We start from the raw sequence: 113272 nt of genomic DNA on the forward strand, positions 1-113272 counted from the left end.
CGCGATCTGCTGGCGCGGCAGCAGGGCCACCTGGCGCTCAACCTCGGCTTCGACCGCCGCCAGCATCACGGCGTCGTCGGTCAGCAGCAGCACCTGAGAATCCGGACCGTGCTCGGCCTGCGACAGCAGGTCGGCGGCGACGAACGCCGGATTGGCGCCAGCATCGGCAATCACCAGCACCTCCGAAGGACCGGCAGGCATGTCGATGGCGGCGGCGCCGTCCTGTGCGACCTGCTGCTTGGCTTCGGTAACAAAGCTATTGCCCGGCCCGAACAGCTTGTCGCAGGCCGGAATGCTGGCCGTGCCATAGGCCATCGCCGCGATCGCCTGCGCGCCGCCCAGCTTGAACACGCGCTGCACGCCGGTCAGGCGGGCGGCTACCAGCACTGCCGGATCGGCACTGCCGTCGGCGCGCGGCGGGGTGCACAGCACCACCTGCGGGCAACCGGCCAGCTGCGCCGGAACGCCCAGCATCAACGCGGTGGACGGCAACGGCGCGCTGCCAGCCGGTACGTACAGGCCCACCCGGCCGATCGGGCGCAGCATGCGTTCGCAGACCACGCCCGGCGCGGTTTCAACTGCATAGCCTTTGCCCATGCCAGCGGCGTGGAAGCGCGCAATGCGTTCGGCGGCGTCCACCATCGCCTGTCGCAGTTCGGCGGGCACGGCGGCTTCGGCAGCGGCGAATTCGGCTTCGGAAACTTCAAACGAGGCCAGCTCGACGCCATCGAAACGCGCCGTAATCGCACGCAGCGCATCGTCGCCCTGTGCACGCACCTGCGCGATCAGGGCCGCTACGGCATCGCGGGTCTGCTGCGCCACGGCCTGCACCGGGCGGGTCAATGCCGCGCTGCGCGCGGCCTCATCAAGTCGGGACCAGATCAGACGGTTCATGCCAGTGATCGCTCCACGCTCAGTACCATCAGGCCCTGCGCGCCCGCGCGCTCGAGTTCTTCCATGCGCTGCCAGCTCAGCGGGCCGGGGCACATGGTCTGCAGGCGCAGCGCGCCACCATCGGCCGGCAGCCGCACCAGCGGCTCGGCATCGGCCAGCAGCTGCGCCAGCGCGTCGACGCGATCTTCGCTGGCACGGAACATCAGCAGCTTGCGGTCCTGGCGCTGCACCACGCCGTCGAGGCGGCGCAGCAGCATCGCGCGCAGCGATGCACGTGCGTCATCCGGCACGCGCATCGCACCAGCCAGCACCGCCTCGCTGTCGAGCAGGTTGTGTACCGGGGTCAACTGGTTGGCACGCAGCGTGGCGCCGCTGGAGACCAGATCGCAGATCAGGTCGGCGGTACCCAGGCGCGGGGCGATTTCCACCGACCCGGACAGCTCGACCACCTGCGCGTCCACGTCCTGCTCCGCCAGCCACTGCTTGAGGATGGCCGGGTAGCTGGTGGCGATGCGGGTGCCGGCCAGCTGCGCCGGACCCTGCCACTGCCATTCCTCGGGCACCGCCAGCATCAGCCGGCACTGGCCGAAGCCCAGCCCGCGCAGCGCCTGGTAGGCGTCCGGCAGGCCGATCTGGCGACGCGCTGCGGCCTGCTCGTCCAGTTCATTGCGACCGACGATGCCGAGGTCGCAGACGCCATCGGCGATCAGGCCGGGGATGTCGTCGTCGCGCACCAGCAACAGGTCCACCGGCAGCGATTCGCCGTAGCAGAACAGCTTGTCGCGGCTTTCGCGCCAGCTCAGACCACAGGCGCTGAGCAGGTTGCGGGCGGGCTCGGCCAGCCGGCCACTCTTCTGGATGGCGATACGCAGCCGGTCTCGTGCCGGCGCTGCCTGGGTTGCACTCATGGGGGAGGTCTCGAAGTTCGGAACGGGGCGCGGATCAGCGCGAAGCAAGGCGGTCGATGGCGGCGGCATAGCCTCGATGGCCATGCTCGAGCGTGCGTGCCACCCGTCCGGTGGTGGTCACGCTGACGCCCGTGCGCTCGTGGATCTCGCGGTACGGGACGCCCTGCTGCAGCAGCGGCACCACCTTCCAGCGGTCGGCCATGGCCTCCAGCTCCGCCGGGGTGCACAGGTCGCGCAGGAATGCCTCGACCTGCTCCGGCTCGCGCAGCGCGGCAAAGGCCCGGGCCAGGGCTTCCAGGTCGGCCTTCGGGTCTTTGGCGGCAATCTCGGGGCGGGCTTTCACGGGGTCGGGTCCATGCATCAATGTAATAGCGCGTTAGTACATTAGCGCATTCTTGCGCGGTGCGTCAAATCGGAGCCTCATGGGGTCAGATCCGTTTTCCAAAGGAAAACGGATCTGACCCCTGGACCGGATGCCGGAAATGCAGAACGCCCACCAAAGGGCGGGCGTTCTGCTTTCAAATCAACAACCTGGCTCGACTCAGGGCAGGCAACGCACCTCCGCCTGCAGCGTCCCGCGCCGCAGGCACTCCCCGAACAGGCTGCCCTGCCGGCTCGGCAGGGACTGGATGTTCTGCAACGCCCCTGCACCCGCCGGACACGTCCGCGAGGCCAGGGCCCGCAGGTCGCCCTCAAGCTGCGCGCGGTCGATCACGTGACAGCGATCAACCTGCAGCCGGTACTGCGCCGGGCCCAGCCGATCACTGCGCAGCACCGGGTCACTCTGGCAGCCCGCCAGCAGGAGCACGCACAGCGCCCCTGCGGCGGCCCGCATCACGCCATTGCCCTGGACTGCTCCAGCTCCACCAGCAGGGCGCTGGCCAGCTCGTCGCGCGACACTTCGAACTGCTGTTCACGCAGCAGGTCCTTCACCGCCACCACGCCGCGCGCGAGCTCGTCTTCACCGGCCAGCACCACGAAGCGGATGCCGGCCTTGGCCGCGTACTGGAACTGCTTGCCGATCTTCTTCGGCTCCATCTGCACTTCGGTATTGATGCCACCGGCGCGCAGGCGGCGCGCGATGTCCAGCGACTGCGGCATGCCCTGCTCATCCATCAGCGCAACCAGCGCCTGCACGCTGCTGGCTTCGATGCCGTCGATCAGGCCCGCCTCGCGCAGCTGCCAGAACAGGCGCGACAGGCCGATGGAGATACCCACGCCCGGCAGCTTCGACTTGCTGTAGTGGCTGGCCAGGTCTTCGTAACGGCCGCCAGAACAGATCGAGCCGATCTGCGGGTGGTCGGTCAGCGTGGTCTCGTAGACGGTGCCGGTGTAATAGTCCAGGCCGCGCGCAATGGAGAAGTTCAGGCAGTACGCGGTTTCCGGCACGCCCAGCGCCTGCACCAGCTGCAGCACTTCGCGCAGTTCGGCGACGCCGGTACGCAGGATCTCCGAAGAACCGGCGTCGGCTTCCAGCGTGGCCAGCTGCGCCAGCGCATCGGCATGGCCCTGCGAACGCACAGCGACGAAGGCCAGGATCTTCTCGACCTGTTCTGCCGGGATGTTGAAGCCCTCGCCCACCAGCGTCTCGCGAACGTAATCGGCGCCACGCTTGTCCAGCTTGTCCACTTCGCGCAGCACCGCCAGCTGGCGCTCGCCTTCAGCCACGCCCAGGCTCTCGAAGAAGCCGCGCATCAGCTTGCGGTTGTTCAGCTGGATGCTGAAGTCACCGATGCGCAGTTCCGAGAACACCGCATGGATGACCGCCAGCACTTCAGCGTCGTACCGCACGCTCAGGCTGTCCTTGCCGATCACGTCGATGTCGCACTGGTAGAACTCGCGGAAACGACCGCGCTGGGCACGCTCGCCGCGGTACACGCGCTGCATCTGGTAACGGCGGAACGGGAAGGTCAGTTCGTGTTCGTGCTCGGCCACGTAGCGTGCCAGCGGCACGGTCAGGTCGAAGCGCAGCGCCATTTCCGGCAGCGAACGGTCGCCCGACTCGGCCGCGTTGGCCAGCGCGCCGGTGGACTGCACGAAATACACCTGGCGCTCGGTCTCACCACCGGACTTGGTCAGCAGCACGTCGGACAGCTCGAACACCGGCGTCTCCACCGGCAGGAACCCGAAGCGCTCGTAGTTGCGGCGGATGACGTCCAGCATGCGCTGGAACGCAATCTGCTCGCGCGGCAGCAGCTCAAGGGTGCCGGGCGGGGTACGGGGCTTGATCACGGGCGGAACTCCTGCTGGAACGGGACGTGGGAGGGGGCGACATTCTAGCGCCCCCGCCTCGGGCAGGGTCGAACGGCCGCTTGAAGTATCATAAGGCCCTCCCCGCCCGCGATACGCCCCCCGCAACATGTCACGGCCTTCCGGCGCTCCGCCCGCCACCAACGATCCCGCCTCGCCGTCCTGCACCACGCTGGACTGCCTGCACTGCTCGGTTCGGCACCTTGCGGTGTGCTCGGCGCTGTCGCCAGACGAAGTGCAGGCGCTGGAACAGGTCACCGTCTCGCAGCAGGTCAGCATGGGCAGCACGCTGGCACGCACCGGCGAAGAGCGCGACCATGTCTATACATTGACCGCAGGCGCACTGCGCCTGGTGCGCACCCTGGCCGACGGCCGGCGCCAGATCAACGGTTTCGTGCTGCCCGGCGACTATCTGGGCCTGAGCGGCAGCGACCACCATCGCTACGACATCGAGGCCATCGCCGACAGCCGCGTGTGCCGTGTCGCGCTGCCACAGATGAAGGCCCTGCGCAGCCGCTTCCCGCACCTGGAGCGCAAGCTGCTGCAGCGCGCCTGCCAGGAACTGGATGCCGCACAGGATGCTGCGCTGGCGCTGGCACGCCTGCAGCCGGCCGAGAAGCTGGCCGATTTCCTGCTGCGCCTGGCCGCGCGCGAGGCCAAGCTGGGGGGCGACGGCCTGCGCGTGTCGCTGCCGATGGGCCGCGGCGATATCGCCGACCATCTGGGCCTGACCATGGAAACGGTCAGCCGCACCTTCACCAAGCTGCGCCAGCAGGGGCTCATCGCCCTGCCCCACCTGAACGTGGTGGAGATCCTCGACGAGGATGGGCTGCGCACGCTGGCCGGTGAAGGGTTGATCTGACCGCATCGCGGTTGGTTGGGTTGCCGGCCAGCGGCCGGCACTACCGGACGGATGCAACACGGGTAGTGCCCGCCGCTGGCCGGCAACCGCCTCCATCTGCGATCAACGCAGCAACACCTCGCGCAACGCCGCGTAATCTGCCGCCAATGGTTCGGCGTGCGCCGGTCGCTGCAGCAACGCATCCAGCGCAGGCGGCACCGCCACCGTTTCGCCGATCAGCGGCTCGACCACAGCCTCGAACTTGGCTGGATGCGCCGTAGCCACCACCGCCCAGTCGCCCTTGGCACCGCGCGCGCGCAGATCCTGCAGCACCTTCACCGCCGTCGCCGTGTGCGGGCAGAACAGCTCGCCGCGGCTGGCGTGCGCTGCGGCAATCGTCGCGCGGATGGTCACGTCATCCACCGCGAACGCGCGGAAAGCTGCACGCAGCTCTGCGTCGTCGCCGTGGTAGAGCCAGCGCAGTCGCTCGAAGTTGCTCGGCGCACCCACGTCCATTGCATTGGCCACCGTCGCCACACTGGCCTGCGGCTGGTAGTCGCCACCATTGAAGTACGCCGGCAGCACGGCATTGGCATTGGTGGCCAGCACGACCTGGCCGATCGGCACGCCCAGCGCGCGCGCCAGCACGGCTGCCATCGCGTTGCCCAGATTGCCGGTCGGCACCACCAGGTTGAGCCGGCGACGATGCGCGGCGTAGTGGGTCAACGCTGCATGCGCGTAGTAGCTCATCTGCGGCAGCAGTCGGCCCAGGCTGATGCTGTTGGCCGAGCTCAACGGCACCTGCGCCTGCAGTTCGCGGTCGGCCAGCGCCTGCTTGACCATCGCCTGGCAATCGTCGAATGCGCCCGTCACGCGCAGGGCCTGGATGTTGTCGCCGAAACAACCGAGCTGATGCGCCTGGCGCGGAGACACGCGACCCTCCGGATACAGCACCACCACGCGCACGCCCGGCTGGCGATGGAAGGCCGCCGCAACGGCGGCACCCGTATCGCCGGACGTGGCGACGACGATCGTCAGATCGCGATCCTTGCCGCCCTGCAGGCGCGACAGCGTACCGGCCAGGAAGCGCGCGCCGATATCCTTGAATGCCGCCGTCGGCCCATGGAACAGCTCCAGCACATGGTCACCCTCGCCGAGCGCACGCAGCGGCACCGGGAAGTCGAACGCTTCGCGGCAGATCCCCGGAAGCGCAGTCTCGAGTGCATCGCCCGCAAACAACGGTGCCAGCAGATCGGCGGCGGTATCGGCCAGGGTCGCCCCGGCCTGCAGCTCGCGCGCGGCCGGCAGATGCGCGGGAACATACAGCCCGCCATCGGGCGCCAATCCGGCGGCGATCGCCGCGCTGAGGCCAACGGCGGGCGACTGGCCGCGGGTCGAAACAAATTGCATGGGATCGGTTTCCAGAGAAGGGGAAGGATTCAGCACAGCCGGGCTCCCGGCGCATCCAGCGGCGATACCCAGGCGTCACTGTCGAAGCCGGCCGCAGCGAACGCTGCCTGGACCGGCGCCACGGCGGCACGGGCCTGGTCGGCATCCTCGAACCAGGCGAACACACTGGGTCCGGCACCGGAGATGCCCGCGCCCATTGCATGGGCCGACAGCGCTGCATCACGGGCGGCCTCGAAGCCGGCAATCAATCCGGCCCGTCGCGGTTCGACCAGCACGTCGCGCAGTCCCGCGCGTACCAGCGTCGCATCACTGCGATGGCAACCACTGAGCACCAGCGCGAGGTTCGCGCTCTGGGCCACGAACTCGCCCAGCGCATAGCTGCCCTGCAGGGCCTGGCGGGCACGGCGCGTTTCCAGCACCGCGTGCGGATGCACCAGCAGGCTGTGCCAGCTGGCAGGCACCGGGACCGGCAACAGGCGATCGGCCGTACACAGCGCCAGGCCACCCAGCAGCAGCGGGCCGACGTTGTCACCGTGACGGCCACCACTGGCCACCGCCTCACCGTCCAGCGCGTAGGGGTACAGCGCCTCGCGCGGCAACGGGGCCTGCAGCAGCGCATTGGCGGCGACCAGCGCCGCGACACTCGACGCTGCCGAACCGCCCATGCCGGAACCGAACGGGATGCCCTTGTCGATCTCGACCGCGAAACCGAAATCCAGGCCCAGGCCTTCGCGCAGCGACATCAGCGCAGCCCCGGCGGTGTTGCCGGCGGCGTCCAGTGGCAGCGCGACAGCACTGCCACGGATCGCATCGATCCGCACCGCCGGCTCGTCGATGCGGCGCACGCTCACGGTATCGCCGATACCGGCAATGGCATGGCCGAGAATGTCGAAGCCCACTGCCACGTTGGCCACCGAGGCAGGCGCGAACGCACGTGCGATCACAGCCGCGCTCCTTCACCGGCGGCGACCCGCAGCAGGTCCGCGAACACACCCGCTGCCGTCACCTCCGGACCCGCACCCGGCCCCTGCACCACCAACGGGTTGTCGCAGTAGCGACGGGTGCGGAACTGCACCACGTTGTCGGTCAGCCGCAGGTTGGCGAAGGCATGATCGGCCGGCAGTTCCTGCAGCCCCACCGAGGCGCCGTCGGCACCCAGCTGTGCCACATAGCGCAGCACCGCGCCACGCGCCCGCGCATCCTGCAGGCGTTGCAGCAGGCTGGCGTCGGACTCGCCCAGCCGCGCCATGAAGTCATCCACGCTGCCCTCGCGCAGCAGCGCCGGCACCAGGCTTTCCACTTCCACCTGCTCAAGACTGAGCGCGTGGCCGGCTTCGCGGGCCAGGATCACCAGCTTGCGCGCCACGTCCACGCCCGAAAGATCGTCACGCGGGTCCGGCTCGGTGTAGCCCATCGACCGCGCCTGCGCGACCAGCTGCGAGAACGGCTGGCTGCCATCGAAGCGGTTGAACAGCCAGGCCAGCGTGCCGGAGAAGATGCCTTCGATGGCCAGCACCTCGTCACCGGTATCGACCAGGTCACGCAGCGTGGTGATCACCGGCAGGCCCGCGCCCACCGTGGCCTCGTAGCGGAAACGCGCACCACTGGCCGCCGCCGCGGCGCGGATGCGCTGGTAGCGCGGCAGCGGCCCGGCGCCGGCCTGTTTGTTCGGGGTGACCACGTGGATGCCGGCTGCCAACCAGCCCTCATAGCGCTCGGCCACCTCGGCACTGCCACTGCAGTCGATCACCACCGCATGCGGCAGGTGCGCGGCCAGCAGGTGTTCGGTGAAGCGATCCAGATCGCTGGGCTCACCCGCCTGCTGAAGGGCTTCGCGCCAGTCGGCATGCAGCCCATCCGCATCCAGCCGCATGCGCGAACGCGAGGCCAGTGCGCGCAGGCGCAGGTCGACATTGGCCTTGGCCAGCAACTGCGGGCGCGCGGCCAGCAGCTGGTCCAGCAGCGCGGCACCGACGTTGCCAGGCCCGATCACACCCACCGCGAAGGTCTGCGGCGACAGCCAGAAGCCGGCATGCGCGGCGCGCAGGGCGCGGGTGGCATCGGCACTGTCCACCGCCACCGAAATGTTGCGCTCGGACGAGCCCTGCGCGATTGCCAGGATGTTCACCTGCGCGCGGCCCAGCGCCTCGAACAGGCGCGCCGCCACGCCAGGTTGGCCGGCCATGCCGTCGCCCACTGCCGCCAGAACGCTGACGCCCTCGCTGACCTGCACGCGCTGCACCTGGCCCACCGACAGCTCATGCGCAAACGCATGCAGCAGCGCCTCGCGGCCACGTGCAGCTTCGGCGGCGCGCACCACGCAGCAGATCGAATGTTCCGACGAACCCTGCGAGATCATCACCACCGACACCTGCGCCTGGCGCAGGGCAGCGAATACGCGCTCTGCAGTGCCTGGCACGCCGATCAGGCCGGTGCCTTCCAGGTTCAACAGGGCCAGGCCCGGGCTCAGGGTCAGGCCCTTTACCGGCCCACGCGGCGAGCGCTCGGCACTGATGCGCGTACCCGGATGCGCCGGTTGGAACGTATTGCGGATGAAGATCGGCAGGCCCAGGCGGATCGCCGGCGACATCGTCTGCGGGTGCACCACTTTGGCGCCGAAGTAAGCCAGTTCGCAGGCCTCGTCGTAGCTGAGCGATTCGAGCTGCACGGCTTCGGGTACCAGGCGCGGGTCGGCTGACAGCACGCCGTCGACGTCGGTCCAGATGTGCAGTTCATCGGCATTGAACAGCGCGGCGAAGATCGCGCCGGAGTAGTCACTGCCGTTGCGGCCCAGGGTGGTGATGCGGTCATCACGGTCACGCGCGACGAAACCGGTGGCGACCAGGCGCGGCTGAGGATGTTGAAGGCGCCATTGCGCGAGGCGGTCGGCGCTGGCTTCCCAGTCGACATCGACGCCCAGCTCGCCATGCCCGACCACCAGCACATCGCGTGCATCGAGCACCGCACAGTCTTCGCCCAAGGCACGCAGGTGGGTGCCAAGCAGCTGCGCGGAGAACACTTCGCCCAGGCCCTGCACGCGGTCCAGCACCTCGCGCGGCAGCTCGCCGATCACCGCCAGCGCCGCCAGCACTTCGGCCAGCTGATCGAAGCGGGCGTCGATCCATTCGACCGTCTCGCCGACCTGCTCGCCCAGCAGCGCCACGGCGGCGCCACGGTGGCACGCGCGCAGGGCATGCCAGGCCTCGCGCCAACCCTGGTCACCCTTTGCCGCCAGCTGCGCCAGATCGATCAGCGCGTCGGTGACCCCCTTCATCGCCGAGACGACAGTGACCTGCAGCGACTCAGGACGGGCCAGCAGCAGGCCGGCAACATGGCGATAGCGTTCGGCATCGGCCACCGAGGTGCCGCCGAACTTGTGCACGACAGTGGACGGTGCAGCCAGATCGGCCGGGGCAACGGGATGGGCGGGGGCGTGGGAAGACATGCAGACCTCGTTAGGAGGCCCCGTCGCATGCAGGTGTCGAGTTTCCCCGCCACCTGGATGGTGCGGGGCCGTGGTTTTCGGGAGTTACACGAAGACGACGGGCCGCACCAGGGCAGTGGTGACGGTGGTGGTGGTAATGGTGGTGGTGGCGACCGGCGCAGTCGGACGGCCCGCAATGGCGGGGGCGATCAGGCTGGCGTGGGCGGCATCAAGGACCATGACGCACAGAAAACACTGTGCGCCGGTCCGCTGTCAAGTGCTGCGATGCAAAAAATCATTGCGGCGATCATCGGCAAACGTGCCGGCATTTGGTTGCATCTGAGACCAAGGCGGCATCAGCACGCTTGACGCCCACATTCAGCCTGCATGTTCGGCGATCGCCCGTGGCGAGCGATGGGCATGCGCGCACAGCATCACGCCGGCCACCAGGAACACGATCGCCAGCGCCTCCAGCAGCGAGGGCCAGCGCTGCTGCCAGGCGAAGGCATACGCCAGCGCGAACAGCGTCTCGAACACGATCATCTGCCCGGTCAGGGTCAATGGCAGCAGGCGGCTGGCACGGTTCCAGAACGCGTTGCCGAGGATCGAGGCCACCACTGCCACGCCGGCGCTGATCGCCCAGAAGCCACTCCACTGCGCCGCGGTGTGGGTACCGCTGTGGCCGATGAAGGCCATCGGCACCAGCAGCAGGGCCAGGCCGCCAGTGGTGACGCCGGTCAGCAACGACCAGTCGTGGCTGGACAGGTCCGGCCGGCGCGCCAGCCAACGACTGTTGCCGATCGAGTACAGCGCCCACGAGAACAGCGCACCGAACGCACAGAGCAGGCCAATCAGGCGCTGCCGCCACGGTGTTGCGAGGTGTTCGGACATCAATGCTTCCCAGCCCACCAGCGCCACGCCGAGCACGCACAGGCCCAGCGCCGGCAGCAGCTGCTTCAACGGCACCGCGCCCTGCTCGCGCACGCCAACCACAGTGACCACCACCGGAATCAGGCCGACAATCAATGACGCCGCCGCGCCACCGGCCCACTGCACCGCCGTGGCCAGCAGCAGGAAGTACACCAGGTTGCCGGCCAGGCTCAGCCACAGCAGCCCGAACCATTCGGCGCGGCCCAGCCGCGGTGCCAGCCGCTTCCAGCGCGGCAGCAGCAGAGCGATGGCAATCAGGCCATAGACCAGGTAGCGACCGGCGGACAGTTGCAGGGCATTGAACGACTGCAGCACGGCGGGGGCGAGAAAGACCACGCCCCACAGCGCGCCAGCGGCAACGCCATTGGCGATGCCCAGGGCCATCGGGTTGTTGCGCATTCGGGTTCTTCGGGGGAAGAGAACGGGCCGCGCAGTGTAAGCGCTCACCAGTGGCGCCCTCTTGACCGAGGCTATTGCCTTGTCATCTCTGTAGAGCCGAGCCAATGCTCGGCTGCGATTGGCCGCTGTGCAGATAAGGGCAGCCGAGCGTGGGCTCGGCTCTACAGGTCAGATGGCGCCCCTGCGCCAGGCGGCCGGTGTCTGCCCGCACTCACGACGCAGCGCACGGGTCAGTGCACTCTGCTCGGAATAGCCTGCCGCCAGCGCGATATCGCTGATCGGCGCCGCACTGGTACGCAGTTGGTGCTTGGCCCAACGCAACCGGCTTGCACTGAGCCAGGCCTGCGGGCTCAGCCCGAACTCCCGCTGGAACAGCGCATGCAACCGGCTTTCGCTGACACCGACGAAGGCGGCCATGCGTGCTACCGGCCACGCCTGGCCCGGATCAACCTGCACCGCCGCGCACAGGCCCTGCAGGCGCGCACCACTGCCCGCCGGTGCGAACACCTGGAGCAGCTGCGGCAACAGGGCCGGCAGTGCCTGGCCCTCACACACCTGCGCCAGGCGCTGTCGCAGCGCCAGTGGCAGATGCAGCCAGCGCTGGCGGCACAGGTGTTCCTGGGTACCGTCATCGAGCACACCCGGGGGGCAGTCGACGATCACGAAAGCATTCGGGCCATCGGCCATCTGGTCGTGTGCTTCGCCAGCCGCGACGAAGGCCCCCTGCAGCAGGTCCAGGCGACCACCGCGGCCTTGCATCTCGAACTGCAGTTCGCCCTGCAGCGGCAGCACCCACTGCGCGTAGTCATGACGGTCCAGGCCGGTGGCCTGGCCGTAGTGCCGCAGGTGGAAGATCGCGCCCATATGACGAGTGTGCGCGTGCTGGCATTTCCCTGCAACGCGGCCCCGGCACCGGCCATGCTATGTTCCAGCCAGTTACAGACGCAGGGATGGCAGGATGAACAGCATGATCCGATTGCTTCCGCTGGCACTGGCCAGCGCCTTACCCCTGGCCGCCCTGGCCCAGGCGCCATCCGCGCCATCGGCCGCCGAGCGCATCGCACCTGCACCGCACTGCCTGGACGCACGTGACGTACGCCAGGTCGAGCAGGAGACACCGACCGCCATCGCGGTCCGTGATGGCAGGGGCCAGGCCTTCCGCATCGACTTCAGCGCAGCCTGCCCGGGTGTCAACGAAGCCAGCACACTGCGGCTGGAGGCGCCTTCGGGCTGGGCCTGCGGCCGCCCCAGTGAACAGGTGATGGTGGATGGCCGCCGCTGCGGCGTCGGCAGTGTCACCCCCATCGACAACCGGGAGTTCGCCAGCACCGCTCGCCAGAGCAGCCGCCTGTACGCGGCCACCCTGCCGCCGGTGAACGTGACCGCCACAGGCAAGCCCAGCCGTGGCGGCAGCAGCCCGCGCCATACCTTCCAGGCCTCGCCAGCGTTCTGCTTCGCCACCCGCCATGTGCGCAGCTGGAACGAGGATCCGCAAGGCGTGGTGGTGGAGACCAATCCGCGCCGCAATGGCGGCAATCGCTACTACCGCGTCGAACTGGCCGGCAGCTGCTCGATCCTGGCCGGGGCGACCTCGGTGGAATTCCAGTCCGGTTTCCAGAACGGCCTGATCTGTGGCAATCCGGGCGATCGCATCGTGGAGACGCCGTCCGGAATCCCCGGCGACATGCGCGCCAGCACGCCGCGCTTCGCCCGCCCGGGCTGCAGCGTGCTGGCGGTCTATCCGAAGGACGCGCCGGACCAGGCCTCGCGCTAGCCGTCCACGCCGAGGAAGGCGAACGGTGCACTGGGTACGAAGTGACCCAATGCATCGCCGGCGAACGTGTTGCGCTGGTCCTTGCCAAGGTCGAGCTTGAGCACCTGGCCGCCGAAATCGACCTTGTTCAGATCGATCCAGAAGGTGTTGGGGGTCAGCGCCGATTCGAAGAAGTACAACCGCCGCTTGTGGTCGGCCACCGTGCGCCAGCGCGTCGATGAGATGTTCGGCTCGCCCGGCGTGGTGATGCCATACGGCACCGACGCATTGCGGATCACGCTGAACACGCTGGCCAGCGCTTCCACCGGGTCCTCGGCCTTGGGAATGGCATTGATGTAGAACGACGCACGCGCGAAGCGGTCGGACGAGCGGTTGGTACCTGGCAGCATCACCGTGCCACCGATCTGCTGCCAGTAGCTGTTGAGTGCCAGCTGCTGCTCGAAGATCGGCGAGTTGGTCATCACCTGGTAGCGCCGGTCATGGTGGATCACCTGGCGCCCCCCGATGTACTCGACGATGGCACTGTCGCCGCTCGCGTCGGACAGCGACAGATGCAGCGTTGCCTGGCGGTCCTCGCCCGGCACCTTGTCGGTGACGATCGAGTACGGCTCACGCTTCAGCGCCGCCACCGCCTCGTCCACGGTCGCGAAATTGTCCAGCACATACTGCGCCCACAGCGAAATCGCCAGTCCCGGCTTGTTGCCGCGCTGCTGCGGATACTCCGATTCGACCAGCCACAGCAGGTTGGCCACCAGGCCCTTCTCGTTCATGCCATCGGTGGTCGACACGTCGTAGCCGGTGGCCACCACCGAACCATAGCGCGCTGTCCAGGCCAGCGACTTCGGTCCGGCCTGGCCGGTGCGCGCGATGCCGCGCGGCAGCACATAGAGGTTGGTCGCCACGTCGACCTTCCAGTCCATCGAGCGTGCGGTGATCACATCACCGTTGTCACCCAGGTACACCGCGCGCGTGCAGGCCAGCGCCGGTGCCACCGCAGCGGCCAGTGCGACCGCCAGCATTGCCCTGCCCGTCCACTTCATCCGTACCATGTCGTTGTGCTCCTTTCCCCGTGAACCCCGGATCTGACCGCACGCAGGGTGACACAGGGGTGAAGCCTCAGCGTACGACCCGATCGTGCAGCCAGAAACCTGCAAGCATTGCAGGCACGAACCACAGCGCTTCACGCGATGCGACTGCCAGCCCGGCGATGGCCGGTCCCGGGCAATAGCCAGCCCATCCCCAGCCGATACCGAACAGTGCGGCACCCAGCAGCAGGCGCGCATCGACATCACGCGCACTGGGCAGCTGGAAGCGCAGCGCGAACCACGGCTGCGCGCGGCGCAGCACCCAGCGCTGGCCGACCGCACTGACCAGCAGCGCCGAGCCCAGCACCCACACCAGGGTGGGATCGAAATCACCCGCAATGTCGAGGAAGCCGAGCACACGGCGCGCGTCGGTCATCCCCGAAAGCGCCAGCCCCGCACCGAACAGCGCACCCGCCGCTGCCGCGGCCCCTGTCGCGCGGCTCATGCCGGGCCTCCGCCGTGGCGGATGAGGAACGTCGTCAGCATCGCGCAGGCCATGAACACCAGCACCGCCAGCAGCGAGCGCTTCGAGCCGCGAGCCATGCCACAGACGCCGTGACCGCTGGTACAGCCACTGCCCAAGCGGGTGCCGAAGCCCACCAGCAGGCCGGCGCCGATCAACTGCCAGGCAGGCAAGGCATCGCGCAACTGAACCCGCGGCGAGGCGTCGGGCAGCGACTGCCACCACAGCACCAGCCCGGCCGCCGCGAGCAGGCCAGACAGGAAGGCCCAGCGCCATCCGCGCTCGCCTTCCGCTGCGCGCAGACTGCCTGCGGCGATCCCGCTGATACCGGCCACACGCCCGAGGGTGGCGAGCAACAGCACTGCGGCGGCGCCGATCAACCCACCGCCGGCCAACGCAGTCCACGGCAGGTTCATGCCCTGGCCTCATTCACGCCCTTCATGGGATTGCCCTTTTATTTAGATTTATCTAAATTAGACACGTCTAAACAAAAAGGTCAACCATGCCCAGCACCCCGCTCGACAGTGCCGCGATGGCCAAGCACGCCGCGCAGGCCGCTGCCCTGCTCAAGCGCCTGGCCCATCCTGCCCGCTTGCGCGTGCTGTGCCGCCTGGTCGAAGGCGAAGCGCCGGTACCGGAGCTGCAGGCGCTGACCGGATTGAGTGCGTCCGCGCTGTCGCAGCACCTGGCTGTGCTGCGCGATATGGACATCGTGGCGACCCGGCGCGAAGCACAGGCCATCCACTACCGCATGCAGGAAGGGCCCGCATTGGGCGTGCTGCAGGCGCTGCATGCCGCCTATTGCGGCGGCGGCACCTCGGGCTGACGCTCAGCCGGCGTGCAGTGCTGGCTGCACAACGCTGTCGAGCAGGTCCACCGGCGTCGGCGCGGAGCGATCACCCTGCAGCGTACGGGTAAAGCCCGACCAGTCACTGGATGACAGCTGGCGCAACAGCGCCTCCTCCACCGGCAGCGCGCGCATCGACCAGTACGGAAACTGGCGCTGGCCCAGGCGGCCGCGCGCCAGTTCAATGATGTCGATATGGCTGCCGGCCTGCAGGATGCGTTCGTAGACCGAACCGATGCCATCCGGCGGCCCTTCGATGTACTGCAGGAAACGCCCGCCGTCGTGCAGAAGCACGCCGGTCACGCCGGCCATCTTGTTGAAGCGGGCCGCATCGTCGACCAGCGCCTGCAGCCGTCGAGCGGAGAGATCCGGCAGCGCCCGGCTGACATAGGCGATCGCACGCAGTGGCATGGTGCTTCCTTGGCAATATCTGCCGCCACGGTAGCAGTTGCGGACGAGCCCGTCTCAGATCCACGCGTCGCTTGCTGAAGGATTCAGCTGGCCGCCGTTGCCGGGCTTTCAGAGCGCCGTGGCAGCGTCGCCTCGAACACCACCTGCCCCGCCTCGTTGCGCGCGCCGATGTGGCCGCCGTGCGCGCGGACGAACTGATCAACGATGTACAGGCCCAGCCCCAGGCCATTGCTGGGGTGGAAACTGGCCTTGAACGGCTCGAACAATCGCGGCAGCAGCGCGTCGTCGATCCGCCCGGCGTTGCTTACCCGCAGCAGCACGCTGCGCGGATCGCGGCCGTCCACCTCCACCCTCGCCTCGCTGCCATGGGTAAGCGCGTTGCCGACCAGGTTCGCGGCGACCTGGCCAAGCCGATCCAGATCACCCTGCAGGCGGGTATCGCCCTGCATGTCGAGATGCACCCGTGCGTGGCCGTGGGCGCTGCCCGCTTCGGCCACCACGGCACGCGTCACTTCCGCAAGATCGCAGGCACTTGCCTGCAGGCGCAGGCCGCCGCTGCGGATCCGCGAAAAGTCCAGCAGCTGCTCGACCATCCGCGCCATGCGCAGGGTGCTGGCTTCCAGGTGCTTCAGGGTCTGCTGCGCACCGGCATTGTCCTCTGGAAGCTCCAGCGCCAGCTTGTCGGCACACAGCAGGATCGCCGACAGCGGCGTGCGCAGGTCATGGGTGAGCACGGCCGCCATCGTCTCGTTGAGCTTGAGCGAACGTTCCAGCGCCTCGTTGCGCGCCTTCAGCAGCTGGCGCTGCTGGTAGAGCTCGATGAAGACGTTGACCTTGCTCAGGATCACCTGCGGTGCGACCGGCTTGTGCAGGAAATCGACCGCACCGGTTTCGTAGCCCTTGAAGGCACGCACCGGGTCATCCGGCGAGGCGGTCAGGAAGATGATCGGCACATCGCGGCTGCGGTGCGAACCGCGCATCAGCTCGGCCAGGGTGAAGCCATCGATCTCCGGCATGTGCACATCCAGCAATGCCAGCGCCACCTCGTGCTCCAGCAGCAGCTCCAGCGCCTGCGCACCCGAGCCCGCAAGCAACAGGTTCACGCCCTCGCGCTGCAGCAGCGCCTGCATGGCTACCAGGTTCTGCGGCACGTCATCGACGATCAGCAGGTTGACCGGGGTCTGCGACTGCGCAGGGTCCGGTGGCAACAGGTTCATGCAAACAACTCCTTCAGGCGACGGCACATCAGTTCAAGGGGCAGCACGGCATCGGCGCCAGCGTGCTGCAGGGCGGAGGCCGGCATCATCGATGCCTCGGCCTCCTCGGGACATTGCAGCCAGGCGCGGCCACCAGCGGCGCGCACGGCGGCCACGCCTTCGCTGCCATCACTGCTGGCACCGGTCAGCAGCAAGGCCAGCACCTGCGCGCCGAACACCGCGGCCGCCGACTCGAACAGCGGCTCGATGGCCGGGCGAGAAAACAGCACCGGGGCGTCCACCGACAGCGCCAGCGAACCGGCGTCTTCCACCAGCAGGTGATAGTCCGGTGGCGCAAAGGTCACCGTGCCAGGCTGCAGCGGCTGCTTGTCTTCGGCCTCGCGCACCGGCAGCGCGCAGTACGGCGCCAGCACTTCGGCGATGCGGCTGCTGCGATCGCGTGGCAGGTGCAGCACTGCCAGCACCGGCGCCGGCAGTGCCGCAGGCAGCGCGCCAAGCACCGTCTGCAGCGCTGCGACCCCACCCGCAGAGGCCCCGATCACCAGCACGGCCGGTCGTATCGGCAGGCTCATCAGGCGACTTTCCGGTACAGGCGATGCTCGCGCGAGCAGACCTCGAACGCACCGTGGTGGCGCCCGAACTGCAGCGACTCCTTGCTGCCCAGGCCAAGGAAGCCGCGATGCACCAGCGCATCACGGAACAGGCCCACCGCGCGATCCTGCAGGTCGCGGTTGAAATAGATCAGCACGTTGCGGCACGACACCAGGTGCACTTCGGAGAACACGGTGTCGGTGGCCAGGCTGTGGTCGGCGAACACCACGTTGCGGCGCAGCTGGCGGTTGAACACCGCGCCATCGTAGGCCGTGGCGTAGTAGTCGGAGAGCGAAGCGGTGCCGCCGGCCGCCAGGTAGTTGCGGCTGAACTGGGCCATGCGGTCGATGCCATAGGCGCCGGCTTCGGCGGTGGCCAGCGCTGCCGGATTGATGTCGGTGGCGTAAACGATGCTGCGCTCGAGCAGGTCTTCCTCGTGCAGCAGGATCGCCAGTGACCACACTTCCTCGCCCGTACTGCAGCCAGCCACCCACAGCTTCACCGAGGGATAGGTGCGCAGCACCGGCACCACCTGCTCGCGCAGCTCACGGAAATAGGCCGGGTCACGGAACATCTCCGAGACCTGCACGGTGAAGAACTGCATCGCCTGCGCGAACAGGTCCGGCTCGTGCAGCAGGCGGTGCTGCAGGTCGGCCAGCCGCTCGCACTCGTAGCGCTGCATGGCCTGGCGGATGCGCCGCCGCAGCGACGATACCGCGTAGCTGCGGAAGTCGTAGTGGTAGCGCTGGTACAGCGCTTCCAGCAGCACCTTCAGTTCCAGGTCGAACAGCGCCTGCTCGTTCATTGCCGCGAGCACCAGACACGGCACAGCGAGACCAGCTTGTCGACATCGATGGGCTTGGCGATGTAATCGTTGGCACCGGCCTGCAGGCATCGCTCACGGTCGTCCGGCATGGCCTTGGCGGTCAGCGCGATGATCGGCAGGTCCTGCAGGTGGCGCTGCGCGCGGATCTCGCGCATCGCGGCCAGCCCATCCTTCTCCGGCATCATGATGTCCATCAGCACCAGATCGACCTCGCGCTCGGCGAGGCGATCCACCGCTTCCTGGCCATTGCGCGCGATCTCCAGCGTGACGCCGAGCGGTTCGAGCACGCTGGACAGCGCGAAGATGTTGCGGACATCGTCTTCGGCCAGCAGAACGGTACGGCCATCGAGCACGGTGTCGCGACGGCGCGCTTCGCGCAGCAGGCGCTGCTGGTCGGTCGGCAGGCTGGCCTCGACGCTGTGCAGGAACAGGGTCACTTCATCCAGCAGGCGTTCCGGCGAACGCGCACCCTTGATGATGATGCTCTTGGAATAGCGACGCAGGCGCTGCTCTTCCTCGCGGCTGAGCGCGCGGCCGGTATAGACGATCACCGGCGGGAAACCGACCTCATCGTTGCCGGCCATGTGTTCAAGCAGGTCGTAGCCGCTGCCGTCGGGCAGCGACAGGTCCATCACCATGCAGTCGAACGTGACCGTGCTGAGCTGTTCCAGTGCGCCGGCCAGGGTGCCCACCGCGACGATCTGCAGCTGGTCGCGGCCCAGCAGCAGTTCCAGGTTGCTGCGCAGTTCGCTGTCGTCCTCGACGATCAGCAGGCGCCGCACGTCGCGCTGGCTGGTCTGTTCCAGCTGCTCGATGGCCGTCACCAGCCGCTCGCGCGTGGTCGGCTTGATCGCGAAGCCGATCGCGCCCAGCTCGCGCGCCACCTGGCTGCGGTCCGTTGCCGAGACCACATGCACCGGGATGTGCCGGGTTTCGGGGTTGCGCTTCAGGCGCTCCAGCACGCTCAGGCCCGACACGTCCGGCAGGCCGATATCAAGCAGGATGCCGTTCGGACGCAGCTCACTGGCAAGTGTCAGCGCTTCTTCCGCCGTACCCGCCACCACGCAGTCGAAGTCCAGTTCATGGGCCAGGGCCACCAGTGCTTCGGCGAACGTGGCATCGTCCTCGACCGCCAGGATCAGGCGCCCGGCGCGCTCGCGGCGGCCGCGGTCGTCGGCCACGCCGGCCGACGCAGTGGCCGGCGCCGCCGCAGTGGCAGCGCGCACCGGCGCGGGCGGCAGCACGGCCGGTGTCCGTGCCGGCGCCGGCACTCCCACAGGGGCCTCGGCAGCCTCGGCTGCGCTCGCCGCGGGGGCGCCCTGCAATGGCAGCTCCAGGATGAAGCAGCTGCCGCGCCCGGGCTCGCTATCGACCTGGATGCGGCCGCCCATGCGCTCGGCCAGATCGCGCGAGATCGACAGGCCCAGGCCGGTACCGCCGTAGCGACGGCGGGTGCTGCCGTCGGCCTGGCGGAAGGCTTCAAAGATGACGTCCAGCTGCTCGCGGGCGATGCCGATGCCGGTGTCGCAGACCTCGAACCGGATGCGGCCATTGCCGGCCGCACGCACGTGCAGGCTGACCTTTCCGTGCTCGGTGAACTTCACCGCGTTGGCCAGCAGGTTCTTCAGGATCTGCTGCAGCCGCTGGCTGTCGACCACCAGCTGGCTCGGTGCCAGCGCATCGGCTTCGATCTGCAGGGCCAGGCCCTTCTGCCGCGCCATCGGCTCGAAGGTCTCGCGCAGGCGCTGCAGCGCGCTGTCGACCACCACCACTTCATCGGACAGTTCGACATGGCCGGCCTCGATGCGCGACAGGTCGAGGATGTCGTTGATCAGTGCCAACAGATCGTTGTTGGACGAGAGGATCGCACGGGCGTACTTCACCTGTTCTTCGGTGAGCGTGCCGTCCTTGTTGTCGGCCAGCAGCTTGGCCAGGATCAGCGAGCTGTTCAGCGGCGTGCGCAGTTCGTGCGACATGTTGGCCAGGAACTCGGACTTGTAGCGCGATGTCGCGGCCAGTTCGTTGCTGTTGCGCACCAGCTGGCTCTGCGCGACCAGCAGCGCCTGCTTCTGCGCCTCCAGCTCGTGGGTGCGCTCTTCCAGCTGCACGTTGCTCTGTTCCAGCTCGGCCTGCTGTTCTTCCAGGTGGCTCTGCGACTGCAGCAGGCTGCGGCTCTGCTCTTCCAGTTCCTCGTTGGCCACGCGCAGCTCTTCCTGCTGGGCCTGCAGCTCCTCGCCCTGGCGCTGCGACTCTTCCAGCAGCACCACCAGTTGCGCACGCAACAGCGATGCGCGCAGCGCCAAGCCGATGGTCTCGGCACAGCGCTCCAGCAGCTCGCGATCCAGATCACGCTGTTCACCGACCCGGGCGCGGCCCAGTTCGATGATGCCGACCACGGCACCGTCGCTGCTGAGCGGCGCCAGGATGCGCTCGCGCACCGGCAGCCGGCCCAGGCTGGTCTGCAGTTCAAGCACGGCGGCATCGTCGCCATGCAGGTGGCGGATCCGTTCATCACGAGCGACCTGCCCGGCCAGCCCTTCGTGCAGGGCCAGCGAGGCCGGCGCGCCCGAAGGCAGCGCCATGCCACCGGTCAGCTGCAGCCGTCCGCCTTCCAGCCGATAGACCGCACCGACCTCCGCGTCCAGCTGCCCGGCCAGGCTCGTCGCAGCCGCCTCGGCGATCTGCTCCGGCCCCAGGTCGCCGCGCAGGCTCGACGCCACCGCGTTCTCGGCCTCCTGCAGCCAGAGCGCGCGCATGGCCTGGCGGCGGGCCTGGATGGCGCGCGAGACGATCAGCGCGATCATCAGGAAGGCGCAGCCACCGATGGTGCGGTTGACGAACGAGAACGACGAGTTGTTGCTGGCGGGCGCCACGTTGAAGCCGATCACCAGCAGGACACAGGCGATCATCGCGACCACGAACGGCGCGCGCGCACTGCGCTGGAACACCGTGACGCCCACGGCCAGGAAATAGGCCAGCCAGACCGCGTATCCCAGCGGTACCACCAGTTCCAGCGCGATGGTCGCCGCCAGCAATACGGCAGAGGTCATCCAGATCCAGCGGTCACGCGTAGTCGCACCAGGACGCATGCAGGTCGGTTCCAGAAGGCAAAGGGTGGAAGATGGTACTCCGTGTCGCATTCAGCCGCACAGGACAAATGGCACGTGTCAGGTGTGCACGCATCCTTCACACTTGAATGCCTAGCTTCACGTCCCTCACAGGGGTAACACTTATCTACACGTGGACGCAGCCGCCTCTACGACGTCCGTGCTGACGGACCCTTCCCGACAACTGCGATTGCTGATCGACAGCGTGCGCGACCATGCGCTGTACCTGCTTGATCCTGAAGGCATCGTCTGCAGCTGGAACCCGGGCGCCGAGCGCATCAAGGGCTATTCAGCCGATGAAGTGGTGGGTACGCACTTCGGTCGATTCTACCTGGCCACCGAGCGCGAGGCCGGCGAACCGCAGCGCCTGCTCCGCCTCGCGGCGCAGCAGGGCCATGTTGCCAGCGAGGGCTGGCGGGTACGCCGCGACGGCTCGTCGTTCCGCGCCAGCGTGGTCATCGAGCCGGTCGTTGAAGCGGGCGAACTGCTTGGCTTCGTCAAGATCACCCGCGACATCACCGAGCAATGGCAGGCACAGCGACTGCTGCGCGATGCCCAGCGTGCGCTGCGCAACACCCAGCAATTCGAGACGGTCGGCCGGCTCAGCCGCGGCCTGTCGCACGAGTTCAACAACCTGCTGACCACCATCGGCAACGCACTGGACCTGCTGTCGCTACGCGTCCGCGGTGACGATGCACGCGCCGCCGAGCTGCTGGACGCTGCGCAGGCGGCCACCGACCGCGGCGCCCTGCTGACCCGCCAGCTGCTGGCCTTCAGCACGGGCCAGACCCTGATCCGCGAACCGCTGGACATCAACACGCTGGTACAGCAATGGCTGCCGGGCCTGCAGCGCGCCTGCCCACCCACGGTGACGCTGGACGCCTGCCTCACGCCGGGCCTGCCGCAGGTGTGCACCGACGCGATGCAGCTGCAGGCTGCCCTGGCCAACCTGGTGGCAAATGCCGTGGAGGCCACCATCGATGGCGGGCGCATCCTGATCGGCACCGCGCTGGAACATCGGCTCGACCCGGATGCGGACACTACGCTGCAACGCGGCTATGTCACCCTCAGCGTCTGTGACGAAGGCCATGGCATGGCGGCCGACATCGCCGAGCGCGCCAGCGAGCCCTTCTTCACCACCAAGGACATCGGCAAGGGCAGCGGCCTGGGCCTGAGCCAGGTGTTCGGATTCACTACCCAGAGCGGCGGCTTCGTCGATGTGTCCACCACGCCCGGTGTCGGCACGACGGTAAGCCTGCTGTTACCCGCATCAGAGGAAGCAACCCATGACCGATGAACCGATCCGCGTACTGATGGTGGAGGACCAGAACGATCTGCGCGAGATGATCGGCCTGGCCCTGCGCGATTTTGGCATCGAGGTCGCCACCACCGCCGATGGCCACGAGGCGGCGGAGCTGCTCAAGGGCGAGGCGCGTTTTGACGTGGTGTTCAGCGATGTCAGCATGCCCAACGGCATGTCCGGCATCGAACTGAGCGAGCACGTCGCCCGCGAACAGCCGCAGGCACGCATGATCCTGTCCTCCGGCTATGCGCGCTCGCAGCTGCCGCCGCTGCCGGAGCAGGTGGAGTTCCTGCCCAAGCCCTATCGCCTGCGCCAGCTGGTCGAGCTGTTGAAGCAGGATTGACCTTTCGCCAGGCCTGGCGAAGCCGATCTACGGGTGCCGGGGCCCTACCGCCGCGACTGCGTGGTCGAACGCATGCTCGGCGGGGTTACCGAGGATCTGCTGTCCGAAGTGCCGGCACCGCTGTTCGCATCCCACTAGCGCCGCCCTGCCCCGCACGGCGGTAGCCGGTCAGCGACTGCCCGGTGTGCCGCCGGAAGTAGCGGCACAGGTAGGACGCATCCTCGAAGCACAATCGCTCGGCGATGCGCCCGATCGGCAGCTCGCTGTAGCTCAGCAGCGCCTTGATCTCCAGCACCACCTGGCGGTCGATCAACGCCTTGGGTGTTTCACCGAAGCACTCGCGGGTCAGCTGTGAAAGATAGAACGGCGTGATGCACAACGCATCGGCATAAGACCGCACGTCGCGCTGGCGGGTACTGCGCTGGCCGACCAGTTCCCAGAAATTCCAGGCCAGGCGCTCGCGCCGGCTGACCGGCGCTGCGGCCCCCTTCTGTGCCGGCAACAGCGTGGCGAATTTCAGGAAAAAGGTCTGCAGTAGATTGCGCAGCATCACGTGCCGATAGCGGCCCCCAGTATGCTGTGCGTCCATCAGCTGCTGCAGCCAGCCCTGCAGGAGCGGCACCTCCAGCGGCGACGGCACGCAATGGGGATGCTCATGCAGGAACTTGAACAGCGCGTTGGGCAGTACGTAGGCCACCTCCGACGCCAGCGCCTTCGGCATCAGGCAGACCACCGCCAGGAAGCCACGCGATCGCTTCCGCAGCAGCGCCAGCGTGTCCTCGGCCAGCACCAGCACGTCGTGCCGCTGCACCGCCACCTCACGGAAGTTCAGTGCGAAGCGCGCACGCCCGGACACGCACACCAGTACCGCCAGATACGCGCGCCCGAACGACAGCGGAACCCCCTGCCCCTCGGCCAGCGTACTGACCTCCAGGCGCATCGATTCGTCCTGATCCAGAAGCTGGGGTATGCGGTCCATTGGCCGATCCGGCTGCATTCCGCGGCACAGCATACCGGGCAACGCCGGGGAGTTGTGAAAAATACCGAAACCATCAAGGTCCCGCCCTGTGCCCTCCGCCCGACGCGGCCTAGCCTGTGCGCTCTCTCCCTGCCCTTGAATGACCATGTCCCTGTACACCGAACGCCTGATCCTGCGCCCCTGGCGCGACACCGACGCCGCCGACCTGTACGAATACGCCCGCGACCTGCGCGTCGGGCCCATCGCCGGATGGCCAGCCCACACCAGCGTCGAGGAAAGTACCGAGATCATCCGCACCGTGTTCAACCGGCCGGAGGTCTATGCCCTGCAGAGCCGCGAAGATGGCCGCGCCATCGGCTGCGTCGGCATCCTGATCGGTGCCGACAGCAACTTCGAGATGGGCGAACGCGAAGGCGAGATCGCCTACTGGATCGGCGTGCCGTACTGGGGGCGCGGCCTGGTACCCGAAGCAGTGCGCGAAGTGATGCGGCACGCCTTCCTCGGCCTGCGCCTGGACGCACTGTGGTGCGGCTACTTCGCCGACAACCTGCAGTCCCTGAGCGTACAGAGCAAATGCGGTTTCCAGCATCACCATACCGAAGTGAACAAGTTCAACAGCTTCCTCGGCGACTACCGCACCGAACACATCAGCCGCATCACCCGCGAGCAATGGCGCGCGCAGCAGGATGCCTTGTTGCCTGAGTGATTACGACTCAGCCGGCACGGTGCTGCATGAACAGCAGTTCCGGCGTCGAAGCGTCTTCCATCGGCTGAAAGCCCAGGTCGCGGTACAGGGTCACCGCCGCGACGTTGTCACGATAGACACGCAGGGTCAGCCGCTCCGCCCCGGGCGACTGCAACGCCTGCGCCATCAGCGCCTGCATCAGTACACGTCCCAGTCCACGTCCGCGTGCCCGCGGCGAAACGATGATGCGGCCCAGGTGCAGCGTGCCGGAGGTCGTTGGCCAGTACTGGCCGAAACCAAGGCAGTGGCCATGCGCATCCAGCAGCACCCAGCCCGGGCGCTGCTGCAGTTGCAGTGCCTGCGCGAATGCGTCCGGCACGAGCGGATACGCCACGCCGGGACCGGCCCAGCGCCGGGTTGCGCTGGCCGAATCCAGCCACGCGCCGATGGCGGCGAAGTGCGGAGGCTGCACGGGGCGAAGGTACTCACTCATGGCGTGCCCGCAAGGAAGGATGGCCGCCATGGTGTGCGATCCCGGTGGCCGAATCACGTTGCACGGCAGCGCTTGAATTTTGTCCCAGGGCAATAAGCAATGCCGATCGTCCACCGCCGCCACACCTGACAACCCCTCTTTTCCTTCTGCCCTCGGGATCCTCCGGCGCCGCTCTGGGCGCTGTACAACCGCTTCGGCGGCGTCCGTGTCATGGCATGCGCGGCGGCACTGATGGGCCTGTGCAGTTACGACTGCCTGCCGCGGCCGCTGCTTGGGTTGCGAGGCGAAGAGCAGGCGCACGTGGCGGAGGTGCTGCGAGGCCTGGAGTTGCTCTGTAGCCTGCGCGAAGGGGCATCACGCGCGGTGCATGCAATAGCGCCCCCGGCCCGATTCGAACAAGTGCCCTCTATCGTCAAAGATCCACCCCAGCGAAGGTGGGGCTCGGCCTGAACCAGGATTAGGCGTGTCCAGGCTTCCACTCAGCGTCCAGTCATAAACAAATACTGAACTAGACCTATGGCCTGATGGGGGGAGCGTCGCCCCATCCCGTTTTGTAGGCATGGGACCTGCCAAAGTGCGCGGCGGTCGGAGCCCAGCCCCTGATTGGGCACCGTGACAATCCCTGCACGCGTACCGCGCTGATCGGTCATGAAGGAACGCCATGTCTCCACGAGTCAAAGTCCTGAGCTTCTCTGCATTGATACTGGTCGTCTTGGCGGGAGTCAGTTTTTGGTATGTCCCAACCAAAGCGGACACACAACAGCGCAAACCTGATTCTCAAACCAATCAGCCAAACTCCAAGGATCAGGCCAACTCTAGCCATACCGCCTCATCCCTCACAGGTCCTGAGTTGAGTTCCAACACACAGGATGCAGCAGCCGGATTTCTTGAACTTCGTTCACGTGCAGAAGCCGGGGACGTAGCAGCACAGCGCAAGCTGGGGCAGATTTATCAGCATTGCTCCGTTTTCAGCATTTCCCATTCGAACATGTATGCGACGTTGGACGCATACGCGCGCCTCAGCGGGAAAACGCAAGGCGCATACGATGACATCAAGAAGCGCTTCGCAGCGACCTGCTCGGTCGTTGACGGCGGCGACGTGATACTCGAAGAGCACTATACAAAATGGTTTGAACGCGCGGCAGATCACGGCGATCCTTACGCCAGGATTTACATGGCATCCAGCAAGTGGACCAGCCTCAAACCTGGTGACTATCAGCTACTGGCACGCGATGCGGTCAATTCTGCAGACCCGGAGGCAATTTTTGCACTGGGAGATCTGCTAGCGCTCGCGCCAGAGGGAACCGATCTCGGTGCCTTCAATGCAAGCGCTACGGGTCCATACGCCAACTATGCCTGGGGCATCGTCGCCTGCCGAATGGGGGCAGATTGCGGAGCCGGCTCATTCCGCATGGATTCACTATGTGTCAATTCGGGCGTGTGCGGATCAGAGAATTTTGAAGACGCCATCAGGAGCAGGGTGGTTCCTGCTGGACAGCAAGAGTCGCTTGATAGAGCAATAGGAGAAGTAAACAGAGCAGTTGGGAAGAAGCCATCTTGAAAAGGACGCCGCAGTGAATCGAATCTCCGGAAGAACGAAGTGGAGTATCGCCGGGCTGGTTTTCACGGCCTTTGCCGCCGTTGCTGCAACAGTATCGATCAACGCCAGTTCGTATCCGTATAACCAGGTTGCAGTTGCGCAGAATTTGTCCGCCTACGAAATGGTGGAGCTGCGACGCGCCGGCCTTGTCGGTTTGGCGGGCATGTACCGAATCACGCATGGCATTGCGTCTTTGCCTGTCGGCAGCAGGATCAAGGTGACCTGGGGTGACGGGTCCGTCGAAGAAGCCGCTGTTACTTGCCTCACTGGAAGCCCTTGCGTCCAGCCCCTGCCGGGAACTCAGCAGCCGCCCAGCCGTGGCGGTGGAGGTGCCGGCGGTGGCAGCGGCGGAGGTGCTGGTGGAACCGGCGGATTTAACCCTGGCGGAGGCTGCTATGGAAGCTGCGGAGGAGGTGGCAGCGGGGTTGTCACGGTGAAACCCATCATCCCGGTCCGTCCGAAGTAGACCCATTCAAGCCCGACGACGCCGCTCGCCCTGTTCCATTGATTCTGGTGACCCCGGCCCGATTCGAACGGGCGACCTTCCCCTTAGGAGGGGGACGCTCTATCCAGCTGAGCTACGGGGCCATGCAGCCGGGAAGTTTACAGGCAACGTGCCCTGCCCTCCAAGCATTCATGTTCGGCCAGGCCCGGCTGGCGCGTTGCACCATGGCCGGGCGGGGCGCTCTGCTACCATCGGCGATTAAGTTCATCGCGTCCCCCACCTGCCCGCGATGGCACCAAACAACGTAACGAAATACAGGAGTCTGCATGTCTTCCGAGCTGCTCAAGTCCCTTGGCCTGGACGCGATCAACGCTGGCACGTACCTGGGCAACGGGGAGTGGTCGAGCGCGACCAGCGGTGAGCTGATCACCCCGGTCAACCCGACCACCGGCGAGCCGATCGCGCAGGTCCGCGCGACCACCGAGGCCGAGTACGAGACCGTCGTTGCCCGCGCCCAGGAAGCCTTCAAGGTCTGGCGCACCACGCCGGCCCCGCGCCGCGGTGAAGCCGTGCGCCTGTGCGGTGAAGCACTGCGCAGGCACAAGGACGCCCTGGGTTCGCTGGTTGCGCTGGAAATGGGCAAGAGCAAGCCGGAAGGCGATGGCGAAGTGCAGGAGATGATCGACATCGCCGATTTCGCCGTGGGCCAGAGCCGCATGCTGTACGGCTACACCATGCATTCCGAGCGCCCCGGCCACCGCATGTACGAGCAGTACCACCCGCTGGGCCTGGTCGGCATCATCTCGGCCTTCAACTTCCCGGTCGCGGTGTGGAGCTGGAACTCGTTCCTGGCCGCCATCTGTGGCGACGTGTGCATCTGGAAGCCGTCCAACAAGACGCCGCTGACCGCCATCGCCTCGCTGAAGATCTGCAACGACGCGCTGCGCGAAGCCGGCTTCCCGGACATCTTCTTCCTGATCAACGATGCCGGCACCGCGCTGTCGGAAAAGATGGTCGATGACCGACGCGTGCCGCTGATCAGCTTCACCGGCTCGACCCAGGTCGGTCGCACCGTCAACGAGAAGGTCGCGCGCCGCCTCGGCCGCTGCCTGCTGGAACTCGGCGGCAACAACGCCATCATCCTGGACGAAACCGCCGACCTGAAGCTGGCCGTGCCGGGCATCGTGTTCGGCGCCGTCGGCACCGCCGGCCAGCGCTGCACCACCACCCGCCGCCTGATCGTGCACCGCTCGATCTACGCCGACGTGCTGGCCACCCTGGTCAAGGCCTACAAGCAGGTGGAAGGCAAGATCGGCGACCCGACCGATGCGGCCAACCTGATGGGCCCGCTGAACAGCGAAGGCGCCGTGCAGCAGTTCCTCGATGCGATCGCCCAGGCCAAGGCGGCCGGCGGCACCATCGAAACCGGTGGCAGCCGCATCGACCGCCCGGGCAACTTCGTGTTGCCGGCCATCGTCTCCGGCCTGAAGAACAGCGACGCCGTGGTCCAGCACGAGACCTTCGCGCCGATCCTGTACGTGATGCCGTACGACACCCTCGATGAAGCCATCGACATGCAGAACGGCGTGCCGCAGGGCCTGTCGTCCTCGATCTTCACCCAGAACCTGAAGACTGCCGAGAAGTTCCTGTCGGCTGCCGGCAGCGACTGCGGCATCGCCAACATCAACATCGGCACGTCCGGTGCGGAGATCGGCGGCGCCTTCGGTGGCGAGAAGGACACCGGCGGTGGCCGCGAATCCGGTTCGGATGCGTGGAAGGTCTACATGCGCCGCCAGACCAACACCATCAACTATTCGGATTCGCTGCCGCTGGCCCAGGGCATCAAGTTCGACCTGTGATGGCAAACGACGCAGACACGTCCGTGGGCCAGAGCCCCTCCGGGGACCTGGCCCCAGCGAGGGGTCGGATCCCCGCAGGGGCTCCGACCCTCGATTTCAGCGGCCGCCGCGTGCTCATCGCCGGCGGCAGCAAGGGCATTGGCCGTGAAATGGCGCTGGCCTTTGCCGGCGCCGGCGCACAGGTCTCGGTCTGCGCCCGCGGCCAGGCCGGCCTGGATGCCCTGCGTGCCGATGCACGGGCGCAGGGCTTCGAACTGCACGCGTTTTCCACCGATCTGGCCGATCCCGGCCAGATCCAGGCCTGGCTGCAGGCCGCTGCCGATGCCCTCGGCGGTATCGATGTACTGGTCAACAATGCCACCGGCTACGGCATGGCCGACGACGAGGACGGCTGGGCCGCCAGCCTGCAGATCGACCTGATGGCGGCCGTGCGTGCCTCGCGCCTGGCACTGCCATGGCTGCGTGCCTCCAGCGACGCCTGCATCCTCAATCTGTCGTCGATTGCCGCGCAGCAGCCGCGCCCCGGTGGCGCGCCGTATGCTGCGGCCAAAGCGGCGCTTTCGCACTACACCACGTCACAGGCGCTGGCGCTGGCCAAGGACCGGATCCGGGTCAATGCCATCGCCCCGGGCTCGATCGAGTTCGATGACGGCCTCTGGGACCGTCGCCGCGTCGAGGACCCTGCGCTGTACCACGGCACCCTGGCGAAGATTCCGTTCGGCCGCTTCGGCCACCCGCGCGAGATCGCCGACGCCGCCCTGTTCCTGTGCTCGCCGCTGGCGCGCTGGGTCACCGGTAGCGTGCTCAATGTGGATGGCGGCCAGGTGTTGATGGGCTGATACCGGCACTTCGGTAGCCGCCAACCCTGGTTGGCATGCCTTTCGTCGACCAAGGTCGACGCCTACCAGGGCCGAAATCCCATTCGTCGGCCAGGGTCGACGCCTGCCATCCCATCCGCCGGGCATGGGATTGCCGGGGCAGAGGCACTATCATGTGCACACTGCCAAGGAGGACCCCGATGAGCGTGGCACCCCGACAGACAAGCGCCCTGGCCGTGGTCAGCCTGGTCATGGGCATCGCCAGCTGGACCGTCCTGCCCTTCGTGGCCAGCATCGTCGCCATCATCACCGGCCACATGGCCCGCGCCGAAATCCGCCGCCGCCCGCACGAACTGGAAGGCGATGGCTTGGCCGTCACCGGCCTGGTGCTGGGCTGGGTCATGGTCGGCGCGGCACTTGCCGCCATCGTGGTCTTCATCCTGTTCTTCGGCGGCCTGGCGTGGCTGGCGGCGGTGTCGAACTGACGCCATGACCGCCTCCGACAGCACTGAACGCTTCAGCAGCCGAGTAGCCGACTACGTCCGCTACCGGCCCGACTATCCACCCGCGCTGCTGGAGTGGCTGCATGGCCCGATGGGTGTCAGCCAGCAGGCGCGTGTGGCTGACATCGGCGCCGGTACCGGCATTTCCAGCCGCCTGTTCCTGGCCAGCGGCCATCCTGTTGTCGCGGTTGAGCCCAATGCGGCCATGCGGGGCGCGGCGGAAGAATGGCTGGCACCGCAGTACCCGCAGTTCCGTGCGGTGGACGGCCGCGCCGAGGCCACCGCGCTGGACGATGCCAGCATCGATCTGGTCAGCGTCGCGCAGGCCTTCCATTGGTTCGACACCGTGGCGGTACGCGCCGAGTGGCAGCGCATCCTGCGCCCCGGCGGCCAGGCCCTCATCTACTGGAATTCTCGCCTGCTCGATGCGAGCCCGTTCCTGGTCGGGTACGAACAGCTGCTGCTGGACTACGGCACCGACTACACCGCCGTGGCCGAGCGCTACCAGGACGACGCCACCATGCAGGCCTGGTTCGGCGCTGGCCTGCGCGGCAGGGTGGAGCTGCCGAACGTGCAGCACCTGGACTTCGACGCCCTGCGCGGGCGCCTGCTGTCCTCCTCCTACGCCCCTCAACCCGGTCATCCGCGCCACGCACCGATGATCGACGCTCTGCAGCACCTGTTCGCCACCCACGCGGTCGACGGCCAGGTCGCTTTTGAATATCGAACCCGAGCCTTCCTCGGCACGCTGGACTGAACCGACGCATGTATTCGCTTGCCCGCCCCTTCCTGTTCTCGCTCGACGCCGAGCGCGCCCACGGCCTCGGCCTGTCCGCACTGGACCTGGCCTATCGCACCGGCACCACGCCGCTGCTGGCCGCACGCATCGCGCCGATGCCCAGCACGGTGTTCGGGCTGACGTTCCCCAACCCGGTCGGCCTGGCCGCCGGCCTGGACAAGAACGGGGAGCACATCGATGCATTGTTCGCGCTCGGCTTCGGCTTCGTCGAAATCGGCACGATCACCCCGCGCCCGCAGGCCGGCAATCCGCAGCCGCGCCTGTTCCGCCTGCCGGAACACAACGCGATCATCAACCGCATGGGCTTCAACAATGCAGGCGTGGACGCACTGGTGCGCAACGTCGAGCGCGCGCGCAACCGCCGCGGCCTGCTCGGCATCAACATCGGCAAGAACAAGGACACCCCCAACGAACAGGCCGTGGACGATTACATCGCCTGCCTGGACAAGGTGTACCCGCTGGCCGACTACATCACTGTCAACATTTCCTCGCCCAACACCGCCGGCCTGCGTGAGCTGCAGGAAGAAACCGCGCTGCGCCAGCTGGTCAGCCAACTGCGTGACCGCCAGGAAGAGCTCGCGGCTCGCCACGGCCGCCGCGTGCCGATGCTGGTGAAGGTGGCACCGGACCTCAGCGAGCGCGACATCGATGCCGCCGCCCGCGTGCTGGGCGAGCTGCAGGTGGACGGCGTGATCGCCACCAACACCACCATCGACCACAGCAAGGTGGCCGGCGATCCGCTGGCCAACGAGGCCGGTGGCCTGTCCGGTGCGCCGGTGCTGGAGCAGTCCACGCTGGTGCTGCGCCGCCTGCGCTCGCGCCTGCCCGAGTCGGTGCCCTTGGTCGGCGTCGGCGGCATCCTGTCCGGTGCCGATGCCGTGGCCAAGATGGCGGCCGGTGCCGCGCTGGTGCAGTGCTACAGCGGCCTGATCTTCCGTGGACCGGCGCTGGTTTCCGAATGCGTGGAGGCGATCCGTCGCCGCCGCGAAGCGCCCAGCCGCGGCGCGGTGGCCCCACTGTGAGCGCGCCCATGGACACCATCGACGGCAACGCCCCGCTGCGCTGGACGCTCACCCAAAATGCGCCGCTGCAGGGACTGAACACCTTCCACGTGCAGGCCAATGCGGAACAGCTGCTGGAACTGCACGATGCCGCGCTGCTGCCGGAGGTGCTGGCACTGCCCGAGGTGGCCAACGGCCCACTGCTGGTGCTGGGCAGCGGCAGCAACGTGCTGATCGCCGAGGACCTGCCCGGTACCGTGCTGGTGTTCGGCAACCGCGACATCAGTTTCCTTGAACACCGCGCCGACCATGCCGTGATCCGCGCCGGCGCCGGCGTGCCCTGGCATGGCCTGGTGATGTGGTCGCTGCAGGAAGGCCTGTCCGGCCTGGAAAACCTGGCGCTGATTCCCGGCACCGCCGGTGCCGCACCGATCCAGAACATCGGCGCCTATGGCGCGCAGGTCGGCGAGTTCATCCAGGCGGTCGAAGCCTGGGACTGCCAGGAGCAGGCCTGGGTGCGCCTGGATAACGAACAGTGTGGTTTCGCCTACCGCGACAGCGTGTTCAAGCAACAGCCCGATCGCTACCTGATCACCGCCATCGAACTGAAACTGCCACTGCTGCACGATCTGCGCATGGACTACGCCGGCATCCGCGAAGAGCTGCAGGCACAGGGCGTGGAGCTGCCGGGCGCGGTGGACGTGGCCAATGCGGTGATCGCGATCCGCCGCCGCAAGCTGCCCGACCCGGAGGTACTCGGCAATGCCGGCAGCTTCTTCAAGAACCCGGTGCTGCCGCTGGAGCAGGTCGACGTGCTGCTGCAGCACTTCCCCGACCTGCCGGTGTTCCCGGCCGAGCAGGACGACAAGCGCAAGGTCTCGGCGGCCTGGATGATCGAATCCTGCGGCTGGAAGGGCTTCCGCGACGGCGATGCCGGCGTGGCCCCCAGCCACGCGCTGGTGCTGGTCAACCATGGCAATGCCAGCGGCGCTGAACTGCTGGCGCTGGCGCGCCGCATCTCGGCCTCGGTGCTGGAAAAATTCGGCGTGCCGATCGAACCGGAGCCCCGCCTGCTCGGCGCACAGTGGTGAACAGCCCTACCCTTTTCCCCAGCGCCACCCCGATGCGGGCGGCGCTGCTGATGCTCGGCAGCACGATGGCGTTCGGCCTGATGGCGGTGGCGATCCGCTATGCCACGCGCTACGTGCCCACCCAGGAAGTGGCGTTCTTCCGCAACGCCTTCGGCCTGCTGGCGCTGCTGCCGATGCTGCTGCGGCCCGGCCGTGCGCCCTTGAAGACGCAGCAGCTGCCACGCTATTTCGTGCGCAGTGCAATCGGCCTGGGCTCGATGCTGTGCGCATTCTGGGCGCTGGGTCACCTGCCGTTGGCGCAGGCGGTTTCGCTCTCCTATTCCACGCCGCTGTTCGTCACGATTGCCGCCGTGCTGTGGCTGGGTGAAACCGTGCGCGTGCGCCGCTGGGCCGCGGTCGTGGTCGGCTTCATCGGTGTGCTGGTGATCGTGCGACCCGGTACCGCCGGCTTCACCGCGGGCAGCCTGGTCGCCGTGGCCGCCGCGGTGCTCAGTTCGCTGGTGGCGATCCAGATCAAGCAGCTCACCCGCGTCGACAGCGCCGATACCGTGGTGCTCTACACCTACGTGTTCTGGGTGCCGCTGTCGCTGCTTCCGGCGCTGTTCGTCTGGGTCTGGCCGAGCGGCGTGGCCTGGCTGTGGCTGCTGGCCACCGGCGTGCTCGGCACCATCGGCCAGCTGTTGTGGACGCGGGCGCTGCGCCTGGGTGAAGTCTCGGCGCTGACCCCGATCAGCTTCCTGCAGCTGCCGCTGGTAACGCTGTTCGGCTGGCTGCTGTTCAACGAAAGCGTGGACCGCTGGACGATCATCGGTGCCGGCATCATCCTCGCCGCCAACGCCTACATCGCCCACCGCGAAGCCGTGCTGTCACGCCGCGCTGCAAGCGCGGCGGCCTCTGCAGCGGCCAAGCCCGCAGAGTAGATCCACACCCCGCGCAGACACCGCGGCCCCCTGTAGAACCGAGCCATGCTCGACTCATCGCGCAGCGTGAGGGTTCATCGTGGAAATGCCATCCACGCATGGCGTGGATCTACAGCGCGCGATACACCCGCTCGGCCGCGTCGAATACATTGCCCGGTGCGAACTGTTCGCTGAGGAAATGCAGCGACTGCCGGCGCAGCTGCGGCGAACGGTCCTCTCCATCGCTGCCCAGCAGGACCTGCTGGAACTCGATCAGGTCCTGCAGGATGCGCCAGTGCCGGTACCAGGCGGTCCAGCGTGGATCGCCGCGGTCACTGCCATAGCCTTCCTCGAATCCCAACGGGTTCTCGCGCCCCCAGCGCCCACCGACCGCGCCACCGATGAACATCAGGTCGCGCTCGCGCGGGGCCAGCGACAGGCCATCCCAATCGATCAGGTGCAGGCTGCCGTCATTGCCCATCAGCAGATTGCCGGCATGCAGGTCGGTGTGGCACAGGTGCAGCCGCACCGGCACATCCTGCAACGCCGCGTGCAGCTGCAGTGCCTGCGCGTGCAGTGCCGCGATGCGCGCGTGCTGCTGGTCCCAGACCGAGACGAAGGCACGGCCCAGCCCATCCCTGGCAGCCGCCAGGCCTTCGCCGGCCAGCCATTGCCCGACGGTCTCCAGCGCCGCGGTTTCCGTCCGGATGCTCGGCAGCGCTTCCTGCAGCGCCGGTGGCGGGCACGCCTCGTGCAGGCGCCGCAGCACCTCGCCCAATCGTTGCCACTGCGTGCGACTCAATGCCGCCTCGAAACCGGACTGGCCTTCCACATACGGGAACAGGGTGAACTGCAGGCCCCAGCGCTGCACCGATGCCCCGCCGGTCAGCGCCGGCCAGGGCGCAACGATTTCCTCGATACCCAGCGTGCCGCGCAGCCAATGCAGGGTGTCCCAGACGGCAGGGGCCACTTGGTAGCTGCGGCATTTCAACCACCACTGCCCGCGCCGTGCATCGATGCGATACACGCTGGCGTTGGCATCGGCGCCAACCGGGCGTGGCACCACGGCGGTCGCGGTGATGCCATAGGACTGCTGGAGGACTTCGCCGAGATGCTGCGCCGAAGCGAATGACATGGATGCAAGCGGAAAGTGTTATCTGCGACAACTATCGCAGATGTGCCCGCCACGACACAGACATGTCCGTCACAACATCGTGCCTGCGCGACCAAAGTGCTAGCCGGCGACGCGTCGCATCACCGCTTCCAATGGGCCCCGCGCGAACCGCCAGGACCACAGCCACGCTGCGCCCGTGGCCAGCATCAGGAACAACAATGCCCACAGCAGCACCGACGCGAGCGACGCGCTGCCATCGAGCAGGCCCAGGCCTTCCAGCGTGCCCATGCCCAGCAGGATATGGCCGACGTACAGGGTCAGGGTCATGCGCCCGGCCGCGGTGAACGGTTCCAGCCAGTCACCCGGTCGTACACGCGTCAGCCACAGGCAGGCGGCAATGACACTGCAGGCCGCGCCCGCGCCTGTGAGTACGTAGGCCGGTCCCGGTGGCATCGGCTGCGTTCCCAGCCACGCCTGCCAGGGCGTTCCCTGCGCAAGCTGCTGCACGCCATGTCCAGCCACGATCAGCATCAGGCCCAGCACCAGCAGCGCGCGCTGGACCTGCGGTTGCGACAGTTGCAGCCGCGCCAGCAGCATGCCCAGCAGGAAGAAGCACAGCCACGGCAGCAGCGGATGGAACCCATTGAACAGCAGGTTGCGGGCCGCGCCCGGCCATTGCCACAGACCGGCGTATTCCAGCGTCTGCCAGTTCCATCCCTGGCTGTAGTCCCAGTGCAGCAACGCCCAGAACGAACAGGCCGCGATCCCCACGATGCTGGCCAGCAACACCCGCGGCGAGGCCCGCAGCCACAGCACGGCCAGCGCGAAATACACCGCGTAGTAATGCAGGATATCGGCCGGGAACAGCGTCAGGTTGAGCAGGCCCAGCACCAGCAGGAACAGTGCGCGCCGCCAGGTCTGCACACTGGCCGGCCACCAACCCTGCCGATGCGTGCCCAGTACCAGGCCCAACCCGGCCAGCGTAACGAACGTCGCCGAAGCCTTGCCTTCCAGAAAGTGGAAGACGCCTGCCAACCATCCGGCGCCCTCTGCCGGCACGGCCATCGCCAGGCGGAAGTTGACCAGCACCATGCCGGCCAAGGCCAGGTAACGCGCCAGATCAACGCCGTGCAGTCGCCGGTCGACGGCGCTCATGCGCGTGCGCCCAGCAGCAGCGCAAGCAGGCCGAGATCCAGCGATGCCTCATCGGTGCCCCCGGCTTCGCCCAGCCCTCGGCGCAGGGCATCGCTTTCGATGGCATCCAGCAGCACCTGTGCCTGCAGTGCCGGGGCCAGCACGGGGCGCCGACGTTCGCGCCGTGCCACCTGCTGCAGGGCTTCGGCCAGCGTCGCCTGCAATTGCCTGCGATTGGCCGCAAATGCCTCGGCCACGGCCGGATTGCGTGCGCTCTCGGCCAGCACTTCGACGGCGAGCGTTGCCCACTCCGGTTGCCGGCACAGTGCGTGGAAGTCCTGAAGGAAAACCAGCACCCGTGCGCGCTCGCCATCGGACGCGGCCAGTCGGTGCAGCAACGGTGCCAGTTCCTCGCCTTCGGCCACGGCCACCGCAAGGATGATCGCCTCCTTGCCCGGGAAGTGGTTGTAGAGATTGCCGAGGCTGACGCCGGCCGCCTGCGCGATGTCACGCATGCTGGTCTGGTGGAAGCCCTTCACGAGGAAACACTGCAGGGCGGCCTGCAGGATCTGCGCGATGCGTTGCTCGTTGCGGTCGGTTCGGTTCATGCCACAAATAGTGAACGAACGTTCGTCCATTTTTAAGGGCGCACGCATCCGCCGGCAGGGCACCGTTCAGCCCTGCCCTACGCTGCCCTGTGCGGTTTCAGAAGAACTCGTCGAGAAGACGGTAGAACGCCAGCCGCCGTTCGTCGGGCACAACGCCATAGCGCCGGAACAGCGGCGCGACCCAGCGCGTGTCGCCGAAGTTGTGGACCAGGCTGCGCGCGGCGAGCGCCAGATCCTGGTAGCGATCGGCCACACCCAGCCGGCCACAGTCGATGAAACCGCTGAAACGGCCTTCGGCTGCCAGCAGGTTCGGCAGGCAGGCGTCGCCGTGGCTGACCACCAGATCCTCGTGATTGGGCCGGGTAGCGCGCAGTTCGGCGAACACCTGCTGTGCGCTCTGCCCCAGGCGCTCGTCATCGAAGTCATCGGCGTCGACCAGGCCCGCCTCGACCCGTGCCTGCGCGGCCTGCAGGCGCGAGGCCAGCCGCTGGTCGAACGGACAGGCCGCCACAGGTATGGCATGCAGGCCCCGCAGCGCATCGGCCAGCAGTTCCACCAGGCGCTGGGGCGGAAGCTCAGGCGACGAGGCCAGGTCGCGGCCGGGCAGCGCGCTCATCAGCAACCAGCGCCGGCCCGCTTCTTCGGCAGTGGCAATCACTGCAGGCGCCGGCTGCCCCTGGCCCTGCAGCCAACGCAGGCGCGCGATCTCATCGCCCAGCTCACTGAAGGCGTCGATCACTTCCGATTTCAGGAAGGCATCAGCCTGTCCCGGGCGATGCACACGGGCGACGTCTGCGCGCGATACGCCGATCGACTGTCGCTCGATGCGCGCATCGGCCAATGTTTCCCGCCACGCCCACGGCAGCGGCATGCCATCAGTGAAAGGATCGGGTACTTCCATGCGGGGATGTTCCTGTTGCCGGTGACCCCACGGATTCTCGCTCATCCTGCACGGACCCCGGCCAACAGCATCGCGGAAAGGTACATGCCTGCGCCGAACACGCTGTGTGCCACCAGGCTGCGCAGCCGCGCCTTGCCAGGCGCCGGGGTCTTCGAAGCGGCAATGCCGGCGCCCATGCCCGGCTCCAGGATGAAGAACGGCGCGGCAACGCTGAGAATGCCGAAGGCCAGCGCCGGCCGCAGGGTCGGTGCCTGCACCCAACCGTTCCCGACCACGGCCAGCAACAACGCGGCGAAGACCACACCGATCACGTAATGCGCGGTCCACCCCAGCGCGCGTTCGCCGGCCACCGGCAGCGAACGACCAATGCCCTCATGGCGGAAGCGCCCACGCCGCAGGTGGCCGAGCCAGCGGCCGACCATCGCAAAATCCAGCGACGGAATGCCGAGCAGCCTGCGCTGCAGCAACGCCCACAGATCCATCAGCGCGGTCGCGCCCACGCCGATCACTACCGCATCGATCACCAATGTCGTCGCCCAGCCACTCATTCCGCCAAACTTCAATTATTTGCTTGAATGATGGATCGATGCTAGCGTGCCCGGCATGAACGCTGCAACCGAGCTGCCGCCGTCCCCGCTGGAAGCGCTGGCCGAGATCGCCCGCACCCTGGGCCACCCGCACCGCCTGGCCCTGCTGGAGCACATCGCCCAAGGCGAGCGTGCGGTCGAGCGCCTGGCCGAACTGAGCGGCCTGTCGGTGGCCAATACCTCCCAGCACCTGCAGCAGCTGCGTCGTGCCGGCCTGGTGCAGACCCGCCGTGACGGCAAGCGCATCCTCTACCGCAGCGCTGACGGCCCACTGGCCAACCTGTTGGCCGCGCTGCGCGACTATGCCGACCACCAGCGCAGCGAAATGCAGGGCGTCCTCACCGACAGCCTGCAGCGCCGCGATGCACTGGAAGGGCTGACCGTCGAGCAGCTGCTGGAGCAACGCGACAGCGTGGTACTGCTGGACGTGCGGCCGCGCGAGGAATTCGATCTGGGCCACCTGCCCGGCGCGCTGAACATTCCCGCTACGGAACTGCACGCGCGGATGGACGAACTGCCGCGCGCCGTCCACATTGTCGCGTACTGCCGCGGGCCCTACTGCGTGCTGTCCAACGATGCAGTGATGATGCTGCGCGAAGCCGGCCTCAGCGCGCAGCGACTGGCCGCCGGCTATCCCGAATGGAAGGCCGCAGGCCTGCAGGTTGAACTGCCCCGACACTAAGCGAACCGTTTGTCATGGATGATGCGATTTCCCCGTTGATCGATGCTGCCTGGCAGCGCGTGTTCGCCGGCCAGCGCACGTTGCAGCAGGGGCCGCAGCTGCACCTGGCGTGCAGCGATGATGTCGATGAGGGTGAGGACGGCATGCTGTTACAGCCGGTCGCGGGCCCCGCCCGAGCGCTGTTGCGTCCTGCCCTGGCCGCTCGCCTGCAACTGCGTGCGCAACCGCACTGGACACTGGCGCAGCTGCAACAGCGCTTGCAGCAGCTCGGCCAGCATACGCACGGCGCGGATCGTGTCTTCTACTTCCCCACCGCAACACTCGCCGCCCTCGCCGAACACCCTGCCCCACCACATATCCGCCGCCTCGGCGCGACCGACGCGGCAGCGTTCAACGCGTTCCAGGCCACCGCCAGCGAGGACGATCTCGATGCCGCATGGGTCGAGCTGGATCACTGGCAGGTGTTCGGTGCCTTCGACGGCGAGCGCCTGGTCGCTGCGGGAAGCATGTACCCCTGGAGCCTGGATCCAGCCTTCGCCGATATGGGCGTACTGACCCTGCCCGAGGCCCGCGGTCGCGGTCACGCGCGACAGCTGGTACACGCCATGGCCGTGTCCGCGCGGGCGTCCGGGCTGCAGCCGCAATACCGTTGCCAGCTCGACAACACCGCCTCGATCATCACCGCCGGACGCAGCGGCCTGCGCGCGTTCGCCGATTGGGACACCATTCTGGCGGCCGACTGAGGCCGCCGCAGCACAACAAGGAAGCCACATGAAATTGATGGTCATCGGCGCCAGCAGGGGCCTCGGTCGAGCGTTCGTCGAAGGCCTGTGCAGTGCGGGCGACACCGTCATCGGCGTTTCGCGCAGCCGCCCGCACGACCTTGAATGCCCCGAGGGCGTCACCCTGCAGTGGATCGAAGCGGATCTGTCCCAGCCCACCCTTGCTGCCAATCACATCGCAGCGCAGGCGCCGGCCGATCTGGATGTGCTCATCCACAACCTGGGCATCTGGGAAGAGACGGCCTTCAGCGACGAGTACGCCTTCCTCGACGAAAGCGATGCCGCGCTTGCCCAGCTGGTCGACGTCAACATCACCGCCACCCTGGTGCTGCTGCGGCGCCTGCTGCCGAGGGTACTGGGCGCAGCACGTCCACAGCTGGTGCTGACCGGCTCGACCTCGGCGCTGCCGCGCAGCGGCCGCCCGGAAGTGGCGTTCGGCGCATCCAAGTTCGCGCTCAACGGCATCGCCGATGCGCTGCGCGAAGGCTTCCGGGATCGGCGCCTGGCGGTAACCAGCCTGCAGCTGGGCTACCTCAACACCGACGATGCACTGTCAGTGCCGGTAGCGGACGCCGCAGCGCGCGGCGACGGCGCACTGGTGCCGGTCCATGATGTCGTGGCGATGGTACGCGCCCTGCTGCAGCTGTCACCGTCCTCCTTCGTGCGCGAACTGGTGCTGCCCGCCATCGCCGACCCGCGCTACTGACCGCAGGGACCTTGGCCTGGCCCTTGGTGGCCGCACAGGCGCCTGTGGTTTACCCTGCTCGTCACTGGCCGTCGGTCACAGGCGGGAACCTGCTATGGATGCGCTTTCACGGGTCTCGGCCCAGGTCCTGGACAGCGCCCTGCCCAGCCTGCCGCTGTACCTGCTGCAGGCCACGGCGGTGATCGGCATGATCGGCGTGCTGCTGATCGCCACCCGTCGCGCCGGGCACGCCATTGAAGGACGGCGCCTGTATGTCGGCGTAGCGCTGGGCCTGATCTACCTGTTCAATTCCTGGTTCGTGGCCCGTTACACCCAGGGTGTGGTCAAGCTGCACCTCGGCTTCGACATCCTGCTGGTCAGTGGCCTGCTCGGTGGCTGGCGCGGCGGCTTGGCCTGCCTGGCCGCCGCCCTGCTCGCCCGCTACCAGTTCGTCGGCACCCAGTTCTTCCTGCCTGCCAGCCTCGAGGCCGTGTTGCAGATGGTGGCCGGCGTCTGGCTGCGCAGGCGCCTGCACCCGCGCATGCTCAACGAACTCTCGCCACGCATGATCCTGCAGGCGTGGTCCGTGCGTATCGGGATGACCGCTCTGGGCCTGGCGCTGGGTGTGGCGATCATTGGGGCCGATCAACTACCGGTGGCCGAACTGGCGATCCAGCGTGTGCTGGCACTGCCGGTCTCGCTGCTGGTACTCGGCGCAGTGTTCGCACTGGTCTACAACGATGCCCAGATCGATGCGCAGCGCCAGCGCGAACAGGCGTGGCTGCGCATCGATCCGATCAGCGGCCTGCCCAACATGCGTGCGCTCGGTGAACGCCTGCAGCGGTACTGGCGCGACAACGACGGCATCGGCAAGGCCTGCCTGATCGTGGCCGAGATGGGCAACCTGCGCGATCTGCGCCTGCGCTACGGGCCATTGCAGGACAACGGCCTGTGGCAGCGCGATACACCGGCCGACGTCCACCGGTTGCTGCCATCGCTGGCGGTGGACGACGTGGAGGTCTACCAGTTCGGTGATGCCGCGCTGGCGATCCTGGTGCGCGGCATGACCTTGTCCGAACTGCGCATACAACCGCAGATCACCGAGCTGGCCAGCAACCTGGCCGATCGGGTCGGCCGCGATTGGCCTGGCTTCCGGCCACTGTTCCGTTGTGCGGTGGTTGAATTGAAGCCCCCCGTTGATGCCGACGAAGGACATCTTCCGTTCCGCGCGATCACCGTGGCACTGAGCGCGATCGAATCCGGCGTCGTGTTCTTCGACGACCCGATCCAGCGCGACGGCGAGATCGACGCCCTGATCGAATTCGCCCTCGAACGCTGGCTGCAGCAGGGCGACGCACCGCTGTGCTACCAGCCCAAGCATCGCCTGCAGGACCGCCAGCTGGTCGGCGCCGAAGCGCTGCTGCGCATGCGCGATGGCGAAGGCCGGCCGATTGCACCGATGCGGGTGATCTCGCTGCTGCGCCGGCAGGGCCGGCTGGCAGACCTGGAATGGGCCACGCTGCAGTCGGCGGTGCACTTCCTGCAGCACTGCCGGCAGGACGGCGCGGCGCTGACCATCGCAGTCAATGTGTCAGCCGAATCCCTGCGCCTGCCCGACTTCGGCCTGCGCCTGCAGGAACTGCTGCAGCTGCACGACATCCCCGGCGCGATGCTGCGGCTGGAAATCGTCGAGTGGACCGAGATCGTCGAGCGTGACCTGGTCGATGCCAACATCGCACAGCTGCTGGCGGCCGGAGTCACCCTGTCGCTGGATGATTTCGGCGCGGGCTATTCGACCCTGATCCTGCTTTCGCAGCTGGCCATCGCCGAGGTCAAGATCGAGCAGGCGTTGATCGCCACGCTGTCCGACGCCAAGTCGCAGTCGATCGTTCGCTTCATCGTCGAAGTCGCGCACCGCTGCGGCGCGATCGTGGTGGCCGAGGGGACCGAAACCCTGGCGCAGGAACAGCACCTGCGCGCGCTGGGCGTGGATGTCGGCCAGGGCTATCTGTACTCGGCCGCACTGCCGGCCGACGAGTTCCGTCGCTTCGCCGCCAGCTAGACCGCGTAGAAACCCAGGAACATGGCCACCGCCGATTCGGCGACGCGTGCGCGTTCCTGCGCGGTCAATGGTGGCTGCCCCATCGTCACCTGCGGCCAGAACGCGAAGCTCTTCACCAGCCCATGCAGCTGGTGGCCGGCGAATTCCGGATCAACCTCTCGCAACCGGCCATCGGCGATCGCTGCGCGGATCCACGCACTCTCGCCACTTTCCTTCTCGCCCATGCGGCAGACGATGGCCTGCGCCCGCTCCGGTGAGTGGATGACCTCGGCCATCGCCACCCGTGCCAGGTCGATGAAGTTGGCATCGCTGAGCAGTTCCAGCTTCTGGCCCAGCAACTGCAGCAGCTGCGCCTGCAACGGCTGGTCCGCGCGATACGGCAGTGCGTCGCTGGCCACGCTGCGTTCCCACAGCTCCTCCAGGATCATCGAAAACAGCGCTTCCTTGCTCGGGAAGTGGTTGTAGACGGTGCGCTTGGAGACCCCGGCCACCTCGGCGATGCGGTCCATGCTGGTCGCCTCGTAGCCCGATGCACGGAACTCCTCCACCGCCGCGCGCACGATGGCCTCGCGTTTGCGGTCGGTCAGGCGTTGTGGGGCACGGGGCATGGCGGAGACCGGATAGCTGAACGGACGGCACCATTTTACACCCAGTAGTGTACTTTTGAAAAATGCGAAACTACACTGTGCAGTGTACCCAGCGGACGTCACCCATGAAGCGCCTGCTCCTTGTCCTCCTGCTTGGAATCCTCGCCGTGACCGCCTACACCTTCTGCAAGTCCTGGTCCCTCCCCGACTTCCCCGATTCGCCGCAGTACCGCGACGGCAAGTTCCGCAATGCCCTGCCCCGTCCGGCGATGGGCCTGCGCGACGGTGCGGAGATCTGGTGGACGTTCCTGTTCAACAAGCCCAAGGGCACCGTGCCCGCCCACCCGATTCCGGTGCAGCCGCTGGACCGCGCCTCCCTGGATGCTGCGCCGGATCGCAGCCTGTTCCGGCTTGGGCACTCCACGATCCTGCTGAAGCTGCGTGGCCAGTACTGGCTGACCGACCCGGTGTTCTCCGAGCGCGCCTCACCGGTGCAGTGGATGGGGCCGGCGCGCTTCCACGCACCGCCGATCAGCATCGACGAACTGCCGCCCATCGCCGGCGTGATCCTCTCGCACAACCACTATGACCATCTCGACCGTGCCGCGGTAATGCAGCTGGCCGGCAAGACCGCGCGCTTCATCGCACCGCTCGGCGTCGGCGACCAGCTGATTGCATGGGGTGTGGGCGCCAGCAAGGTGGAACAGCTGGACTGGTGGCAGTCGACTGAAGCCAGTGGCCTGCGCTTGACCGCGACCCCGGGCCAGCACTTCTCCGGCCGCGGGCTGGGTGACAGCGACCGCAGCCTGTGGGCGTCATGGGTGATCCAGGACGGCGACTTCCGCATCTTCTTCAGCGGCGACACCGGCTACTTCGATGGCTTCAAGGCCATCGGCGAGAAGTACGGACCGTTCGACCTGACCATGATCGAGACCGGCGCCTACGATCCGCGCTGGGCGTTCGTGCACATGCAGCCGGAACAGACCCTGCAGGCGCACCTGGACCTGCGCGGCAAGTGGCTGCTGCCGATCCACAACGGCACCTTCGACCTGGCCCTGCACGCATGGCAGCAGCCGTTCGAGCGCATCACGGCATTGGCGGCCGCAAAGAATGTGCCGGTGGCCACGCCGATGATGGGCGAAGCACTGGACATGCAGGCGCCGCAGGCGGGTACGCGATGGTGGGAGACGGTGGAGCTTTAGCGGGGGATGCCGTTTGACCTGCCGGAAGCCATGTAGAGCCGAGCCATGCTCGGCTGCGTCAACCACGGAAGCGGCCTGCGGCGCTGCAGTGCGTCATGTAACCGATTACATCCCTTGCTAGCGTAGCGCTCGCCCGATTCCGGTCGAACCTGCGAGGCAGTCCGTAATGACGTTGCGCGCCGAACGCTCCAAGGTCTCCCGCTCAGCTATCCCATGGCGATCTGCCGCCGCCCTGCTGTTGGCCGCCCTGGCCTCCAGCGCACAGGCACAGACCCTCCCCCCGCGCAGCCAATGGCAGGCCAGCAGTTCCTCGCAGCAGGTACCGGCGATGGCGATCGGCCACCTGATCGACGGCGACCCGAAGACCGTGACCGGCGGCGCCTTCAGTCCGGGCCACTGGTTCCAGATCGATCTGGGCGCGCCTACCCTGCTGGCCGGTGCGCGCCTTACCTGGGATGTCTCCAACCCGGAAGGCTATTCACTGCAGACCTCGCTGGACGGCACGCAGTGGCAGACCGCGTACACGATGGCCGATTCGCTGGGCGACGTGGAAACGCTGTACTTCGCGCCGCGGCAGGCACGCTACCTGCGGCTGGCCAGCCCGCAGCGCACCTCCGATTGGGGCGTGTCGATCTTCGAGATGGAGCCACTGGACAGCACGCTCAGCGCACGCATCAGCGGTATCGATGCAACGCAGGCAGCGGCGCTCTGGCAAGGCGGCGGCACCGTCGCGATGCCGGCCGGGGTAAATGGATCCCATACGTTCGAGATCACGCTGCCGCGGGCCCAATCAACGGCTGGCCTGGTCGTCGACTGGGCCGATGGCGCGCGCGGCGCCGCGCGACTGCAGGTGCAGGATGCACAGGGCCGTTGGCAGGACCTCGCACACGATGCACAAGCGGCCAATCATCGACAAAGCTGGCTGGCCGCCACTGCAGCACAACCGTTACGTACATTCCGCCTGAGCGTGGACGGCGCTGCACCGCAGATCGCGCGCCTGCGCCTGCTCGGCCCGAAAGCCGTGATGACGCCGATGAAGCGCTACCAGATCGCTGCCAGCGGCGCGCAGCGCGCGTTGTTCCCGGCGTCGTTGCAGATGCAGCAGACCTATTGGACCGCAGTGGGCGTGCATGCGGGCCGGCAGAAGTCGATCTTCGACGAATACGGCAATCTGGAAGCCTTCAAGGGCGCGCCACTGGTGCAGCCGATCTGGCGAAGTGCTGACGGCCGCGCCGCTGGCGCGGCAGGACAGCCGATACAGCACGCGCTTCGGGATGGCTGGAAGCCCATGCCCTCCGCCACCTGGTCACCGCAACCCGGCCTGGAGCTGCGCAGTGAAGTGTTCGCCATCGAGCGCGATGGCCAGCCGGTAACCTTCCTCCGCCATCGCCTGCACAACACCGGAAAAACCCGGATCGACGGCACACTCAGCCTGGTCGTGCGCCCGATGCAGATGAATCCGCCATGGCAGAACGGCGGGCTGTCGCCGATCCGCGATGTGGCCATCGACAGGCAATCCGTGCGCATCAATGGCCGCACGCTGCTGCAGTCGCTCACGCCAGTGGCTGCGTCCGGCGCGGCGCCGTTCGGCAGGGATGGCGCCACGGAAATCACCGCGGACATCGCTGCCGGCCAACTGCCTTCCGCGCAACAGGCGCATGATGACCAGGGTCTTGCCTCGGCTGCGTTGGACTACCGCGTCTCGTTGGCGCCGGGAACCAGCGATGCCATCGTGGTCGCGTTCCCGTTGGGCACCGCCGCCGCGGATGCCAATGGCGTGCTGCCCGAAGCGCCTGCGCTGGATCTGGCCACGCTTCCCCGCGATGCCAATGCGGCGTTCGATTCACTGGCCACGCAGGCGTCCGCGGACTGGCAGGCACGGCTGGGCCAGGTCGGCCTGCGCCTGCCCGACCCATCACTGGTGGACATGCTGCGCGCGCAGGCCGCCTACATGCTGATCAACCAGACCGGCCCGGCGATGCAGCCCGGCCCGCGCAACTACAACCGCTCCTTCATCCGCGACGGCATGGCCACCTCGGCCGTGCTGCTGCGCATGGGCGAGGCCAAGGTCGCGCGCGACTACCTGGCCTGGTACAGCGAACACGGCGTACATGCCAACGGCCTGGTCTCGCCGATCCTCAATGACGATGGCAGCGTCAACACCGGCTTCGGTTCGGACATCGAGTACGACAGCCAGGGCCAGTACGTGGCGCTGGTCGCCGACGTTGCACGGCTGGATGGCGGACCCGAGTCGGTGCGTGACTACCTGCCGAAGGTGAAGGCCGCGCTGCACTTCCTGCAGGAACTGCGCGAGCGCACGCTGGTGCCCGGTTACAAGGCTGACCAGCCTGCCCCGGAACGCTTTGCGGGCATCCTTGCACCATCGATCAGCCATGAGGGCTATCCATCACCCACCCACAGCTATTGGGATGACTACTGGGGCCTGAAGGGGTGGCACGACGGCGCGTGGCTGGCCGAGGCGCTGGGCGACCACGAAACCGCCCGTTGGGCGCGCGAGCAGTACAAAGCGCTGTACGACGCATTGCGTGCCTCGATCCGCGCAACGATGGCGTGGAAGGGCATCGACTTCATTCCGTCATCGGCCGATCTGGGCGATGGTGACCCCACCGGCGTGTCGATCGCCCTGGACCCGACCGGCGCGCAGAGCGTGTTGCCGGCAGATGCGTTGCGGACCACCTTCGCCCGCTACCTGGAAGACGTGCGCAAGCGCAGCCAGCCCGGTGCGCTGTATGCCTACACGCCGTACGAGATCCGCAACGTGCTGAGCTATGTGCACCTGGGCCAGCCAGACGTGGCTGACGAGCTGCTGCAGGGCCTGCTTCATGACCGGCGCCCGCTTGAATGGCAGGTGCTGGCCGAAGTAGTGCATTCACGGCTGCGCTTCCCGCGGTACCTGGGCGACATGCCGCATACCTGGATCGGCGCCGAATACGGCCGCACCCTGTTCGGCATGCTGATGCGCGAAGACGATGATGCGCTCTCGCTGCTGCCGGGCACACCGCCCTCGTGGGTGGCGGGGGATGGATTGGCGGTGGAACGCCTGCCGACGGCGTATGGCACATTGCAGATGCAGGCGCGGCAGCGCGACGGAGTGCTGAGGGTGGGGCTTGGCAAAGGGCTGCGCGGCGGAACGGCGGTGAAGGTCTGGTGGCCGGCGCGCACGATGCCGAAGACGGTGCGTGTGGACGGACGCAGCGTTTCCGACTTCGACGCCGAGGGCGTGCGCCTGGCGAAACCGTTCAGAACGCTGGAGGCGCGTTGGTAAAGCAGCCGAGCATGGCTCGGCTCTACAAAAGCGGAGGTCGCGCCGGGCCACGCCCGGTGTCATTGCAACGTCGGCAATCCCGGCGGGTTGGTCTGCGACTGCGGCACGGCTTCCTCGGCCACATTCCACCGTTTCAGCGCCTGCGCGTAGGTGCCACTGGCGATCTGGGTGTTCAGCGCCTGCGTCACTGCATCAGCCAGGCCGCTGCCCTTGCGCGTGGTCACCGAGATCGCCGCAGCGTTCGGCCAGCCACCGGGGAACAGGCCGACGCGCCGCACCTTACCGTCGCGTGCGGAATAGGCGCCGGTGGCGTTGGGCTCGAACGACACATCGGCACGGCCGGTGATCACCGCCAGCCGCCCGACCACGGCGTCATCGAAGTACTGGTACTCCACCGGTTTCAATCCCGCCGCGATGTTCTGCTGGTCCCACTGCCGCAGGATCTGGTCCTGGTTGGTGCTGGCACCCACCACCACCTTCAGCCCGGCCACATCGGCCGGCTTCTCGATCTTCTGGATCGGCCCGTCTGCGCGCGTGTAGATGCCGAGCAGGTCGAAACGGTAGCTGGAGAAATCGAACTTCTTCTTGCGCTCTTCGGTAACCGTCACGTTGGACAGCACCGCATCGTACTTGCCTGATTCCAGACCCAGCGGCCAGTCGGCCCAGGCCACCGGCACGATCACCAGCTTCAGGCCCAGCGCATCGGCGATCAGGCGCGCGATGTCGGGCTCGATGCCCACAACGTCCTTGCTGTCGGCCCCGTAGTCGGCCAGCGGCAGCTGCCCTGGATGGGTGGCCACGGTGAACGACCCGGGCGTGACGAAGCGATACCCCTTGGGGATCAATGACTGCGCCTCTGGATCGAACGTGCCTTTCAACACCGCCGTGTTCGCACCGGCCAGGCTGGTCGCGGCCACGGTGCCGGCATCCGGTGCCTGCCGCACGCGCGAATAGACGATACCGGTGATGCCGATGACCAGCACGCCCACGATCAACAGGGTGCTGCGTGAGGGACGACGCGGTGCTGCAGGGCTCATGGTGTTCCCTTCTCGGTTACAGGGTCTTGGCCAGGAAATCGGCGGTGCGCTGCTGGCGCGGGCGTTCGAACAGCACCTCGGGCGTGCCCTGCTCGATCACCCGGCCCTGATCCATCATCACCACGTGATCGGCTACGCGGCGGGCGAAGCTCAGCTCATGGGTGACGATCACCAGCGTGGTGCCGGAGCGGGCCAGCTCCTCGATCACGCTCAGCACCTCGGCTACCAGCTCCGGGTCCAGCGCCGAGGTCGGTTCATCGAACAACAGCACCTTCGGCTGCAGGGCCAGCGCGCGGGCAATCGCGATGCGCTGCTGCTGGCCACCGGACAGCTGGCGCGGGAAGGCATCGGCCTTGTCGGCCAGGCCGACCCGTTCCAGCAGCGTGCGCGCCTGCTGCTCGGCCTGCGCGCGCGGCACGCCACGCACCGCGATCGGTGCCTCGATGATGTTCTCCAGCGCGGTCAGGTGCGGGAACAGGTTGAAGCCCTGGAACACCATGCCCACTTCCGCACGGCGGCGTCGGATCTCGCGCTCGGGCAGCTCGTACAGGGTGTCGCCCTCGCGGCGGTAGCCGATCAGCTGGCCGCCGACAGTCACGTAACCGCCGTCGGCGCGTTCCAGGTGGTTGATCAGCCGCAGCAGCGTGGACTTGCCGGCGCCCGAAGGGCCGATCAGCACGGTCACGCTGCCGGCGCGCAGGTCCAGGTTCACGTCTTCCAGCACCGGCTGGTCGCCAAACACCTTGCCTACGCCATGCAGCGACACCGCCGCGCCCTCGCCCGCTTCAACCTGGGTGGCGATACGCGGGCGGCTGGCCACGCGCGGCGCAGCTTCGCTCTGCACACGCGGGGGCGATGACTCCCGCGACACCGAGCGCTCGCGCTGCAGCTGGCCGCGCGCGAAGCGTTGCTCCACGCGCCGCTGCAACAGCGACAGCACGGTAAGGATCACCAGGTACCAGACGGTGGCCACCATCAGCAGCGGCACCACCTCCAGATTGCGGCGGTAGATCACCTGCACGGTGTAGAACAGCTCCGGCAGCGCCAGCACGTAGACCACCGAGGTGCTCTTGGCCAGGCCGATCACATCGTTGAACGCGGCCGGCAGGATCGAACGCATCGCCTGCGGCAGGATGATGCGGCGCACCTGGCGGCCACGCGGCAGGCCAAGTGCCGCTGCCGCCTCGTACTGGCCATGGTCGACCGAGAGGATGCCACCGCGGATCACTTCGGCCGAGAACGCGGCCTGATTCAAGGTGAGGCCGAGCACTGCGGCGGTGAACACGCCGATCAGCTGCGTGGTCGGGTACGAGAACAGGCTGATGCCGGTGAACGGCACGCCCAGCTCGATGGTGCTGTACAGGTAGCCCAGGTTGTTCAGCAGCAGCAACAGCACCAGCAGCGGGATCGAACGGAACAGCCATACATAGCCCCACGACACCGCCGACAGCAGCGGCGAGCCGGACACCCGGGCCAACGCCAGCATGGTGCCCAGCGCGAAACCGAGGCCGGTACCGAGCGCGGTCAGCAGCAGCGTGCGACCCAGGCCTTCCAGTACAGGCCGTGCGAAGAACCACTCGGCGAACGTGCCCCAGCCCCAGCGCGGATTGCCCAGCACGGATTGCAGCCCGATCAGGATCAGCGCCAGCGCCAATACCGTGCCGACCACCTGCAGCGGGTGCCGGGCCGGCACGATCTTCAAGGCCGGTGCGGGTGCCGGCCGTGCGCCGATCCCATCCAGCGCCGTCGAGGGCGTGCTCATGCGTGGACCCCTTGCAGCACCGCCTGCACAGGCGCAACGACAGGCGCGGGCGCCCGCAGATGTTTCTCGAACGGCAGGTGCGCGATGGATTCCGGGTCCGCGTCCAGGTCGAACAGCGCGGTGTAGCCGTGGCTGAGGTAAAGGCCGACCGCCTCGGGCTGGCGGAAGCCGGTGGTCAGGAACACGCGCCGATAGCCCTGGCGCGCCGCCTGCTCTTCCAGTTCCTGCAGCACGCGCCGGGCGATGCCCTGCCGGCGCAGCCCGGGCAGCGTCCAGATCCGCTTGAACTCGGCGGTGTCCGGATCGCGGTGCGGCATGAAGGCGCCGCCAGAGATCGCCACACCATCGCGCAGCAGCAGCACGAACGCGCCTACCGGCGCCGCGAAGGCCTGCGCCGGATAGCGTTGCAGCTCCTCGCGGGCGCTGCCGCCGATGCGTCGGCGCACGTCGGCGTAACGGCTGTCGTACTCCTGCTCCAGGCCATCGAACAGCGGCCGCGCCAATGGATCATCCACCGACGTATAGAGGAAGCGTTCGTTGCTGTTCATGCCACGTCCTTCACCAGATAGTCTTCGGCCAGTCGCGCCCACAGGCTGGCAGCGGGTGCAATGGCGGCGTCGTTGAACACATAGCGCGGGCTGTGCAACGGCGCGCTGTCGCCGTTGCCGACGAACACGAAACTCCCGGGCCGCGCCTGCAACAGGAAAGCGAAGTCCTCGCTGGCGGTGCGCGGCGCGAACTCCGGCACCACCTGTTCGTGGCCGAAGCCCTGTATGGCCACATCGCGGATGTAGGCGGTCTGCTGCGGGTGGTTGATCACGCTGGGGAAGCCACGCGGGAACTCGATTTCGGCGCGTGCCCCGAAAGCGGCAGCGGTCTGCTCGGCAATTCCGGTCACCCGGCGGCGCAGCGTGTCGCGCACCTCGGGCAGGTAGGCGCGCACGGTCAGCTTCAGCTCGACCACGTCCGGAATCACATTGGCGGCCTGCACACCATGGATCGAACCGACGGTGACCACGCCCATCTGCCGCGGGTCGACATTGCGCGACACCACACTCTGCAATGCAGTGATGATGTGCGCGGCGACCAGGATCGGGTCCACGCTGCCCTGCGGCTCGGCACCGTGGCCGCCCTTGCCGATCACCTTCAGCCGCGCCCAGTCGACCGACGCCATCGCCGGGCCGTCGACGAAGCCAAAGTGGCCCACCGGCACGCCCGGCCAGTTGTGCAGCCCATAGATCGCATCCACCGGGAAGCGCTCGAACAGGCCGTCGGCAATCATCTTCGATGCACCCGAGCCGGTTTCCTCGGCTGGCTGGAACACCAGCTGCAAGGTGCCGTCGATAGTGCCGTGATGGGCCAGGTAATGCGCGGCGGACAACAGGATGGCGGTGTGACCATCATGGCCGCAGGCATGCATCAGGCCGTCGGTCTGGCTGGCGTAGGCCAGCCCCGAGTCTTCGTGGATCGGCAAGGCATCGATGTCCGCACGCAGCCCCAGCCGACGGCCGCCCTGCCCACGCTGCAATGTGCCGACCACGCCGGTGCCGCCAAGACCGGTGGTCACCTCATAGCCCCACTGCTGCAGCAACTCGGCCACACGGGCACTGGTGCGGTGCTCCTCGAAGGCCAGCTCCGGGTGGCGGTGCAGGTCATGGCGGATCGCGATGGTGGCCTCGGCGCGTGCCGCGATCTCGGGCAATATGCCCGTCGATTGGGAATCCCGCCGGACATGGCCCGGTGCTGCCGCAGTGTCTCCGCGCATTGCCCTACCCCGCCTTCCGCGCCGGCTCGGCATCGGTCGAATGGCGGCTGGCCTTGTACGGCAGGCCCAGATGTTCGCGCAGGGTCTGCCCCTCCAGCTCGCGCTGGTGGTAGCCGCGCGCCTGCAGGATCGGCAGCACCTGGGTCACGAAATCGTCCAGGCCTTCGCGCTGCGCCGCAAAACCGAGGATGAAGCCGTCGCTGGCACCGGCATCGAACCAGCGGATCAACTCATCGGCCACGTGCTCCGGCGTGCCGATGAAGTTCGGTCGTGGACTCACGGCTTCCAGTGCCACCTGGCGCAGGCTCAGCCCCTTCTCCCGCGCATCCTGCTTGATGCGATCGGTGGTGGAACGGAACGAGTTGCTGCCGATCTCACCCAGGTCCGGGAAGGGAGCATCCGGATCGTACTGGCTGAAATCGTGGTGGTCGAAGAAGCGTCCCAGGTAGGCCAGTGCATCCTCCAGCGTGGCCAGTGCGGCGATTGCCTGGTACTTGGCCTCGGCCTCTTCGACAGTACGGCCGACGATGGGGCCGATGCCCGGGAAGATCTTCACGTCGTTGCCGCTGCGGCCATGCGCGATCGCCGAGTTCTTCACCTTCTGGGTGAACGCGCGGGTTTCTTCCAGCGACGGCGAATGGGTGAACACCGCATCGGCGTACTTGCCGGCCAGCGCGATGCCATCGTCGGATGAACCGGCCTGGAAGATCACCGGCTGGCCCTGTGGCGAACGCTGGATGTTGAGCGGGCCTTCCACCTGGAAGAAGCGGCCCTTGTGGTCGAGGCGGCGGAACTTTTCCGGCGCGAAGAACGTACCGCTGTCGCGCTCGCGCACGAAGGCATCGTCATCCCAGGAATCCCACAGCCCCTGCACCACCTCCAGGTACTCGTCGGCGATCTGGTAGCGCAGTGCATGCTCGGGATGTGGGCGGCCATAATTGCGACCCGAGCCCTCCAACGGCGACGTCACCACGTTCCAGCCGGCGCGGCCGCCGCTGAGCAGATCCAGCGAGGCGAACTGGCGGGCGACGGTGAATGGGTCGCTGTAGGACGTCGACAGCGTGCCGGCCAGGCCGATCTTCTTCGTGGCCGTGGCCAGCGCCGACAGCAGCGAGATCGGCTCGAAGCGGTTGAGGAAATGCGGGATCGACTTCTCGTTGATGTACAGGCCGTCGGCCACGAAGCCGAAGGCGATGCCATTGTCTTCGGCGGTGCGCGCGATGTCGATGTAGAACTGCAGGTTGACGCTGGCATCGGCCGGGTTGGACGGGTGCTTCCAGGCATGCATGTGGCTGCCGGGGCCCTGCAGCATGATGCCCAACGGAATGTGGCGCGGGGTCGTGCTCATGGGAAACGCTCCTGCAGGTCAGGCCACCGCCGCGCGCGGCGCGGGCGACAGCAGTTCAAGGGATGTCAGGCGTGCGTCGAGGTCGGCCACCGGCGCATCGAGGATGAACTCGCCCACGCCGAAACGCCGGTGCAGCGCATCCAGTTCGTCACGCACGTGCTGCGCATCGCCGGACAGCACGCTGGGGCGCGTTTCCTCGATGCGGAAGTCGGCCACCCCCACCTGGCGCGCGTACTCGGCAGCTGCCTCGGCGCTGGGCAGGTTCACCGCCTGCCCGGGACCGAGGTGCAGCTTGTAGACGCGCAGCGCACCGATATGACGCGAAGCGGCTTCCGCAGTCGGTGCGGCGAAGGCCACCGTGGCCAGCAGCGGCGGCTGCGAGGCGACGCTGCGGTAGGCGTCGAACGCGGCCTCGATGTGCTTCGGGTCACCATCGAAGTGCGCGGCGTAGACGAAGCGCCAGCCCAGTTCGGCCGCCTGCTTTGCGCTCTGTGGACTTGCGCCGAGCAGGAAACGCTCCGCCGCCTGCTGCGGAACCGGCCGCGCCAGCGCCTCGCTTTCGGCGCCGGCCAGATAACCCTCCAGGTCGCGCAGTTGCTGGTCGAAGTCGGCGAACGGCGGACGCCCGGCTGCCAGCGCGGCGGTCGAGGCCGGCAGGCCGCCGGGGGCCTTGCCCACGCCCAGATCCACGCGCCCCGGCGCCAGCGCCGCCAGCAGGTTGAAGTTCTCCGCCACCTTGTACGGCGCGTAGTGGCGCAGCATCACCCCGCCACTGCCGATGCGGATGCGCCGGGTCTGCGCCAGCACCCAGGCCGCCAGCACTTCCGGTGCAGGGCTGGCCAACGTCGGTGCGGCATGGTGCTCGGCAAACCAGTAGCGGTGATAGCCCAGCTGTTCGGCGCGCTGCGCCAGCTGCAGGCTGTTGCGCAGCGCCTGCTCCGGCGAAGCGCCCTCGGCTACCGGGCTCTTGTCCAGCACGCTGATCTGATAGCTCACGGTCGCGTCCTCGCTCAGGGGTGGGCCACGGGAATGCCGAGCAATCCGTTCAGTGCGGCCAGGATCGGTTCGGCACCGGAGATGTACTGCCGGTCCTGGTGCGCGCCACTGGCCAGGTCGCTGCGTACGCCCTGCGGCAGCACCAGCTTGGGCAACGACTGGTCCTGCTCGCCGATCTCGGCGATCACCTCGCGGCGCGGCCGCGCGAAGCCGATGCGACGTACGTCCAGCTGCGCATCAAGGCCGTCGATGCTCGACAGTGCACCTTCCAGCAACAGGCTGTGCCGGCAGAAGAAGCGCTGGCCGGGAATCTGGCCGTCCTCGAACTCGCGATCGAGCAGGAACAGGATGGGCTTATCGGTTGCGTCCAGACTCACGGGGTCGTCCTCATCGGGGGCGGCAATGCGATGCCGCTTCGATATCGATGCTAGAGATGCCGGCGGCTGCGGCAGCGACGCCTGGCGACAATCGGCGGTCAGATCCGGCCATGCAGATGCGGCGTGGCCATAAGCAAAGCGCCGCCGGTTATGGCGTCAGGCGATGCGTCGCAGCGGCGCCGCTACCGTCAGCGCCTGCGTCGCCAGGTGGCCGGCCGCACGCTCGGCTGCCAGCGCGATGCGTGCCTGCAAGGCAGCACTGTTGATGTGCTCGCCGTCGAAGTCGGCAGGCGTGGCATACACCCCGATCGGCAGCGTGTGCGCCTGCAGGAAACTGAACAACGGCCGCAACTGGTGGTCGATCACCAGCGCATGGCGCTCGCTGCCACCGGTCGCCGCCAGCAGCACAGGCGTATCCACCAGCGCCTCCAGCCCGACGAAGTCGACCAGGTGCTTGAACAACCCGGGATACGAGCCGCGATAGACCGGCGCGGCCACCACCAGCAGCTCTGCGGCCTCGATGCTCTGCAGCGCCTGTTCCACCTCCGGCCCCGCCTCATCGCGCGATAACGACTGGCCTAGCGAGCGCGCGATCGGCGCCAGCTCCACCAGCTCCACGCTGGCATGCACGCGTTGCTGCAGCGACGCCAGCAGATGCCGCACCAGCAGCAACGTGCGCGATGCCGCCGAACTGGTCGGCGACCCCACCAATGCAACCACCTTCAATGCAGAAGACATGAACTGCTCCTCGATAATGCCGAACTACCTCCGGCCGCCCTTCGTCTTTTGTAGAGCCGAGCCATGCTCGGCTGCTTCCCGCCTTTGTAGAGCCGAGCCATGCTCGGCTGCCCCAGATCAGAACCGGTAACTGATCCGCCCATACCAATACGCCCCGACGTTGCCCAGCACATCGCCGCTGTCCCACGTCGTCTCGATGCTCGCCACATCGGTGGCACTGCGCGCATACGCGGGCACCTTGCGCGTGCGCTTGTCGAACACATTGTTGATCCCCAGCGCCGCGCTCCAGCCCGCCCCTAGCTCCACGCCGCCGGACAGGTTGGTTACCAGCACCGGCGGCTGCTTGTACTCCACGCCGTTGTTCAGGCGCTTGATCGGGCCGTAGTAGGTGAAATCGACGTTCGAACGCCAGCGCCCGTTCTGCCAGCCCAGCCCGGCTACCTGGGTGTAGCTGGGCGTGCGGAAGCGCAGCGCGTATTCGCTGCTCTTGGTCAGCAGGTTGATGTTCGGCAGCCCCTGCAGCGCCGCCGGAATGTCGCTCACCTTCTGGATGGTGGTACGGCCGACGTTGGCCGCGTAGCTCCAGCGCAGCTTGCCCCACGCAGTGTCCTGGTTGGCTTCCAGGGTCAGCTCGACACCGCGCGTGCGGGTATTGCCCACATTGGTGAAGTAGCTGGCGTAGAACGCATCACCCGGCAGGATGCTGATGCCGGCGGAACCCAGCAGCGCATCGATGGTGTTCTTCTGCGCCGCGCTCAGCACCGTACCGCTGTTGTCGGTGATGCGCGCCGGATCCTGCGCGTTGTAGCCGATCTGGCTGGACTGGCCCAGCTGGCCACGGATGTCGATCTGGTACGCATCCACGGCCAGATGGAACGCCGGGCTCGGGTCCCAGGTCACGCCCAGGCTGTAGTTGGTGGCTTTCTCGGGCTTCAGCGGCGCAGCACCCAGCGCAACCGCCGCCGGTGAAGACACCTGCGCCACCAGCGTGGTCCCGCACGGGCAGCTGCCCGTGGCCTGGTAGTACTGTGCGCCCAGGCTGGGCGCATGGAAGCCGTTGCTGACCGTCGCGCGTACACCCAACGCGTCGGTGAAGTCGAAGCGCGTGGTCAGGCGGCCAGTGGACACGCTGCCGAAGTCGGAATGATCTTCCCAGCGCGCCGCGGCATCCAGATACCAGCGCGAGGTGATGTTGCTGGCCGCGCCCACATAGACCGCCTTGCTGTTGCGCGTCGCCTTCACCGCGTCGGCAGTCGAATAGCCGACGAAGGCTGCGGCACCGAAGCCGGTGTACGACTCCCACTGCCCGGCCCCGCGTTCGTACTGTTCGTGCTGGTACTCGGCGCCTGCGCTCACTTCCAGCGGCGACGCAAAGGCGGCCACCTCGAAGCCACGGCGCAGGTCGAGGTTGGCGATCCCCTGCTGGTAGTCCAGCTTGCCGTCATAGAAGTCAGTGGGCGAACCGGGATACGGCAGCGAGTAGTTCACCGAATTGCGGGTATAGGTGCGCACCGTGCTGCGGTTGCCGGTCAGGCTGGCGTCGTAATCCCAGCCCGCGATCTGCCCCTTCACGCCCGCAGTGCCGGTGTACTGCTTTTCCTTGGTCTCCAGCACCGGCAGGAAGCCATCGGGAAACACGCTCAGCACGCCGGGTGCCTTGTAGGTGGTGAAGATGGTCGCCGGCAGGCGGAAGTTCTGGATCGCCTGCGCGGTGCGGTCACTGGCCGTGGCGTTGGCGTAGAACTGCGCGCTCTCGCCCAGGCCATGGCCTGCATTCACTGCGAAAGCCTTCAACGCGTACGACGGCGAACTGAGGATGGTGTTGGCCTCGGCATCGCGGTTGGCCTCGGCCGGGTTCGGCGATGCACCCGTCGGCAAGCGATTGTTCGGGCGCAGTGCGACCCGGTTGCCGTTGGCATCTACTGCCGGATAGCTCAGGTAGCCATCGATGTAGCGACGGGTGCGGATCGCGTGGTGCTGCCGCGTGTTCTCGCCGGACAGGTTGACGAAGCCATCCTGGCCCCACGGCAGCCCGACATTGGCGCGCACGCTGGTACGCGAACCATCACCATCGATGCTCTGCCCGCTCTCCACCGACACATCGCCACCGTGCGCCTGCGATTTCAGGATCACGTTGACCACGCCGGTGATCGCGTCCGAGCCATAGATGGCCGACGCACCATCACGCAGCACTTCCACGTGGTCGATGGCCGACACCGGAATCAACGCCAGGTCCGCCCACGCATGGCCTGGGAAGCCGCCCCCATTGGCACCGCTCACATAGGCACTGGCATTGCGGCGCTTGCCGTTCACCAGCACCAGCGTGTAGCCCGGTGACAGGTTGCGCAGCTGGTAGCCACGGATCAGGCTCTCCTGGTCGCTCTGGTAGCCGCCGATCTGGCTCAGCGACGGCAGGCTGCGCTGCAGCGCTTCCAGCAGGTTGCCCTGCCCGGTGGCGGCGAGGTCCTCTGCAGAGATCACATCGATGGGCGTGGAACTGTTCTTCACCGTGCGCGTGCTGGTGCGTGAGCCGGTGACCACCACCGCATCCAGCGTGGACGCGGCCACGTTGGCCGTCGCGGCGGTGGCAGCAGGATCTGCGTCTGCTTCAGCCGCATGGCTGGGCGAGGCGGCAAGGATGGCTGTGATCAGAACAGCGAGAGCGCTCAGGACAGGGGCGTGGGCGGCAGGCATGGGGGCTCGTGGGGGTGGGCCGGAAACACGCTTCCATTCAAGGGCCTGTTCACCTGGTGCGACAGGCGCGATCGCGTCACCCAGCCGTAACATCCGGCCACCCACATGACCGCTGGTAATGACGTTAGGCGGCGCACACGCACGGGGTCCCCCACGGAGTCGGATCCCTTTCCATAGGAAAGGGCTCTGACCCCACGCACGCCTCCCCACCACGGGGTCAGAGCCCTTCCTGCGGAAGGGATCCGACCCCGGTTCCCATATGCCCGCCCGGCATCACCTCATGCCCGCGCATCACGCAACGCCACGCACCGCCACCCGTAGCATCAGGCCATGCCCAGCCCACCCGCCGATCCCACCGCGCCGCTCGTTGCCATCGTCGCCTGCCACGGCCAGGGGCTGTTCGAATTCGGCTGCGCGGTCGGCCTGTTCGCGCCGGTGCGGCCGGAACTCGGCGTGGCCTGGTACCGCACCCAGCTGTGCGCGGGCGAACCCGGTGCGCTGCGCATGCTCGGCAATGCGCAGGTGCAGCTTCCCTACGATCTCAGCGCGGTTGATGACGCCGACATCATCGTCATCCCCGGTTGGCGCGAACCCAGCGAGCGCCCACCGCAGGCACTGCTCGATGCACTGATCCGTGCCCACGCACGTGGCGCGCGCATCGCCTCGATCTGCTCCGGTGCCTTCGTGCTGGCCTGGGCCGGGCTGCTCGATGGCCGCCAGGCCACCACCCACTGGCGCCTCACCGAAGCGCTGGCACGCGAGTTCCCACGCATCGATGTGCGCGAGGATGCGCTGTACGTGGATACCGGCAGCATCATCACTTCGGCCGGCTCGGCCACCGGCATGGACATGATGCTGCACATGGTGCGCAAGGATTACGGCGCGCGCGTGGCCAACCTGGTGGCCGAACGGCTGGTCCTGGCACCGTGGCGTGATGCCGGGCGCAGCCAGCGCGTCAGCCGCGCCATTCCCCACGGCGAGCCCACCCGCTTGGCAAAGCTGATGGAATGGATGCGCCGCAACCTGCGCGAGCCCCACTCACTGGGCAGCCTCGCCGAGCAGGCCGCGCTCAGCCAACGCACGCTGCAGCGGCAGTTCCTGGACGCCACCGGCCTGTCGCCGATCGACTGGCTGATCCGCGAACGCGTGGCTTTCGCGCGCGAGCTGCTGGAAACCACTGACCGGCCGCTGCAGTGGATTGCAGAACAGGCCGGCTTTGGTTCGCAGGAATCGTTCCGTCGGCACTTCCGCGGTCAGGTCGACGCGAGCCCTACCGAGTACCGCAGCCAGCATCGCGGCGGTCTCGGTGCCGACCGGTTGGTGGGCTGTTGATCCAGTGCGCGAAGCCAATCGCGGCGTGAGCAAAGCCTCACGACGGTCCGGGCTTGCGTGCGTATAGTGACGTGCGTCACAAGAAGCCCCTTCCATGCTCCATGCATTTGCTTACTCCAGCCGCATGTCGGCTGAGCTGTCCAATCAAGCCCTCCACCAGATCGTCTCGCAATCTGCCACGTTCAATCGCCGGGTGGACGTTACCGGTGCGCTGATCGTCGACGGGCAGCGGTTTTTCCAGTACATCGAAGGCCCGCCCGACGCCCTGGAAGCAGTCAAGCGCCGCATCCATGACAGCCGCTCGCATGCTGCCGTCGTGCCGGTACTGGACATGGCCATCAGCGCGCGTGCCGTTCCGTACTGGGCAATGACCCACATCGAGACCGGGCAGATCGTGGTGTCCGGCCTGGTGAATGCGCGCTGGGACGAGTTCGGCCACTCCATTCCGGGCATGGACCAGCTCGTCGGCCTGCTGCGTCCGCATTTTCCACGCGTCGGCACCGTCGGCGCGCCACGCGCAGCCGCCTGATAGACACTGAACCATCGCCTTGCACGCGCACGCCGACGCGGCCGCGCGTTGCGTCCAGGCGTCATCATCCAGATCTCCTTTCCCATCGTCTTCGCCACGCCCATCGCATGCCCGTACCCGCCCACCCTGTAACGGAAACACGCGCATCGCCTGCCGACCTGTTCGAGATCGTCGTCGTGCGTGCAGGCACCGTCCTGTTCGCCATCGACATCCAGGCAGCGGTCGAAATCCGCGGTCCGGAGGCATTCGGCCCTGCAGACCGCAACGGCAGGCCGACCCTGGAAGTTCGTGGGCAGCCATTACCCGTCGTCGACCTGCGCCGCATGAGCGGCCAACCGGCATTCGAGGGTGGCAGCCCGGCCATGCTGTTGATCAACGCCGGCACCGCAACCCTGGCGCTGGCCGTGGACGAAGTGCTGGAGATCGAGACGCCGGACGCGAGCGCGAACACCCCCGAGCCTGCAGCGGGCCAATCGTTCTGCTTCTGCAGCCGGCACATTCAACTCGATCCGGCGCGCTCGGCTGCACTGATCGAACCGGCGGCACTGCTGGGCGCACTTGCCGCGCCGGGGTGACCGGCGGCGTCTCAGGATCGTCCTGCCAAACCACGGTTTCGCAGCCTCCAGCACTGCGCGGCAAAGCCGATCACGAACACCACCAGGCAGGCCAGCAGCGTGTGCAGCACCACCGGGGCCATCGGTGCCGCAGCAATCGGATGCGCCGCCGGCAAGCGGGTCAGCGTTTCGTTGACACCGGGCACCAACGAGAGCAGGAAGCTGAACGACAGTGCGAAGGTCGACAGGTTACGCGCGGCGCGCCCCAGCCAGCGCAGCCGCGCGGCCAGCACGCCGCCGAATGCCACCAGCAGCACGATCACCCCGAATGCGTGGCCGGGGTTGATCCCGCCCGTGCTGGACACGGTGAACGAGGTGGCCACCGATAGCACCAGCCCCACCAGGTACAGCTTGCCCGCGCGCGTGGCGGGATCGATTGCGCGGTGGCGAATGAAGGCATACAGGCCACTCAACACCGGGATCAGGCTGACAGCGGTATGGATCACGCCAAGTGTGGACAGAGGGTGGGATATGGGACATCTCCAGGGACAGAATGAACCTACTAGTAGGTAGGCATTGGACTCAAAAAGAAGGCCCGCGTCGCCGCAGGCCCACCACACATCTCTCAGGACGCCGCGCTCACCCGCGCAATCGCCAACCGCGCCAGTGCCGCGAAGGTCGCCGCATCACCGAAACCGCGCGCGGCCAGCATCGCGCCGTGCACCGATGACATGAACGCCTTGGCCTCATCGGCCGCCGAGCCCTGCAACTGCAGTTGGCCCATCGAAACGCCCTTCTCCAGCGTCACTGCCAGCCAGCCGCTCAGGTCCTCGAAATGGCCGCGCACTTCCTCAGCGATCTCTGCCGGAATCATCGGCGCTTCGGCGGCCAGCATCGCGCAGATGCAGAACGAGGACGTACCCCCTGCAATGCAGCTGGACCAGTAATCCACATAGGCGTTGAGCTCCTGCAGCGGGTCGGCCAACTGCCGGTCCAGCAGCGCCAGGCCTTCGCGCGCCTCGGCCCGGTACAGCTCGACCACCGTGCGCACCAGATCCGCCTTGCTGGGGAAGTGGTGATGGATGCTGGCCTTGCTGATGTTCACCCGCGCCGACACGTCGGCGTAGCTGAAGCCGTTGTAGCCACCGGCTTCCAGCAGCGCACGGGCATGGGCCAGGATTTCCTGTGCCTTGGGCGAGAGCGACTCTTTCATGGCAATTAAACCTACTAGTAGGTAGACACCCTGTCAACCCCTCTCTGCTGCACCCGCCAGGCATCATTCCCGGCAGAGCCGGCCGCTGGCCGGCTTGCTGGCAACGTGACCTTTGATTGCCCCTCAATGCGCAGATACGTACACCGCATCGGCTGGCGGAGGTGGCAGCGCGAAACTGCGCCGCATCCGCGCGACCTCGGCCGCCGGCGGCAACGCGAACAGGCGCTTGAACTCACGGTTGAACTGCGATGGGCTGGCATACCCCACCGCCAGCGATGCCGCTTCGGCAGTCATCCCCTGCCGCAGCATCAGCAACCGTGCCTGGTGCAGGCGGGTCGACTTCACGTACTGCATCGGCGACGTGCCGGTAATCGCGCGGAAGTGGTCGTGGAAGGTCGCCACACTCATGCCCGCTTCGGTGGCCAGTTGCCCCACGTCCAGGGTGGTGGCATATCCGGCATGGATCGTCCGCAGCACTCTGCCGATGCTGCCGAAGCGCCCGCGCATGGCCAGCGCCTCGCGCATTGCGCCGCCCTGTGCACCCGTCAGCACGCGGAAGTACACCTCACGCACCAACGCAGGGCCGAGCACGGCAGCCTCCAACGGTTCAGCCAGTGCCTCCAGCAGGCGCAGCACCGTGGCCTGCATCGGCGCCTGCATCGGGCTGGACATCATGCTCTGCGCCGGTGTCGCCGGGGTGCCCTCCTGTTCACCCAGTTCGATCAGCAGATCCGCCGCCAGCTGCAGATCCAGGTGCAGGTAGATGGCCAGCAGCGGCGCCTGGGCCGACGCATCGGTTTCCATCGTGAACGGCACCGGCACCGACACTGCCAGGTAGTGCTGGGCGTCGTACTGGTAGACCTGCCCGCCCAGATAGCCACGCTTCACGCCCTGGCAGACGATCACGATGCCGGGGTCGTACAACACCGGCGTGCGCGCCAGTGGCCGGTCCGATCGCAGCAACCGCACCCCCGGCAGGCGCGTGAGCGTATAGCCCTCCTCCACCGCCAGCGTCTTCAGCAGGCCGACCATGCGCGCCTGCACCTGCCGTTGCAGGGAATCGACCACAGGCACCCCAGAGGAATAGGCAAGAATGGCCGAATCCTAGGCCTGTGACCCCGGTCGTTCAAGAACTAACGTGCAAGCCCTGCCCACCACGAACGCCCCCTCATGCCCCCTTCCCGCTTTCTCCTCATCACCGGTGTCAGCAGTGGATTCGGCCGCGCCCTTGCCCAGCAGGCCCTGCTGGCCGGCCACCGCGTGGTCGGCACCGTGCGCAACGAAACCGACCGCCAGGTACTCGAAGCGCTCGCTCCCGGCCGCGCATTCGGTCGCCTGCTGGACGTAACCGATACCGCCGCCATCAATGCGCTCGTCGCCGATATCGAAACCAACATCGGAAGCATCGACGTGCTGGTCAACAACGCTGGCTACGGCCACGAAGGCATCCTCGAAGAATCCACGCTCGCCGAGCTGCGGCAGCAATTCGAGGTGAACGTGTTCGCTCCGGCCGCGCTGATCAAGGCCGTGCTGCCGCACATGCGCGCCCGGCGCCGCGGCCATATCCTCAACATCACCTCCATGGGCGGTTTCATCACGATGCCGGGCATCGCGTGGTACTGCGGCAGCAAGTTCGCGCTGGAGGGCATCAGTGAAGTGCTTGACAAGGAAGTCGCGCCGTTTGGTATCCACGTCACGGCCGTCGCGCCGGGTTCCTTCCGCACCGACTGGGCAGGCCGCTCGATGGTGCGGGCACCGCGCAGCATTGACGACTACGACGCATTGTTCGATCCCATCCGCAGCGCGCGTGAGGCGAAGAGTGGCCACCAGCCCGGTGATCCAGTGAAGGCTGCGCAGGCCATGCTGCAGGTCATCGACAGCGACGCTCCTCCCCGCCACTTGCTGCTGGGCAGTGATGCACTGCAGCTGGTGAGGGCAAAGCTGGCATCGATGGCCGGTAGCATCGACGCGTGGGAACAGCTGAGCCGTTCGACCGACGGCGTAGCGTGAGATCTTGAGGCCGCCGATGCCCTCACCGGCGGCCTCCCCCTGCCCGCTCAGTCTTCCTGCACCAGCTTGAACTCGCGCAGCAGGCCACCGATCTGGGTCTTGTCCAGCTTGTTCATCAGCAGATTGCGCAGGAACGCAGGCCCGGGAATATCCAGTTCCTTGCCATCGCGCAGGCGACCGGTGGCGGCCAGCAGCGAGCGCACGTCGTAGGTTGAATTGAACACCTCCGGCACGCCACGTTCGATATCCAGCAACGTGTACACCGCTTCCATCGGCGTACGCACCGAATACTCGGTGGTGAAAATGCAGTCGCGCTGCTTCGATTCGGCGAACTGGCCGATGAAGGCGAAGTTCACCGCACCCTCCGGCACCACGTCAGGGCGGTCACCGGCCTGGCGCGGCATGAAGAACGCGGTGATGTACGGCATCATCACCGGCACCGTCTTCGCACCGGTCGCGGCCAGTTCGTCGATCTCCTCCACCGGCACGCCCAGGTGGTACAGCCACTCGCGGGTGATCTCCTCGCCGGTGCACTCCTGCATCGGCTTTTTCACGTAGTCGCCGGGCGTATCCACAAACAGCGAGTACACCCAGACCACGATCTGGTCCTTGGGCTGGTTCTTGAAATGCGGCTGGCGGTTCACCGTCCAGCTCATCAGCCAGCGCGAGTCGCGCACGCTGACGATGCCGCCGGTCACTACCTTGCCACTGAACGGGTCGCGCTTGGCGATCTTCTGGATGTAAGCCGGAATGCGCGCATCCAGCGTCGTCACTGTCGCCGATTCCCACTTGGTCTGCGGGATATGCGCGCCGAACACATCCGGGCGGCCAAAGGCCTCGTCCTTCGCGGCGATGCGGCGCCACAGGTCCCAGGCCGGCGCCGGTCCTTCGTTCAAACGCGCCGCGGTGTGGTGATCGCCATTATCCGAGTTTTCGGTCAGCGAACCGATCGTCATGAAAACAAGATCATCCGCGCCCAGATCCACGCCATCGGCTACACCATCACGCATCCAGTGGATACGCGTGGCCTGCTTGCGGCCCGGCTGCAGATCGAAGTCGACGTCGGTCACCTCGGTGCCGTACTGGAACACCACGCCCTGGTCCTGCAACCACTTCACCAGCGGCAGCACCAGCGATTCATACTGGTTGTACCGGGTGAACTTCAACGCCGAGAAATCCGGCAGGCCGCCGATGTGGTGGATGAAGCGATGCAGGTACAGCTTCATCTCCAGCGCCGAATGCCATTCCTCGAACGCAAACATGGTGCGCCAGTACAGCCAGAAGTTGCTGTCCAGGAAGTCGCGGCCCAGCACCTCGTCGATCCGCTTGTTCTCCATCTCCTTCCGGGTGGCCAGGAACAGCGCGATGATGTCCTTCTGGGCCTGCTCGGTCAGCGTAAACAGGCCATCGGTGTGCGCATCTTCGCCGCGATTGATGGTGGCGCGCTGCAGGGAGTAGTTCGGGTCGTCCTTGTTCAACCAGTAGAACTCGTCCAGCACGCTGGCATCTTCAATCTCCAGCGACGGAATTGAGCGGAACAGATCCCACAGGCACTCGAAGTGGTCTTCCATCTCGCGGCCGCCGCGGATCACAAAGCCCTTCTCCGGCACCTTCAGGCCATCCAGCGCGCCGCCAGGAATCTGCTGCTGTTCAAGGATGGTGATGCGTTCACCGGCCATGCGGCCGTCGCGCACCAGGAATGCGGCGCCGGCCAGCGAGGCCAGGCCCGAGCCCACAAACCAGGCGCGCTTGCCATCCACACCGGCCGGCTTGCGCGGGCGCGCGAAAGCTTCGTAGTTGCCACTGCTGTAATACATGCGTTGCACCTTCCTGGAGGGGGTCATCAGGAACCGGCAGCGGAATGACACAGCCATCCGATGCAGGTCATGACCCTACTCTAGCGCCGAACCGGTCTATCGTTTCCTGCACGCAGGCTGCGACGGAATGACGCAGCCGCGTCAGAGCGTCCTTCCCAGCAGCATGCCTGGCCAGCCGTCCACGTTGAACGGCGCGATGCGCGTATACCCGCAGGATTCATAGAAGCGCACCAGGTCGCCGCTGCCTCCGGCGTAGCAGTCCACACGCAGATGGTCGACACCGGCAGCGCGCGCCTGCTCGTCGGCAAACGCCATCAGGCGGCGGCCGATGCCACGCACGCGCACATCACGCGAGGCCACCAGAACCCGCACATACAGCTCCGGCCCGGTGGGGGCCGGCACATAGGGCATCGACTCGCCCAGTGCAAGGAACGCCCGCACGTCGCCCTGCTCGTTCTGCGCCACCCATGCGCCTGGCAGTGCACACGCCTCGGTGACCTGGGCAATCCGGCGCGGCATCGTCGACCACGGTTCGCTGCCCCATTGCTGCACATTGCCGATCGACACGAACCACTCGATCACCTCGTCAAAGAGCCCCAACACTGCGGGGGCATCGGCCGCGCTGGCGCGGCGGATGTTCAAGGCGTCCTTTCCGGTTTCAGTCATGGGTTCCGCTCCTGTCATACCACGCTCCCCAACCCTGGAAAACAGGGGGAGCATTGGCCGGTTCAACCAGTCTAGCGCGTACCCCAGCGTGGCCACCTGTACCGGACCAAAGCAGTCGGAAGTCCATGTGACTTCCAGCGCGCCGCCAGGAATCTGCTGCTGTCCCCAGTGTCGCAGGTGCGTACAGACTCGATGCTTCATCAACCGCGTGGAGCATCCCCTCCGGTAGTGAACCAGCGCTGGAACCCCTCGATCGCATCCGGCATCAGGGCGCGGGCGCGTTCACGCACCAACACTTCGGCGTCGCGCATCGCGCTGATCGCATCCGGCCGCGCGCACAACGCCATCGCCACATCCGACGCGTCCAGCATCGCCAGGTTCACGCCCACGCCCACCGGAGGCATCAGATGCGCCGCATCGCCGATCAAGGTCACGCCATCGCGCGGGGTCCAGCAAAAATCCGCTGGCAGGCTGTAGATCGGCCGCCGCACGAAGTCCGTGCAGGCCTCCAGCAGGCGCCGAAGGTTCGTGGCCCACCCGGTATAGCAGCCTGTCACCAGCGTCCGTATGCCGTGCTGCGCGATCTGTGCATCAAGCCATTCGGAAGAGCGCTTCAGCGCCGCATACACGCAGAGCCGATCGCGGCTGTTGCGTTGCACGAACAAGGCCTCCTCGCCGCCAAAGCAGAACAGGCTGCCCTGCCCGACCATCGCTGCGATGTCCGCAGCAGGCTGTTCAATCCAACCTTCGAAGAAGGTAATGCCGGTGGGCAGCGGCTGGCACGTACTCAAGGCCGCGCGCACTTTCGACCACGCACCATCGGCACCGATCACGATGTCCGCCTCGCGCTGCACGCCGTTGGCGAATCGCAGGCCGTGGCCGTTCGCCTGTGCAGATACCAGCGCGGTCAGGCTGTGGCCCCACTGCACCGTGTCCGCCGGCAGCGCGTCCAGCAGCAGCTGGCGCAGGTCGCCGCGGTCGATCTCTGGCTTGTCCTTGCTCCCTTCCGGCCCGAACCCGCCGGTGGTGATCTCCCCGGACCACGGGTCGCCCATCCGCGCCTCCTGCCCCTCATGCCGTGCGACCGCACGGAAGGCCTCCAGCAGGCCCGCGCGCTGCAGCGCCACCTGCCCGGAATCGTCGTGCAGATCCAGCGTGCCGCCCTGTGTGCGCTGCTGCCCGGATGCTTCGCCCTCGTACACGCTCACGGGGTGACCGCCCCGATGCAGGATGAGCGCAGCGGTGAGGCCAGCGGGGCCTGCGCCGATGACGGCAATACGGGGAGGGTGCTGCATGGCGCGATCCAGGTTAGTTGATACGTCAACCGTATGCCGCGAGGGTTGACATGTCAACCATTGCCCGGCAACGTTCGGCCATGACCTCCCCCAGCATCACACCCGACGAATGGGCCACCTGGCGCGGCTTCCGGCGCATGGCAGAAATCACCTCCGGCCGCATCGTCCAGGACATCACCCGCAGCACCGGGCTCTCAAGGGCCGACTTCATCGTGCTGATGGAGCTGAACCAGTCCAAGGATCGCTGCCGCCGCCAGCGCGAACTGCTGGACTACCTGGAATGGGACAAGACGCGCCTCTCGCACCAGCTGACCCGCATGGCGGGCCGTGGCCTGATCGAACGCGATACCGACAGCGAAAACGTCGTAGTGATCCGCATGACCACAGAAGGTCACGCGCAGCTGCGCGCGGCACGGCCGGTACACGCCGCCGGTGTCCGCCGGTATTTTCTCGACCATCTCTCCGCGGATGATCGTGCCGCACTGCAGCGGATCACCGACAAACTGCATGCCGCCCTTCAGGACGGCGAGAACTGAAGCATCGCCCCCGGTAGTGCCGGCCGCTGGCCGGCAACTGCAGTCACCCAACGCCACCGGGATGCCGGCCAGCGGCCGGCACTACCACGCCCGGGCGTTCGTGGCGGGGCTTGACATGCAGGCATTTACCTGCCTATAGTCCGCTCAAGGGCGGCGCCTGCCGGCCCATCGCGAGGAATCTGCAATGGTGGATATCGCACACAGGGTCGGCATCAAGGCCCCCGCAAGCCAGGTGTATCAGGCGCTGGCCACCCCCGAAGGCGTGGCCGCCTGGTGGGCCGAAGACGCGCACGGCGAGCGCGAAGCCGGCGGCACGGTCAAGGTCCGTTTCACCAACAACGGCCAGGAAATCGGCGCCATGGAGATGAAGCTTGAGCAGCTTGTTCCAGGCGAGCTCGTGCTGTGGCGGTTCCTCGCCGGCCCCGCCGAATGGATCGGCACCCACGCGCGCTTCGCGCTGAAGCAGGAAGGCGACTACTGCATCGTCCTGTTCACCCATGAAGGCTGGAAAGAGCGCGTCGAGTTCACCTCCCACTGCAGCACCAAGTGGGCGGTATTCCTGATGAGCCTGAAGGCACTGCTGGAAACCGGCAAGGGCCAGCCCAACCCACACGACGTCAGGATCGACAACTGGAATTGAAGACCTCACCATGGCGGTAGACCACATACGCGACGCAGACAAGGTGTTCAAGGCACTGGCCGATCCCACGCGCCGCACGCTGCTGGATCTGCTCTGCAAGGACAACGGGCAGACGCTGGGCCAGCTGTGCGAACACCTGGACATGGCCCGGCAATCGGTCACCCAGCACCTGGGCCTGCTGGAAGACGCCAACCTGATCAGCACCGTGCGCCGTGGCCGCGAGAAGCTGCACTTCATCAACCCGGTGCCCCTGCATGAAGTCTACGAACGCTGGGTACGCAAGTTCGAGCAGCAGCGCCTGAGCCTGCTGCATGACCTGAAACGAGAGCTGGAAGGAGAATGACGATGTCCGCAGAGTCAACCCGCTTCATCCACGTGATCTACATCGCGTCCACGCCACAGAAGGTGTTCGAGGCCATCACCCGCCCCGAGATCGCCAGTCGCTACTGGGGCCACGAGAACGTCTCGGACTGGAAACCGGGCTCGCGCTGGCAGCACGTGCGTGCAAATGAAACGCGCTCGGTCGAGCTGGTCGGCGAAGTGGTGGAAAGCACCCCGCCCTCGCGCCTGGTCATCACTTGGGCCGCCGCCTCGCAGGCCGACAACCCGGACGCCTACAGCCGGGTGACCTTCGAGATCGTGCCCTACCAGGACATGGTGCGGCTGACGGTTACCCATGAGGAACTGGAACCCGGCAGCGGCATGGATACCGGCATCCGCCAGGGCTGGCCGATCGTGCTGTCGAGCCTGAAGTCGCTGCTGGAAACCGGCAAGGGGCTGGATGTGTTTGCGAAGCCGAGATGAGCAGAATAGATTCACCAGAATCAGACATCGCCAATCATTGACGACAGACCATGGAACTAGCCTTCGCGAATCTCATTCGCGACTATCAGAAGCAAGTATCGTACGCAGTAAAGATTCTGAGAGAATCTGGCATTGAAATGCCATATAGCAGCCACGAGTGGACCCTTCGGACCGATCCCCGAGAGGGAAAGCTCGTCGGAGGTGTGAGCTACCAAAGGCATGGCCGCGGAATCTGGCTGGATCTACCTGATGGACAAGTTGATTTTGACTTTGGAGATCAAGGAGAGACCACTGGATTTGACAGATGGCGTCTTGAATGCTTCTTGGACAGCAGGCGCGATGCCTACCCGACCTCGACTCGCCCCGAGCTCGGAGTATGGCTGAAAGATGGGATCATCAAAGGTGAACTAATTCAAGCCCCCTATGGCCTGTATTACGTTGCAGACATTGCAATCAGCAAGAACCAGGATGTAAATCGAATCCTGACGGATGGCTGTGGCCTGCCCCACCAGTCTCAGGACAGGATACTAACCCTGTACTCTGAATGCTTTCTCTCGGCCGACGTGATGCTCGGACACTACAATTCAACCGTCCGTTACGCAGAGAAGCATAAGGGACTGAGTCGATTGAAGAGAATAGGACTCCGCGTCTACCTGCTGTCATGGCTGGGATATCTGCACTCAACAATGGAAGGCATTCAGTCGATCGGGGTAAGACTACTACTTCAGAGAAGGCGCCATCACTCTTTTCAGGAAGCGATTCCGCTGCTAGACGAACTGAACAGCCTATTCAAGAAGCACGCTAATTCCCTAAGAATTCTGCGAAACAATGTCTTCCATCTACTCACTGATTCCAACGCTCTAGAAGCGTTTTTCTCGCAGGATGGTCAAAGATTGAGATGGGCAACGGAGCTACATCGTCAACTTGCAGAGTTCTTCTCAAATTACAGAATAACGGCCGAGGTGTACTACTTGGAAACCGGAAGAATGGCAGAGAGTGTAGTGAGGAGCGTGGCTCGGGAGCGAAAACGACGTAGATCAACTACCATGCCTACTTCAGAAAAATAGGTCGCAATCGAGGCTCCCTATTTTTTCATTTCGCTCAATCTGCGCGACCGCCCATAACTGCCATGCACATCCTGCTTGATCCAATCGGCCAGCAGGCGCAGGTAGCCGTCGGTGATCCGTGTCGACACCCGGTTGCCCTCGGCATCGGTGCGGAACTCGACCATGCCGTGGTCGGTATCCGGGAACAGGTAGGTGTCGATTGGTTGCCCCGACGCGCGCAGGCGCGACAGGATCGAACGCGTGGCGGCAATCGGCGCGGCGCGGTCCTGCTCGGCCAGCACCCACAGCAACGGCACCTTCAGGCGGCGCAGCGCGGCCTCGGCGTCGTAGTCCCAGATCAGCTCCAGGTTGTCGAAGCGCGCTCGGCCGATCCGGCGCAGGTCGGCGTCACTCATGCGCAGCATGTCGCCGCTGTACTCGCCGTTGATCGTCTTTGCCCACGGCGCGGCACCGATCTGCGTACGCACCTTCGCCAGCGCCTCGAACCCTTCAGTGAAATGCGTGCGCATCAACTGCGCGGTTGCGTCTGAAAGCTGCCCAACCTGCGCCAACGCCGCCGCATCCAGCTGCATGCGCCGTGCCTCGTCGAACAACTGCTCGCAGTCCTCCTCGATGGGCGACACCACCAGCCCGAAACCGATCGCCACAAAATCCGCCTGCGAGCGGGTCGCCGCCAGCGGCGCGATCCACCCGCCCTGGCTGCCACCGAAGTAGCCGGCGCGGCCGAACCGGCCTCTCGCCAGTTCGCGCGCCTTGGCAAGCGCCGCCGCCGCGTCGTCGGCCAGCAGCTCGAAGTTCTGTGTGTACTCGCCGTCCGAATCGCCGGTGCCACGCTTCTGGTAGGCGAACACCGAAATACCCTGCGCCACCAGCATGCGCTGGTAGATCGCCGCAACCGCCATCGTGCGTTCCGAGCCGTGTACCAGCACCACCAACGGCCGTTTGGGGTCGGCCGGACCGGCTGGTTCGATCAGCTGCCCGACCAGTTTTGTTCCGGCACTGCTGAAGGTCGTCTCGGTATCGCGGGTCGGCAGTCGCTGCCAGCGCTGCGTGGCTCCCGCGGGTGACCTGAAGCTGACCACATCGCCGCTGCAGCTCACCGGTGCGTTGGCATCGCCGGTGGCGCCACGTCGCCCGTCCAGCATCAGATAGCGCTGGCCTGTGGCCGGCGCCGCAGCGGGTGCGCCCAGCACCACGATGTTGCCTTGCCCGTCACCGTAGGCACTGACCGTGCACAGCTCGGCGGCTGCAACCGGCAGGCCAGAACACACCAGCACCGCGCTCAACAACGAACGACTCCTCCACCCTGCCATGCCCTTCCCCGGTATCGTGAACCCGCCTCGTGCGGGCGCCCGGCGCAGCCTAGCGCGTTCGTTCGCCAGATTCATGCTGCATCTGCTTACTGTCGGCCTCTCCCATGGCCATACTGGGCGGACGATGCGGACTTCAGAGCGCACGATGCACACACATCTCGAACAGATCGGCAGCACCCGCGTCCTGCGCAGCGCCGATACAGGCCCGCTGCTGGATGGCAACGCCTTGCACGACCTGGTCGGCGATGCCCTTGGGCACCAGGCCGAGTGGATCGCCGTTCCGGTGCAGCGCCTTTCGGCAGACTTCTTCGAGCTGCGCTCCGGCATGGCCGGGCAATGGCTGCAGATGCTGGTGAACTACCGCCTGCACTTCGCCGTCCTGGGCGATGTCAGCGGCTACCGCGCACGGAGCGAATCGCTGGACGCGTGGATCACCGAATGCAACCGCGGCCGCGACGGCTGTTTCGTGGCCGACTGGGGCGCCCTGCTGGCGCGCCTTTCGGCCCACGCCAGCGCCGGCTGAACGCCGCCCCCACGCTCACCCTCGCCAAACCTGGTTCCGACTGCACTCCGACGCCGCCCGCCACAGCATCACCCGCGGGCTCCCCAGGCGACGTTCGATGCGCGCTTCAGACGCAGATTCCCTGCACAGCAAAGTGGCGGCGGTCACCCTCGGTTTCTGGGTGATGAAGATCGCCGCCACCACCCTCGGCGAGACTGCGGGCGATCTGCTGTCGATGACGCTCAACCTGGGCTACGTGGCCAGCTCGGCCATCCTGCTGGCGATCTTCGCCGGCCTGCTGGGCCTGCAACTGTCGGCGCGGCGCTTCCATCCGGTGCTGTTCTGGTCGGTGGTGCTGGCGACCAGCACCGCCGGCACCACCCTGTCCGACCTGATCGACCGCACGCTCGGCCTGGGCTACGCCACCGGCGCCAGTCTGCTGGCCGGCTGCCTGGCGCTGGTGCTGCTGGCTTGGCGGGTATCGGAAAAGTCGATCTCGGTCAGCAACATCGCATCGCGCCGCGCCGAAGGCTTCTACTGGACCGCCGTGCTGTTCTCCAACACGCTCGGCACCGCGCTGGGCGACTTCCTCGCCGACGATTCCGGGCTGGGCTTCACCGGCGGCGCACTGCTGATCGGCAGCCTCATCGCGCTCACTGCGCTGGCCAGCCGCATCAAGGGCATCAACCGGGTCATCCTGTTCTGGATCGCCTTCGTGCTCACCCGCCCGTTCGGCGCCACCTTCGGCGACCTGCTCACCAAACCGCTGGAAAAGGGCGGCCTGGGCTTCGGCACAGTCGGCTCGTCGCTGGTGCTGTTCACCCTCCTCGCCACGCTGGTGGCACTGCCGATGCTGCAGCGCAAGGCGCAGCCAGCCAGCTAGCGCGCCGTCCAGCCCCCATCCACCGGCAGCGCCGTTCCGGTGATCTGCGCCGCAGCGTCCGAGGCCAGGAACACCACCGTCTCACCCAGCTGATCGGGCGTCACGAACTGCAACGACGGCTGCTTCTCAGCCAGCAGCTCACGCGCGGCGGTCTCCTGATCCGTGCCTTCGCGCTCGGCCAACGCGGTGATCTGCTGCTCGACCAGCGCCGTCCGCACCCAGCCCGGGCAGATCGCATTGGCGGTAATGCCCGTACCCGCATTCTCCAGCGCGGTCACCTTGGTGAACCCCACCACGCCATGCTTGGCCGCCACGTAGGCCGACTTGTTCACCGAGCCCACCAGCCCGTGCACCGACGCAATGTTGATGATGCGGCCGGCGCCCTGCTGCTTCATGTGGGGCAAGGCCGCCGCCGTTGCATGGAACACCGCCGAGAGATTCAGCGCCAGAATCGCATCCCACTTTTCGACCGGGAATTCCTCGATCGACGCGGTGTGCTGGATGCCCGCGTTGTTTACCAGGATGTCGATGCGCCCCATCGTCGCGACGGCGCGATCGATCATCCCGCGCACCGCCTCGCCATGGGAAAGGTCGGCGCCGTCATGCGCCACGCGCACGCCGAACTCGGCTTCCAGTTTGGAACGAATCCGCTCGATCTCCGCCGCATCGCCGAAGCCGTTCAGCACGATGTCCGCGCCTTGCCGGGCCAGCGCGGTCGCAATGCCAAGACCGATACCGCTGGTGGAGCCGGTGACCACCGCGACCTTTCCACTGAGCATGGGCGAGCTTCCATTGGGGGTGGGCTGCCAGTGTAGCGTTACCGGCTCGCCGCTTTAACTGACACCCTCAAGTCGGCCCACAGCTAGAAGCGGATGCCTGCCCGATCAACGGTCGCCAACGGATTGGCTTTCCGCACCGCCTCAAGGAACAGCAGGAAATCCCGATTGAACAGCGTCAGGTTGTTGGTGAACGTCACGCACTTTCTGCCCGATGCTTTGCTGAAGCACACCTGCCAGACATAACGTCCGTAGATCTTGTCGGAGGTGCGAGTGACTGAGTTGATCTGCGAAAGCGGAACCGCCGTGGGCACCGGCCCACGCCGCAGGTAAAAGGACGCCGCATCAAAGAAGTAGTGCTCCCGATCCTCTTTTCCATCCACCATCACCAAGGTCATGGACCTGCCGGAAATCCGGCGCGGGGCATGCAAATGCAGCCCCGATTTCACGGACGAGCGAGCAGTTGCTGACATCCGCCGAAGGGTGAACCAGAGGATCACCAACGGAAGGGCCGCGAGGACAATGAAACCTACAGTCTTCAAAACAGTTTCCAGCGTGCTAGGCACACAGATCTCCAGGATGAACTTTAAGGCGATACCCAAGTAGATCCACGCCACGCGTGGATGACTCTCCCTCAATGCCTTTTCACTTCCAATGATCCGGCCCCAGGAACGGCAGGCTCAACACAAACACCGGAACGGCCACTGGAATCAGCGCCGCGCCGAGCACCTTGCCCGCCGCCGAACCCGCACCCGGCTTGTCCTCCCTCTCCGGCAGGATCCGCTGCGCCCGCGCATTGATCGGCTGTGCCAGCTTCCCCTTCTCCGCCAGTGCCGCAGCATCCGGCAACTGCACCCGCTCGCCGTCGCCCTCGAACAGCGCGCTGTAATAGCTGCCGCCCTTCCTTGAAAGATTGCAGGCCCGGTCAAACGCCAGCGCGTAACGGGTCCGGTCCATCGGCAGGTAGTAGCGCGCACGCTCCTCCACGGCCTTGGCCTCACGCGAGGGGACCTCAATCCGCTCCAGCTTGAACTGCGCGGCCTGCTCCGCCGTCACCTGCTCCGGCCGCAGCAGCAGCGCATAGCTGCCGTGCACCTTGGACTTGTTAGCCGGGTCGCGCCAATCCTCATGGAAGTACATCTGCGCGCAGGCCACCGCCTCGCGCAGCGGGCTGTCCATCAGCGCGCGGTACTCGCGGAACGGCGCGGCATTGAAGCGCATCGGCTCGTCATAGCGCGGCAACAGGTACAGCTGGCCGTCGTCGGCCACGAACGCACTGGTGATCTCGCGGCTTGAGGCGTGCTCCTCCGGGCCACTGGCACAGCCGGACAGCAGGCCAAGGCACAGGGCGGAGAAGGTGAAGAGGATGGACGTTCGCATGTCGTGTTGGTGGGCTTCCGTGGGAAAACGGCCCCGGCCGGAAGGACGAGGCCAGCCCACCATGGTGCCATGCCAGCCTTGCCCTGCCCAATCAAACTGCTGGAGATCGAGCGGGTTCAAGCCGCTAGCGCTGGTCGGCGTGATATATTGAGTGCGCCTGGACATGCATGTTCAGTGACGTTCCTGGATCAGTCTGGAACGAGCGCCACAGGCATATCCCCGTTCGGCCTTTCCGTAGCGCGTTGGGATTATCCAATCACCAGCGCGCCAGATTGCTCCTTGGTTGGCGAAATGAGCCAGTGGCTGGGGCCATGCGTCTTGGGCAACGGCCAGAGCAGCCACTCGGCACGCCTTTGAAGAATCGCCGCGATATATACCGCATTTCAAGCATGCCGATTACGGCATCTGCCGGGCGGCATCGCCGTGAGGCGATGCCCATCTCAGTTTCAATTCTGGTTGGTGGTGCCCGTATTGTGTTGTTACTGCACGGTGCACCGTCCCGCTGCAGCAGCGCCTGATGGACTCAAAAGGCACTCTGGCGTTCCGCATTGGCGGGGTTGCAGGCCATCACTCTTTCGCCCTGGACCGACGCCAGCGGCATCGCGATTGCTGCCATATCTGTCGCAATCACCAAGCACTTTGCCCCGCTACTGGGGAACCGATGAAGAAGAAAGCCCACTCTTGAAAGGAGAACGCGCAAATGAACGCTGACGATGTGAAGACCATGCCGGTGATGGACCCGCCCGCCAACCAACACACAGGTGGATCGAGTGCATCCCGACGCACCATCTACGTAGATCTCGATGGCGTAATGGCCGACTTCGACGCGGCATTTCCCGCTCTGTTTGGACTGGACCACCGCGTGCTTGCCGACGATGAAATGTGGGGGCACATCAATAGTCACCCGTCATTTTTCCGCGACCTTCCGCCGATGCACGGTGCAGTAGAGTTCTTCCACAGCATCCACCACTTGAACCCGGTGATTCTCACCGCCTGTCCGAAATCAAACTATCCACTCGCTGCGATGCAGAAGCGGCAGTGGGTTCGCGAACGCCTGTCAGTAACCTGTCTGGTGTTGCCTGTGCTTGGCGGCAGGCACAAGCCTCTTTTCATGCACCAGCCGGGCGATGTTCTGATCGACGATTTCGAAGCGAACTGTGATGCCTGGACAGCCGCCGGAGGCGTGGCGATCAGGCACTCCGGCGATTGGGCCGCGACGCGTCACGCGCTTTCCCAGATTGAAGATCTGTCAGGGGCAGCGCTCGCGAAGGGCTGATGCCCGCTCTGCCGACCACGCTGGCACTTCCACAGACAGGCCGAGGCGCTGGCCCCTCGGCCCCAAGGCTGGCAACCTGCTGTGCAGCCCCGCCCTACTTCAACCGCTCCACCAACCGCTGCCCCACCTCCAGCGCCGAAGCCGGGTTCTGCCCGGTAATCAGCTCGCGGTCCACCACCACATGCCCGGTCCACGGCGTGGTGTTGCTGCTGAACTTCGCACCCGCCCGCTGCAATGCAGTCTGCGGGTAGAACTTCATCTCACCGCCACCCAACAGCGGCTTGGCTTGCTCTTCTTCCTGGTTGCTGATCACCGTCATCTGGTAGCCGCTGTAGATCCATTTCGGCGTGGCCGGCGTCGCACCCGCCTCCAGCTTCGCCACGAAACCCGAAGCATCCGGTAGCGTGGACAGCAGCGCGATCGGCCCGTGGCAGACCAGCGCGGTGGTCTTGTTGCGCTGGTGGAAGTCGGCCAGCAGCCGGCCCAGCGCCGGGCTCTTCAGCAGGTCCTGCATCGGCGCGTGGCCACCGGGAATGTAGACCGCATCGAAACGCGCGTAGCCCTGCTGCTCGATGCGCGCCAGGCTGACCACCGGCGAGGCCGTCGGCGAGGTCAGCGCCAGTTTCTCCAGCAGGTCCTTGTGCAGCGTCAGCTGCGCGGCATCGTTGCCGAAGTACGCCGGCGTCACCGAGGACGCATCCACCGTCGGCGCCCGCCCCTGCGGCGTGGCAAAGGTCACCTCGTGGCCCGCGTCCAGCAACAGCTTGACCGGCTGCATCAACTCGTTGAGATAGAAGCCGGTGGACAGCACCTTGCCGTCCTTCAGGTCCAGGTGGTTTTCGTCGGACAGCACCACCAGCACGTTGGCGGCCTGCGCGCCGGTCGCGGCCAGGGTCAGGGCCAGCGCTGCGGCCAGCCGGGTCATCAGGTTCATGGGGAACTCCTATCGGGGAATGACGGCCACTTTATTCATCGCCCCAGCGGCGATAAATTGGCTCCATCGCAAAACATCTGTTCGCCGGAGAGCCAAATGAGCCGCAAGTTCGACTACCTGGGCGATGTGGAGGTGTTCCTGGCGGTGGCCGAGCACGGCTCGTTCACGGCCGGTGCGGTGGCGCTGTCCACCACGCCCTCGGTGCTGAGCCGCGCGGTCACCCGCCTGGAAGCGCGGCTGGGCCGGCAGCTGCTGCAGCGGACCACCCGCCGCGTGGGCCTGACCGACGCCGGGCGGCTCTATCTGGAACAGGTGCGCACCGCCTTCGGCCTGCTGGACGACGCCGAGCGCGACGTACTGGCCCAGGACGGTGCGCTGGCCGGCCGCGTGCGCCTGAGCGTGCCCACCACCTATGGCCACTACCGGCTGCCGCCCGTGCTGGCGCGCTTTGCGCAGCAGTACCCGCAGGTGCAGGTGGAACTGAACATCACCAACCGCAACGTGGACCTGGTGGCCGAAGGCTTCGACCTGGCCATCCGCCTGGGCCAGCTGCCGGACAGCGGGCTGGTGGGGCGCAAGCTGGAAGACGCGCCGCTGCTGCTGGTGGCTTCGCCGGAGTACCTGAAGAGCCGCGGCACGCCGCAGACGCTGGACGATCTGCAGCAGCACCTGTGCCTGCCCTTCGTGATGCCGCGCACCGGGCGGTTGGCGCCTTGGATCTTCCGCGACGGCGGGCGCGACGTGGACTGGCTGCCGCGTTCGTCCATCGAGACCTCCGACGATGTGCTGGGCGTGGTGTCGCTGGCCGAACAGGGCATCGGCATCTGCCAGAGCTATGCGTTCATCGTGCGGGAGCGGATGCAGCGCGGGCAGCTGGTGGAGGTGCTGCCGCAGCTGCGGGGGAGATCTCGCCCGTTCTCGGTGATCTATGCGCCGCATCGGCGGCAGTCGGCGGCGGCGCGGGCGATGATCGAGTTGCTGGTGGGGAATGCGGCTGAGGCTGGCGTCGGTTGAAGCCCCAAGGCTCGCTGGCGGTGTCGGGTTTGAACCGATTTTCGGGGTGTGCAGCTGATCGCACGCTGTTGCGTGGCGAGGCTGACTAAGAACTTTTGCAAAGAAGGCCGTCGCGCTATGCGCTTGTGGCGTGGGCGATTGCGCCACTTTGATTCGGAATCAACAGAGCAGCTGCGCGAATGCGTCTGGTGGTGTCGCCAGAGGCTCGAATGGTGCGTGCAACAATAGGTCTTCGCTCTCGGATTCCGCGATTGCTTCGCGAATATCTATTGGCGTTCGGAGCGGCGGCGTAAACAACATGGCGCGCCACCGACAAAGGGTGGCGGCGGGTCTGCAAACCCGTGATGAGAGATGCACCTGTAGTTTGCGCTTGCCCGTCGGCACCGTCCTTAACCGGTGCCGGCGGGCAATCCGTCGGCCTTTCTGGCGGGCGGTGCGTGGGGGCCTTCGGGCCCACCGGTCTATGGTGCTATCTCATCCCGGTTTGCAGCCACGCATCGTCCGCCACCTCTTCACGGTGGCGCTGTTAAGCACAGCCACGGAAGCCGACGCCATGAACGAATCCGACACCTTCTCTTCGTATACCGTTGTTGAGCCCATCAACGACGACACTCCCCTGCCCGACCTGAACTCCCTGCTCGGCATCCTCAAGCGCATGCGCGGCTGCGAGGGCGCTGATGGGCACCCTTGGCCGGAAACCGATGTCTCACCCGGCCGCCGCGTGAGCCTGGCTAGAAGTGAGCGCGCGATGGTTGGCGCACTCACAGTGCTGGAGCTGCTGCACGCAGCGGACCGCTGCCGGGTAGCAGCGGACCCGGAGCGGCATTTGGAAGAGGGGGTGGTTGATGGGCTGTTTTTGGCTTGCCGAGGGCTGGTTGAGTGGGCTTGCCACGAGATTAGGCCGGAATAATCCACGTATCCACATTGGTGGGGAACCAGCAGCCTCTCAAAACGATCACAGCTAAAGCGAAGCTCTAAACCAGCAATGGTCCATCATGGCAGCGATTAGGATTGTTTAGGGCATCAAAAAGCCACGCAACCACCTCCTCCTCCAATAAGCCCGCAACAAAAACAGACATCCAGTTATTCTTGCTTTCATGCATATCATCAAGCATTTCCAGCTCATCAGAAATTGTGCTCCTGAGCTCAACGCACGAACCCACATTCAGCTTCAACCCTCTAACAACCAAACTTGGCCGACGGAGCATTAAGGCCCATCGATCCCTCAAATACTTTAGAATTGGAGTGCACCGAATCAATCTATCCACGTGAAAACGTATCGCCCGATAGTTTGGATGCTGATCATCCACCGCCAATCGGATATCAACGCGAGGCACGTCTCCAAGGCAACGAAAATCCGCAACAATTAGCCTCTCAGCCAAAAAATCGTCGAAATAGGGGTGTAGAACGCGCTCCCCTTCATCCTCCCCTAGAAGAATATTGCCTCGCTTGCTGTTGCACATACACGCAGGAACGAGATTTGCTGAAAAGATGGAAAACGCCGGATAATCGCCTTTTGGAAGATAATGATCCAACGTCCCACTGTGGAATGATCCACACATTGGACATACGTTGTGCGCGGTCAACTCCCGCATTTCATCGATATGAGAAAGACAAGCACAGGGACTAGAATAGTGCGCCTTAATCCTCCCCCCAACACGCTCACTTATCTCTGGAATTCGCACCAAAGCAGGATTTCCACCAGCACGGACATAACTCAAGTATCCGGCCTTGATAGCATTAACAACCGGCAATAGATCCGGAAAGCTACTGAGTCTTGAGTTTTTTGAAAGCTCGACAAAGGCGGCAGCATCGTCGTAGGCTGGAAGAGGCAATTTCTTCATTTTGCATCCCGCTCCTCTAGCTGAGCGCGCACATCTGCAAGCACCTCCAAGGAAAGCTCCCCCTTGTATTTCTCATAGATTTCCTCCCAGCCCTTCTTGCCTCCAATCAATTTTCGTTCAACTTGCCTCGCAAGCCTTGATGGCATATCTTCGCCAAATACAAAACATGAAATCGCACCGACATCGGCGCCAAACGTTTTTAGTGTAGGCCTGGATGAATTCACGAAACCATCCTCATCCACACCAAGGATTGTCACTTGCTCGCGAAAAACCTCTCGAACAAGAAATGCCGAATGAGTAGCTATTATCGCCGAAGACCCCGTAAGCTCAAGAAGCGTATCCAACAAGTATACGAATCTATTTACAAAATTTGGGTGAAGATGCGTTTCCGGCTCATCCAGCAGAAGCAGTGTTCCGTTCTCCACAGACGTACTAACCTGCGCACAGAATTTAACAAATGATAGCTCACCACTACTCAGTGCGTATCCTTTTCCATCAATAACGCGAACTGGATCCTTACTTAGATCAATGGACGCAAAGCGATCAAGCCGCTTCTGCTCAGGACCACTGTTGAGACTAGAGAAAGATACATACTGCGAAGAATCATGAGATGACACTAAACTCAACTGCCCAGACTCACCTATCGCACTCAGTGCAGAACTAAATATCTCCCAGCGGGTTCTTGTGCCAATTGACTGCTCCGAACGAGCAGCCTGAACAATTAAATCTGAAACTCTATCCCCATCAGATCTGGCGCGTGATCGGTTTAACGAATATCGTCGATACCAGATTCTTGGATTCTCGCCGGTTGCGCGAGGGAACACGGATGAAGCCTCATTCGTCGGAGCGAAAGCCAGCAGCCGGTTAATTAATGGACGACCACCCGCCGCCCCATCAGTTAGGCTCTCGGACCCCCTGAGTGCGGCCTTCGCTATCCTTCCTAGCGCCTGACTCTTTCCTACGCCGTTCTTTCCTATAATGACTGCCATTCGCTTCGGAAGATCTCCATCGTGATCAAAGTCAAACGATAGACGGTGCTCATTTGGGAAGGCCGCAAGCTGGAAATTTATTGATAGAGACTGTGACAGGACACCCGTACGCTCAGAATCCAAGCCACGTAGAATTGGACCTGCGTTTTTTACCGCAAAGTACGCCCCAGAATTTCTTATGAATGAGCGACCAAATACTTCGGTTTTTTGAGCCGCCTCCAAAAGTTCACGCCTTTGGTCAAATTCTGTGAGCGCCACCAGGTCATGGATTGCTAGAAGCACGGAGACAGCATCCGCAGCTCCCAGTTCAGACACCATTTTGCGATAGGACTCCATATCGGGAAGCATTGTGAAGAATGGCGCATCACCGCCTAGCAGAACCTTGGATTTATTATTTTCCGCTAGCTTCTTTGATATCCAGTCATTGCCTTGACCTGCGGTCGACTTTGAATCAACGAACCCAAAATAACCACGAGCTTCAATTGGAACACCCTCCTGAACCCTAACCTTGAATTTAACTAAGGTCTGAATTCCAAAATCGTTCCAACCATCATTCACTGCGGCGATGAAAATTGAATTCTCAGGTGATTGCGAGCCCAGAGATTTTTGATTTCCCAGCCAAACTTTAAGGCCACCGTTTACCTCCGCGCCTGAAGCATCAACGACCTTCACTGTCACTCCTTGAATGGGAAACGTCCAACTTACCTGTTCAACTCAGAATACAGACTCGACAATCCGCTGGCCATTTAGCTGAGAACGAGGTGCAGCATCAAGCATCAAGCATCAAGCATCAAGCATCAAGCATCAAGCATCAAGCATCAAGCATCGTAAGAGTCCGGCTCTTCCGGAAATATTGCAAGACCACAAAGACACAACACCAAGACCCCGAACCCCTAGTGCGCGTAGTTCTTGTGCTGAAGCCCAAACTTGCCTCTCATCACCGCCTAGTTGCCGACGACGACGCCTTCACCCTTCATGTTGAGCAGCCAGGTGTAGACCTGCTGCACGTGTTGTTTGAGCAGCTTTCCCGGCTTCACGCACTTTCTGCTGATGGAATGGCACCCTGCGCCGGCTATCGAATCGGCTCTTTCTTCATCCCGTGAGGTGACAGGAAGCGCGCTTCAACGTCGTGCTCTCCGACCTGGGAGGGAACTTTGATGGACAGTCTCCGCTTCGCCAGAGTGAGGTCGGTGATCGGCTCCGGCGGCTGCCCGGGTGCCAGCACAAGCGGAATCAAGAGATACGAGCCCTCGCTTTCAAATGAACTCAGGAACCGATCCAGATTGACATCGCTCGGAGGCTGCATGATGAGCGATCGCATCACCATCATGGCAACGGACGAATCGGTGCGCTCCACTGGAACATTCGACGTTATCACCATCCCATAGTGCGTCGGATACGCGCCTTGACGGCACACGGCCGCGGGCTACAGTCGCGGACAAGGTGATGAAGTCAGGGAAGACGGCTGGACATGGCAACGGCCTTCCCCAAGCGCTGACCGCACGGCAAGCGAAGCGCGCAGGCCCGAAGCTGGAAGCCGGGCCGGAGGCGTCAGCCGAGCGGAGCGAGGGGACGATGGAAGCCCGACAGGGGCGAGACCCCGCAGGGGGCTCGATGCGCAGCACGACAGCGCGACCGGCCATCTCCCAGGTGGCCGGGGACGCCCGGATTGCATTTACGTAGGTACCTCAGAGCTAGTTCATCGACAATTGCTCGGTTACCGACAAATGCGGCAGGGTTCAATACGCTGTGAAGCGTCTAAAAGATTAAGGACAGGCCGTGAGTTCGCCTCAAACCATGAATCCGCAGCGCGTCTGTGAAAACCTCCTATTGGAGGGGAAGCGGTACAACATCGAGCACCACATCTTGCCCAGCGAGAACGCGGTCGCGGAACGACTGCTGGCGCGTGGCGTCGAATTGAAAGACGCTTACGATAAATTGCACGAAAAACTCCACCCACGTCCGCCGGCACTCCAAGTGTTTCTTGGCCTCGTGCTGAGCACCGCCGCCTTCTGGAATCCGCAGAAGATGCAGGAGGCACGCGCTGCACGTAGCGACCTGGCCAACGTCAATGAGCAAATCGCGCGGAAAGCGGCCGAGCTGGCAGAACTGCTAGATCAGCGCTCCGATCTGCACGACACCTCGGGCTTCAGCAGCGAAACCCACTATCACGTTGGCGACGTGATCGAAGCAGCATCCCAGAACAACTACCTGTCCCAGTCATACGTCCAAGAGAAACTGGATGCTCTCCGAGGCCAGTTCGATATGAAGTATTGGCCCTCGTTGGGCGACTTCATGCGCGCACTGGCATCGGATGCGGAGGTGGCGGAGATGGCTGCCACAGACCCACTGACGGCCGCCGCGACTGCGGCGACCCGTCCCTCCAAGGCCGACTTCTTCAAGGCACTGTTCGCCTCGATCGAGGAAAACAGCGCGGAGAACTACGGCCAACTGCCGAGGGAGTTCAAGCTCACTGACCGGACACTGGCCTCATTGGCGAACTGTGCCTTGGGTCTTGGCCCCGACGAGCTGGTGGGCGAAGCCTGTGTGAAGCGCCTCCTTCAGCGTGGGCGCAACGGAGCCGAAAGCAGCTCGATCTAACCTCAAGGCTCAATGCTGAGGTAGAACGAAGCGTTGTTCGTTGGTGACGAGTGTGTTCATGGGCTCTCCGGCTGCACGGGCGGAGTGACCCGGAACCGTCGCCAGCACGGCGCAGCGCAAGCCGTCAGGGGTCGAGGACGGCCGACAGGCCGCAAGCGTGCGAGGCACGCGCAGCCCTTGACGGCAAAGCACGCCGTGATAAGGTGAAGGGGACGTGAAGCCGCTCACACTCCACCTTGCGCACCGCCACCTCTGTGACAAGCGCAACGCGCAGGCCCAAGGGACTGAAGTTGCATAAGGGTGCCGGCATGCAGCTCCTATGAACGGATCTTCTGGCTCAAGTAGTGAAAAATCGTTCGGACGGCATTGACCACCAGCTCACCCTCGGCTCGCTCAACGATGTCTTCGTTGGGATGGGCGACGCTTTCGTGATTGCGGAGGGTGTTGAGCGCATCGAGAACAGATGCAAATGATCCCAGCACTCTGCCGATCTCACCGTCGTGCTCCCCCAATGACTGCAATGCGGGATGGTGAGCACGAAGCGCCTTATAGGCTTGCGTGAGCGTCGCCCCTTCGGGAAGCGAGATCGCGCAGTCCTGGCAAGTGGACTTTAGGTATCCGTGCATGGCGGTGTGAAGCCGATCAATCGCACTCGGTGCCCCCGATGTAGCAAGCAAGTGATCGGCATCTTGCAGCGCGCGACGCACAACCTCCGAGGCTGAGATTGTCGATAGCACAGCGGGAACATGACCCGCTTGGCATCCCAGCTCAATGAGCTTGGCTGCTTGTTCCCGTTCAAGATGCGGGCGGACCTTGGGATGATCTACGACGGCAACCAAGGCCCGGATGTCGTTGTTCGCAAAATGCTCAAGTGCCTGAAAGACACAAGCACCGTAGTCATCGTCCCCGAACCCCAAACTTCGCAGCAGCCGGGCATGCCCACAAATGTAGTCGTGGAATCGTGTCAGATAGCCAAGTTCATGCCAATCCGTCTCGTTGAAATCGGCCACGATGGCACGCTGCATCGTCAGCATGAGAGGACCGCGCCACGCTGAATCCTCTAAGAGTTAATAGTTCATTCCAGCCCTCTTGAAATGAGCAATTTAACTCAGCATCGAAGCGCCGCCATATTGGTGGCCATCGGCGTTGAGTACTATCGGTCATGCCGATGCGCAGGACCAAATCGAATATCAATATCTACAGGAAAGACGGAGATTCAACGATGACAAACACCACAACATGGGAGGCGATGGAGTGGCTATTCAAGATTGCCCAACGGACGCCACTCAACATTGCGCCAGAACGAGGTGCAGAGTTGACCTCGGAGGTCATTGGTGCGGACACATGGGCGATTGAGCGGAGCAACCAACCCGCACAGTTCTTCGCCATACCGGAAGACAAGGCCATCTACCTCACCGGCGCGGGGCAAGCGAGCTTGTGGTGCATCTCCTACGTGGCGTTCCATGTCATGGACTTCGCCTCACGGCTTCAGCGTGCCGTGGACTATGACAAGGATGCGTGCATAGACATTGGACAGTACTTCGCAGCACATCACCTCGAAGAGTACATCGCATTTGCTCGCTCACTGGTCCATGCCGATCGTCCGTGGCCAAGCAACCTGAAAAGGCCAACCAACGCGCCGTCGGAGGACTCTGTTGAATGGCGGATCAACAACGTCTACTTGGGCGCACTGAGCTGGATACTCCTGCACGAGATCGGGCACGTTCACCGCGGCGATCAGAAGTTTGTCCCCAGCAGCATTTCTCTGCGCCAAGAGCACGGGGCAGATGCTTTTGCAACGGAGTGGATTCTGGACAATGCGGGTCAAGGACTCCAACGGGAGTTCCGTGTCCTCATGATCGCGGTCGCGCTGACATGGCTGTTCGTGTGCGAGTCGGAAAAGAAGGGGCCGGGTACGACGCATCCCCGGACCATCCTTCGGTTCAGGGAGGTCGTGGCGCACTTCGAGGCGGGAGAACGAAGCGCGGGGTTGGAGAATGCGCTCTATCTGTTTAAGGCCGTTCTTGACCCAGCGACCGTGCCACCAGCGCATGAAACACCTCGGGAAGCGTTTGAGTGGATGGCAGGACGCCTTGAGGTGTTGTTTCCCGCCTGACGCTTGCGAAGCCGGCGGCCTTCTTAGCTCAGTCCCGCGCGTGCTGCTGAATCTGGAATTGCGCGCGCTGGGCCGCCTGGTGCAATCGTTCGACCAGCACCGCGCGCGGCGGCAAGGTGGTGAGGTGGTGAGGTACTCGGCAACGTGGATGCCACTGTAGTCCTCGAAATGAACCGGAGAAACCGTCACCGTCGCCATACCCTGCCCTTTTCACGTGAATGCTGTTCTTGAATACGCTCCCCTACGCTGCAACGAGTTTCCGCGATAGCCAATGAAAGCCACCATTACATCGTGCGGTAGTGAGCCTGGCAGCGCCGAACACTTATGGAGTGCGACATGGAGAATAACCCGTCACAGCTCATCAGCCGAGACAACGGCTCCAAGGAGCCTAAGCACCCCGTAACCGTTCCCCTGCCCGGCTCGGACGCCTACGACGAGCTACCGCAGTTTCCAAAACGCAGTGTTTTACCCTTCCGGCGCACCATCCGCCGCCAGGAGTTGCGGCAAATCGTCCCCTTGGCCGAAACAACGATCTACGAAATGGAGCGCCGCGGCGAGTTCCCACGTCGCTTCAACCTGACACCGCGCTGCGTGGTATGGGACTTGGTCGAAGTCGAAGCGTGGATCGAGGAGCGCAAGCAAACCCCACGCAGCGGCATTTCAAAGCCGGATGTCCACCTACGAAAAGCCCGTCCTGTCCGGGCGAGCTCGCATGAGGAGTGAGGCCGTCCCCTTATTCGGACGATAAGCGCTCGATGACTATTCGATACAGTTCCTCACTAATCGGTGGATCGTTGCGCCGAGATAGCCATTCATCGGCCAAGCCCGCGATCGCGCGAAACCGCGGATAGAAATCGTGACGCCGATCAGGGTCGAGCGTCGCAAGAGCTTGCTTGGCTTGTCGAGAGAGTCCTCGCGGAGACCAAATGTGGCCGCGTTCATCGACGACGACCACCAGCGATCGATGGGTAAAGCCGCTCGTGTCCCCGACGCGTCCGCTCGACTTCCCTCTATGGTATTTCTGGAGCGTGAGCGCAACAACAAGACTACGCTCGGATACCTTGAGCAGGGAACGCAATGCGCCACGACTGACGAATAAGCGGCATCCAGTCTCGCTCCAGGCGTACTCGCCCCGTCCGCCCTCAGCACCCCAGGCTTCGGCGCGATACGCTGTTCTCCCGCCGATTGACCAACGGCGGATCACCTCATCATCCGCTACAGTCCCCAGCAGGTCTCGCGTCCAATCCGATGGGAAAGGCCTGTCGAGTGCGGTGGCGGCACCATAAGGATCATACTGATCGAGGTGGCGCTCGGTGTTCTGAGTCTTTGCGGCCAATGGCTGAACCGTGTGACCATCGCCGCCGAAGTGCCGGGCAATCTCATCTTCATCGTCAGGCAACCATCTAAAGAATGCTTCAGCTGACAGCACGGCCATGACTACCGCTCGCGCATTGCCGGCATTCGCCAGTACGCTTTGAAGCGTGACAGTTGTGTCGCGCCCGATCGACCAACGTCCTGCGACCGGGAGCCAATCCGTCGCCACCTTGCCGGCTTGCAAGCCGAGCAATGGAGCCAGCAAATTGCTGTCTTCGCGGACAGTGCCTCTATCTCCGCTCTCCGGCATAGGCATGTCCGCCACCTTGGTAAGGTCGAGCGGAAACGGATCGGTGAGATCGGCAAGCCATAGACCGTCGTTCCTTGAAAGCGTGTATGCCCCCAGGAACGCAGCCCAAACATCACCGCTCCAGCCTTCGGCGACAACTGCCCGTGTCGCCAGCAACTCGCCGGCAACAAGCATGAGCGCATGCCATCCGAGATATCCCCCGTACCGATCTTGGTCAGGAACATATCCCGAGGACCAAGATGTGTCGTTGCTTCTGCTACGTGGGCAATCGTGCATTCCTCGAACGGTCGTGTCCCACCGCCGCACCCAAGCGCTGATGCGGTCATTCACCTCCCAGCCTGGGCAAGCGAAGACATGGCACAAGCGCTCGACCTGATATTTGTTGAAGTCGTAGTCGAGATGGAAACCGTCCTCTGATTGCGGCGAGGCGTCTGGCCTGCGGGCATGTCGGAACTCGCGGTAGTCGGCTCGAGGAACCGATGGGAAGGGCGACTGGTTTGCCGGGCCAAGCTTAGCAAGAAGCGCCTCGCGCTCTTCGGGTGCGAGGGCATCCGCGAGTTCACGAAGTATGTCTACTGCGAACGCACGCATGACGACGTGCGGAAACTCAGCGGAAAAGGCGATCCTCTCAAAGAACGCGCGATGGGGATTAAATGCGGTAGCAGCGTCTTTCGCCACGCGCGCGAACGCTATCAACAGCCAGAGCTGTGCATGCATTACGTAGAAAGGTAGCTTCGCATCGCCGAAAGGTAAGCTCGAAGCAGCCCCAAAACGTTCGATCAGTCGTTCAATGACATCAGACCGTCCGGCCGCCACCAATCGCCGCACCGCATGGGCGGCACGCCAGCGCATTGCTGCGACGGGATGGCCGAGTCTCGCCCACACGAGCCCCGCCACGAATGTCGCCTCGTCGGACGGAATCGTAAAACGCGTGTCCCACGGTCCGTCCCCAACTTCGGGCGGCAGCTTCTCATCTGTGTTCGCCAGAAACCGTTCGAGGCCTTCGGCAATGGCGCCGGCACTGACGTCAGACGCCAATTTCGCGGCGAGTGCGAGCCAGGCATTGCCGCCAAGACTGTTCGCGGTGCTCCGAAGCGCTGCAATTACGTACTCGACGAGGGCCGCGCGGTCGGCATGAAAATGCTGCTCCAGCCCCCGCCAGCCACCCCACGCGTCAGTGCTTGAACTGGCAAGTTCGGCGGCGTGCTTGGTGGCCAAGCGCAGCCCCAACTCAGGCAGAGCATCGCGCATTGCCGCCGACGACCTACCCCATTCCTCCAAGTAGTCGTCCAGCGCGTGGATTTTGTCGGCAAGCGTGGCAGCCGTTGATTCAACGACCGCGCGCACGAACCCAAGGCGCTCGGCGGGAGAGTTTGCTCGCTTGGCCAAATCGATCAGTATCCGAACCGGCCAGGGCCGCCCTGACTGGCCAATCTCCTCGCTGAGGATCTGACGGTCAATGTCGTCTGAGTCCGTGAGGTCCACCGGGAAGACCGACGGTTGCTCCGACGCGGTCGACGGAGGCGTGACCGTTCGCGATTCGGATTGGGGTCCAAGGCGAGCGAGCAAGCCCTCGATTCGTGTTCGAGCATCAGAAGCGGCAGGGAGACTGCGCTCAGCGAGGTCATGTAGCCGTTCGATCGTCTCCCGTGCGGGAGACAGCTGATCCTCGCGATCGATTTCGACCAAAAGGATGTCGAAGAACCATTCCCATCGCTCCTGAGGTAGACGGCAAATGACCTCTGACGCGAAGCCCGAGATGTGCCACGTCCACGTTTCGACGGGAGCAGCCAAACCAAATAGAGCAACGGCGGCTTCAACAGAAAGCTTCGAATCACGAACAAGGACGGTCAATGCTGGGCCGAATGACAGTCCGAGCCGAGCAGCGTCACGATCGTCCAGCCGTGCCAGCGTAGCCAACGTCGCCCGCCCCGCAATCGGCACCATCGTTTTCGCGTACTCAGTCCAGGCAAATTTGCCATCCTCGTTCTGATTTAGTTCAAGGATACGCGCCAGGGTGTGCGCCGCTGCCGGCGAAAGTTCGGGCCCCGAATAGTGACCGGTCAGCTCCAGCAAGTGGTTGGTGCGATCGAAGTCATCCGATCCAATTGCCTCGGCAAGATCGAGCGCACGGCGAAAATACGCTGAAGCCTCTTCAGTGCTTACTCGCCAGGCTGCGCGAGCGAGATCACCGTAGGATGAGATTCTGGATCCGACATCGGTATCGAGTTGAATCTTGCGCTCGATATGGCCGGCAAGAAGGAGCGCAGCATCGTGGCACTGGGGGGTGCGCGACAGTCGAGCAACCGCATTGGTCAGCTCCGGCGTGAATAGGCCTGGCGCACTCGCCGCCCACTCGGCCATGCGCTTCGCAAGCGAGGCATTGAACGCACCTAACGCATCAGCAAGATCGAAAATCACTCGGAAACCGTTTCGCGCGAGATACGCCTTCCCGTCCCGGCACGGATAGTTGGATGACTGCTCAACATCACGGACAAGCCGGTCAAAGGCTGTGACCACCACTTCGTCCCGCGTCTTTCCCTTGGGCAGGCGAATGATGTCGGCGACATCCTGTGCATAGCTCAGCATCGGCAAGATCCGGCTGGCAAGCGCGCGCGAATACTTCGATCGCTTCTCCTCATCGAGTCCACCATGCCTCTTCCGTCGGCGCCGAGTCCCATCGAACTTCGGCGCCGCCAGCTTCTGGTTAAGCACTCGACTGAAGGTCGCTGCGCCCCGCGATCGGGCACTTGCAGGCACCAATCCGATGAATTCCGCCGGCGCTATGTCAATCAAGGCGGCACGCTTCCGACTCAAGGCGGCTCGAACACCGGCGGCCAGTACGGCCACGTGGATCGCACGGTCGCTCGGATACTGACTGGAATAGTCATAGACGCTTGGCGATGTAAATGCAGTTCCAGCGAGGATGCTTGCCGCCTCTCTCTCCATGCCGAGTTCTATCGCCAGCGCTGATGCCAGCACGCTGGCCATCGCCAAGCCTTCGCTCTTTCCCTTCGCAGAAGCTGCGGCCGCAAGGGCCGCGACAAGCCTTCTGGCGTGGGATGGGTCATGACCAAAAAATGGAAGCGCAGCGGCGTAGAGTGCGCGAGATGGCAGTCGACAACGCAAGAGCCGCGTTGCGATGCGCTTCTTTGGCGGATGCGCCGAATGCTGGTGTCGATCCAAAAGATCGAACAAGTCCCGAAACTTGGTAAAGGCCACATCGTCTTCTCGACGGGCGAAGAACTCCGCAACGCGCACGTCATTGCCCGCCAGCATCTCGACATAGGCGAAGCCAATATCGTCCCACTGCCTTGAGGTGCTCGATTCGCGAAAGCGAGCGCTGCGTTTGGTATGCGCGGCCCAATTGTGCCAATCGATTGATCGCCGGGCGTGGCGACGGGCCTCGTCTCGGTCCCCGGCGAAGGCGTTCGCTAGTGCAAGCGCGGCGTGTTTCCCCCCTGGCCAGCCAACATTGGTCGCGGAAAGCCGTCGCAAAGCTTCGGGGTCACCCGCCACTGCGGTGAGATCTGGGTGCTCGTAGAGGAAGCGGTCGGATCGCTCATGGCCCGCGGCAACGAGCGACGCTTCCAGCAGCAGGCGCAGAAGATCGTCGCGCCGCTTCAGTTCTCCCACCAGTGCTATCGCGGCAGTAATTCGCGATAGACGGATGTCGCGTGCGCTTACCTGTGAAGCGCCTCGGGGAACACGCAAATCGTAGGCCAGCTGGATGAGCTGATCGGCATCGCGTAGCGAGGTGAGCAAGGCTGGCAGCGCCCGGGCTGCATAGTTTGAGGTGAGCTGACGCTCTTGGAGAGCGGCGATAACGCGATCTCGACCGGCCTGGCTCGCGCCATAGCTCGATCGGATCAGGGTCTCGGTCGGCTCATCGCGGAACATCAGGCCGTGAGGCGTTCGCTCTAGCAAGGGGGCGAGGTCGGCCGCGAAGCTTTCAACCTGCTCCGCGATCAAACCATGTGCCGCAGCAAGCTCTTCAATTGGAACTGGGGGCGCCAGTATGGCGATGCCTGTGAGCAGGAGGTCGATGTCCGCATCGCTTGCACCGCGGGCGCGTGCAGTTTCGCGCGCTTCGGTGAGACGCTTGCGAAGCAGCGCGTCGAGCAGATCTTGCGGCTCTCCCGGAGCGTCAGGGAAAGACACGGGATCAAACGGTCGTCCGGTCGTAATCAGGTTGTCGAGACAGCGTGGGTTGCGGCCTGACCGTGTCAGCAGAGCGGCGATCTCGTCGGCCGAAGCATCCGCCACGCGCTGCTCGACGAGGGAACGTACTTCCACGTCAGTGAACAGTGGAACCGTGAACGGACGGTGCGAGGCATCGCCGGTTGCCAGTGCGAGCCGTTCAGTCCGGCACGATGCGACGATGCGAACGCCGTCGATTGGATCGACGCTGATGCTGCGCATGAGAAGGTGTGCGAACGACGAGGTCGCGGTTTCCCGCGCGGCAAGTCCGGCGTGGTCGATTGCGTCGAGCACCAATGAAACACATGCATCGCTGCGAGTTCGCCGAGCAGTCTCCACCGATTGGGCGAGCCGCCGGCGGAACGCCCTCAGCAAGCCCGTGACGTCCGCCACTGGCAACAGAATATCGCACAGGCCTTGCCCCGCCATGAGATTGGCAAGGTGGACAAGCGTCCTTTCCGGGAGGTGCCGACCGTCGGCAGGATCCCGCCAGCGACCGGCACCGAAGCCATCGAAGAGCACAACGGGACCATCGGCTCGCAATCGATCGGCGAGGCCTTGCATCAAGACAGTCTTGCCCATCCCGCCCGCAGCATGGACCACGAGAGGAAGACCAGCTTCGCGGGCCAGGGTTGCAATGTCGCCAAGGACGTCACGCTGAATGACTATCTCAACCTCGGGGAACGCATCGGGCGTGGGATACAGGCGGTCCTCGTGCTCTACCTCCAGCTCGGCCAATACGGCTACCCGATCAACTCGTTTGTCCGCCTCACTACCGGGACCGGCCTTGATCCTGATGAGATTCCGCAACTTGAGCAGGCGTTTCTCCGCATCCGGGTCCCCTGGTTCGCTCCATGCGGCGAGCGTCGTTGAGATCGCACGCTCAGCCTCTATCAAGCTTCCCTTGCTACCGACCATTTCCAATCGCCGCAGTAGGTCTGCAAAGGGATGGGGATACTCTTTCAGAGCGTCACTGATCTGGCCTGCTTGGCGGGCGACATCACCGGCTTCTTGCGTGCCTGCGACAACCGCCGCGATCGCCTTCCCCAAGTTCTCGTGGATAGGCCTGTTCGTAGCAAATTCATACCGGACCACGGTGAGAACATGATCATCGCCATGCGTTGCTCGAAGCTCAGCATCGGTCACGGCAAACTTGGTAAGAGTTGATGCCAGGTCAGCAGCTCGCACTGCCATGGCGGCGCTTGCGATCGAATACTTGAATTGAACGACCGTGACTCGATGCGCCCGGGCAACATCGGTAGCGCCGTGGTACCGGACAAGATCGGCAATCTCGACCGCACCCGTTCCCAAGCTCTGTTCGTCTCGTTCATCGAAGCCCTCGAGCGTGATCGCAGTAAGGTCGGTCGACGGCGGCAGGAGTTCAAGAGCGGTGCGCGCGGCCCAAGCTTCATGAAAGGCATGGCCCGCCTTTGAGGCTCGAACTTTGTCGATCTCTATCGGAGTTGTGCCGGTATCGTCGTCACTCATGGTCAGCTTGTTGTACCTGCGTCATCCAACCAAGGCTTCCAGCGCCTTGGACGCCGAGCGCGGCACGCGCCGCCCCTCCTTCGCAACGTTGACCTGCAAGGCCACCCGCGCCACTCCGAAAACGTCCTTGGCCAGCGAATAGTGCCTTTGGCTTGCAGCCAATCGTAGCGGAAGGTGACGGTACCGGTGGGCGATACCGTCACGTACATCCCATCCCGGTCAGAGCCTTATAAGTCAAGGACTTAGGCTTCAAATTACGCAGTGCAGTGTCGGTAAGCATCGAGGTTTTCCTCCTGTTGGCGACGGCTTTTACCGTCAGGGGTCAGGAGACCTGCTGATGCCCGGAAAGCCGCATGAAATCAGCTTTCCAGAGAAGACTTTTACCGTCAAAGACCGGTTTGGTCTCAATAGTGAACGGAAGGGTCTTAATCCGGCCTTCGGTTCTTACCGCCAGTATTCCCGCCAACCTGTTCCGCTGGCCGGCGATAGCCACTGATAGCTGCCGTGACGTATTTACTTTTAAATCAACACGTTACGGCAGTTTTTCGATACTAGGCGATAGTCCTCGAAGGACCTGATTTCACTCCCACTCAATAGTAGCCGGCGGCTTCCCCGAGATGTCATAGACAACCCGTGACACCCCCCGCAACTCATTGATGATCCGGTTGCTCACCGTCCCCAGGAACTCATACGGCAGATGCGCCCAATGCGCGGTCATGAAGTCAATCGTCTCCACGGCCCTTAGCGCAATCACCCACTCATACGCACGCGCATCGCCCACCACGCCCACCGACTTCACCGGCAGGAACACGGCGAACGCCTGGCTGGTCTTGTCGTACAGGTCAGCCTTGCGCAGCTCATCAATGAAGATGGCATCGGCCTTGGCCAGCAGCTCGGCGTATTCGCGCTTCACTTCGCCCAGGATACGCACGCCCAGGCCCGGGCCCGGGAACGGATGGCGGTAGACCATGGTGCGCGGCAGGCCCAGCTCAACGCCCAGGCGGCGCACTTCGTCCTTGAACAGCTCGCGCAGCGGCTCCACCAGGCCCAGCTTCATATGCTCCGGCAGGCCACCCACGTTGTGGTGGCTCTTGATCACATGCGCCTTGCCGGTCTTGCTGCCGGCCGACTCGATCACGTCCGGGTAGATGGTGCCCTGCGCCAGCCATTTGGCGTTCTTCAGCTTGTTCGACTCTTCGTCGAAGATCTCAACGAACAGGTTGCCGATGATCTTGCGCTTGGCTTCCGGGTCGCTCACGCCTTCCAGCGCGGCAAAGTAACGGTCGGCGGCGTTCACGCGCACCACCTTCACGCCCATGTGCTCGGCGAACATCGCCATCACCTGGTCGCCTTCCTGCCAGCGCAGCAGGCCGGTATCCACGAACACGCAGGTCAGCTTCTCGCCGATGGCCTTGTGCAGCAGCGCGGCCACAACCGACGAATCGACGCCGCCGGACAGGCCCAGGATCACCTCGTCATCGCCCACCTGTTCGCGCACGCGGGCGATCTGGTCGTCGATGATGTTGGCGGCGGTCCACAGGGTCTGGCAGCCGCACACGTCCACCACGAAGCGGCGCAGCAGCGCCTGGCCCTGCAGGGTGTGGGTCACTTCCGGGTGGAACTGCACGCCGTACCAGCGCTTTTCTTCGTTGGCCATGGCGGCCACCGGAATGCGGTCGGTGGTGGCGGTGATGGTGAAGCCCGGTGGCGCAACGGAGACGTGGTCGCCGTGGCTCATCCAGACATTCAGCTTCGGCTCGCCGCCGTGGTCGCTCAGGCCCTTGAACAGTGCATCGGGGTTGATGACGTTCACTTCGGCGTGGCCGAACTCGCGCTGGTCAGCCGCTTCGGTGGCACCGCCCAGCTGCGCGGCCAGGGTCTGCATGCCGTAGCAGATGCCGAAGATCGGCAGACCGCTGTCGAACACTTCCTGCGGCGCGGCCGGCGCACCCGGCAGCGTGGTCGATTCCGGGCCACCGGACAGGATGATGCCCTTGGCGCCGAACGCTGCGATCTCGGCCGGGTTGTGGTCCCACGCCCAGATTTCGCAGTAGACGCCCAGCTCGCGGATGCGGCGGGCGATCAGCTGCGTGTACTGCGCGCCGAAATCGAGGATGAGGATCTTGTCGTTATGGATGTTGGTCATGGCGCCCCGGCAATGCAGTAGGGAAAACGAAATCAGATTTACGGCGGCAGATGGAGAAAGAGGAACGGGAAGTGCTTCCCCGTTCCTCTTTGCTCGGCCCGCGTCAGGCGCGGTAGTTCGGCGGCTCTTTGGTGATCGTCACGTCGTGGACGTGGCTCTCACGCTGGCCGGCGCCGCTGATCTTCACGAACTTGGGCTTGCTGCGCATGTCTTCGATGGTGGCGCAGCCCACGTAGCCCATGGTGGCGCGCAGGCCGCCCATCAGCTGGTGGATGATGCCGCCCACCGGGCCGCGGTACGGCACGCGACCTTCGATGCCTTCCGGCACCAGCTTGTCGGCGGTGGCGGCGTCCTGGAAGTAACGGTCCTTCGACCCCTTCTCCATGGCAGCCAGCGAACCCATGCCGCGGTAGCTCTTGTACGAACGGCCCTGGTACAGCTCGGTCTCGCCCGGCGATTCCTCGGTACCGGCCAGCAGGCCGCCGACCATGATGGTCGAGGCACCGGCGGCCAGCGCCTTGCCGATGTCGCCGGAGTAGCGGATGCCACCGTCGGCGATCAGCGGGATGCGGTCCTGCAGCGCTTCGGCCACCAGATCAATCGCGGTGACCTGCGGCACGCCGACGCCGGCAACCACGCGGGTGGTGCAGATCGAGCCCGGGCCGATGCCGACCTTGACCGCGTCCGCGCCGCTGTCCAGCAGCGCCAGTGCGGCTTCGCCGGTGCAGATGTTGCCACCGATGACCTGCACGTTCGGGAAGTTCTTCTTGACCCAGCTGACGCGGTCCAGCACGCCCTGCGAGTGGCCGTGCGCGGTATCGACCACGATCACGTCCACGCCGGCGGCGACCAGCGCTTCCACGCGGCGATCGGTATCGCCACCCACGCCGACGGCAGCGCCGACCAGCAGGCGGGTCGACAGATCCTTGGCAGCGTTCGGGAAGTCGGTGTTCTTCTGGATGTCCTTGACGGTGATCAGGCCACGCAGTTCGAACGAGTCATTGACCACCAGCACCTTCTCGATGCGGTTGCGGTGCAGCAGCTGCAGCACTTCGTCGGAGGCGGCGCCTTCCTTGACCGTGATCAGGCGATCCTTCTTGGTCATGATGTGGCGGACCGGATCGTCCAGCTCGGTCTCGAAGCGCATGTCGCGGTGGGTCACGATGCCGGCCAGCTGGCCGTCGCTGCCCACCACCGGCACGCCGGAGATGTTGTGCGCCTGGGTCAGGGCCAGCACGTCGCGGATGGTGGTTTCCGGGCCGACGGTGATCGGGTCGCGGATGACACCGGCCTCGAACTTCTTGACCTTGGCCACTTCTGCGGCCTGCTGTTCCAGGCTGAGATTCTTGTGGATGATGCCCATGCCGCCGAGCTGAGCCATGGCGATGGCCAGGCGGGCCTCGGTGACGGTATCCATGGCTGCGGACAGGATCGGAAGCTTCAGCTTCAGGTCTCGGGTCAACCGCGTTTCGAGGTTGACGTCCTTGGGCAGGATGGTCGAGTGGGCGGGGACGAGCGAGACGTCGTCGTAAGTGAGTGCTTCAGCCTGGATGCGCAGCATCGGCATACCCGAGATGTGGGGAAGCGCGACATTTTACCCTGTTTTCGTGCCGCGTGGCAGGGGGTAGATGCGACGCAGTGTCGCGCCGGCGGCGATTGGTTCAGGGCGACGGACCGGGGCCACGCGCCGCCTGGGAACCCCCACGGAACCGCCTTTGGTAGGTGCCAACCTTGGTTGGCACGATCCGTCCGGCACCGGCACCCCAGATGGGCCGATGGCCCCGATGGATGTGTGCCAACCAAGGTTGGCACCTACCAGGAGCAGGCCAACGGTTGCCCCCACCCCAAAAGGTCAGCTCAGCGCTTCCGCCGCTTCCAGCGTGTTCTGCATCAACGTGGCCACGGTCATCGGGCCCACGCCGCCCGGCACCGGGGTGATCCAGCTCGCCCGCTGGGCAGCGGCCTCAAACCCAACATCGCCCACCAGCCGGCCGTCGTCCAACCGGTTGATACCCACGTCGATCACCACCGCGCCCGGCTTCACCCATTCGCCCGGCACGATGCCCGGGCGACCCACCGCCACCACCAGGATGTCGGCGTTGCGCACGGCCTGTTCCAGTACGTCCTTGGGGGTGAACTTGTGGCAGCTGGTCACGGTGCAGCCGGCAATCAGCAGCTCCAGGCCCATCGGCCGGCCCACATGGTTGCTCACGCCCACGATGGTGGCGTTGCGGCCGCGCACCGGCTGGTCGGTGTGGCCCAGCAGCGTGGTGATGCCGCGCGGGGTGCACGGGCGCAGGCCGAACTCGCGCAGGGCCAGGTGGCCGACGTTTTCCGGGTGGAAGCCGTCCACGTCCTTGCGCGGGTCGATGCGCTGGATCAGCCGGCGCGCATCGGGGATGCCCGGCAGCGGCAGCTGGATCAGGATGCCGTTGATCTTCGGATCGGCGTTGAGCTGGTCGATCAGGTCGAGCAGCTCGGCTTCGGTGGTACCGGCCGGCAGGTCGTAGTCATGCGCTTCGATGCCGACCTTCTCGGCGGCACGGCGCTTGTTGCGCACGTACACGGTCGAGGCCGGGTCGCCACCGACCAGCACCACGGCCAGGCCCGGACGGCTGCCGCCGGCGGCCACGCGGGCGTCGACGCGCACCTTCAGGCTGTCGAGCAGGTCCTCGGCGATGCGGCGGCCGTCAAGGATGCGGGCAGGATGCTGGGGGGCGGAATCGGTCATCGGGAGCAGGCGTGGGGCGGCGGGGACGCTATTGTCCCTGATTCAGGCCCCCTCGCCCACCGCAGGATGGGGTCCTGACGGGGTCGGATCCCTTTGCCACAGGCAAAGGGCTCTGACCCCAGCACGACGTAGCGGGGTCAGATCCCTTTCCGCTGGAAAGGGATCTGACCCGCAAACGTTATTCTTCCTCTTCCGGCACGTCCTGCGGGTTCAACGTCTTGCTTGCCCGCTTCGGCGCGGTGAACGGCGTCGGCGTCGGCACGCCCTGGCCTGAATTGCCGAACACCATCTTGGCGCCGGCATTCAAACCACCACCGGCAATCTCCAGCTCGAAACGCTCGGCATCGCGGCGACGGATCTGCTCGGCAATCTCCACCGCGTCGTCTTCATCCGCACCCAGTTCCACCAGAGCGGCCTGGCCGAACAACACCGCCGATTCAAACGTCTCGCGGATCTGGAAATCGACGCCGGCATGGATCAGCCGCAGCGAATGTTCGCGGTCGAACGAGCGCACCATCAGCTTGGCCTGCGGGAACTCGTGCGACACCAGTTCGACGATGCGGTCGGCGGCCTCGGCCTTGTCCACGCACACCGCAATCGCACGCGCGGTGGCCGCGCCCGAGGCATGCAGCACGTCCAGTCGCGTACCGTCGCCGTAGTAGATCTTGAAACCGAAACGCGCGGCGCTCTGGATCATCTCCACGTCGTTGTCGATGATGGTCACGTCCACGTCGCGCGCCAGCAGCGACTGGCTGGCGACCTGGCCGAAGCGGCCGAAGCCGATCAGCAGCACACTACCGGACAGGCCCTCGGCCTCGTCCACGCCGTCCATGTTCACCGTCGGCTTCGGCGCGATGCGCTTGTAGACCAGCACCACCAGCGGGGTCAGCGCCATCGACAACACCACCACGGCGGTGAAGTTGGCATTGATCTCCAGGTTGATCACGCCGGCTGAGGCGGCAGCGGAGAACAGCACGAAGGCGAACTCGCCGCCCTGCGCCATCAGCACGCCGCGATCCAGCGCCTGCGCGTGGTCGCTGCCCATGATGCGCGCCACCACGTAGATGCACAGCGCCTTGGCCACCATCAGCGCCAGCACCAAGCCGAGGATCAGCTGCCAGTTGCCAGCCACCACGCCCAGGTCCAGCGCCATGCCCACGCTGAGGAAGAACAGGCCGAGCAGGATGCCGCGGAATGGCTCGATGTCCGCTTCGATCTGGTGACGGAAGGTCGACTCGCTCAGCAGCACGCCGGCCAGGAACGCGCCCATCGCCATCGACAGGCCGGACAGCTGCATCAGCAGCGCCGCACCCAGCACCACCAGCAGCGCGGCGGCGGTCATCACCTCGCGCGCCTTCGATTCGGCCAGCACGCGGAACAACGGATTGAGCAGGAAGCGGCCGACCAGCACCAGGCCGACGATGGCGCCCACGCCGATCGCCACCGACAGCCAGCGCGAGCCCTCGCCGTCGGCACTGCCCGCGCTCGGGCCCATCCACGCCACCAGCGCCAGCAGCGGCACGATCAGCAGGTCTTCGAACAGCAGGATCGAAACAATCTTCTGCCCCGACGGCAGCGCGATGTCGCCGCGCTCGGCCAGCAACTGCATCACCACTGCGGTGGAGGTCAGCACAAAGCCGGTGGCACCGATGAAGGCCACCTGCCACGGCAGGCCGAACAGCTTGGCGATGCTGGTCAGCACCAGCGCACAGGTGACGATCTGCAGCGTGCCCAGCCCAAAGATCTCCTTGCGCAGGCTCCACAGGTGCGAGGGCCGCATTTCCAGGCCGATCACGAACAGGAACATCACCACGCCGAGTTCGGCGGTATGCAGGATGGCCTGCGGGTCGGAGAACCAGCCCAGCCCGAACGGCCCGATCGCCAGGCCGGCGGCGAAGTAGCCCAGCACCGAGCCCAGGCCGGCCCGACGGAACAAAGGCACCATCACCACCGCCGCGCCCAACAGGGCGACGACCTTGACCAGCTCGCTGGTCGCTGCTTCTACCGCCATGCGGTGTGTTCCCCAAGATCCAGAATCGCGTTCAACAATAGAGCAATGCCGATGACGGCAATAGCACGCATGTTGCGCCGGATTGTCTTGGAGATGGAACGATACCGGGAGTGACCCCCAGCATCATCCCGAAACCATGCATCCGCGTCGGTGGGTGCCAACCTTGGTTGGCACAACCACAACCTGTAGAGCCGAGCCCACGCTCGGCTGCTCTTCGTGCCGAGGCCAGAAGCAGCCGAGCACGGGCTCGGCTCTACAGTAGATCCACGCCATGCGCGGATGACGCCCCGGCCAGCCTCACCCACCCCGGCAGAACGCGGCGTAATCGATATATCCCGGGAACGGCACGCCCGGCGCGCACACCGGGCAATGCGGGTCCGGCCGGATGCCGGTCTCACGGAAGCGCATGCCCAGCGCGTCGAAGCGCAGCAGGCGGCCGACCAGCGGCTCACCGATACCCAGCAGCAGCTTCAGCACCTCGGTGGCCTGCAGCACGCCCGCCAGGCCGGGCAGCACGCCCAGCACACCGGCCTCGGAACAGTTCGGCGCGAACTCCGGCGGCGGTGGCTCCGGGAACAGGCAGCGGTAGCACGGCGCCACGCCGCGCTGGCGGCCAGCGTCAAACACGCTTACCTGGCCGTCAAAGCGCTCGATGGCGGCATACACCAGCGGCGTGGTGTGCTTGATGCAGGCGTCGTTGAGCAGGTAGCGCAGCGGGAAGTTGTCCGACCCATCCAGCACCACGTCCACGCCCTCCAGCAGCGCATCCACGTTCTCGGAAGTGACCCACTCAGGCACCGCCTCGACGTCGATCGACGGGTTCAGCGCCAGCAGCCGCTCGCGCGCCGAATCGACCTTGAACTGGCCGACGCTGGCTTCGGTATGCACGATCTGGCGGTGCAGGTTGCTGCGCTCCACCCGATCATGGTCGGCGAAGCGCAGGTGCCCTACCCCGGCGGCGGCCAGGTAGAAGCCCGCCGGCGCGCCCAGCCCACCCGCGCCCAGCACCAGCACGCGTGATTGCTGCAGCCGGCGCTGGCCGGCCTCGCCCACCTGTGGCAGCAGCAGGTGGCGCGAATAGCGATCGTAGAAGTCGCGGTCGGCGGCGCTGGCCAGCGGCTGCACCAGCGGCAGCGACTGCTCGCGCCAGGCCACGGTGCCGCCGGTCACGGAAGCGACGTGGGTGTAGCCGGTCTCCCGCAGGAACTGCGCGGCATCGGCCGAGCGCTTGCCACTCTGGCAGATCAACAGGATTTCCTGGTCGTGCTTTGGCAGATGCGCGGCCGGGTCGGCCTGCAGCTCGCCCTTGGCCACGCCGCGCGCGCCCTCGGCCATGCCGCCGGCCCGTTCGTGCGCCTCGCGCACATCGATCAGCACCGCGCCATGGGCCAGGCGCTCGCGTGCCTGCGCGGGGGAAAGCTCTTGGATGCTCATGGCCGCATTATCGCGCAGACACCCTCGACGCGCCCTGCCCCGAACATGGCACCATGCGGGCGTTGCCCCTGCATCCCGGAACCTCTGCATGCGCTCTGCCACCGAATTCTGGCGTGACCCGCGCATGCCCTTCGTCGAAAGCCGACGGGCGTGCGACAGCCGCGCCTGCCATCGCCCGCACAGCCATGACACCTTCTCGATAGGCGCCGTCGACGCCGGCAGCAGCCTGTTCACCGGCGCCGCGGAAGGGCCGCGCCTGCTGCAGCCCGGCAACCTGGTCGGCGTACCTGCAGGCCGCGTGCACGCCTGCAACCCCCTGCCCGGCCAGGTCTGGAGCTACCAGATGCTACATCTGGACCCGCGTTGGATGGCCGAGGTTCGCGCCGAGTATGACGACCTGCCCGAACCCGACTGGCAGCAGGAGCCGATCCGGATTTCCAACCACCGCCCGCGCTACCAGCAGTACTGCCAGCTCAACGAGACGCTCTTCTCCGACGATCCGGTCAGCGTCAAGGAAGCGGCCCTGATCGCGTTCGTCGGCGATCTGGATGAACACGATGGTATAGCCGTCGCCGGCCCGGTTGAAGATGCCGCGTTACAGCAGCGCTTGCAGCCGGTGATGGACGTTCTGCGCCAGCGGCTCGAACACACCCCGGCCCTGCAGGAGCTGGCATCGCTGGCAGGCATGAGCCGCTACCAGCTGATCCGTGCCTTCCGACGTGCCACGGGCCTGACGCCACACGCCTGGCAGATCGACCAGCGCATCCAGGAGGCCCGCCGGCGGCTGTGCGAAGGGCAGGCGCTGGCCGTGGTCGCACATGCGCTGGGCTTTGCCGATCAGAGCCATTTCCAGCGGGTCTTCAAGGCCCACGCTGGTGCTACCCCGGGCCAGTACCGGCGCTGAGCCTGCAATAACGTTCAATACCATCGCGCGGCGCATCCCCAGACTGGCGCCCCAGCCAGCCGCCGCCGGACCCGATGGAACAGTTCCTGGTCATCGCCACCGTACATTTTCTCGCCCTGCTCTCGCCCGGCCCCGACTTCTTCCTCGTTGCACGCACCGCGATCACCTCGGGCTGGCGCACCGCCAGTGGCGCCTGCGCAGGCATCGCCCTCGGCAATGGCGTCTTCATCGTGGCCGCTTTTACCGGAACGGCCATGCTTCGCGCAGGCAGCGCAGGGTTCATTGCGGTGCAGTTGGCGGGCTGCGGGTTCCTGCTGTACCTCGGCACGCTGTTCCTGCGCCATGCGGGTTCGACGACGTTGCAGGCATCTGAAGCTGCGGACGAATCGCGAGCGGGTGGTGCCCACGGATGGTGGAAGGCGGCAGGACTGGGCGCCCTGTCTGCGCTGCTGAACCCGAAGAATGCGCTGTTCTACGCAACGTTGGCGGCAATGCTCAACGGTCCGCAGGCCAGCACCGCAACGAAGTTCTTCTATGGCGCATGGATGTTCGGCATCGTCCTGCTATGGGATCTGCTGGTAGCCGCGCTGGTCGGCCACTCATGGGTGCTGGGTCGGTTCGCACGTGCCCTGCCCTGGCTGGAGCGGGCCGCAGGGCTCCTGATGATTGCACTGGCGTTATGGATCGTCGTGTCGCTGTGGGTGGGCTGATGCCGGCGATTCGCGCCTGTCGCAATGGCGTTCAATACCGCGCATTCACACCCGCCCACACTCTGCACTTCCTGTAGGTCAGTGGCAGGTTTACGTGCAGCAGTTCTTCATCGTCGCGGTGCTGTACGGCTTCGCCATGCTCCTGCCTGCGTCGAATCACGCGAAGATCCTGCGCACCGCGATGGGCGCGGGCGGGCACGCCGCCATGGCCGCATCATTCGGTATCGCCATCGGTACCGGCGTCATCTGCGCCACGGCCTTCGTTGCGGCGGACATGCTGGGAAACCGCGGCCTGTGGACGCTGGCGATGCAGTGCGCGGGCTGCCTCCTGCTGCTGCGCCTGGCGGGCATGTGCCTGCGCGACGCCGGCCTGACCAGCTTCTCTCCGCTTTCCCTGCAGATGCCCTGGGGCCTGAGCGCCCGCTCCCGTTGGCCGCACGCCGAAGCTGGGTGCCTGCTGGCGCTCGCCAGCAGCAGCAACTGGATGCTGCAGTTTGCGGCGGCTGCCCTGCTTACCGGCCTCGTTGCCGACACTGGCACCAAGGCCGCTTACGTGGCTGGCCTGAGCGGCGTCGCGCTGTCGCTCGGCCTGCTGATGGCATGGCTCGGCAGCCATCTGCGCTGGGCACGGAGGTATTGTCGATTGCTTCCGTGGCTGGAGCATGCCGCAGGCCTGGTGACCGGGGCGGTGTCGGTGGCGTACCTGGCAGGAGCATTGGGTACCACCCTGGTCTGGGCAAGCATCACGGGGCAGGCGCGGCTGCCGGAATCGATGATGGCCGCACCCCGCAGCATCCCATGCGCCTTGCCACATTGCCGCGCACGTCGCGGCGGTCGCCCAGATCGAGATCTGTAGAGCCGAGCCCATGCTCGGCTGACGCACGCAGCGCGCCTCGTCAATCCGCGAAAAGCAGCCGAGCATGGGCTCGGCTCTACAGACCGGTTCGCCGCAACGAAAAAGGCGGCCCTGCGGCCGCCTTCTCGTGAATCACTTGCCCTTGACGTGCTTCATCAAGCGCCGCTTGGCCTTGACCTGCCGCTCGGTGAGGACGTTCTTCTTGCCCTCGTACGGGTTGGTACCCTCGCGGAAGATGAAGCTCACCGGCGTGCCTATCAGTTTGAAGCGCTTGCGGAAGAAGTTCTCCAGGTAGCGCTTGTACGACTCCTGCAGCTCCTTCAGGCGGGTGCCGTGCACGATGAAGGTCGGCGGGTTGGAACCGGCCGGGTGCACGTAGCGCAGCTTGGAGACGTGGCCGCGGATGGTCGGCGGCGGGTTGGTCTCGTAGGCCACTTCCAGCGCCTTGTTCACTTCGCTGGTGGTGAAGGTCTTGTTCGCCGATTCGTGCGCGCGGTGCACCGCGCGGAACAGCTCACGCAGGCCCGAACCATGCTTGGCCGATATGCGCACGGACTCGGCCCACGGCACGAAGCCCAGCTTCAGCGACAGCATGGTTTCGGCCTGCTCGCGCTGGTACTCGGTCAGGCCATCCCACTTGTTGATGGCGATCACCAGCGCGCGGCCGGCATCGAGCACGGCACCGAGCACGGTGGCGTCCTGGTCGGTCACGCCTTCGGTGGCGTCGAGCATCAGCACGGCCACCTGGCACTGCTCGATCGACTGCATGGTCTTGACCACCGAGAACTTCTCGACGACCTCGTCCACGCGCGACCGACGGCGCAGGCCGGCGGTATCGATCAGGCGGTACTCGCGGCCATCACGCTCCAGGTCCACCGCGATCGAGTCGCGGGTGGTGCCCGGCACGTCGGAGGCGATCATGCGCTCCTCGCCGAGGATGCGGTTGACCAGGGTCGACTTGCCCACGTTCGGGCGGCCGACGAAGGCGATGCGGATGCGGTTCGGATCGTTGTCCAGCTCTTCGCCGCTGCCTTCTTCCGGCAGGCGCTGGATCACTTCGTCCAGCAGGTCGTCCAGGCCCTGGCGATGCGCGGCCGACACGGTCAGCATCTCGCCGAAGCCGTAACGGGCGAACTCCGAACGCACGGTGTCCTCGTCGGTGCCGTCGATCTTGTTGATCAACAGCAGCGTCGGGCGCGACAGCTTGCGCAGCCAGGCCAGGATCTCGTCGTCCATCGCCGAGGTACCCTCACGGGCGTCGACCACGAACAGGATCAGGTCGGCTTCCGCCGCAGCGGCGCGGGCCTGGCGGGTGGTAGCCCCTGCCAGACCCTCTTCCTCTTCCGCGATACCGCCGGTGTCGACGACGAGGAAATGATTGTCCTCGTCCAGCCGGCAGACACCGTAGTTGCGGTCGCGGGTGACGCCGGGCTGGTCATGGACCAGCGCGTCACGGGTGCGGGTAAGCGCATTGAAAATAGTCGACTTGCCGACATTCGGCCGTCCAACCAGGGCGACCAAAGGCAGCATCGCGATTACTCCAATTTTTAATTTGCCAACCGGAAGGCGGTCAGCTTGCCATCAACGTTCTGCACCAGCAGCACCCCGTCTGCGACGACCGGCTGGGCCAGCAGGGCGTCGCCGCCACTTTTTGCCCGTGCCGCCATCGCACCATCGGACGCCTGCAACCAGTGCACGTATCCCTTGTAGTCGCCGACCACCACGTAGTCGCCGTGCAGCGCCGGGCCGGTCAGCGAACGACGGGCCAGCGCGGTCTGCGACCACATGGCCGCGCCGCTAGCCTTGTCCAGGCCGAACACGCCGCCCTTGTTGTCGGTGACGAACACATTGCCCGACGACACCGCCACGCCACCGGCACCGCCATGGTCGCGCGCCCACAGCGGGCGACCGGTCGGGCCTTCGATGGCCATGGTCTGGTTCTTGAAGCTGCTCACGTAGAGGGTGTTGCCCTCCAGCACCGGAGCGCCGTCGACGTCGGCCATACGCTCCAGCTCGGTGCGGCCTTCGCCGTTGCCGAGGTTCTGTTCCCACAGCGTGCGGCCATCCTGCTGGGCCAGGGCCGCAACCGCGCCCTCGTCCTTGCCGATGAACAGCACGCCCGGGCCGGTCACCACCGGCGCGTTGCCACGCACGGTCAGCGCCGGCAGCTCGCTCGGGTTGAACCACTTCTGGGTGCCGTTGCCGGCATCGAAGCCGGTAACGCGGCCGTCGTTGCTGCGCACGTAGACCATGCCCTGGGCCACGGCCGGCGCGGCGATGACTTCACCCGGAACACGGGCGCGCCACTTCTCGCTGCCATCGTTGATATCCAGCGCGATGACCTGGCCATCCAGCGTGCCGATCACGACCAGGTTCTCACCGACACCCGGGCCGCCGGACAGGCGCAGCTTCGCCTTCTTCTTTTCCTTCTTCGGCTCCCAGGTCCAGACCTTCTTGCCGGTCTGCAGGTCGATGGCGTGCACGCCACCGGTGATCGCCGCAGCGAACACGTGGCCGTTGGCCACTGCCGGGCCCTGGCGCACGCCGATGCGGCGCTCGCCCTTGCCGAGGTTGACCGACCAGGCCTTGCTGACCTTCACGGTCGGCTCGAACTTGACCAGCTCAGCCGGTTCCTGTGCCTTCTTCGCGGCCGCGTCCTTGCCGGCGAACCAGCCCTTCATGGTGCTGCAGCCGGTCAGGGCCATGCCCATCAGGAGCACGGTGGCGACGCGGGTGATCATGACCTTCTGACTCATCAAACCGACTCCGCAGGGGCGGCGACGGTGCCGCCGGCGTCCATAACCTTGGTTTCCAGCAGGCGCCGCTGCGGCGCTGCCACGTCCAGCGTCTTCAGCGCCTTCTCGTACTGTGCACGGGCCTCATCACGCTTGCCCTGCGCCATCAGCGCATCGCCATGGATTTCCAGGCTGCTGCTGTCGGTCGCGCTGCCCAGCAGCTTGATGGCCTCGTCGCTCTTGCCGGTGGCCACCAGCAGGCGGGCCACACGCTGGTCGACCACGCGCTGCAGGTCACCTTCGACCTTCACATTGCGCAGGGTTGCCAGTGCCTCTTCATTCTTGCCGGCGTCGACCTGGGCCTTGGCCAGCTGCAGCGCCGCGAGGTCGCCGTAGATGCTGGACGGGCCGGCTTCGAGCGCCTTGACCGCCTTGGCGGCGTCGTCAAGCTTGTTCTGCTGCAGGCCCTGCAGGGCCTTCTGGTACTCGACATTGGCCGAGGCCAGCTTGCCGCCCTGATCCTTCTGGTACCACTGCCAGCCAGCAATGGCACCGATGGCGATGACTACGCCACCGAGGATGCTGGCGCCATTCTTCCGCAGCCAGCTGCGGACGCGTTCACTTTGTTCGTGCTCGTCGAGCAGATCGTCGATCGCCATGCGTACTCTCGCCCCACCCGTCGGGAGGGACCATTGGGATTATCGAAGGTGGTGAAACCGCGCCTCAGTGCGAAACCGGGACAACGGAGCCTTCAGAGGATACCTGAAAGCGTGCCACGTTGGCTCGCTGGTAGGGGGTCAGATCGAGGATAGCGCCGTTCTGCTGAACCTGGACCGCCGAGGCGTTGCCCAGGGTCACCCGGGTCACCTGGCCCGGCGTGAAGCTGCGGGTCTCGCCGGACCTGATCAGCGCCTTCTCGACGGTGCTGCCGTCCGGGCCGCCGATGTCGACCCAGCTGTCGCCGCTGAACTGCATTTCCAGCGCGTTGCCGGCAGCCGCCGGAGCCGGCGCCGGGCGCGGCACCGGGGCCAGCGAGGCCACGTACGGGGTGGCCGCGGGCTTGCTGGCCGGGGCAGTGGCCGCTTCGGCCGGCGCAACAGCCTCGGCACCGGCCGTGGACGGGGTGACCGGCACGGCGGCCGGGATCACATCCAGCGAGGCGGTGCTCGGCGACGGGGTCGCGCTGCCGTCGAAGTGGCCACGGGTGGCGAACCACACCGGCACCGCCAGCACGGCGGTGATGCCGACATACAGCACGCGCCGGCCGAGGTTCTCGGCGATGCGGCGCGCACGCGGGGTATGGGTATGGCTGACCAGGGTGGGCGGAACCACCGGGCCGACCTGGGCCTGTTCCAGCAGCTGGCCGACATCCACGTCGAGCAGGCGCGCATAGCTGCGCAGCTGGCCACGCACGAACACCGGCGCCCCCAGCTTCTGCCATTGTTCCTCTTCCAGCGACTTGACCACCTGGACCGGCATGCGCAGGCGCGAGCCGACATCTTCGAGGGTCAGTCCGGCCGCTTCGCGGGCCTGGCGCAGGCGGGTGCCGCAGCCGGCCGCAGTCTCGAGAGCGCTCACAGTCTGGTCATCAATCACAATGCATCAACCCTGGAGTTAGGAGCCCGCGTCCTGCGGAAATTCCTGTCGAATCCGCTGCAGATAACGATCAGATGCCGCCCGATCGCCCAGCTTCACTTCGATTTGAGACGCAAGTTGTAACACGGAACGCGTTGCGGGTGCAGCCGCAATCCTACGTTCGGCGAAGGCCCGGGCCTCCATGTAGCGGCCCTGGCGGTAGCTCAGCTGGGCCATCGACTCCAGCGCGACCGGGTTGGCCGGGGCCGCCACGAGCGCCGCACGCAGGTCGCGTTCGGCACGTTCAAGCTGGCCCGCATCCAGTGCGCAGCTGCCGGCATTGGCCTGGGCTTCGCCCGGGGTGGCATAGCCCGGCGCCTGCAACGCGCGGTCGAACCAGACCAGCGATTCGGCCGGCTGGCCCTGCTGGCACAGCCAGGCACCGTAGTTGTTGAGCACGTCGCCGCGCTGCGGCGCCAGTTCGGCGGCCTTGCGGAAGTTCTCACCGGCCTGGCGGGTGCGGCCACGACGGTCATCGATGCCGGCCTGGAGCACCAGCGCGTCGGGCGCCTCGGGCGCCTCGGGCGCCAGCTTCAGTGCTTCGCGCACCTTGCGCTCGGCGGCATCGAGATTGCCGACCTGCATGTCGCGGGTCGCCAGCGTCAACAGGTCGCGCCAGCGCACTTCGCGCCGCACGCTTTCCGGGTCACCCACCGAATAGACCGGCGCCTGGCTCGGACCGAGCTTGGCCTTGGGATGGGATTTGCAGCCGCCGACCGCAACGGCCAGCACGCCTGCGAGAAGCGCCAGCCAGAGGCGGTCAGGCCGCGGCATCGCTCCCCTTCCCCGCCTGCAGCGTCTTGTTGAACTCCGCCTGGCGGCGGGTGCGGTCCATCACCTGGCCCTTGAGCTGGCCACAAGCGGCGTCGATGTCGTCGCCACGGGTGCGGCGGACCATGGTCAGCACGTTGCTGTCGAGCAGGATCTTCTGGAAGGCGCGGATGTGCGCTTCTTCCGAACGCTCGTAGCGGGTGCCCGGGAACGGATTGAAGGGAATCAGGTTGACCTTGCCCGAATCCTTGGCCTGCACCGCGTTGTCGAACTGGCGCATCAGGCGGGCCAATTCGCGGGCATGCTCGGGCTTGTCGTTGATGCCCTTCATCAGGGTGTATTCGAAGGTGACCGATTCGCGGCGCTTGTTGGCGCGCAGGTAGCGTGCGCATGAGGCCATCAGCTCGGCGATCGGGTACTTCTTGTTGAGCGGCACCAGGGTCTCGCGCAGCGCATCGTTCGGCGCATGCAGCGACACTGCCAGCGACACGTCGCTCTCGGCGGACAAGCGGTCGATCTGCGGCACCAGGCCGGAGGTCGACAGGGTCACGCGTTTGTTGGCCAGGCCGTAGCCCAGATCGTCGCGCATCACGCTCATGGCGCGCACGACGTTGTCGAAATTCATCAGCGGCTCGCCCATGCCCATCATCACCACGTTGGTGAGGCGGCGCATCTGGTGCGGCACGTTGCCCAGGTGGCGCGCGGCAACCCACACCTGGCCGATGATCTCGGCGGTGGTCAGGTTGCGGTTGAAGCCCTGGGTGGCGGTGGAGCAGAACGTGCAGTTCAGGCCGCAACCGACCTGCGAGGACACGCACAGCGTGCCGCGGGTCTTGTCCGGGATGTACACGGTCTCGATGGCGTTCTTGCCATCCACGCCCATCGCCAGCAGCCACTTGTGGGTGCCGTCGGCGGAGGGCTTGTCGAACACGATGTTCGGAACCAGCACCTCGGCATGGGCCTGCAGCTTGGCGCGCAGGACCTTGCCGAGGTCGGTCATTTCATCGAAATCGGTGACGTAGCGATGGTGGATCCACTTCATCACCTGGTGGGCACGGAACTTCTTTTCGCCGAGAACCTCGACGAAGAACTTCTCCAGGCCCGCGCGATCGAGGTCGAGCAGGTTCTGCTTGCCAGCCGTGGGTGCCGACTTCGGCAGCGGCTGGATGGCGGGGGACTGTACGACCTCGTTCACGGCATTACTCTCAGCGCGAAACGACTTCGGTGGCGGCGAAGAAGTAGGCGATTTCAATCGCGGCATTCTCGACCGAGTCCGAGCCGTGGGCGGCGTTGGCATCGATGGATTCGGCGAAGTCGGCGCGGATGGTGCCCGGCGCGGCTTCCTTCGGGTTGGTGGCGCCCAGCAGGTCGCGGTGGGCCAGGACGGCGTTCTCGCCTTCCAGGGCCTGGATCATCACCGGGCCGGAGATCATGAATTCGACCAGCGCGTTGAAGAACGGACGCTCGCGGTGCACGGCGTAGAAGCCTTCGGCTTCACGGCGCGACAGCTGCTTGTACTTGGCGGCCACGACCTTCAGGCCGGCCTTCTCGAAGCGGGCGTAGATTTCGCCGATGACGTTCTTGGCAACGGCGTCCGGCTTGATGATCGAAAGGGTGCGCTCCAGCGCCATGGGATGTCTCCAATGGAATCGGGCCGCTGATGGCCCGAAGGGTAACATGAAAAAAACCCGCGTCGGGACGCGGGCTTAGCCTGATAAACGTGGGCGAATTGTAAAAGATAAAGCGGCGGCATGGTAGTGCCGGTCGCCGGCCGGCAAACCCTCACTGCAGGGGTCGGATCCCCGCAGGGGCACTGACCCCATTCCGGGCCCAGTGTCGGGGTCGGAGCCCCTGCGGGGATCCGACCCCTACCCCATTCACCCACCTGAGTGAAATCTGACCGGACCGGCCGATTTTGCTGCACTGCAAAATGCCATACGCTACCGTCTGGTCCTAGTATCAAACAATCGTTTGATTAAGGTCCGCCCGCCGATGGCCAAACCCGCCCACTTCTCGACCAAGGACCGCATTCTCGGCGCGGCCGAGGAGCTGTTCGCACAGCACGGCTTCGCCGGCACTTCGCTGCGCCAGGTGACCAGCCAGGCCGACGTCAACATCGCAGCGGTCAACTACCACTTCGGCTCCAAGGAGAACCTGGTCAACGAGGTGTTCCGCCGCCGCATGGACGAGATGACCGGCGCCCGCCTGTCGCAGCTCGAACGCGCCCGCAGCGAACACCCCGGGCAGCTGCGCCCGGTGCTGGCCGCCTTCGTCGAGCCGGCATTGGCGCTGGCCCAGGACCGCCAGAACGGCGGTGCCTTCGTGCGCGTGATCGCCCGCGCCTACGCCGAGAAGAACGACAACCTGCGCAAGTTCCTGTCCGACCATTACGGCCACGTGCTGCGTGCGTTCGGCAAGGCCATCGGCGAGTGCGTACCCGACCTGAGCAAGGAAGAGCTGTACTGGCGCCTGGATTTCCTGGCCGGCTCGCTCACCTATGCCATGGCCGACTTCGGGCTGATCAAGCGTCCCGCCGGTGTCACTGAAGCGGCGCATCGTGCCCATGCCGCCCACGAACTGATCCATTTCGCCGAAGCCGGGTTCCGCGCCGCCGCTCGCGCCAGCGCCCTGCCCGCTTCCCTTTGATTCCACCCAGTAACTGCTGACCAACAAAGGCCCTACACCATGTCCAATTCCCTGCTAGTCCGCCGCGCCGCCGTGCTGGGTGCCGGCGTCATGGGTGCCCAGATCGCTGCCCACCTCACCAACGCTGGCGTCGACACCGTGCTGTTCGACCTGCCCGCCAAGGAGGGTCCGGCCGACGGCATCGTGCTGAAGGCGATCGCCAACCTGGGCAAACTGAGCCCGGCACCGCTGGCCAGCAAGTCGCTGGCCGAAGCCATCACTCCGGCCAACTACGAGTCCGGCCTGGAGCAGCTGAAGGACTGCGACCTGATCATCGAGGCCATCGCCGAGCGCATGGACTGGAAGCAGGACCTGTACAAGAAGATCGCGCCGTTCGTGGCCGACCACGCGGTGCTGGCCTCCAACACCTCGGGCCTGGGCATCAACAAGCTGGCCGACGTGCTGCCCGAGCAGCTGCGCCACCGCTTCTGCGGCGTGCACTTCTTCAACCCGCCGCGCTACATGCACCTGGCCGAGCTGATCCCGGCCACCACCACCGACGCCGCCGTGCTGGAAGGCCTGGAAGAGTTCCTGGTCACCACCCTGGGCAAGGGCGTGGTGTACGCCAAGGACACCCCGAACTTCATCGGCAACCGCATCGGCGTGTTCTCGATCCTGTCCACCATCCACCACACCCAGCAGTTCGGCCTGGGCTTCGATGAAGTGGACGGCCTGACCGGTCCGCTGGTCGGTCGCCCGAAGTCGGCCA

At 65.5% G+C, this 113272-nt stretch carries 107 protein-coding genes, 1 tRNA gene and 2 pseudogenes (2 of these 110 only partly in view); 44 read left to right on the top strand and 66 right to left on the bottom strand.

The window, feature by feature from the left end; genetic code table 11:
- From hisD to hisS, 5 genes are all read right to left on the bottom strand, one after another.
- Positions 1–894, bottom strand: partial view of a histidinol dehydrogenase gene (hisD, locus tag J3A72_RS14765; RefSeq protein WP_032957995.1) — the 5' portion only. 402 nt of this gene lie to the left of the window's left edge; 894 of the gene's 1296 nt are visible here — the first part of the coding sequence; the start codon lies at positions 892–894; its stop codon lies off the left edge, out of view.
- On the bottom strand, positions 891–1802 hold the full coding sequence (hisG, locus tag J3A72_RS14770; RefSeq protein ID WP_075076814.1) for an ATP phosphoribosyltransferase: 912 nt from the start codon (positions 1800–1802) through the stop codon (positions 891–893). Before hisG ends, hisD begins: the two co-directional genes overlap by 4 nt.
- Positions 1803–1836: 34 nt before the next feature.
- The gene (locus tag J3A72_RS14775) at positions 1837–2145 is read right to left on the bottom strand and encodes a YerC/YecD family TrpR-related protein (RefSeq protein WP_005416326.1); all 309 of its coding nucleotides are present in this window, start codon (positions 2143–2145) and stop codon (positions 1837–1839) included.
- A gap of 198 nt (positions 2146–2343) precedes the next feature.
- On the bottom strand, positions 2344–2610 hold the full coding sequence (locus tag J3A72_RS14780; RefSeq protein ID WP_230374597.1) for a hypothetical protein: 267 nt from the start codon (positions 2608–2610) through the stop codon (positions 2344–2346).
- Between the two features lie 26 nt (positions 2611–2636).
- Positions 2637–4034 (bottom strand): histidine--tRNA ligase, encoded by a 1398-nt coding sequence (gene hisS / locus J3A72_RS14785; protein ID WP_075076813.1) that lies wholly within the window; start codon positions 4032–4034, stop codon positions 2637–2639.
- Between the two features lie 127 nt (positions 4035–4161).
- On the opposite strand from hisS, the gene J3A72_RS14790 reads away from it, so the two are divergent.
- A complete protein-coding gene (locus J3A72_RS14790) occupies positions 4162–4914 on the top strand; it encodes a helix-turn-helix domain-containing protein (protein ID WP_010482595.1) in 753 nt (250 codons plus the stop codon).
- A gap of 102 nt (positions 4915–5016) precedes the next feature.
- Here the strand turns inward: J3A72_RS14790 and thrC are convergent, their stop codons facing one another.
- From thrC to thrA, 3 genes are read right to left on the bottom strand one after another with little or no spacing between them, the layout of a single operon-like run.
- Positions 5017–6303: a threonine synthase gene (gene thrC / locus J3A72_RS14795; protein WP_075076812.1), complete on the bottom strand. Its 1287-nt coding sequence runs from the start codon at positions 6301–6303 to the stop codon at positions 5017–5019.
- A 29-nt stretch (positions 6304–6332) separates the two neighbouring features.
- Entirely contained in the window at positions 6333–7247 is a 915-nt protein-coding gene (locus J3A72_RS14800) for a homoserine kinase (protein WP_049406512.1), read from the bottom strand.
- Positions 7244–9748 (bottom strand): bifunctional aspartate kinase/homoserine dehydrogenase I, encoded by a 2505-nt coding sequence (thrA, locus tag J3A72_RS14805; RefSeq protein ID WP_075076811.1) that lies wholly within the window; start codon positions 9746–9748, stop codon positions 7244–7246. The genes J3A72_RS14800 and thrA overlap by 4 nt, the downstream gene beginning before the upstream one ends.
- Before the next feature lie 27 nt (positions 9749–9775).
- Here thrA and J3A72_RS14810 point away from each other — a divergent pair, with 27 nt between their 5' ends.
- A complete protein-coding gene (locus J3A72_RS14810) occupies positions 9776–10096 on the top strand; it encodes a hypothetical protein (protein ID WP_172617739.1) in 321 nt (106 codons plus the stop codon).
- 9 nt (positions 10097–10105) lie between these two features.
- Here the strand turns inward: J3A72_RS14810 and J3A72_RS14815 are convergent, their stop codons facing one another.
- Positions 10106–11056 (bottom strand): DMT family transporter, encoded by a 951-nt coding sequence (locus tag J3A72_RS14815; protein ID WP_032957678.1) that lies wholly within the window; start codon positions 11054–11056, stop codon positions 10106–10108.
- Positions 11057–11224: 168 nt separating this feature from the next.
- Positions 11225–11920, bottom strand: coding sequence for an AraC family transcriptional regulator (locus J3A72_RS14820; protein WP_014646939.1), 696 nt, complete (start codon positions 11918–11920; stop codon positions 11225–11227).
- Positions 11921–12023: 103 nt separating this feature from the next.
- On the opposite strand from J3A72_RS14820, the gene J3A72_RS14825 reads away from it, so the two are divergent.
- Positions 12024–12830, top strand: a complete 807-nt coding sequence (locus tag J3A72_RS14825) for a DUF6491 family protein (RefSeq protein ID WP_075076810.1) — start codon at positions 12024–12026, stop codon at positions 12828–12830.
- On the opposite strand, the gene J3A72_RS14830 is transcribed toward J3A72_RS14825, so the two are convergent.
- The 3 genes from J3A72_RS14830 to J3A72_RS14840 form a co-directional block, all read right to left on the bottom strand.
- Positions 12827–13879, bottom strand: coding sequence for a linear amide C-N hydrolase (locus J3A72_RS14830; protein ID WP_014646937.1), 1053 nt, complete (start codon positions 13877–13879; stop codon positions 12827–12829). The two genes, J3A72_RS14825 and J3A72_RS14830, sit on opposite strands and share 4 nt — an antisense overlap.
- Positions 13880–13946: 67 nt before the next feature.
- Complete coding sequence (locus tag J3A72_RS14835) at positions 13947–14360, bottom strand: DUF6691 family protein (protein WP_075076809.1); 414 nt, start codon at positions 14358–14360, stop codon at positions 13947–13949.
- Positions 14357–14794: a YeeE/YedE thiosulfate transporter family protein gene (locus J3A72_RS14840; protein WP_075076808.1), complete on the bottom strand. Its 438-nt coding sequence runs from the start codon at positions 14792–14794 to the stop codon at positions 14357–14359. Before J3A72_RS14840 ends, J3A72_RS14835 begins: the two co-directional genes overlap by 4 nt.
- Before the next feature lie 86 nt (positions 14795–14880).
- Between J3A72_RS14840 and J3A72_RS14845 the strand changes: the two genes are divergently transcribed.
- Entirely contained in the window at positions 14881–15204 is a 324-nt protein-coding gene (locus tag J3A72_RS14845; protein WP_032957672.1) for a metalloregulator ArsR/SmtB family transcription factor, read from the top strand.
- 3 nt (positions 15205–15207) lie between these two features.
- Here the strand turns inward: J3A72_RS14845 and J3A72_RS14850 are convergent, their stop codons facing one another.
- The 5 genes from J3A72_RS14850 to J3A72_RS14870 form a co-directional block, all read right to left on the bottom strand.
- Entirely contained in the window at positions 15208–15636 is a 429-nt protein-coding gene (locus tag J3A72_RS14850) for a BLUF domain-containing protein (RefSeq protein WP_075076807.1), read from the bottom strand.
- 83 nt (positions 15637–15719) lie between these two features.
- A complete protein-coding gene (locus tag J3A72_RS14855) occupies positions 15720–16853 on the bottom strand; it encodes a hybrid sensor histidine kinase/response regulator (RefSeq protein ID WP_032957670.1) in 1134 nt (377 codons plus the stop codon).
- On the bottom strand, positions 16850–17425 hold the full coding sequence (locus J3A72_RS14860) for a chemotaxis protein CheB (RefSeq protein ID WP_209572046.1): 576 nt from the start codon (positions 17423–17425) through the stop codon (positions 16850–16852). Before J3A72_RS14860 ends, J3A72_RS14855 begins: the two co-directional genes overlap by 4 nt.
- A complete protein-coding gene (locus J3A72_RS14865; RefSeq protein WP_075076806.1) occupies positions 17425–18249 on the bottom strand; it encodes a CheR family methyltransferase in 825 nt (274 codons plus the stop codon). Before J3A72_RS14865 ends, J3A72_RS14860 begins: the two co-directional genes overlap by 1 nt.
- Positions 18246–21359, bottom strand: coding sequence for a response regulator (locus tag J3A72_RS14870; protein ID WP_075076805.1), 3114 nt, complete (start codon positions 21357–21359; stop codon positions 18246–18248). The genes J3A72_RS14865 and J3A72_RS14870 overlap by 4 nt, the downstream gene beginning before the upstream one ends.
- A gap of 178 nt (positions 21360–21537) precedes the next feature.
- Here J3A72_RS14870 and J3A72_RS14875 point away from each other — a divergent pair, with 178 nt between their 5' ends.
- Both J3A72_RS14875 and J3A72_RS14880 read left to right on the top strand, forming a co-directional pair.
- Positions 21538–22674 carry a PAS domain-containing sensor histidine kinase gene (locus tag J3A72_RS14875; RefSeq protein ID WP_032957663.1) on the top strand — a complete coding sequence of 379 codons (1137 nt, stop codon included), beginning with the start codon at positions 21538–21540 and terminating at the stop codon, positions 22672–22674.
- Positions 22664–23023: a response regulator gene (locus J3A72_RS14880; protein ID WP_014646927.1), complete on the top strand. Its 360-nt coding sequence runs from the start codon at positions 22664–22666 to the stop codon at positions 23021–23023. The genes J3A72_RS14875 and J3A72_RS14880 overlap by 11 nt, the downstream gene beginning before the upstream one ends.
- 85 nt (positions 23024–23108) lie before the next feature.
- Here the strand turns inward: J3A72_RS14880 and J3A72_RS14885 are convergent, their stop codons facing one another.
- On the bottom strand, positions 23109–24002 hold the full coding sequence (locus J3A72_RS14885) for a helix-turn-helix domain-containing protein (protein ID WP_075076804.1): 894 nt from the start codon (positions 24000–24002) through the stop codon (positions 23109–23111).
- A gap of 145 nt (positions 24003–24147) precedes the next feature.
- On the opposite strand from J3A72_RS14885, the gene J3A72_RS14890 reads away from it, so the two are divergent.
- Complete coding sequence (locus J3A72_RS14890; RefSeq protein ID WP_140222858.1) at positions 24148–24708, top strand: GNAT family N-acetyltransferase; 561 nt, start codon at positions 24148–24150, stop codon at positions 24706–24708.
- Between the two features lie 7 nt (positions 24709–24715).
- On the opposite strand, the gene J3A72_RS14895 is transcribed toward J3A72_RS14890, so the two are convergent.
- A complete protein-coding gene (locus J3A72_RS14895; protein WP_075076803.1) occupies positions 24716–25180 on the bottom strand; it encodes a GNAT family N-acetyltransferase in 465 nt (154 codons plus the stop codon).
- 661 nt (positions 25181–25841) lie between these two features.
- Between J3A72_RS14895 and J3A72_RS14900 the strand changes: the two genes are divergently transcribed.
- Complete coding sequence (locus tag J3A72_RS14900; protein WP_140222857.1) at positions 25842–26741, top strand: hypothetical protein; 900 nt, start codon at positions 25842–25844, stop codon at positions 26739–26741.
- Between the two features lie 550 nt (positions 26742–27291).
- On the opposite strand, the gene J3A72_RS14905 is transcribed toward J3A72_RS14900, so the two are convergent.
- Positions 27292–27368: transfer RNA gene (locus J3A72_RS14905), tRNA-Arg, on the bottom strand.
- 183 nt (positions 27369–27551) lie between these two features.
- Here J3A72_RS14905 and J3A72_RS14910 point away from each other — a divergent pair.
- The 7 genes from J3A72_RS14910 to J3A72_RS14940 all read left to right on the top strand — a co-directional run bounded on the left by J3A72_RS14910 (position 27552) and on the right by J3A72_RS14940 (position 34216).
- Entirely contained in the window at positions 27552–29084 is a 1533-nt protein-coding gene (locus J3A72_RS14910; protein ID WP_014646923.1) for an aldehyde dehydrogenase family protein, read from the top strand.
- Positions 29084–29923 carry an SDR family NAD(P)-dependent oxidoreductase gene (locus tag J3A72_RS14915; protein WP_041863358.1) on the top strand — a complete coding sequence of 280 codons (840 nt, stop codon included), beginning with the start codon at positions 29084–29086 and terminating at the stop codon, positions 29921–29923. The genes J3A72_RS14910 and J3A72_RS14915 overlap by 1 nt, the downstream gene beginning before the upstream one ends.
- A 179-nt stretch (positions 29924–30102) precedes the next feature.
- Positions 30103–30387, top strand: coding sequence for a DUF4190 domain-containing protein (locus J3A72_RS14920; protein WP_014646921.1), 285 nt, complete (start codon positions 30103–30105; stop codon positions 30385–30387).
- A 4-nt stretch (positions 30388–30391) separates the two neighbouring features.
- Positions 30392–31162: a class I SAM-dependent methyltransferase gene (locus J3A72_RS14925; RefSeq protein WP_075076801.1), complete on the top strand. Its 771-nt coding sequence runs from the start codon at positions 30392–30394 to the stop codon at positions 31160–31162.
- 8 nt (positions 31163–31170) lie between these two features.
- Complete coding sequence (locus J3A72_RS14930) at positions 31171–32226, top strand: quinone-dependent dihydroorotate dehydrogenase (RefSeq protein ID WP_049471279.1); 1056 nt, start codon at positions 31171–31173, stop codon at positions 32224–32226.
- Between the two features lie 8 nt (positions 32227–32234).
- A complete protein-coding gene (murB, locus tag J3A72_RS14935) occupies positions 32235–33296 on the top strand; it encodes a UDP-N-acetylmuramate dehydrogenase (RefSeq protein WP_075076800.1) in 1062 nt (353 codons plus the stop codon).
- Between the two features lie 32 nt (positions 33297–33328).
- Positions 33329–34216 carry a DMT family transporter gene (locus J3A72_RS14940; RefSeq protein ID WP_014646917.1) on the top strand — a complete coding sequence of 296 codons (888 nt, stop codon included), beginning with the start codon at positions 33329–33331 and terminating at the stop codon, positions 34214–34216.
- A gap of 109 nt (positions 34217–34325) precedes the next feature.
- Here the strand turns inward: J3A72_RS14940 and J3A72_RS14945 are convergent, their stop codons facing one another.
- The 5 genes from J3A72_RS14945 to J3A72_RS14965 all read right to left on the bottom strand — a co-directional run bounded on the left by J3A72_RS14945 (position 34326) and on the right by J3A72_RS14965 (position 38500).
- Positions 34326–35330, bottom strand: a complete 1005-nt coding sequence (locus J3A72_RS14945; protein WP_075076799.1) for an aminoglycoside phosphotransferase family protein — start codon at positions 35328–35330, stop codon at positions 34326–34328.
- 99 nt (positions 35331–35429) lie between these two features.
- Positions 35430–36464: a heparan-alpha-glucosaminide N-acetyltransferase domain-containing protein gene (locus tag J3A72_RS14950; protein WP_075076798.1), complete on the bottom strand. Its 1035-nt coding sequence runs from the start codon at positions 36462–36464 to the stop codon at positions 35430–35432.
- On the bottom strand, positions 36461–37051 hold the full coding sequence (locus J3A72_RS14955) for a TetR/AcrR family transcriptional regulator (RefSeq protein WP_075076797.1): 591 nt from the start codon (positions 37049–37051) through the stop codon (positions 36461–36463). Before J3A72_RS14955 ends, J3A72_RS14950 begins: the two co-directional genes overlap by 4 nt.
- Before the next feature lie 97 nt (positions 37052–37148).
- On the bottom strand, positions 37149–37952 hold the full coding sequence (locus J3A72_RS14960; protein WP_075076796.1) for an APH(3')-II family aminoglycoside O-phosphotransferase: 804 nt from the start codon (positions 37950–37952) through the stop codon (positions 37149–37151).
- 41 nt (positions 37953–37993) lie between these two features.
- Entirely contained in the window at positions 37994–38500 is a 507-nt protein-coding gene (locus J3A72_RS14965; RefSeq protein WP_075076795.1) for a DUF2938 domain-containing protein, read from the bottom strand.
- 55 nt (positions 38501–38555) lie between these two features.
- On the opposite strand from J3A72_RS14965, the gene J3A72_RS14970 reads away from it, so the two are divergent.
- The 4 genes from J3A72_RS14970 (at position 38556) to J3A72_RS14985 (ending at position 42750) form a co-directional block, all read left to right on the top strand.
- Positions 38556–39221, top strand: a complete 666-nt coding sequence (locus J3A72_RS14970) for a metalloregulator ArsR/SmtB family transcription factor (protein WP_032959997.1) — start codon at positions 38556–38558, stop codon at positions 39219–39221.
- Positions 39222–39235: 14 nt separating this feature from the next.
- The gene (locus J3A72_RS14975; protein ID WP_046430294.1) at positions 39236–39964 is read left to right on the top strand and encodes a GNAT family N-acetyltransferase; all 729 of its coding nucleotides are present in this window, start codon (positions 39236–39238) and stop codon (positions 39962–39964) included.
- A 28-nt stretch (positions 39965–39992) separates the two neighbouring features.
- Entirely contained in the window at positions 39993–40709 is a 717-nt protein-coding gene (locus J3A72_RS14980) for an SDR family oxidoreductase (RefSeq protein WP_049406437.1), read from the top strand.
- A 94-nt stretch (positions 40710–40803) separates the two neighbouring features.
- A complete protein-coding gene (locus J3A72_RS14985; RefSeq protein ID WP_075076794.1) occupies positions 40804–42750 on the top strand; it encodes an EAL domain-containing protein in 1947 nt (648 codons plus the stop codon).
- On the opposite strand, the gene J3A72_RS14990 is transcribed toward J3A72_RS14985, so the two are convergent.
- Positions 42747–43358, bottom strand: coding sequence for a TetR/AcrR family transcriptional regulator (locus J3A72_RS14990; RefSeq protein WP_014646907.1), 612 nt, complete (start codon positions 43356–43358; stop codon positions 42747–42749). The genes J3A72_RS14985 and J3A72_RS14990 overlap by 4 nt on opposite strands.
- A gap of 104 nt (positions 43359–43462) precedes the next feature.
- Between J3A72_RS14990 and J3A72_RS14995 the strand changes: the two genes are divergently transcribed.
- Together J3A72_RS14995 and J3A72_RS15000 are read left to right on the top strand one after the other, a co-directional pair.
- Positions 43463–44539 (top strand): MBL fold metallo-hydrolase, encoded by a 1077-nt coding sequence (locus J3A72_RS14995; RefSeq protein WP_075076793.1) that lies wholly within the window; start codon positions 43463–43465, stop codon positions 44537–44539.
- A gap of 166 nt (positions 44540–44705) precedes the next feature.
- Complete coding sequence (locus tag J3A72_RS15000) at positions 44706–47825, top strand: discoidin domain-containing protein (RefSeq protein WP_075076792.1); 3120 nt, start codon at positions 44706–44708, stop codon at positions 47823–47825.
- A 59-nt stretch (positions 47826–47884) separates the two neighbouring features.
- On the opposite strand, the gene J3A72_RS15005 is transcribed toward J3A72_RS15000, so the two are convergent.
- The 9 genes from J3A72_RS15005 to J3A72_RS15045 all read right to left on the bottom strand — a co-directional run bounded on the left by J3A72_RS15005 (position 47885) and on the right by J3A72_RS15045 (position 58542).
- Positions 47885–48862, bottom strand: a complete 978-nt coding sequence (locus J3A72_RS15005) for an ABC transporter substrate-binding protein (RefSeq protein WP_014646904.1) — start codon at positions 48860–48862, stop codon at positions 47885–47887.
- Positions 48863–48878: 16 nt separating this feature from the next.
- Positions 48879–50624, bottom strand: a complete 1746-nt coding sequence (locus tag J3A72_RS23175; RefSeq protein ID WP_075076791.1) for an amino acid ABC transporter permease/ATP-binding protein — start codon at positions 50622–50624, stop codon at positions 48879–48881.
- A complete protein-coding gene (locus J3A72_RS15015) occupies positions 50621–51172 on the bottom strand; it encodes a GNAT family N-acetyltransferase (RefSeq protein ID WP_075076790.1) in 552 nt (183 codons plus the stop codon). The genes J3A72_RS23175 and J3A72_RS15015 overlap by 4 nt, the downstream gene beginning before the upstream one ends.
- Entirely contained in the window at positions 51169–52389 is a 1221-nt protein-coding gene (locus J3A72_RS15020; RefSeq protein ID WP_075076789.1) for a M20 aminoacylase family protein, read from the bottom strand. Before J3A72_RS15020 ends, J3A72_RS15015 begins: the two co-directional genes overlap by 4 nt.
- 4 nt (positions 52390–52393) lie before the next feature.
- Positions 52394–53737, bottom strand: coding sequence for an LLM class flavin-dependent oxidoreductase (locus J3A72_RS15025; RefSeq protein WP_075076788.1), 1344 nt, complete (start codon positions 53735–53737; stop codon positions 52394–52396).
- Between the two features lie 18 nt (positions 53738–53755).
- Positions 53756–54733 carry an MsnO8 family LLM class oxidoreductase gene (locus J3A72_RS15030; protein WP_014646899.1) on the bottom strand — a complete coding sequence of 326 codons (978 nt, stop codon included), beginning with the start codon at positions 54731–54733 and terminating at the stop codon, positions 53756–53758.
- Positions 54734–54747: 14 nt separating this feature from the next.
- Entirely contained in the window at positions 54748–55110 is a 363-nt protein-coding gene (locus J3A72_RS15035) for a DUF3088 family protein (protein WP_014646898.1), read from the bottom strand.
- 156 nt (positions 55111–55266) lie between these two features.
- Positions 55267–55848 carry an FMN reductase gene (gene msuE / locus J3A72_RS15040; RefSeq protein ID WP_075076787.1) on the bottom strand — a complete coding sequence of 194 codons (582 nt, stop codon included), beginning with the start codon at positions 55846–55848 and terminating at the stop codon, positions 55267–55269.
- Positions 55849–55965: 117 nt separating this feature from the next.
- On the bottom strand, positions 55966–58542 hold the full coding sequence (locus tag J3A72_RS15045) for a TonB-dependent receptor (RefSeq protein ID WP_075076786.1): 2577 nt from the start codon (positions 58540–58542) through the stop codon (positions 55966–55968).
- Positions 58543–58872: 330 nt separating this feature from the next.
- On the opposite strand from J3A72_RS15045, the gene ftrA reads away from it, so the two are divergent.
- The 3 genes from ftrA to J3A72_RS15060 all read left to right on the top strand — a co-directional run bounded on the left by ftrA (position 58873) and on the right by J3A72_RS15060 (position 60978).
- Positions 58873–59874, top strand: a complete 1002-nt coding sequence (gene ftrA, locus J3A72_RS15050; protein WP_014646895.1) for a transcriptional regulator FtrA — start codon at positions 58873–58875, stop codon at positions 59872–59874.
- A gap of 94 nt (positions 59875–59968) precedes the next feature.
- A complete protein-coding gene (locus tag J3A72_RS15055; RefSeq protein ID WP_075076785.1) occupies positions 59969–60403 on the top strand; it encodes a BLUF domain-containing protein in 435 nt (144 codons plus the stop codon).
- Positions 60404–60510: 107 nt separating this feature from the next.
- Positions 60511–60978, top strand: coding sequence for a chemotaxis protein CheW (locus tag J3A72_RS15060; protein ID WP_049440767.1), 468 nt, complete (start codon positions 60511–60513; stop codon positions 60976–60978).
- Between the two features lie 11 nt (positions 60979–60989).
- Here J3A72_RS15060 and J3A72_RS15065 read toward each other — a convergent pair whose 3' ends face one another.
- The 3 genes from J3A72_RS15065 to J3A72_RS15075 form a co-directional block, all read right to left on the bottom strand.
- Positions 60990–61490 (bottom strand): hypothetical protein, encoded by a 501-nt coding sequence (locus tag J3A72_RS15065; RefSeq protein WP_075076826.1) that lies wholly within the window; start codon positions 61488–61490, stop codon positions 60990–60992.
- 92 nt (positions 61491–61582) lie between these two features.
- Positions 61583–62170 (bottom strand): TetR/AcrR family transcriptional regulator, encoded by a 588-nt coding sequence (locus tag J3A72_RS15070; RefSeq protein WP_049440761.1) that lies wholly within the window; start codon positions 62168–62170, stop codon positions 61583–61585.
- A 123-nt stretch (positions 62171–62293) separates the two neighbouring features.
- A complete protein-coding gene (locus J3A72_RS15075; protein ID WP_080469294.1) occupies positions 62294–63238 on the bottom strand; it encodes an AraC family transcriptional regulator in 945 nt (314 codons plus the stop codon).
- A gap of 102 nt (positions 63239–63340) precedes the next feature.
- Here J3A72_RS15075 and J3A72_RS15080 point away from each other — a divergent pair, with 102 nt between their 5' ends.
- Positions 63341–64180 carry an oxidoreductase gene (locus tag J3A72_RS15080; protein WP_075076784.1) on the top strand — a complete coding sequence of 280 codons (840 nt, stop codon included), beginning with the start codon at positions 63341–63343 and terminating at the stop codon, positions 64178–64180.
- 47 nt (positions 64181–64227) lie between these two features.
- Here J3A72_RS15080 and J3A72_RS15085 read toward each other — a convergent pair whose 3' ends face one another.
- From J3A72_RS15085 to J3A72_RS15095, 3 genes are all read right to left on the bottom strand, one after another.
- Positions 64228–65997, bottom strand: coding sequence for an oleate hydratase (locus J3A72_RS15085; RefSeq protein WP_075076783.1), 1770 nt, complete (start codon positions 65995–65997; stop codon positions 64228–64230).
- Positions 65998–66138: 141 nt separating this feature from the next.
- Positions 66139–66663 (bottom strand): GNAT family N-acetyltransferase, encoded by a 525-nt coding sequence (locus tag J3A72_RS15090; protein WP_014646887.1) that lies wholly within the window; start codon positions 66661–66663, stop codon positions 66139–66141.
- Between the two features lie 200 nt (positions 66664–66863).
- The gene (locus J3A72_RS15095; RefSeq protein ID WP_075076782.1) at positions 66864–67958 is read right to left on the bottom strand and encodes an NAD(P)/FAD-dependent oxidoreductase; all 1095 of its coding nucleotides are present in this window, start codon (positions 67956–67958) and stop codon (positions 66864–66866) included.
- A 50-nt stretch (positions 67959–68008) separates the two neighbouring features.
- On the opposite strand from J3A72_RS15095, the gene J3A72_RS15100 reads away from it, so the two are divergent.
- The 5 genes from J3A72_RS15100 to J3A72_RS15120 all read left to right on the top strand — a co-directional run bounded on the left by J3A72_RS15100 (position 68009) and on the right by J3A72_RS15120 (position 71005).
- Positions 68009–68494, top strand: coding sequence for a MarR family transcriptional regulator (locus tag J3A72_RS15100; protein ID WP_236636253.1), 486 nt, complete (start codon positions 68009–68011; stop codon positions 68492–68494).
- Between the two features lie 184 nt (positions 68495–68678).
- The gene (locus J3A72_RS15105; protein WP_014646884.1) at positions 68679–69134 is read left to right on the top strand and encodes an SRPBCC domain-containing protein; all 456 of its coding nucleotides are present in this window, start codon (positions 68679–68681) and stop codon (positions 69132–69134) included.
- Positions 69135–69144: 10 nt separating this feature from the next.
- Entirely contained in the window at positions 69145–69477 is a 333-nt protein-coding gene (locus J3A72_RS15110) for a metalloregulator ArsR/SmtB family transcription factor (protein ID WP_075076781.1), read from the top strand.
- Positions 69478–69479: 2 nt separating this feature from the next.
- Positions 69480–69938 carry an SRPBCC family protein gene (locus J3A72_RS15115; RefSeq protein WP_075076780.1) on the top strand — a complete coding sequence of 153 codons (459 nt, stop codon included), beginning with the start codon at positions 69480–69482 and terminating at the stop codon, positions 69936–69938.
- A 50-nt stretch (positions 69939–69988) separates the two neighbouring features.
- Positions 69989–71005 (top strand): hypothetical protein, encoded by a 1017-nt coding sequence (locus J3A72_RS15120; RefSeq protein ID WP_140222867.1) that lies wholly within the window; start codon positions 69989–69991, stop codon positions 71003–71005.
- 17 nt (positions 71006–71022) lie between these two features.
- On the opposite strand, the gene J3A72_RS15125 is transcribed toward J3A72_RS15120, so the two are convergent.
- Complete coding sequence (locus tag J3A72_RS15125; RefSeq protein ID WP_075076779.1) at positions 71023–72318, bottom strand: alpha/beta hydrolase; 1296 nt, start codon at positions 72316–72318, stop codon at positions 71023–71025.
- A gap of 145 nt (positions 72319–72463) precedes the next feature.
- On the opposite strand from J3A72_RS15125, the gene J3A72_RS15130 reads away from it, so the two are divergent.
- Both J3A72_RS15130 and J3A72_RS15135 read left to right on the top strand, forming a co-directional pair.
- Positions 72464–72841, top strand: a complete 378-nt coding sequence (locus tag J3A72_RS15130; protein WP_075076778.1) for a DUF4180 domain-containing protein — start codon at positions 72464–72466, stop codon at positions 72839–72841.
- Between the two features lie 97 nt (positions 72842–72938).
- The gene (locus tag J3A72_RS15135; RefSeq protein ID WP_075076777.1) at positions 72939–73703 is read left to right on the top strand and encodes a hypothetical protein; all 765 of its coding nucleotides are present in this window, start codon (positions 72939–72941) and stop codon (positions 73701–73703) included.
- Here the strand turns inward: J3A72_RS15135 and J3A72_RS15140 are convergent.
- The 3 genes from J3A72_RS15140 to J3A72_RS15150 all read right to left on the bottom strand — a co-directional run bounded on the left by J3A72_RS15140 (position 73700) and on the right by J3A72_RS15150 (position 75859).
- On the bottom strand, positions 73700–74482 hold the full coding sequence (locus J3A72_RS15140) for a 3-hydroxybutyrate dehydrogenase (RefSeq protein ID WP_075076776.1): 783 nt from the start codon (positions 74480–74482) through the stop codon (positions 73700–73702). The two genes, J3A72_RS15135 and J3A72_RS15140, sit on opposite strands and share 4 nt — an antisense overlap.
- An 83-nt stretch (positions 74483–74565) precedes the next feature.
- A complete protein-coding gene (locus tag J3A72_RS23100) occupies positions 74566–75096 on the bottom strand; it encodes a hypothetical protein (protein WP_230374592.1) in 531 nt (176 codons plus the stop codon).
- A gap of 28 nt (positions 75097–75124) precedes the next feature.
- A complete protein-coding gene (locus J3A72_RS15150; protein WP_075076775.1) occupies positions 75125–75859 on the bottom strand; it encodes a hypothetical protein in 735 nt (244 codons plus the stop codon).
- 700 nt (positions 75860–76559) lie between these two features.
- Between J3A72_RS15150 and J3A72_RS15155 the strand changes: the two genes are divergently transcribed.
- Positions 76560–77135: a hypothetical protein gene (locus J3A72_RS15155; protein WP_075076774.1), complete on the top strand. Its 576-nt coding sequence runs from the start codon at positions 76560–76562 to the stop codon at positions 77133–77135.
- 94 nt (positions 77136–77229) lie between these two features.
- Here J3A72_RS15155 and J3A72_RS15160 read toward each other — a convergent pair whose 3' ends face one another.
- The gene (locus J3A72_RS15160) at positions 77230–78069 is read right to left on the bottom strand and encodes a type 1 glutamine amidotransferase domain-containing protein (protein WP_075076773.1); all 840 of its coding nucleotides are present in this window, start codon (positions 78067–78069) and stop codon (positions 77230–77232) included.
- A gap of 96 nt (positions 78070–78165) precedes the next feature.
- Between J3A72_RS15160 and J3A72_RS15165 the strand changes: the two genes are divergently transcribed.
- Positions 78166–79083, top strand: coding sequence for a LysR family transcriptional regulator (locus tag J3A72_RS15165; RefSeq protein WP_075076772.1), 918 nt, complete (start codon positions 78166–78168; stop codon positions 79081–79083).
- A gap of 553 nt (positions 79084–79636) precedes the next feature.
- Positions 79637–79993: a hypothetical protein gene (locus J3A72_RS15170; protein ID WP_075076823.1), complete on the top strand. Its 357-nt coding sequence runs from the start codon at positions 79637–79639 to the stop codon at positions 79991–79993.
- Positions 79994–80057: 64 nt separating this feature from the next.
- Here the strand turns inward: J3A72_RS15170 and J3A72_RS15175 are convergent, their stop codons facing one another.
- The 3 genes from J3A72_RS15175 to J3A72_RS15185 form a co-directional block, all read right to left on the bottom strand.
- The gene (locus J3A72_RS15175; protein WP_140222866.1) at positions 80058–80927 is read right to left on the bottom strand and encodes a hypothetical protein; all 870 of its coding nucleotides are present in this window, start codon (positions 80925–80927) and stop codon (positions 80058–80060) included.
- Complete coding sequence (locus J3A72_RS23250) at positions 80924–82588, bottom strand: AAA family ATPase (RefSeq protein WP_140222865.1); 1665 nt, start codon at positions 82586–82588, stop codon at positions 80924–80926. Before J3A72_RS23250 ends, J3A72_RS15175 begins: the two co-directional genes overlap by 4 nt.
- Positions 82589–82988: 400 nt before the next feature.
- Positions 82989–83273, bottom strand: coding sequence for a hypothetical protein (locus tag J3A72_RS15185; RefSeq protein WP_140222864.1), 285 nt, complete (start codon positions 83271–83273; stop codon positions 82989–82991).
- Between the two features lie 422 nt (positions 83274–83695).
- Between J3A72_RS15185 and J3A72_RS15190 the strand changes: the two genes are divergently transcribed.
- A complete protein-coding gene (locus tag J3A72_RS15190) occupies positions 83696–84517 on the top strand; it encodes a hypothetical protein (protein ID WP_075076770.1) in 822 nt (273 codons plus the stop codon).
- Between the two features lie 317 nt (positions 84518–84834).
- On the opposite strand, the gene J3A72_RS15195 is transcribed toward J3A72_RS15190, so the two are convergent.
- Positions 84835–85551, bottom strand: coding sequence for an abortive infection family protein (locus J3A72_RS15195; protein ID WP_075076769.1), 717 nt, complete (start codon positions 85549–85551; stop codon positions 84835–84837).
- A 188-nt stretch (positions 85552–85739) separates the two neighbouring features.
- On the opposite strand from J3A72_RS15195, the gene J3A72_RS15200 reads away from it, so the two are divergent.
- Complete coding sequence (locus J3A72_RS15200; protein ID WP_075076768.1) at positions 85740–86633, top strand: phage exclusion protein Lit family protein; 894 nt, start codon at positions 85740–85742, stop codon at positions 86631–86633.
- A 28-nt stretch (positions 86634–86661) separates the two neighbouring features.
- On the opposite strand, the pseudogene J3A72_RS23180 reads toward J3A72_RS15200, so the two are convergent.
- Positions 86662–86795 (bottom strand): annotated as a pseudogene (locus J3A72_RS23180) (DUF1016 domain-containing protein); the annotation flags it as partial.
- A gap of 174 nt (positions 86796–86969) precedes the next feature.
- Between J3A72_RS23180 and J3A72_RS15205 the strand changes: the two are divergent.
- The gene (locus J3A72_RS15205; RefSeq protein ID WP_140222863.1) at positions 86970–87356 is read left to right on the top strand and encodes an AlpA family phage regulatory protein; all 387 of its coding nucleotides are present in this window, start codon (positions 86970–86972) and stop codon (positions 87354–87356) included.
- A 10-nt stretch (positions 87357–87366) separates the two neighbouring features.
- Here J3A72_RS15205 and J3A72_RS15210 read toward each other — a convergent pair whose 3' ends face one another.
- Positions 87367–93945: a hypothetical protein gene (locus J3A72_RS15210; RefSeq protein WP_075076766.1), complete on the bottom strand. Its 6579-nt coding sequence runs from the start codon at positions 93943–93945 to the stop codon at positions 87367–87369.
- A 158-nt stretch (positions 93946–94103) separates the two neighbouring features.
- A pseudogene (locus J3A72_RS23110) lies at positions 94104–94225 on the bottom strand (Arm DNA-binding domain-containing protein); the annotation flags it as partial.
- Between the two features lie 57 nt (positions 94226–94282).
- On the opposite strand from J3A72_RS23110, the gene J3A72_RS15215 reads away from it, so the two are divergent.
- Positions 94283–94441 (top strand): hypothetical protein, encoded by a 159-nt coding sequence (locus J3A72_RS15215; RefSeq protein WP_172617740.1) that lies wholly within the window; start codon positions 94283–94285, stop codon positions 94439–94441.
- An 84-nt stretch (positions 94442–94525) separates the two neighbouring features.
- Here J3A72_RS15215 and guaA read toward each other — a convergent pair whose 3' ends face one another.
- The 5 genes from guaA to moeB form a co-directional block, all read right to left on the bottom strand.
- Positions 94526–96091, bottom strand: a complete 1566-nt coding sequence (guaA, locus tag J3A72_RS15220) for a glutamine-hydrolyzing GMP synthase (RefSeq protein WP_005413109.1) — start codon at positions 96089–96091, stop codon at positions 94526–94528.
- A 103-nt stretch (positions 96092–96194) separates the two neighbouring features.
- Positions 96195–97652 (bottom strand): IMP dehydrogenase, encoded by a 1458-nt coding sequence (guaB, locus tag J3A72_RS15225; protein ID WP_005416248.1) that lies wholly within the window; start codon positions 97650–97652, stop codon positions 96195–96197.
- A 291-nt stretch (positions 97653–97943) separates the two neighbouring features.
- Positions 97944–98822, bottom strand: a complete 879-nt coding sequence (folD, locus tag J3A72_RS15230) for a bifunctional methylenetetrahydrofolate dehydrogenase/methenyltetrahydrofolate cyclohydrolase FolD (protein ID WP_049402332.1) — start codon at positions 98820–98822, stop codon at positions 97944–97946.
- 178 nt (positions 98823–99000) lie between these two features.
- Positions 99001–100833: a monovalent cation:proton antiporter-2 (CPA2) family protein gene (locus J3A72_RS15235; RefSeq protein WP_046430199.1), complete on the bottom strand. Its 1833-nt coding sequence runs from the start codon at positions 100831–100833 to the stop codon at positions 99001–99003.
- 297 nt (positions 100834–101130) lie between these two features.
- Positions 101131–102267 carry a molybdopterin-synthase adenylyltransferase MoeB gene (moeB, locus tag J3A72_RS15240; protein ID WP_075076765.1) on the bottom strand — a complete coding sequence of 379 codons (1137 nt, stop codon included), beginning with the start codon at positions 102265–102267 and terminating at the stop codon, positions 101131–101133.
- Between the two features lie 88 nt (positions 102268–102355).
- Here moeB and J3A72_RS15245 point away from each other — a divergent pair, with 88 nt between their 5' ends.
- The 3 genes from J3A72_RS15245 to J3A72_RS15255 all read left to right on the top strand — a co-directional run bounded on the left by J3A72_RS15245 (position 102356) and on the right by J3A72_RS15255 (position 104737).
- Positions 102356–103171, top strand: a complete 816-nt coding sequence (locus J3A72_RS15245) for an AraC family transcriptional regulator (protein ID WP_075076764.1) — start codon at positions 102356–102358, stop codon at positions 103169–103171.
- Between the two features lie 74 nt (positions 103172–103245).
- A complete protein-coding gene (locus J3A72_RS15250; protein WP_075076763.1) occupies positions 103246–103881 on the top strand; it encodes a LysE family translocator in 636 nt (211 codons plus the stop codon).
- Positions 103882–103975: 94 nt separating this feature from the next.
- Positions 103976–104737: a lysine transporter LysE gene (locus tag J3A72_RS15255; RefSeq protein ID WP_075076762.1), complete on the top strand. Its 762-nt coding sequence runs from the start codon at positions 103976–103978 to the stop codon at positions 104735–104737.
- Between the two features lie 132 nt (positions 104738–104869).
- Here J3A72_RS15255 and der read toward each other — a convergent pair whose 3' ends face one another.
- The 7 genes from der to ndk all read right to left on the bottom strand — a co-directional run bounded on the left by der (position 104870) and on the right by ndk (position 111509).
- A complete protein-coding gene (gene der, locus J3A72_RS15260) occupies positions 104870–106267 on the bottom strand; it encodes a ribosome biogenesis GTPase Der (RefSeq protein ID WP_014646861.1) in 1398 nt (465 codons plus the stop codon).
- A gap of 17 nt (positions 106268–106284) precedes the next feature.
- Positions 106285–107493 (bottom strand): outer membrane protein assembly factor BamB, encoded by a 1209-nt coding sequence (gene bamB / locus J3A72_RS15265; protein WP_046430197.1) that lies wholly within the window; start codon positions 107491–107493, stop codon positions 106285–106287.
- A complete protein-coding gene (locus J3A72_RS15270) occupies positions 107493–108131 on the bottom strand; it encodes a tetratricopeptide repeat protein (protein WP_014646859.1) in 639 nt (212 codons plus the stop codon). Before J3A72_RS15270 ends, bamB begins: the two co-directional genes overlap by 1 nt.
- Positions 108132–108195: 64 nt before the next feature.
- On the bottom strand, positions 108196–109068 hold the full coding sequence (locus J3A72_RS15275) for a RodZ domain-containing protein (protein ID WP_075076761.1): 873 nt from the start codon (positions 109066–109068) through the stop codon (positions 108196–108198).
- Between the two features lie 18 nt (positions 109069–109086).
- Positions 109087–109881 carry a type IV pilus biogenesis/stability protein PilW gene (gene pilW / locus J3A72_RS15280; RefSeq protein WP_075076760.1) on the bottom strand — a complete coding sequence of 265 codons (795 nt, stop codon included), beginning with the start codon at positions 109879–109881 and terminating at the stop codon, positions 109087–109089.
- Positions 109868–111073, bottom strand: a complete 1206-nt coding sequence (gene rlmN, locus J3A72_RS15285) for a 23S rRNA (adenine(2503)-C(2))-methyltransferase RlmN (protein WP_005409296.1) — start codon at positions 111071–111073, stop codon at positions 109868–109870. Before rlmN ends, pilW begins: the two co-directional genes overlap by 14 nt.
- A 10-nt stretch (positions 111074–111083) precedes the next feature.
- Positions 111084–111509, bottom strand: coding sequence for a nucleoside-diphosphate kinase (gene ndk, locus J3A72_RS15290; RefSeq protein WP_005409295.1), 426 nt, complete (start codon positions 111507–111509; stop codon positions 111084–111086).
- 361 nt (positions 111510–111870) lie between these two features.
- Between ndk and J3A72_RS15295 the strand changes: the two genes are divergently transcribed.
- On the top strand, positions 111871–112524 hold the full coding sequence (locus tag J3A72_RS15295) for a TetR family transcriptional regulator (RefSeq protein WP_014646856.1): 654 nt from the start codon (positions 111871–111873) through the stop codon (positions 112522–112524).
- Positions 112525–112563: 39 nt separating this feature from the next.
- Positions 112564–113272 carry the beginning of a 3-hydroxyacyl-CoA dehydrogenase/enoyl-CoA hydratase family protein gene (locus J3A72_RS15300; protein ID WP_049440713.1) on the top strand. 1664 nt of this gene lie beyond the right edge of the window, so 709 of the gene's 2373 nt are visible here — the first part of the coding sequence; the start codon lies at positions 112564–112566; its stop codon lies beyond the right edge, outside the window.

It is taken from the genome of Stenotrophomonas sp. PvP093, from assembly GCF_017876915.1.
GTDB classification, from domain to species: domain Bacteria; phylum Pseudomonadota; class Gammaproteobacteria; order Xanthomonadales; family Xanthomonadaceae; genus Stenotrophomonas; species Stenotrophomonas muris.

Excerpts from the sequence above, each read along its gene's own strand:
- J3A72_RS14885 (WP_075076804.1), bottom strand. The coding sequence starts at position 24,002 with ATGGACCGCATACCCCAGCTTCTGGATCAGGACGAATCGATGCGCCTG.
- J3A72_RS14970 (WP_032959997.1), top strand. The coding sequence starts at position 38,556 with ATGAACGCTGCAACCGAGCTGCCGCCGTCCCCGCTGGAAGCGCTGGCC.
- J3A72_RS15160 (WP_075076773.1), bottom strand. The coding sequence starts at position 78,069 with ATGAACCTGATGACCCGGCTGGCCGCAGCGCTGGCCCTGACCCTGGCC.
- J3A72_RS15200 (WP_075076768.1), top strand. The coding sequence starts at position 85,740 with ATGACAAACACCACAACATGGGAGGCGATGGAGTGGCTATTCAAGATT.
- bamB (WP_046430197.1), bottom strand. The coding sequence starts at position 107,493 with ATGAGTCAGAAGGTCATGATCACCCGCGTCGCCACCGTGCTCCTGATG.
- J3A72_RS14900 (WP_140222857.1), top strand. The coding sequence starts at position 25,842 with ATGTCTCCACGAGTCAAAGTCCTGAGCTTCTCTGCATTGATACTGGTC.
- J3A72_RS15085 (WP_075076783.1), bottom strand. The coding sequence starts at position 65,997 with ATGTATTACAGCAGTGGCAACTACGAAGCTTTCGCGCGCCCGCGCAAG.
- J3A72_RS14870 (WP_075076805.1), bottom strand. The coding sequence starts at position 21,359 with ATGCGTCCTGGTGCGACTACGCGTGACCGCTGGATCTGGATGACCTCT.
- J3A72_RS14910 (WP_014646923.1), top strand. The coding sequence starts at position 27,552 with ATGTCTTCCGAGCTGCTCAAGTCCCTTGGCCTGGACGCGATCAACGCT.
- folD (WP_049402332.1), bottom strand. The coding sequence starts at position 98,822 with ATGACCGATTCCGCCCCCCAGCATCCTGCCCGCATCCTTGACGGCCGC.
- J3A72_RS15110 (WP_075076781.1), top strand. The coding sequence starts at position 69,145 with ATGGCGGTAGACCACATACGCGACGCAGACAAGGTGTTCAAGGCACTG.
- J3A72_RS14865 (WP_075076806.1), bottom strand. The coding sequence starts at position 18,249 with ATGAACGAGCAGGCGCTGTTCGACCTGGAACTGAAGGTGCTGCTGGAA.
- J3A72_RS15135 (WP_075076777.1), top strand. The coding sequence starts at position 72,939 with ATGCGCGCTTCAGACGCAGATTCCCTGCACAGCAAAGTGGCGGCGGTC.
- J3A72_RS15295 (WP_014646856.1), top strand. The coding sequence starts at position 111,871 with ATGGCCAAACCCGCCCACTTCTCGACCAAGGACCGCATTCTCGGCGCG.
- guaB (WP_005416248.1), bottom strand. The coding sequence starts at position 97,652 with ATGCTGCGCATCCAGGCTGAAGCACTCACTTACGACGACGTCTCGCTC.
- J3A72_RS14895 (WP_075076803.1), bottom strand. The coding sequence starts at position 25,180 with ATGAGTGAGTACCTTCGCCCCGTGCAGCCTCCGCACTTCGCCGCCATC.
- J3A72_RS23175 (WP_075076791.1), bottom strand. The coding sequence starts at position 50,624 with ATGAGCACGCCCTCGACGGCGCTGGATGGGATCGGCGCACGGCCGGCA.
- J3A72_RS15060 (WP_049440767.1), top strand. The coding sequence starts at position 60,511 with ATGCCCGTACCCGCCCACCCTGTAACGGAAACACGCGCATCGCCTGCC.
- J3A72_RS15100 (WP_236636253.1), top strand. The coding sequence starts at position 68,009 with ATGTCAACCATTGCCCGGCAACGTTCGGCCATGACCTCCCCCAGCATC.
- thrA (WP_075076811.1), bottom strand. The coding sequence starts at position 9,748 with ATGTCTTCCCACGCCCCCGCCCATCCCGTTGCCCCGGCCGATCTGGCT.
- J3A72_RS15015 (WP_075076790.1), bottom strand. The coding sequence starts at position 51,172 with ATGAACAGCAACGAACGCTTCCTCTATACGTCGGTGGATGATCCATTG.
- J3A72_RS14820 (WP_014646939.1), bottom strand. The coding sequence starts at position 11,920 with ATGGGCGCGATCTTCCACCTGCGGCACTACGGCCAGGCCACCGGCCTG.
- msuE (WP_075076787.1), bottom strand. The coding sequence starts at position 55,848 with ATGTCTTCTGCATTGAAGGTGGTTGCATTGGTGGGGTCGCCGACCAGT.
- J3A72_RS14985 (WP_075076794.1), top strand. The coding sequence starts at position 40,804 with ATGGATGCGCTTTCACGGGTCTCGGCCCAGGTCCTGGACAGCGCCCTG.
- J3A72_RS14840 (WP_075076808.1), bottom strand. The coding sequence starts at position 14,794 with ATGAACCTGCCGTGGACTGCGTTGGCCGGCGGTGGGTTGATCGGCGCC.
- J3A72_RS14810 (WP_172617739.1), top strand. The coding sequence starts at position 9,776 with ATGCAGGTGTCGAGTTTCCCCGCCACCTGGATGGTGCGGGGCCGTGGT.
- thrC (WP_075076812.1), bottom strand. The coding sequence starts at position 6,303 with ATGCAATTTGTTTCGACCCGCGGCCAGTCGCCCGCCGTTGGCCTCAGC.
- J3A72_RS15105 (WP_014646884.1), top strand. The coding sequence starts at position 68,679 with ATGGTGGATATCGCACACAGGGTCGGCATCAAGGCCCCCGCAAGCCAG.
- J3A72_RS15005 (WP_014646904.1), bottom strand. The coding sequence starts at position 48,862 with ATGAGCCCTGCAGCACCGCGTCGTCCCTCACGCAGCACCCTGTTGATC.
- guaA (WP_005413109.1), bottom strand. The coding sequence starts at position 96,091 with ATGACCAACATCCATAACGACAAGATCCTCATCCTCGATTTCGGCGCG.
- J3A72_RS14930 (WP_049471279.1), top strand. The coding sequence starts at position 31,171 with ATGTATTCGCTTGCCCGCCCCTTCCTGTTCTCGCTCGACGCCGAGCGC.
- J3A72_RS14880 (WP_014646927.1), top strand. The coding sequence starts at position 22,664 with ATGACCGATGAACCGATCCGCGTACTGATGGTGGAGGACCAGAACGAT.
- J3A72_RS14835 (WP_075076809.1), bottom strand. The coding sequence starts at position 14,360 with ATGAGCCGCGCGACAGGGGCCGCGGCAGCGGCGGGTGCGCTGTTCGGT.
- J3A72_RS14965 (WP_075076795.1), bottom strand. The coding sequence starts at position 38,500 with ATGAGTGGCTGGGCGACGACATTGGTGATCGATGCGGTAGTGATCGGC.
- J3A72_RS14980 (WP_049406437.1), top strand. The coding sequence starts at position 39,993 with ATGAAATTGATGGTCATCGGCGCCAGCAGGGGCCTCGGTCGAGCGTTC.
- J3A72_RS15045 (WP_075076786.1), bottom strand. The coding sequence starts at position 58,542 with ATGCCTGCCGCCCACGCCCCTGTCCTGAGCGCTCTCGCTGTTCTGATC.
- J3A72_RS14850 (WP_075076807.1), bottom strand. The coding sequence starts at position 15,636 with ATGCCACTGCGTGCGATCGCCTATGTCAGCCGGGCGCTGCCGGATCTC.
- J3A72_RS15080 (WP_075076784.1), top strand. The coding sequence starts at position 63,341 with ATGCCCCCTTCCCGCTTTCTCCTCATCACCGGTGTCAGCAGTGGATTC.
- J3A72_RS15245 (WP_075076764.1), top strand. The coding sequence starts at position 102,356 with ATGCGCTCTGCCACCGAATTCTGGCGTGACCCGCGCATGCCCTTCGTC.
- J3A72_RS14995 (WP_075076793.1), top strand. The coding sequence starts at position 43,463 with ATGAAGCGCCTGCTCCTTGTCCTCCTGCTTGGAATCCTCGCCGTGACC.
- J3A72_RS15120 (WP_140222867.1), top strand. The coding sequence starts at position 69,989 with ATGGAACTAGCCTTCGCGAATCTCATTCGCGACTATCAGAAGCAAGTA.
- der (WP_014646861.1), bottom strand. The coding sequence starts at position 106,267 with ATGCTGCCTTTGGTCGCCCTGGTTGGACGGCCGAATGTCGGCAAGTCG.
- J3A72_RS14950 (WP_075076798.1), bottom strand. The coding sequence starts at position 36,464 with ATGAGCGCCGTCGACCGGCGACTGCACGGCGTTGATCTGGCGCGTTAC.
- pilW (WP_075076760.1), bottom strand. The coding sequence starts at position 109,881 with ATGCCGCGGCCTGACCGCCTCTGGCTGGCGCTTCTCGCAGGCGTGCTG.
- J3A72_RS14855 (WP_032957670.1), bottom strand. The coding sequence starts at position 16,853 with ATGAACCTGTTGCCACCGGACCCTGCGCAGTCGCAGACCCCGGTCAAC.
- J3A72_RS15205 (WP_140222863.1), top strand. The coding sequence starts at position 86,970 with ATGGAGAATAACCCGTCACAGCTCATCAGCCGAGACAACGGCTCCAAG.
- J3A72_RS15170 (WP_075076823.1), top strand. The coding sequence starts at position 79,637 with ATGAACGAATCCGACACCTTCTCTTCGTATACCGTTGTTGAGCCCATC.
- J3A72_RS14955 (WP_075076797.1), bottom strand. The coding sequence starts at position 37,051 with ATGAACCGAACCGACCGCAACGAGCAACGCATCGCGCAGATCCTGCAG.
- J3A72_RS15070 (WP_049440761.1), bottom strand. The coding sequence starts at position 62,170 with ATGAAAGAGTCGCTCTCGCCCAAGGCACAGGAAATCCTGGCCCATGCC.
- ftrA (WP_014646895.1), top strand. The coding sequence starts at position 58,873 with ATGCCCAGCCCACCCGCCGATCCCACCGCGCCGCTCGTTGCCATCGTC.
- J3A72_RS15130 (WP_075076778.1), top strand. The coding sequence starts at position 72,464 with ATGCACACACATCTCGAACAGATCGGCAGCACCCGCGTCCTGCGCAGC.
- J3A72_RS14860 (WP_209572046.1), bottom strand. The coding sequence starts at position 17,425 with ATGAGCCTGCCGATACGACCGGCCGTGCTGGTGATCGGGGCCTCTGCG.
- murB (WP_075076800.1), top strand. The coding sequence starts at position 32,235 with ATGGACACCATCGACGGCAACGCCCCGCTGCGCTGGACGCTCACCCAA.
- J3A72_RS15020 (WP_075076789.1), bottom strand. The coding sequence starts at position 52,389 with ATGCGCGGAGACACTGCGGCAGCACCGGGCCATGTCCGGCGGGATTCC.
- J3A72_RS15140 (WP_075076776.1), bottom strand. The coding sequence starts at position 74,482 with ATGCTCAGTGGAAAGGTCGCGGTGGTCACCGGCTCCACCAGCGGTATC.
- J3A72_RS14845 (WP_032957672.1), top strand. The coding sequence starts at position 14,881 with ATGCCCAGCACCCCGCTCGACAGTGCCGCGATGGCCAAGCACGCCGCG.
- J3A72_RS14825 (WP_075076810.1), top strand. The coding sequence starts at position 12,024 with ATGATCCGATTGCTTCCGCTGGCACTGGCCAGCGCCTTACCCCTGGCC.
- J3A72_RS15195 (WP_075076769.1), bottom strand. The coding sequence starts at position 85,551 with ATGCTGACGATGCAGCGTGCCATCGTGGCCGATTTCAACGAGACGGAT.
- J3A72_RS15125 (WP_075076779.1), bottom strand. The coding sequence starts at position 72,318 with ATGGCAGGGTGGAGGAGTCGTTCGTTGTTGAGCGCGGTGCTGGTGTGT.
- J3A72_RS14830 (WP_014646937.1), bottom strand. The coding sequence starts at position 13,879 with ATGGTACGGATGAAGTGGACGGGCAGGGCAATGCTGGCGGTCGCACTG.
- J3A72_RS15000 (WP_075076792.1), top strand. The coding sequence starts at position 44,706 with ATGACGTTGCGCGCCGAACGCTCCAAGGTCTCCCGCTCAGCTATCCCA.
- J3A72_RS14940 (WP_014646917.1), top strand. The coding sequence starts at position 33,329 with ATGCGGGCGGCGCTGCTGATGCTCGGCAGCACGATGGCGTTCGGCCTG.
- J3A72_RS15150 (WP_075076775.1), bottom strand. The coding sequence starts at position 75,859 with ATGCGAACGTCCATCCTCTTCACCTTCTCCGCCCTGTGCCTTGGCCTG.
- J3A72_RS14960 (WP_075076796.1), bottom strand. The coding sequence starts at position 37,952 with ATGGAAGTACCCGATCCTTTCACTGATGGCATGCCGCTGCCGTGGGCG.
- J3A72_RS15115 (WP_075076780.1), top strand. The coding sequence starts at position 69,480 with ATGTCCGCAGAGTCAACCCGCTTCATCCACGTGATCTACATCGCGTCC.
- J3A72_RS14890 (WP_140222858.1), top strand. The coding sequence starts at position 24,148 with ATGTCCCTGTACACCGAACGCCTGATCCTGCGCCCCTGGCGCGACACC.
- J3A72_RS14925 (WP_075076801.1), top strand. The coding sequence starts at position 30,392 with ATGACCGCCTCCGACAGCACTGAACGCTTCAGCAGCCGAGTAGCCGAC.
- J3A72_RS14790 (WP_010482595.1), top strand. The coding sequence starts at position 4,162 with ATGTCACGGCCTTCCGGCGCTCCGCCCGCCACCAACGATCCCGCCTCG.
- J3A72_RS15215 (WP_172617740.1), top strand. The coding sequence starts at position 94,283 with ATGCCCGGAAAGCCGCATGAAATCAGCTTTCCAGAGAAGACTTTTACC.
- J3A72_RS15270 (WP_014646859.1), bottom strand. The coding sequence starts at position 108,131 with ATGGCGATCGACGATCTGCTCGACGAGCACGAACAAAGTGAACGCGTC.
- J3A72_RS15095 (WP_075076782.1), bottom strand. The coding sequence starts at position 67,958 with ATGCAGCACCCTCCCCGTATTGCCGTCATCGGCGCAGGCCCCGCTGGC.
- J3A72_RS14945 (WP_075076799.1), bottom strand. The coding sequence starts at position 35,330 with ATGTCATTCGCTTCGGCGCAGCATCTCGGCGAAGTCCTCCAGCAGTCC.
- J3A72_RS15235 (WP_046430199.1), bottom strand. The coding sequence starts at position 100,833 with ATGGCGGTAGAAGCAGCGACCAGCGAGCTGGTCAAGGTCGTCGCCCTG.
- ndk (WP_005409295.1), bottom strand. The coding sequence starts at position 111,509 with ATGGCGCTGGAGCGCACCCTTTCGATCATCAAGCCGGACGCCGTTGCC.
- J3A72_RS14990 (WP_014646907.1), bottom strand. The coding sequence starts at position 43,358 with ATGCCCCGTGCCCCACAACGCCTGACCGACCGCAAACGCGAGGCCATC.
- J3A72_RS15025 (WP_075076788.1), bottom strand. The coding sequence starts at position 53,737 with ATGAGCACGACCCCGCGCCACATTCCGTTGGGCATCATGCTGCAGGGC.
- moeB (WP_075076765.1), bottom strand. The coding sequence starts at position 102,267 with ATGAGCATCCAAGAGCTTTCCCCCGCGCAGGCACGCGAGCGCCTGGCC.
- J3A72_RS15155 (WP_075076774.1), top strand. The coding sequence starts at position 76,560 with ATGAACGCTGACGATGTGAAGACCATGCCGGTGATGGACCCGCCCGCC.
- J3A72_RS15210 (WP_075076766.1), bottom strand. The coding sequence starts at position 93,945 with ATGAGTGACGACGATACCGGCACAACTCCGATAGAGATCGACAAAGTT.
- J3A72_RS15175 (WP_140222866.1), bottom strand. The coding sequence starts at position 80,927 with ATGAAGAAATTGCCTCTTCCAGCCTACGACGATGCTGCCGCCTTTGTC.
- J3A72_RS15165 (WP_075076772.1), top strand. The coding sequence starts at position 78,166 with ATGAGCCGCAAGTTCGACTACCTGGGCGATGTGGAGGTGTTCCTGGCG.
- J3A72_RS14975 (WP_046430294.1), top strand. The coding sequence starts at position 39,236 with ATGGATGATGCGATTTCCCCGTTGATCGATGCTGCCTGGCAGCGCGTG.
- J3A72_RS14920 (WP_014646921.1), top strand. The coding sequence starts at position 30,103 with ATGAGCGTGGCACCCCGACAGACAAGCGCCCTGGCCGTGGTCAGCCTG.
- J3A72_RS14815 (WP_032957678.1), bottom strand. The coding sequence starts at position 11,056 with ATGCGCAACAACCCGATGGCCCTGGGCATCGCCAATGGCGTTGCCGCT.
- J3A72_RS14915 (WP_041863358.1), top strand. The coding sequence starts at position 29,084 with ATGGCAAACGACGCAGACACGTCCGTGGGCCAGAGCCCCTCCGGGGAC.
- J3A72_RS15055 (WP_075076785.1), top strand. The coding sequence starts at position 59,969 with ATGCTCCATGCATTTGCTTACTCCAGCCGCATGTCGGCTGAGCTGTCC.
- J3A72_RS15250 (WP_075076763.1), top strand. The coding sequence starts at position 103,246 with ATGGAACAGTTCCTGGTCATCGCCACCGTACATTTTCTCGCCCTGCTC.
- hisG (WP_075076814.1), bottom strand. The coding sequence starts at position 1,802 with ATGAGTGCAACCCAGGCAGCGCCGGCACGAGACCGGCTGCGTATCGCC.
- J3A72_RS15090 (WP_014646887.1), bottom strand. The coding sequence starts at position 66,663 with ATGACTGAAACCGGAAAGGACGCCTTGAACATCCGCCGCGCCAGCGCG.